This is a genomic window from Brucella sp. IR068 (assembly GCF_049065885.1).
In the GTDB taxonomy this organism is placed as follows: Bacteria; Pseudomonadota; Alphaproteobacteria; order Rhizobiales; family Rhizobiaceae; genus Brucella; species Brucella intermedia.
This window is the reverse complement of sequence record NZ_JBAKHE010000011.1, coordinates 1-114,454: the sequence shown is the minus strand read 5'-3', so window position 1 is coordinate 114,454 and position 114,454 is coordinate 1. Positions and strand designations below refer to the sequence as shown.

The window sequence follows — 114,454 nt, the reverse complement described above, 5'->3', positions numbered from 1 at the left end:
TAACCAGTCCGGACGAAGGAGCCGCGCGCCTGCGAAAAATCTATCCCGATGTGCCGCTCTCAAACGGTTTTCTGCACGGAAATATCGGAGCTGCATGGATCAGCCGGCAGCGTTCAGCCGCAGCACATTAGAGCGGTTCGTGTTCTAACAGCATCGCCGGAACCGCTCTAATTATTTGTTTTATCGCATTATCCAACGCATCGAAGCGGGATAAGAAATCAGTCCAGTGAACTGATTTCCCCGCGTAGACGTTTCACACTTTTGCTGGAAATGCTCTAGATCGATGTAACTCGACCTTCGGGCGACCGTGACACCTTCCTCCAAGAGACAGCTCACAGATGCACGAAAATATCAATCACGCTTCCTGAAAGTCGAAGCGTCAATTGCGAGCTTCTGCAGACGGGCATAGAGGCTTCGTCGCGGCAATTGCAACAGCTCTGCGGCGGCGCCGACGTCGCCGCTGAACCGGTCCAGCGTCGCCCGAATGACACTTTCTTCAAAACGATCCATCTGCTCCGACAGTGATGGCGGGTTGGGTTCCGCGACGGGATCGTGGCGCAGTCCCAGCACGACTTGCTTGGCATAGTTGCGCAACTCGCGAACATTCCCTGTCCATTCGTCTGAATTCAGCCTCGCTTCCATCGCCGCATCGATAGCCGGTCGCGACCGGCCAAACCGAGCTGCTGCTTCATCAAGAAAATAGGAGAAAAGCAAACCGATGTCCTTCCGCCGCTCACGCAGCGGAGGAACACGGAGCCTGACCGTTTCAAGGCGGTAGAACAAGTCGGAACGAAAGCGACCCGAGGCCACAGCTTCTTCGAGATTTCCTTTTGCAGCCGCGATGATCCTCAGATTCACGGCCCGTGGTTCCCCGGAAAGTGAGGGCAGTTCACGCTCCTCGACAACACGTAGCAGCTTACCCTGAACAGCTGGCGACATGCTGTCTATCTCATCGAGAAACAGGGTGCCACGATCCGCATCCGCTATCCTTCCACGCTGGATGCGACTGCCGAACAGGACTTCGTCCGCTATGGGATCCGGCAAAGCCGCGCAATCGATGGCAACGAAACCGCGTGCGTGGCGCGCGCTCCAGCGGTGCAGAAGGCGGGCCACCAACTCCTTGCCTGTACCGGTTTCGCCTTCGATCAACACATCGACATCGACGCTGGCAAGCTGGCGGATCGTATCGCGCAACCGCATCATCACCGGCGTTTCGCCAAGCAAGGGATAATCCTGTTCGGCATCTGCCGCCGCCCGGCGAAGGCGACGATTTTCCAGTACCAGACGGCGCATTTCCAGTGCGCGCCGCACGCTCGATATCAGATGATCGGCGGCGAACGGTTTGGCAATGAAATCGAAAGCTCCCTTTTTGAGAGATGCCACAGCCATTCCAATGTCGCCGTGCCCGGTCATTAAAATGACCGGCAGTTCCGGGTCGCGCGCCAACAATGCTTCCATCACCGCATGCCCATCAACGCGCGGCATGCGAATATCGGTCACAACGATGCCTGGATAATCAGGCGTCAGACTGCTCAAAGCCGACTGCCCGTCACCATGCGCCTCAATATCGAGACCTGCGATCTCGAATGAATCGGCCAAGGCCGTACGAAATGCCGCATCGTCATCGACCAGCATGACCCGCAATGGCTCACTTTCCGTCACGGTGCCCCTCCTTTCCTGCACGTCTCAAAGTGGCAGCAAAAGCCGCGCCGCCAAGCCGCGATGGAATGACGTGCAATGTTCCTTCCATTTCAGTCATGAGGTCTCTTGCAATACCCAGGCCCAGGCCCAGCCCATCCGCTTTTCCGGTTACAAAGGGGCTGAAGATCTCATCGGCCAGCTTCGGTTCAATCCCCTCGCCGTTATCGTCCACGACAAGGGAAATTTGATCCCCTTCCTCCCGGATGCTGAATGCAACATGAGGATTATGGCTGGTCGCCACCGCATCCAATGCATTCTGCAGCAGGTTCACCAGCACCTGCTCGGATCGTATGCGGCAGGCGAGTATCACCATGTCGGATCGCTCAGGTATATCCAGTCGGACATTGGCGTTGCGGAACCTGTCTCCCATAAGCAGCATTGTGCCATCCACCAGTTCATTCAACGGAAGTGGGCGAACGATACCGCTCCGCCGGCGGGCAAACCGACGCATCTCCTGTGTGATGGAACCTATACGAGCCGTGAGCTCCACCGACGTACTAAGGTTACTGGCAACCTTGTCGAGCTTCCCATGTGCAAGATGATGCTGCGCGTTTTCCGCAAGTGTTCGAATGGTCGCGACTGGCTGATTGATCTCATGCACCAGTCCTGCGGTGATTGATCCGAGGGAAGCAAGGCGGTTTGCCTGGGCAAGCTCCTCCCGGGCATCGCGAAAGCGCTTGTCAGCCAGTTCCCGTTCCGCCATTTCGGCACTTAATGCCGCGGTACGTTCCTCAACCGCACTCTCAAGCTCTGTACGATAAGCCGCAGCACGCGCAGCGCGGCTTACCCGCCAATAAATCGCACCGGCTATTATGACGAAAACGAGCATCGCCGCCACGGTCACCAGACGGGCAAGATCATTTGCGGCCCGCAACGCTGGTCCCGTTGGTTCTATATGGACCAGTTTCAGCGCCGTTCCCGCAATCGGCTCATCGACAGCGATTGAATATCCGCCGGAAGGCTCGATCATCATTTCTTCCGGCGCAAAGCGATAATTGCTCGGTTTCATATCCGCCGCATTGAACTGCCCGCTTTCGATGATCTGCGCGCGTTCTGTGGTTGTTATCGGCTGAAACGAACGAAGGTCTTCGAATTTATCCGTAGAGGCGAGTATGATGCCCCGGGGATCGACAACGAAGGTTTGCCCAGGATCGTTGGACCAGGTTTGAACCAGCCTGTGAAACTCGAATTTTATCACGACCACACCGACCGGGTCAGCCTGATCGCCAATGCGCTGCGCGAGGAACAGACCAAAGCGCCCGCTCAGGTCACCTATGGCATAATATTCAGCCGAGCCCGCGGCCATCGCGCCCTTGAAATAAGGGCGGAAATCGTAGTTCCGCCCTACGAAGCTCTCTGGTGTATTGGCGTTGGAGGACGCGATAACAGTACCATCACGCGCTATGACATAGATGATTGGTGAGCCAATCTGGTGTGCAACAAGTTCGAGTTTCTGATTGAGACGGGCTGTGGCATCCCGCGAGCCACCGGCGAGCACATCGCGCAGATCGCTATATTCCTTTAAAACGACAGGCAGCAGCCGGAACTTCGCAAGTTCGCTGTCAATCAGTCGGGTCTGCTGGCGCGCAATAAGTGTTGCATCCTCGCGAAGACGATCAAGCGCCCCGCGTTCCGCCCACAGCCCGGCGGAAAACCACAGGCCGAGTGACAGCAGGAAAGCGAGGGTAACCAAAGCGAGTTTTGCGATCTTTGATGGCAGCTTCATTTGTGCCGATTTATGCAAACTTGAGCAAGGAGTCACGCAGAATCTTGCACACAATTTCCTGCGAACTATGCCGAGAATTGATAAACTTCATTTTGTTTCAAAGGCTTAAAAATTTTAACTCCTCTGTCTGGCGATGTTTTCTGCGCTGCAGCATGTTAGCGCCACTTCGAAATAGGGAGTTTCGAAGGGAGGAGTTAGCCGTGAACCACTTCAACATAGCACCAGCACCGCAATTGATATCCGGCGTCGCTCTTACCGGCCGGATCACTGATATTGCCTGCTCGAAGCTGAAGCGGAGTGCGGACTGAGATTCTTCACCAACGCTACACAAGTCTTCTCCCACAATCCCAAAAGGAAGTGCAGAGACAAGTTGAAGCGATGGAAAAACACCCCGAAACCGTTTCGTCGATCCGGTTAGCAAACAAGGGGTGAAATTCAAAAATCGAGAGATTTGAAGGAGCAACCATGGTCTCAATTACAAACGAACGGAGTGAAGTGCAAAGCACCAACAGCCGCCTGAAATCCATCATCGGCGGCTCGACCGGCAACCTCGTCGAATGGTTCGACTGGTATGTCTATGCAGCATTTGCGCTCTATTTTGCACCGCACTTCTTCCCGTCCGATAACCAGACCGCCCAGCTCATGAGCGCGGCCGCAGTCTTTGCGGTCGGTTTCGTCATGCGTCCTATCGGCGCTTGGATCATGGGTATTTATGCCGATCGCAAGGGCCGCAAGGCAGGTCTGGCGCTGTCCGTGACGCTCATGTGTGCCGGCTCGCTGATTATCGCGCTGACGCCGGACTACCAGACCATCGGGCTTGCAGCTCCCGCCCTCCTCGTGCTCGCCCGTTTGATGCAGGGCCTCTCGGTCGGCGGCGAATACGGCGCAAGCGCCACCTATCTGTCGGAAATGGCAGGCAAGGATCGCCGTGGCTTCTTCTCTTCCTTCCAGTATGTCACGCTCATTTCGGGGCAGCTTCTCGCAATCCTGCTTCTGATCGTGCTTCAGTCGACGATGGAAACCCCTGCGCTCGAATCCTGGGGCTGGCGTATTCCGTTCTTCATCGGCGCACTGCTTGCCGTTGTCGTGTTCTGGCTGCGTCGCGGCCTGGCGGAAACCGAGAGCTTCAAGAATGCAAAGACCAAGGACGCACCGAAATCCGGTTTCTGGACGCTTATCAAGCACCATCCGAAGGAAACCGCCCTCGTCATGCTTCTGACCGCTGGCGGCACGCTCGCCTTCTACGCATACTCGATCTACATGCAGAAGTTTCTGGTGAACACGTCCGGGTTCAGCCGTGAAGTGGCAAGCCAGATCAACGCCGTCACATTGTTCGTCTTCATGTGCCTGCAGCCCATCGCTGGCGCTTTGTCGGACAAGATCGGCCGCAAGCCGCTGATGATCGCGTTCGGCGCAGCCGGTGTTCTTTTCACCTATCCGATCTTCACGACCCTGGAACAGACCCGCGATCCGATCACGGCCGGCCTGTTGGTCATGGGTGCGCTCATCATCGTCACCGGCTACACTTCCATCAACGCTGTGGTGAAGGCGGAGCTTTTCCCGGCGCATATTCGCGCGCTCGGCGTCGCCCTGCCCTATGCGCTGGCCAACACCCTCTTCGGTGGCACCGCCGAATACGTCGCGTTGAGCTTCAAGAATGGCGGTTGGGAACGTGGTTTTTACTGGTATGTCACCATCATGATCGGCATTTCCCTGATTGTGTACCTGCGCATGCGCGATACCAGCAAGGACAGCATGATCAAGGAAGACTGACACAGCCTCCCAAGCGAAGAGATGCCGGGCCCAGTGCCCGGCATTTTTTTATTTCTCCTGCTGTACCGTCCGAAACCGTCCCGGGCTCTGCCCCATCCATTTATGAAATGCGCGATAAAAGGCGCTCGGTTCACTGTAGCCAAGTTCGGCGGCTACCGCCGCTACACTGAGGCTGTTTTCCTGCAGAAGCCGTTCGGCAGTCACGAAGCGCAACTCGTCCTTGATCGTGCCGAAACTCTGCCCCTCTCCCCGTAGCCTGCGCCGCAAGGTCGGTACGGACATGCCAAGTCCGCTTGCCAACTCTTCCAGGGACGGCCAGTCTGCCATTGGCAAGGCGTTCAGTTGCGACCGCACCCTTGCAGAGAGATCGTTATCATGACGATAGCGGATCAGAATATTGGCAGGAGCTTCGCGCAGAAAACTTTCCAGCGCCACATCGCTCCGAATGATCGGCAGCGACAGATAGGATGATGAGAAAACCAGTCGCGTGACCGGCTGGTCAAAGAGAACCGGCGCTCCGAAAAATTTATGATAATCCTGACGGTGGACAGGCGCAGGGCAGGCAAAGTCGAGCGTCCGCAGGGGAATACGCCGTCCGATCAGCCAGCAGGCCACTCCCATCAGGATCAGCCAATAGGCCCGATAGGCAAAGGCCGGTCTCGGAGGTCCGGCATCGGTCAGAACAACATGGGCCATGCCGTCGCGGATCCGCAATTCACCCTGCGGATCATCCAATACCACATTGAGAAACTGCAAGGCCCGCCGCAAGGCACGTTCCAGCGTGCCTGCATGCAAAACCGCGTGACAAAGGAGGTTGAAACTGCCGGGGCGCATCGGCCTTGCAGCCAGCCCGAAGAATTCATCATTGATCGTTTCGGCAATCAGCCACCACAAGCGACCGTATTCGACATTGGTGACGGGCTCAGTCACTCTTTCCGACAAGCCGATTTGGGCCATCAGGGGAGCTACATCTATCCCCCGAACGCGCACGCTTTCGAGCGCATCCTCGACAAAGCCCGGCGCGATATTGTGGCGCTCCATGCTCTTCCCATATTGCAAAATCGATCACACATTAATGCATCTAATGTCATTGTTTGCAATGCATGACGCGTTAACCTTCAGGAATGGTTGGCCACGAGGAGGTGGCGGTCAGGGAGGTTATACTGGATGACTGAAACGTCCGTTTCAGCGCGGCTGGCGCGTTATGAGGATGCCGTTGCGCAATTTCGCATCGAAGATGCTATCGCAAAGCTTCACGGCAATCCGGAAACCGGCATCAATGCCTGTGTTGAATGCTGCGACCGGCATATCGGTGATAATCGCGTCGCCTTGCGTGCCATTGCGGTAAATGGCGAACTTTCTGAACTCACCTTCGAGAACCTGCGCGATATGGCCGCTCGTGCGGGCAATGTACTGAAAGATGCAGGTGTCGGCGCTGGCGATGTCGTTGCAGGTCTGTTGCCGCGCACGCCAGAACTCATCGCAACCATTCTCGGCGCGTGGCGTATCGGCGCTGTCTATCAGCCGCTTTTCACCGCCTTCGGTCCCAAAGCGATTGAACATCGTCTGAAAACCAGCGGCGCAAAACTGGTCGTCACAAACACAGCCAATCGCGCCAAGCTTGCAGAAGTCGAAAAATGCCCCAAGGTCGCTACCGTTCTCGCATCCGGTGAAAGCCTGCCCGCCGGTGACATCGATTTTCGCCGTGCGACTGCGTCCGCTTCGGTTGACTGCCATCCGGTACTTCGCACAGGCAGCGACCTGTTCATGATGATGTCGACCTCCGGTACGGCCGGCCTGCCGAAAGGCGTGCCAGTCCCGCTTTATGCGCTGCTGGCATTCGGCGCCTATATGCGCGACGCCATCGGTCTGCGTTCCGACGATATTTTCTGGAATATTGCCGATCCGGGCTGGGCATATGGACTTTATTATGCCGTGACAGGACCATTGCAGCTAGGCATCGCAACCACGCTGTACGAAGGCGGCTTCACCGCTGAAAGCACCTACGATATCATTGAGCGTCTCGGTGTTACGAGCCTTGCCGGTTCACCGACCGCCTTCCGGCTGTTGATGGCGGAAGGACCGGAAGCAGCCAAACGCGTCAAGGGTCGCTTGCGCGTAGTATCGAGCGCCGGAGAGCCACTCAACCCGGAGGTTATTCGCTGGTTCGACGCATATCTCGGCGCACCGATCTATGATCATTACGGCCAGACGGAACTGGGCATGGTGGTCAATAATCATCACGGCCTTGGACACGCGGTCCGGCACGGGTCGGCTGGTTACGCCATGCCCGGCTATCGTGTGGCCGTTCTGGATGAACAAAGCAACGAACTCGGTCCTAACCAGCCTGGTATTCTTGCCGTCGATATAGCAAAATCGCCGCTTCTCTGGTTTTCCGGCTATTACAAGCAGGAAACGCCAGCCATTGCGGGCGGTTACTATCGCACTGGCGACACCGTGGAATTCGAGCCGGATGGTTCGATCAGTTTCATCGGCCGGGCTGACGACGTTATAACATCATCCGGTTACCGCATCGGACCGTTCGATGTGGAAAGCGCCCTTCTTGAACATGCAGCGGTCAATGAAGCCGCGGTCGTGGGCGTGCCGGACCCGCAACGCACGGAAATTGTGAAGGCATTCGTTATCCTTGCGCCGGGTTTCGAAGGTACGCAGGCACTGAAAGATGAACTGGCATTGCACGTGAAGACGCGGCTCTCCGCCCACGCCTATCCACGTGAAATCGACTTTCTAAGCGAACTTCCCAAGACACCGAGTGGAAAAATACAGCGTTTCCTCCTGCGCAAGGCGGAAATCGACAAACAGCAACAGACGAAGGCCTGAGGACAAGAATATGCAGATTAAGGATCGGGTATTCCTTATTACCGGTGCAAGCTCCGGCCTCGGCGCTGCGGTTGCGAAAATGGCCGTCGATGCTGGTAGCAAGGTTATGCTTCTGGATGTGAATGCAGAAGCAGGCGAATCGCAGGCGAAGGCGCTTGGCGCGGCAGCAAAGTTCCACCGCACGGATGTCACCAGCGACGAGGATGGCAAAGCAGCTATAGCAGCCGCACTGGAAGCGTTCGGACGCGTTGATGTGCTCGTCAATTGTGCCGGTGTCGCGCCCGGCGAAAAGGTCCTCGGACGCGACGGGGCGCATCGACTGGAAAGCTTCACGCGCGCAATTTCGATCAATCTGATCGGCACGTTCAATATGCTGCGCCTTGCCGCGGAAGCCATGGCAAAGAACGACCCCGGTGAAGGCGGGGAGCGCGGCGTCATCATCAACACCGCATCGGTTGCAGCCTTTGACGGCCAGATCGGTCAGGCTGCCTATTCCGCTTCCAAGGGCGGCGTTGCTGCGATGACCTTGCCGGTCGCCCGCGAACTTGCGCGTCACGGCATTCGGGTCATGACCATCGCACCGGGAATTTTCGCCACGCCGATGATGGCCGGCATGCCGCAGGAAGTGCAGGATGCGCTTGGTGCATCCGTGCCCTTCCCGCCTCGGCTGGGGCGTCCGGAAGAATATGCGGCTCTTGCCCGCCATATCGTGGAAAACCAGATGCTCAACGGTGAAGTCATCCGCCTGGATGGTGCACTTCGCATGGCAGCAAAATAAAGCCATTCCAGGAAAAGTGGAAACCGGTTTTCCGTCCGGAATTGCGTACGGAAAAAACCAACGAGGAACGATCATGTCCAACAGCGATCCCATTGTCATTGTCGGTGCTTCCCGTACTCCCATGGGTGGCTTTCAGGGCGATTTTGCCAGCGCTCAGGCTACAGACCTCGGTGCCGCGGCCATTCGTGGCGCACTTGCAGGAGCGGGGCTTGCGCCAGAAGCGGTCGAAGACGTCTATATGGGCTGCGTTCTGCCCGCCGGTCAGGGACAGGCTCCGGCGCGTCAGGCTTCGATCAAAGCCGGAATACCCGTTTCCACTGGCGCGACGACCATCAACAAGATGTGCGGCTCCGGCATGAAGGCGACCATGCTCGCCCATGATCTTCTCCTCGCGGGTTCCGCCAATGTGATCGTCTCAGGCGGCATGGAAAGCATGACCAATGCCCCCTATCTGCTGCCCAAGGCACGTGGCGGGTATCGTATGGGACACGGCCAGATTCTCGACCACATGTTCCTTGACGGGCTTGAAGACGCATATGACAAAGGCCGTCTCATGGGCACCTTTGCCGAAGATTGCGCGGAAGCCTATCAATTCACCCGTGAAGCTCAGGATGAATTCGCCATTGCCTCACTGACGCGTGCGCAGAATGCTATCAAGGATGGGCTTTTCGCCGCCGAAATCACGCCCGTCACCGTGAAGGCTGGGCGCAGCGAAGTTGAAGTTTCGATTGACGAGCAGCCCGGCAAGGCGAAACTGGACAAGATACCGACCCTTCGCCCGGCATTTCGCGACGGTGGCACTGTGACGGCCGCCAATTCCTCCTCGATCTCGGATGGGGCAGCTGCACTCATTCTCATGCGCGCATCGGAGGCGGAAAAGCGCGGGCTCACCCCGCGCGCCGTTCTGGTCGGCCATGCCACCCATGCCGACAAGCCGAACCTTTATCCAACTGCCCCCATCGGCGCGATAAGCAAGCTTTCGGAAAAGATCGGCTGGAACCTGAGTGATGTCGATCTTTTTGAGATCAACGAGGCCTTTGCAGTTGTCGCCATGGCTGCCATGCGCGATCTCGATCTTCCGCACGACAAGGTCAATATTCATGGTGGCGCCTGCGCCCTTGGCCATCCAATCGGCGCGTCGGGTGCCCGCATTCTTGTGACCCTGCTTTCAGCCCTCGAAACCCATGGCCTGAAGCGCGGCGTGGCTGGCATCTGTTTGGGCGGTGGCGAGGCCACCGCCGTAGGCATTGAGAGGATTGTCTGATGCTCTTGAACGATACGCAGGAGCAGATTCGCGAAGCTGCCCGGCAGTTCGCACAGGAACGGCTTGCGCCGGGTGCTGCCGCACGCGACAGGGAGCACGCCTTTCCGCGCGCAGAACTCAGCGAAATGGGAGAGCTTGGCTTTCTCGGAATGCTGGTGTCGGAAGAATGGGGCGGCTCCGATCTCGGTACGGTTGCCTATGCGCTGGCGCTGGAAGAGATCGCGGCCGGCGATGGGGCATGTTCGACCATCGTTTCGGTCCATTCATCGGTCGGCTGCGTTCCCATCCTCCGTTTCGGCACCGAAGAGCAGAAACAGCGGTTTTTGCCCAAAATGGCGTCTGGCGAATGGATTGGCGGGTTCGCATTGACCGAACCCCAAGCCGGTTCCGATGCCTCCGCGCTCAAAACCCGTGCACGCCGCGATGGTGATCATTATGTGATCGATGGTTCCAAACAGTTCATCACGTCGGGCAAGAATGGCAGCGTAGTGATCGTGTTTGCCGTTACCGATCCATCGGCTGGCAAGAAAGGCATCTCGGCTTTCATCGTGCCGACCGATACACCGGGTTATGAGGTCGTTTCAGTCGAACACAAGCTCGGCCAGCATTCGTCTGATACATGTGCGCTCGCTTTCACAAACATGCGCATTCCGGTGGAAAACCGGCTGGGTGAAGAGGGCCAGGGCTACAAGATTGCGCTTGCCAATCTGGAAGGCGGGCGCATCGGTATCGCCGCACAGTCAGTCGGGTTGGCCCGCGCCGCATTTGAAGCCGCGCGTGCTTATGCCAGGGAACGCGTTACATTCGGCAAGCCGATCATCGAGCATCAAGCGGTCGCGTTCCGGCTCGCGGATATGGCGACAAAAATTGAGGCGGCCCGGCAGATGGTGCTGCATGCAGCCGCATTGCGTGAAGCAGGCAAACCCTGTTTGACGGAAGCTTCGATGGCCAAACTTGTCGCTTCGGAAATGGCCGAACAGGTCTGCTCCGCCGCAATCCAGATTCACGGCGGTTACGGGTATCTGGCTGATTATCCGGTTGAGCGCATTTATCGTGATGTTCGCGTATGCCAGATTTACGAAGGCACGAGCGACGTACAACGTCTCGTTATTGCACGGGGATTGTGATCGTCTCCCTGCAATAATGTTTGCAAGTCACGATGAAAATCGACCAAAGAGCGCATGCGGATAAGCGTGTAATCCGCGGCACATTGTGAGGCCCGATGACTGTTCGCCCGATTGTAAGCTATCCGGATAAACGGCTGCGTGCCGTAGCCGATCCTGTCACCCTGTTCGACAGCGCTTTGCAGGAACTGGGAACCGATCTCCTCGACACGATGCGAGCAGCCCCGGGCATCGGGATCACCGCGCCGCATATCGGTATTGCAATGCGTTTGGTGGTTCTGGAACTGCCTGAAGCAGGCCCGAAATTCTATGTGAACCCGCAAATCCTCTGGGCTTCAGAAGAAAAGATCCATCATCAGGAAGGTAGCGTTTCCATGCCGGGCGTTGTCGATGAGGTCGAACGCCACGCCCGCATCAAAATCCGCTATCAGGACCTCGACGGGAACGAGCAAACCGAGGAATCGGAAGGCCTGCTCGCCGTTTGCCATCAGCATGAAATAGACCAGCTTGACGGTATTTTCTGGATACAGCGCCTCTCGCGATTGCGCCGCGACCGCCTCGTCAAACGTTATGAGAAATCGCAGCGCCAGCGATAGTTAGCGCTGCGAAATAGATCAATAGAGCAAACGCGCACGAATGGTGCCTGGAATTTCGCGAATGGCCTGCAAGACCGTTTCGCTGGCGTCGCCGACGCCGTCAGCTTCCATAACAAGATAACCCACTTCGCCATCGGTCTGCAGAAACTGACTGGCGATATTGATGTTATGTGTCGAGAAAACATTCACGAGGCTGTTGAGAATGCCGGGGCGGTTTTCATGCACGTGCATGAAACGCGTACCCGTCGGGCGCGGCGGCAACTGCACCTGCGGGAAGTTGACGGCACCCAAGGTAGAGCCGACATCGGAATATTCGACCAGTTTTCGGGTGACTTCCAAACCGATACGTTCCTGCGCTTCTTCCGTCGATCCACCGATATGCGGCGTGAGAATGACGTTTTCCAGTCCCTGAATGGGCGAAACGAATTTGTCGTTGTTGGAGGCTGGTTCAACCGGGAACACGTCGATGGCAGCACCTGCGAGGTGGCCTTCCTGCAGGACCTTCGCCAGAGCCTCCAGATCGACAACCGTACCGCGAGCATTATTGATGAGGAAAGCGCCCTTTTTCATCTTCCGCAGTTTTGCTTCGGTAATCAGCTTCGAAGTCGATTTGTTCGACGGTACGTGCAGGCTGACGACGTCCGAAATCTTCAACAACTCATCAAGGCTCGCAGCCGGTTTGACATTGCCATATTGCAGTTTGTCGGAAGTGTCGAAATAGCGGACCGTCATGCCGAGGCTCTCAGCCAGATTGCCGACCTGCGAACCGATATTGCCATAGCCTACAATACCCAGCGTCTTGCCGCGCACTTCGCGGCTGCCGGTTGCCGTCTTATCCCAACCGCCTGCATGCGCAGAGACCGAACGCGGGAAGATCCGACGCATCAGCATGATGATTTCGCCAATCACCAGTTCCGCCACCGAACGGGTGTTCGAAAATGGTGCATTGAAGACCGGAATGCCGCGCTTGCGGGCTGCTTTCAGTTCAACCTGGTTGGTCCCGACGGAGAAGCAGCCGACTGCTATCAAGCGGTTAGCCGCAGCAAAAATCTCTTCGGTCAACTGCGTGCGGGAACGAATACCGACAATATGCGCTGACGAAATCGCTTCGATCAGATCGGCCTTATCCAGCGCCTTCGGCAAATGCGTGACATTGGTGTAACCGGAGGCTTTGAAGTAATCGACGGCCGTCTGGTTAATGCCTTCCAGCAGAAGAACATTGATGCGGTCGCGAGCGAGGGAGAGACGTTCAGTCATTTTGGGGATTTCCAAGCTGTAACAGCGAATAGTCGGTTTACGACATGAATGAACGCAAAGCCGTCGTCAACAGGATGAACTGAAAGATTTTACCCCGATTGCAGATTCACGAAGAAAGTGAACGGAGCATCGCCTTTCCGGAACGCCAAAGAGGCCTATCTGATAGGACATGACAAGCGGGACAGGGACGGCATTTCCCTGTCCCTGATGGCGTCGGACTTCATCGTAACAACCGGAGGAATGCTCTCTATGAGTGAAATGATCACTCTCGACACCCATGAAGCCATTCGCGACTGGGTGGCTGCTCGCAACGGAAATCCGGCATTTGTCAGCACCTCCATAGGTCCCGATGCTGCGCCGGTCTTGCGAATTGTTTTCGAACCAGAGTTTGTCGCCGATGTCGAACGCCCGCTGGACGCGGGCGGTCTTGAAATCGTCGAATGGGAAGATTGGTTTCGCCTGTTCGACCGGCAAAAACTCGTGATGCTTGTGGCACACTCGAAGCCGGGAAAACTCGACTTTTACTACCAGATTCTTCCGGGCTGACCGCTTTCCAGACCTTTACCGAGTACATAAGGCGGACCAGTTTGAAACTGGCCCGCTGGACTGAGCATTCAGCCCTTCAGTTTCCGACCAATGACTTTTGCAACCAGCGCCAGCGAAATGGCTCCCGCGTCCGGATGACCGATACTCTTGTCGGCAAGCGGCCTTGCGCGGCCGAGTTTCGGGGCCAGAGGCGCCGTCGCTTCGGCTGCTGCCTTTGCTATATCGGCAGCTTTATTCCATGCATCCGCCAGCCGAACACCTGCTGCAAACTCATTTTCGAGCGTCTCCACAAAAGGCACGAAAGCATCCACCAATGTCTTGTCGCCGGGTTTGGCCCGGCCAAGCGTGGTGACGGCATCGAGCGCGCGCCTGCCGCCGCGAACGACTGCTCCATCATCAATGCTGCCATTGTCGGACAGTTCTGTGCTCCATGAGCGCAGCAGAAGCCCCCATAGCGCTCCGGATGTTCCTCCGGCTCGATCTGCCCAAGCGTCACCGGCTACAGCCAATACGCTTGCGGACCCGGCTCCAGCTTTCACGGCTTGATCCGCAGCCTCCCTTGCAGCCGCGGAGCCGCGTCGCATACCCTGCCCGTGATCGCCATCGCCGGCAAAGGCATCAATGCGGCCCAGCTCTTCTTCGGCTTCAACCAGTGCGTCACCGACGGTGTGCAGAATAGCTTGAATGCAGGCACCCCCTGCTCGTCCTGCCTCATCCGCCTGGGCAAAAACCGGGGCTGCATCCTCATTGGCGATGATATCGTCAGCGGGTTCGACTGCAATGGCTGCGCCGCGACGAAGAACCGGGGTATCGCAAGCTGCCGTCCAATAGCGCTCGAGTTCTTCATCGAGCCACAGGAGTGTCAGTGAGCACCCTTGCATATCGAGACTGGTAACAAATTCACCCGCTTCCGGTGCCACAATATCAAGACCGAATTTTTGCAGAAGCGACGCGATCGCCGTCCACAAGACAAACAGCTCTTCATATTTTGTCGCACCGAGGCCGTTCAGGATAACGCCAACCCTTTGCGTTCCTTCCGGACGCTCCGCCAGAAGCTTCTCCACCAACAGGCTTGCCAGACCGGAGGCAGGCAGGATCGCCTCTTCCTTGATTCCTGGTTCGCCATGAATGCCGAGACCAAGCGCCATCTGGCCTTCCGGTACGGTGAAGAGCGGATGTGGAGCGCCAGGCAATGTGCAGCCTTTGAAGGCAACGCCAAAGGAGACAGTGTTCGCGTTGGCCTGACGCGACAGCCGTTCGACCTCATCCAGGGACAGACCGGCTTCGGCAGCCGCGCCAGCAATCTTGAACACGACCAGATCGCCAGCAATGCCGCGCCGCTTTTCGTGCATATTCGCCGGAGCGCTGGCCACATCGTCCGTTACCGGCAGGATGCGTACGTCGATCCCTTCGGCACGCAGGCGCTCGGCGGCAACGCCGAAATTGAGGACATCGCCTGCATAATTACCAAAGCCCAGAAGAATACCACCGCCCTTATGCGCCTGGCGGCAGACGCGGGCTACTGCCGCTGTCGAAGGTGAGGCGAATACGTCGCCAGCAACAGCTGCATCGGCTAGACCCGGTCCCACATATCCGGCAAACGCCGGGTAATGGCCGGAGCCGCCCCCCACAACCACAGCGACCTTGCCTTGAGGTACCTTTGTCGAGCGAACAACGCCGCCCCGCACGTGGCGAACATAGCGGTTATAGATACTGGCAAACCCGGCAAGAGCGGTCGAGGCAAACTCCTCCGGCGCGTCGAAAATCGTCGTCATTGAAACAGTCCTTGGTCTGGGTCATTAGCCGCGTGGCAGGATGCGGCGCAGATAGTCACGATTTGTAGCCGAAACGGAAAGCCCGTCGCCACCATAATGTTCACATAAAAACGGGCTGGCAAATCCGTGATCCAGCGCCATTCCGATCGCGGCGCGATAATTGATGATGCCGCTTTCAAGCGGAGCCGGATGCGTGACGATTACACCCGATGCGGGATCTTCAGTGCGGGTGTAGTTCTTGACGTGCCAGAACTTTGCGTAAGGCGCCACCTTTTCCATCATCTGCTGCCAATGCTCGACCGGACGGTGCAGACGAATGAGATTGCCCAGATCGGCATTGATCCCGACATTGTCGAGACCGACTTCCTCGACAAAACGAACTGAACTGTCCGCAGTGCCAAGATAAGTATCCTCATACATTTCAAGCGAAAGCTCTATATCGAGCTCCTCCGCATGGCGTCCGAGTTCGCGAATTCGCTCCACGGCCTTTTTCCAGACAGCCGGATCGTCCGGGTTCTTCGCCCCGTCAACCGTCCAGAACCACAATGCCTGTTTCTGTGCATTCGTCAGCGGTTCAAACAATCCGAAGGAAACGCTGCCCGCGCCGATCTCTTTCGCCGTGTCGATAACTCGATGCCCATAGGCCAGATATTCATCGCCGCGCTGGGCGTCGATCACACTGCGCCGTGAAGTCGAAATTGCAGGAATGGTGAAGCCTAGCGATTTGGCAACGGTCATGAATTCAGCGAGGCGTGCAGGCGACAAATCAGCGAGCCGCAGCCAGCTGTCTGTCGGGTCAAGTTCCGTAAAACCTGCGTCCGCAACATCGGACAAGGTGCAAGCCCAATCTTCCGCCGACTGATCCTGCACCGAACTGCCATCCGGCAGCATATTGGGATACTGGATCATCGCCGCTGCAATTGGCCAGGTTTCGCGTGTCCATTTGGAAGTTGTCTGTTTCAACTTGCATTCCTGTTTTTTTGCATCATCCATCGGGATCAGGCCACATTGCCATTGCCGGAGGGAACCTGGGGCTTGCGGTTCCGCAGCCTGCCGATTGCCCAGAATAGGGCTGGGGAGACCAGCAGGAAGACGCCGAGCGTCATCAACGAGGCAACCAGGCCATTCGACCAGAATATCGAGAGCTGACCGCCGGACATCATCATCGACTGGCGGAATGCATCTTCTGCCTTGTCGCCGAGAACCATGGCGAGAACCAAAGGCGCCAGCGGATAATCGAGCTTCTTGAAGATGTAGCCCAGCACACCGAATGCGATCACCAGCCAGACATCGGTTATCGAGTTGGCAACCTGATAAGCGCCGGAGAAAATGACCGCGACAATGATCGGACCAATGATCGAGAACGGCACGCGCAGAATAGATGCGTAGAGCGGCACGGTCGCAATCACCAGAATGACGGCGACAATGTTGCCGAGATACATGGAGGCAATCAGACCCCAGACGAAATCCGGACGATCCGTGAACAATGTCGGACCCGGAGTGAGCCCCCAGATCATCAGCCCACCCATCATCACGGCAGCGGTTGCCGACCCCGGCACGCCCAGTGCCAGCATGGGGAGAAGGGCGGATGTGCCAGCAGAATGGTCGGCGGTTTCCGGCGCGACGATCCCGCGAGGATCGCCTTTGCCGAACTTCGATTTGTCCCGTGCAGAACGGCGAGCCACCCCGTAGCTCATGAAGGATGCAGCGGTTGGTCCTGCGGGGGTTATACCCATCCAGATGCCGATCAGCGTGGAACGAGCGAGCGTAAACCAATAGCGCGGCAATTCGAGAAGAGTGCGCCCGATCTCGCCAAGACGCACCCGCGCCTTGATACCGTCGAAACGAAGCCCCTCCTCCGTCGTCAGCAACAATTCACCAATCCCGAACAGGCCCATCACCGCGATTAAGAAGGAGATACCCTTGATAAGTTCCGGTATGTCGAATGTCAGACGCAGATTGCCGGAGATCGTGTCCATACCTACGGAAGCAAAGGCGAAGCCAATCATCATGGAAACGAGCGTCTTGAACGGCGATTGCGCGCCCATGGATATGAAACTGGCGAAAGCCAGAAAATAAACAGCGAAATATTCCGGGGATGAAAACCGCAGGGCGAAATTGGCGACCCAACTTGAGAGCAGTGTAATCATCACCACGCCAGCCAGTGCGCCGATCCCAGCCGAGACGAATGCCAGCGTCAGCGCGCGGCTCGCATGTCCGGCCTTCGCCATCGGATAGCCGTCGAAAGTGGTGGCTACGGACGAAGGTTCCCCCGGAATGTTGAACAGAATGGACGTTGTCGACCCACCGAACAATGCCCCCCAATACATGCACGAGAGCAGAATAATCGCGGAGATCGGGTCCATCGTGAATGTCAGCGGCAAAAGCAGGGAAACGCCATTGGGCGCGCCCAATCCCGGCAGGACACCGACCAGAATTCCAAGCGTCACCCCCAGCATCATCAGCAGAACATGATTGAAACTGAGTATGTGGGCGAAGCCATCCATCAGGAGACTGAAGTTTTCCATGTCTTTCCTCCAAAGACATCGGACTTTCCGGTATCAATAAATCCCGAAGAAAGCCTCGACCGGACCTTTAAGGAGTGGAACCTTGAATCCGATTTCAAAAATGACGAAAAAGAAGAGGGAAACGGCAATACCGGCTGGCAATGAAGCCCACCACCTGTAGCGCCCCTGAAACATCATCGCTCCAGCGATGTAGAGGGCGGTGCCGATATAAAGGCCGAGAACCGTCGATATGGCAGCGAAGGCAACCAGCGGCACAGCGAAACCGAGAACCGGTTTCAGCCGGGAGAGCTCAACGAAGACTTCTCCGCTACCGCGATGTTTTACAAATGCCACAACGAGGTTAACCGCGCTTCCGAACAGGATAAGCAGGCCGATATAGAACGGAAAGTAACCCGCATCCGGCCCCATTTCCGTCCAGCCTGTGCCAGCCTGCTGCGCCCCGTAACAAACTGCGGCCCCCAGCGCGCCCGTGAGGAGAGCCACGCCCGCCTCAACGGAGAAGCGGGAAAATCCGCCGTCGCCATTTTCACTCATGTGATGAGCTCCTTCGATGGAAGATGCAGGCGCCAGCGGCACCTGCACAAATGCCCAAAACGTCAGTTGGCCAGCCAGCCTTCGCGCTTGAGCACCGCCGTTACCGCCGTTTCATCATTCTTGATAAAGGAGGAAAGGTCGTTTCCGCTCATATAGGCGGCAGATTGCGAACTATCCGCAAGGTACTTCGCCCATTCAGGTGTTTCGGAAACCTTTTTGAGTACCCCTGCATAGTAGTCGACGACTTCCTGATCGACACCGGCTGGCAGCCACACTGTGCGCGGCATCGAGTAATTTTCGATTGCGATCCCCGCTTCCATGCAGGTCGGAATGTCGCTCCATCCCATATCGCCAGCCACCTTTCCCTCCCCCTTGAGCTTTTCGCTCTTGAAGACACAAAGGGGCTTTACCATTCCGGCCTGCCATTGACCGAGATTTTCGCTCGGATTGTTGACATTGGCGGCGATGTGCTCCCCTGCGAGCTGGACGGCCGCTTCACCACCGCTTTTGAACGGAATGTAGCCGAGTTTCGAACCGGTGGCATCGTTGATCATGGATGTAAGAATCTGGTCAACGTCTTTGGACTGGCTTCCACCAACCTTCATACCCGCATCATCCTTCGCCTTGGCGATAAACTCTGCGGCGGTCTTGAAATCGGATTTTCCGCTGACCCAAAGGATGAACTCGTCTGCGGCAAGGGCTGAAACGGGTATCAAATCGTCCGATTTGTAAGGAACCTTGGCGCGCACCGGCAAAAGATAGGCGTTGTTGGTGCCGAAAGCGAGCTTATACGGATCACCCTTGTAACCAGCAGTATAGACAAAGCCTTCGGCTCCGCCCGCACTCCCCTTGTTCGTGACGACGATTGGCGCGCTCATCAGCTCATACTTGCCGATGATCGACTGAATTGTGCGCGCGAAAATATCAGTTCCCCCGCCCGGTCCGGCGGTTACGACAAATTCCACAGGACGCGTCGGCTCGAATGCGTGCACAGACGAGGCAACTACCGCCGCCCCTGCGGCGAGGCATGCAATGCGCAAAGACTTCTTCATGGTCTATCCTCCCAGTTAAACGGCATGGGCCCTCCCCCCATGCCGATAGCATCAAAATGTCAGCAATCAGGCAGCGCTCGGAAGCGCTTTGGCTCTTTTCGCCATCCGTGCGGCAAGCAGGATCGCTTCGCGCGTAGCTCCCACATCCGCAATCCCCTTCCCGGCAATATCATAGGCTGTGCCGTGGGCAGGCGTGCAAAGCGGAAATGGCAATCCGCCCATCATCGTCACGCCCTTGTCGAAGCCCATAAGCTTCATCGCAATCTGCCCCTGGTCGTGATACATTGTCAGTACCGCCTGGAAGCCATCCTTGAGGGCACGCAGGAACACCGTGTCCGCCGGAAAGGGCCCATCCACATCGAACCCCTTGGCCTCGGCAGCCTTTACCGCCGGCTCAATGATGTCGATTTCTTCCATCCCAAAGCTGCCTCCGTCACCGGCATGCGGATTGAGCCCGGCTACTGCAATCTTCGGGTTGTCATATCCCGCCTTTTTCAGGCAGGCCCAAGCCAGTTCGAGCTCAGCCAGAATTCCTTCGACAGTCAGGGTCGAGGCTACGTCCTTGAGCGGAATATGCGACGTTACGCGCGCATTCCAAACCTTCTCCAGAACGTTGAATTCCCGCACCTTGCCCGTGAAGTTCAGCACATCGGCAACAAAGCGGATTTCGTCGTCGTAGCCTGGATATGCAAACCGCATGGCCTGCTTGTTGAAAGGCGTGAAGCAAACGGCCTGCGCGTGACCTGCCTCGGCAAACTTCAATGCGGTGCGAAAGTTGTGGGTCGCGAAAGTTCCTCCAACCAATGTGGCCTCGCCACGCACGACATCCTTCGGATCGAGATTCTCCAGGTCGACGAAGACATGCTTGCCCACCGGCATGCCAGGCGCATTTTCGATATTGGCATCCTGCAGATCAAGTTCGACACCCGCGACGCGCGCGCCTTCATTTAGAATACGACGATCCCCGAAAACGATGAGATGCGCTTCTTTGTTGACATCCGGCAGGGCCAGAAGACGTGCCGTCAGCTCGGGACTGATACCGGCTGGATCCCCCATTGCAAGCGCAATCACGCTCGGTTCAGCGCCAGTGGCAGTCATTAGCATCCTCCTCGTCTGCATTCTGTATGCAGCATGCATATGTCAGTCTTAGTGGAGGCGCAAGCATTTTGTATTCTGTATGCAGCATTTTTTATTGACGGTTGAGAGCGGGCCAGCCATCTTCGCGTCAGACGGTGAGATGGGATTCGAGCTCACTCTTTGAGAAAAAAGGTCGATGGACGAAATTCAGAAAACCGAGCAGTCCGATAACGGCTCACAGGCGTTCCGCCGCACTGCTTTGCACGATATGCTCGTCAACCATCTGCGCGATATGATCATCGAAGGGCAGCTGGAACCGGGCACCCGCCTGCATGAAGGTCAGCTTGGCGAACAGCTGGGGGTATCGCGGACGCCACTGCGTGAGGCGATCAAGTATCTGGCCAGCGAAGGTCTAGTGGAACTAGTTCCAAGCCGCGGCGCCGTTGTGAAACGGTTCAGTGCGACCGATGTAAAGGACATGCTTACAGTCCTGCGCGCCTTGGAAGAGCTTGCTGGAAAACTTGCCTGCGAACTGGCAACCGACCGGGAAATCGGAGAGGTTCGAGCACTGCATGATGAAATGATCGAGCGTTACAAACACTCTGACCGCCTGCAATATTACAAGCTCAACCAGCAGATACATCTGGCCATTGTCCGTCTTGCCAGAAATCCAACGCTCGCGGATATTCACCAGATGCTGCAGACGCGGTTGAAGCGCATCCGCTTTGTGGGGCATGAGGGCGCGGAGAAATGGGCCGCAGCCGTCTCCGAGCATGAAGAAATGATCACGGCTCTCGAAGCCCGCAATGCGGAACGGCTCTCCGAGGTTCTGGGGCGCCATTTGACGAAAGCGTGGGAGCGCGTCCGCGATACGATGTAGAATGAACAGGCGGCCCGCTATCATCCAGATCACTGTTTGATCGAAAACATCAGATGAAGTCTACCTCAATCCAATCAGTTCGCGTTATAGATGAGGTTGGAAACTTTTGCTTATCTGATGCATCGGTGCAGACTATGGAACTGAAATGGCTTGAAGATTTCGTCAGTCTTGCAGAGCACAGGAGCTATTCCCGCGCGGCAGGTGACCGCAATATTACACAGTCCGCCCTCAGCAAACGCATCAAGCAACTGGAGGACTGGATTGGTCTACCCCTAATCGATCGTTCTTCGAATCCTATTGGCTTGACGAAGGCGGGAGAATGTTTTCTTCCGCGAGCACACGATGCTCTTGAAATGCTGCTTACCGCCCGTAAGACCGTCAGCGATGGTTACAGCGCATCGTGGGAAATCATCTCTTTTGCTACACTCAATACGCTGTCACTCACGTTCTTTCCGCACTGGATGGCGCAGATTGAAGCCGCCGGCGTGTCATTCCGCGCTCGTTTTGCCGATCCGCATTCATCATTCGTCGGAAATATTTCCACGCTTGTCAGCGGACATTGCGACTTCTTTCTGACTTATGCGCATCCGGCAGTTCCGCAGATGGATGATCTCAGTGGTTATCCGTTTCTGGCGCTTGGCACCGAAAGGGTCATCCCCGTCTCCGCTCCTGCCCCGAATGGACAAGCCCTTCATAGCCTTAAGGAAAAGTCGTTGCCGATCGACTTTCTCAGCTATCGTGGCAACTCGTTCTTTTCTCTCGCATTGCCCTGGCTGTTTGAGAAACATGGGTTCGAATTGAACACGGTTTATGAAAACGGAATGTCTGTTGCGCTCAAGGCAATGGCGGTTTCCGGACATGGTGTTGCATGGATACCGGAAAGCCTTGTCGATGATGAACTCAAGCGTGGCGTGCTGGTCCGCGCCGGTGAAACCGACACCGATCTGTTGATTGATATCCGCGTTTACCGAACACCCCAATTCAGGAACAAGCAGGCCGAACTCCTCTGGCGCCGTGCCTCGCAACTGGTTGCCCAGAAAAATGGCCACGACGCCGGAAGTCCTGCGTCCGGTTAAAACATCAGAGCCAGGGGAAAAGCGCTGCAATAGTTTTCAGGTTCTCTTTGTCGTCCAGATCGCCCAGATCCCTATAGATCCGATCGGCGGCAGGAATTGTCGCGCAACAATCGAGGAATTTTCGCGCACGGTCATCGACGCTGAACGGTTGCTGCAGGGTACCAACGGCGAAGCTGCGAGCCCCTTGCAATACACAACCGTTTTTCAGTGTAACAGTTACGACGTGCGGCAGTTTTTCCGCGGATGCCCGTTCTTCTTCTCCTGAATAGCTGCGCATGGTAATAGCATTGATCAGTGGATCATGTCGGAAAGTATCCACGGCCTCTGGGGTGAAATCTGCGAGAGTCAGGTATCCCTGCCGCAGAGCGCGTGCGACGCAATATTGCATGGAGAAGCGTGCCTGCATCTGGTCGACCGGCTGCGTGTAGGCAAGGTTGCGATAGTTCGCGATCCCAACCAATGTATTCACAGCCCAGATATCCTCGGCATCAAATTCGTGCTCTCCCTTAAGATCAAGCAATGCATCAACGGTCATATGGGTGGACCCACAGCAAGGATGCCGTTTCGGCATGACACCGACCGTTTCAATGACATGCGGCTTATCGGAGAGGATGGCTTCGATATTCCAGCCGAGACGTGGATCCCCTGCAAATAGCTCACGAATGCCCTGCTCACCTTCCAAAATATCGTGCCGTGCCTGCATTCCGGCTTTTGCGAGCAACGCGGCCTCAACCGCATTACGCGCGGCCATACCCGCATGAAACGGCTTGATCAGCGTACCAAACTGGCCCTTGGTACCGGATGCAAAACTGGCAGCGATGGTTATCGCCTGTGCCGTCGCCGTAACATCGAGACCAAGCATATGGGCAGTCGCGACAGCCGTCCCGATGCTCCCCACAGTGGATGTCCCATGCCAGCCAGCTGTGTAATGTGCCTGTCCCAAGCCCTCGCCCACCAGCGCCTGTGCCTGCAGCCCGGCCAGATAGGCGTCAATCAAGCGACGCCCCGTTGTTTTATCCAAATCGGCCAGCGCCACGATGGCGGGGACGATCACTGCCGAAGCATGGCTCATGCCGGGCAGGAAATTATCATCAAAATCCAGTGCATGCGCTGCCGTACCGTTGACCAGTGCAGCAAACATCGGGCTGCCTGTCCCTCCCGTAACCGACAAGGCAGTTCCACCGGCGCTGAACTCTGCAAAGGCTTTAGCAACGCTTTTGGTGCTGTCGTCGCCGCGACCGGCCACCATGCAGGCCAACGTATCCAATATGGCGTCGCATGCCAGTTTTCGTGCATCGATGCTTATAATCGGCTTTGCACAAGCTAAAGCTATCGCGAGCGCGACCGTCATCTCCTCCCGCTGCATGACGTTACCCCTGAAAAGCATCAAGAATGAGTTTCAGGAGACGCCCGAACTTGTGCCGGTTCAGCTGCCGGCCAGCAACATCGGTATCCACTCGATGCACAATCACCATGTCGAGCGCGGGCAATACGATACAGAAGTGACCGCCCGCACCGAAGCCTGCATAGCTGCCTTTCGGTGTAACCACACCGGGGAAGAAGACGCCGTCACGCTCCAGCCACCACATATAGCCATAGGCCCCGCGGGCACCGGCATGAGAATAAGGCATCACACACTCCTGCGCCCAGCCTTCAGGTAGAACGAATGCACCATTCCAGCGACCATTGCGCAGATAAAGCTGGCCGAAGCGAGCTAGATCACGTGTGGACAGACGGAACGGGTAAGCGGCATGCTGGCTTTCCGTAAATCGATCATGCCAACCATCCGGTTTTTCGCCGTCCAACCTGAAATCCTCAAGCCCGAGCGGTTTAGCGATATGTTCATCGAAAGCCTGATGCACGGTCTTGCCCGTAAGCTGTTCGAAAATAGTTCCAAGCGCATTGAAATCCCAGTTGTTATAACACCAGAAGGTTCCTGGCGCATGGGAGTGGCGCTTTTCCTTGATCATCCGCATCCAGGGCGTCTCGTAGCCCGCAGGATGATAGATGCCCGAACGCGCGGTCAGGAGATCATAAACCGTTGCCTGCTTCTCGACTTCGCTCAAGCCTTCATTGTCGTCAATGCCCAGCTGCTCCAGCGTTAGGCTAAGATCGATGGTTCCATCGGCCACATCCTGCCCCATCAGTGCGGCAAGGATACTCTTGCGAATGGAGTGGCAGAGATATTTGTGTGTGATGTCGCCATAGGTGTAGACGATCTTGTTACCTTGAACGACCATCAACGCGTCGGTTTCCTGTTGATCCGCGCAAGAACCAACAGCACGAAGTCCAGCCACCGACCAACCCGCTGCAGCAGGATTCTGCAAGCGTTCCCATTCCGGTCCAGGATTGGCTACCGAATGATAGTTCATATTCGTACTTCCCTAGCTTAATTATGTGCGACAGCTTCCACGCTAGCCTGCAGAAATTCCTGCGTGTATTTGGCCTTGGCGCGTGAGTGACGAAGATCGTCCGCCGTCAGTTCTTCCAGAATGATACCCTTATGCATGACCCCGACGCGCTGGCAGATATGCGCCACCACAGCGAGATCGTGCGAAACCATCAGGTAGGTGAGATTGCGTTCCCGGCGCAGCACTTTGAGCAGATTGAGAATTTCCGCCTGCACCGAAACATCGAGCGCAGATGTCGGTTCATCGAGAAGCAGTACATCCGGCTCGATGATAAGCGCACGCGCTATCGCGACGCGCTGGCGTTGACCGCCAGACAGTTCATGCGGATAGCGATAGAGAAAGCTTGGACCGAGACCGACCGCTTGCAATACGTCACGAATGCGCTCGTCCCTGTGATCCATGCCGTGAATAGCAAGCGATTCCGCCAGCACCTTGTGTACCTGCTTGCGCGGGTGCAGTGAGGCATAGGGGTCTTGGAAGACCATCTGAACACGACGGAAAAACGCTTTATCGCGCTCGCAGCCCATTCTTTGTCCGTCAAAGAAAAAGTCTCCTTGATAGTGCGGAATGAGACCTGCGAGAGCGCGCAGGATTGTGGACTTGCCACAACCAGATTCGCCGATCAGCCCATAGGCTTCGCCGCGCTCGATATGAAATTGCGCCTTCCTGACAACTGTGGCGCGCTTGCGTCCTTTGCCAAAACTGATGGAAAGGTTCGAAACATTCACGAATGGAGAGTTGGCTGCATGTGTCATGAAACTCCTCCAACCAACGTCGGCTCGGTGAGCCAGCTCTTCTCCCGTTCCGGCACCTTCAGCATATCGACCGGCTGGTCCAGCCGAGGAAGGCTCGCCAGCAGCGCCTGTGTATAGGGGTGACGCGCCTTGTGCAGTTCCTTGGCTGGCAGATCTTCCATGATGCGCCCCGCATACATGACCAATACCCGGTCACAGAAATCCGCCACCAGATTGAGATCATGGCTGATAAACATCAGCCCGGTACCTGAACGGCTTACCAGTTCATCGAGAACTGTCAAAACCTGGCGCCGCACCGTCACGTCGAGCGCTGAAGTCGGCTCGTCCGCAATGATCATGTCCGGTTCGGGGATCAACATCATCGCGATCATCACACGCTGCCCCATACCGCCGGAGATCTCGTGCGGGAACAGACGCATGACACGTTCAGGATCGCGAATGTGCACGGCCTCCAGCATAGCAATCGTCTTTTGTCGCGCCTCTGTCGATTTCGCTCGATGGTGTAACCGATAGGCTTCCATAATCTGATCACCGATACGGATCAGCGGATTGAGTGAATATTTTGGGTCCTGGAGGATCATTGAAATGCGGTTGCCACGCACGCTGCGCATCTGGCGTTCGCTAGCCGACAGCAGGTCGATCTCGCCAAAACGGAGGCTCTTGGCGCGAATTTGGGCCATCTTTGGCGTCAGTTTGAGAATCGAGCGCCCGGTCATCGATTTGCCGGAGCCGGATTCGCCCACAATGCCAACCTTTTCGCGACCAATGGAAAAACTGATACCACGAACGACATCGATGTTGCGGTCAGCACCCGGAAAAGACACCCAAAGATCGTCAACTTCAAGCAACGGTTCTGTCATGGATCTTATCCGTTTCTGGGGTCTAGCACATCGCGCAAACCATCACCGAAAAGGTTGAAGGCGAGGCTGGCGAGCAGGATTGCGGTGCCGGGAACGGCGGCAAGCCACCACGAGGTCATCATGAATTCCCGCCCACTGGAGAGCATCGCGCCCCATTCAGGGCTTGGCGGCTGCGCACCAAGGCCGAGAAAGCCAAGACCAGCGGCTGTGAGAATGATCGAAGACATGTTGAGTGTGATGCGGATCACCACCGAGGGAATGCACATTGGCACGACGTGCTTAGCGATCACCCGCATGGTAGAAGCCCCCTGCAGACGTATCGCGGCGACGTAATCGGACGAGCGAATGGTCAGTGTTTCGGCACGGGCAAGGCGCGCTATCGGTGGCCAGGCGGCGAGCGAGATGGCGATAACCGCATTTTCAATGCCTGGCCCAAGTGCCGCAGCGAAGGCTAGCGCCAGTACCAGACTGGGAAAGGCAAGGAAGATGTCGACTATGCGCATCAGTGCCGTATCGACCCAGCCGCCCATATAGCCGGCGGTGGTGCCGACGACGAGACCTATGGGTGCCGCAATGATGGCAGTCAGCGTCACGATGTAAAGCGTGATGCGCGAACCATAGACGAGCCGGCTGAAAATATCGCGACCCAGTTCGTCCGTGCCAAAGAAGTGCTCCCAGGACGGTGGTTGAAGGCGATTCGCGAGATTGTTGGCTCCGATATCGTGCGTGGCGATCAAAGGTGCAAAAATGGCGATCAACACCAAAAGCACGATTACTGCTAGGCCGAAGACGGCGGATGTGTTGGCCAACAGCTTGAACCAGGAACGGCGCAACTGCTGAATATTGGCCTGAAAGGCAGAAGTAGGTACGGAGGCGGTCAGCCAGGCCCGCAGGGAACCGGAAGTTGGCGATGTGCTGTTGTGCGTGTCCATCGGCAATTTCCTATCGTGTGCGGGGATCGAAAACGCGATACAGGAGATCGCTGATCAGGTTGATACCGACGAACAGAATGCCGACAATAAGAGTACAGCCGACAACCGCGTTCATGTCGCCTGCCAGAAGCGCATTGGTGAGGTAACGCCCGAAGCCTGGCCATGCGAACACGGTCTCGGTCAGCACCGCCCCTTCCAGCAGGAAGGCATAAGACAGCGCCACGACTGTAACGACCTGAACCGCGACATTGCGAAATGCGTGGCCCCAGACCGTGCGCGCCCAGGACAATCCCTTGACGCGCGCAGTGATGATATATTCCTGATTGAGCTGCTCGATCATGAAGCCGCGCGTCATGCGGCTGATGTAAGCCATTGAGCCAAACGCGAGTATCAGGGCTGGCATGATGATATGGCTTACGGCGTTCCAAAATGCATCCCACTGCCCCTGCATTGCACTATCCACAAGCAGGAAACCGGTCGTCGGCTCGACGGAGTATTCGTAGATGAAATCTATCCGTCCCGGACCACCGATCCAACCTAGCGTGGCGTAGAAGATCAGCAGCGCCATCAAGCCGAGCCAGAAGTTTGGCGTTGAATAGCCGAGCAGACTGACCATGCGAACGGCATGGTCAAGCGGCGAATTGCGATACATGGCTGAGAAGACACCAAGCGGAATGCCAAGCGCGGTACCAATGACGATTGCCACAGTCGCCAGTTCGATGGTGGCGGGGAAGACGCGCGCAATATCTTCCAGTACCGGGCGGCCGGAAGTCAACGCATTGCCGAAATCGAACATCAGCGCATTCTTGAGGTATAGGCCGTATTGCACGATCAATGGCTGATCAAGACCCAGCTTACGATACATCGTGTCATAGGCTTCCTGAGAAACATTGTCCCCCAGCATGGCGATGACCGGATCGAGTGGCAAAAGGCGGCTGATGAAAAAGGTCAGCGTGATCAGTCCCAGAAGCGTAATCACCACTGAAACAATCAGGCGCGCTGTGGCGGCGAGGTACTGAAGCACCGGACCGGCTTCCCTGTCGCGGTCGGCCTCCTCGACGTCTTCCATGATTTCGTGCATCGTCATCTGAAAACTCCCGAAAGAGAGAAACGGGACACCAGGCCGGGATCACATTGCGAACCACAAGCGGCCATACGGACATCCATCAAATCGAAGTAGACGCCCGGCGACTGCCAGGAAGTCGCCGGTAACGCCATTCGCCTTACTTTGCGGCCAGATCGTAATAGACGCGGAAGCCGTTCCAGCTCCAATTCTTCATGGCCTTGTTGACGCCCGCAACATTGTAGATTTGGAAGATGAAGGCGTGGGGGCCCTTCTCCATCATCTCTCTCTGCAGATCGATATACATCTGCTTGCGCTTGGCCTCGTCCTTCTCGAACAAGGCTGCGTCGACCTTTTTGTTGACGGCCTCGTTGAAATAGCTCGCACGCCAACTCGGATACATGGTCTGCTTGGCTTCAGCCCGGTTGTCGGGATTGAAAATCTGGCGCGAAGCATTGCCATGCGCATCCGGCACGGTGGTCTGCCAGCCCATCAGCGAGGTTTGGAACTCGCGGCCCCGGATACGGCTGAACAATTGCGCATTGGCCATGCGCTCAATCTTGATTTTTACACCCACCTTGGCGGCTGCGTCCTGAATGCTCTGAGCAATCGGAGCTGCATAAGGCGCGGTACTGATAAACATCGTCGTTTCGAAGCCCTTCTCGTAACCGGCTTCCTTCAGCAGTTCGCGGGCCTTTTCAACGTCAAGTTTGAAGGGCTGACCTTCCTTCTCATCCAGCGCGCCGAAGGCACCGAGCTGCACGAAGCTCGCACGCGGCACGCCAACATTGTTGATTACCGTCTTGCCGAGACCTTCGTAGTCAATGAGATAGCGCATCGCGAGGCGCACCTTCTCGTTGGCAAAGATCGGATCGGCATTGTTGAAGTTCCAGTAGAATAGCGAGGGCTTCAACGAGCGTGAGGCGGTCACCTTGTCCTGGGTTTCGAGATCGCGCAGGTCCTCTGGCGTCAGATCACGAGCAATGTCGATGTCACCTTTTTCAAGCAGCAGCCGTTGAGTTCCCGCTTCCGAAACATGGCGGATCAATACCTGCTTGAGCTTCGGTGCTTCTCCCCAGTAATTATCGGTCGCCTGAAGTATTACCACTTCCGCGGGGTTCCATCGCATCAGCTTGTAGGGGCCAACGCATTCCGACCGAGTGGCCAGGTATTTGTTGCCCATGTCATTATCGACCTGGTTTTCCATCAACACTTTCTGATTAAGAAGGCTGGCTACCCGGTTGGCTGCAATCGCTGCCAGGATGAGGTTGACCGGATAGGGCTTGTCGAGCTTGAAAACCACCGTATTGTCGTCCGGTGCCGAGATGGTCTGGTCCACATTCTCCTTGGTGAAACCGTATTCCGTCAGCGTCGCGGCATTACCGAAACCGAGCTTGACCGCGCGCTGGAGCGACCATGCCATATCGCCTGCCGTCGCCCTGTCGCCATTGTCGAACTTCAGATCATCGCGCATGTGGAACGTGATCTGCAGGCCGTCCTGTGAGACATCCCAGCTCTTGGCGAGTTGTGGCACGATCTTGGTTTCGTCAGCCGGATCAAAATCCACCATCGGGTCACAGATATTCTGGATGATCTCGTTGGTAGCGGCCTCGCCGATCTGCGCGGGATCAAAAGTGCTGATAGCGTCGATGTTCCATGCCATGACAAGCGCATTCGGCGGTGAGGCGGCTTCAGCCGTGAACAGCGCAGCGCCCATACCGGTGGCAAGCGCAAGTGCTGTCGTGCAACGCAGGATGGATGTCTTCTGTCTTTGCATTGTTGTCCCCTTTTTATGGTTGGGCATTTTCAAATGTGCTGCGCGCGGACGCGCAGCACCAAGTGCAATCATTCAGCCGTTTAATCTGCCGGACGCGGCTGAAGTGGTGGATTGACTTCAGGTGGGATCGGGCAAGTGTAGGGTGTCTTTGCCGTGCGGGCCTTGTGATCAGCTTTGGCGTCGCTCAGGATTTTCTCGTTCTGAAGAACATCTAGCGCCGTGCCCGCCATCACCTTGGCGGCATAGACCATGCCCTTATGCGCGGCCGGCATTTTGCCTTGAGCGGTGATCTGCCACGAATGACCGGGCGAACCGATCGCATGCGTTGCCACGCGCGCCTGAACGGTTGGCACGACCCAGCTCACATCACCCAGATCAGTGGAACCGATCATCGGCACACCTTTCTGCTCGCGCGGCAAGACGTAGTCGCAAAGCGGTTCATTCTCCGCCAGCGGTTGGCCAACGCGTAGATAATCAGTTTCTATGTCTTCCTTCGACAAGGTTGCCTGAATCTTGGCGGCAAACGCACGGTCCGCATCATCGAACGGCACACCACCCAGGCGCTCCATGTTCGAATGCATCGCGATTTCGAGCGGCGTGTTGCCCAGGAGGTTCGAGACAGCGCTCATGATGGAAATGTCGACGGTCGTCTCCGTCATCATCGCAGCGCCTTGGGCAACCTTCTTCACCCGTTCATTGAGGGCGAACATGCCCGGCAGGTCGGTAGCACGAATGGCATAGCGCACCTTGGCCTTGGCCTGCACGACATTTGGCGCGATACCGCCCGCATTGAGATAGGCATAGTGAAGACGGCAATCAGAAGGGATGTGTTCTCGCAGATAATTGCAGCCGACACTCATCAACTCCACCGCATCCAGAGCCGAACGCCCCAGATGCGGTGCCGCGGCGGCATGGGAGGCTCGTCCGGTGAATTCGAAATCCATGCGCGTATTGGCGAGCGACTGTGCGTCATCCACCTGTGTGAACGAAGCCGGATGCCAGCAGATGGCAATGTCGACATCGTCGAAAGCGCCGGCGCGCGCCATGAACGACTTGGCCGCGCCGCCTTCTTCTGCTGGGCAACCGTAATAGCGTACACGGCCTTTCTTGCCGGTCTGTTCCAACCAGTCCTTGACCGCCGTCGCGGCCAAAATGGCAGCGGACCCCAGAAGATTGTGGCCGCAGCCGTGGCCATGTCCCGTGCCAGGGATCGGGCGGGGTTCCGCAATACCGGCTTCCTGGCTGAGGCCAGGAAGAGCATCGTATTCCCCCAAGATTGCGATGACTGGCCCGCCCTCGCCGGCCTCGCCCATCACGGCGGTGGGAATGCCAGCCACGTTCTCGGTGATACGGAACCCCTGTTCCTTCAGCATTTCAGTATGCTCGGCACAGGACCTATATTCGGTATAAGCGATCTCCGGCATGCCCCAGACTCGATCACTCAAGGCTTCAAAATCAGCCTTCTTCGCGTCCACAAGATCCCAGATCTCTTCACCATTCTTCACGGCGTATTCTCCCCACATTACTTCTAAAGATTCTCGTCGATGAAACGGGCAAGCGCGCCAAAAACACGACGGCGATTTTCAATGCGTGCAAAGCCATGGCCTTCATGCGGAACGCGCAGATATTCGACAGGTTTGCCGAGACCGCGGAGGCACGAATAGACCATTTCGCTCTCGCATGGCGTGACGCGCGGGTCCTCCAGGCCGTGCGCGATCATCAATGGCGCGGCGATGTTGCCGATCCGATTGATGGGTGAGAACCGCTCCAGTTGATCCCGCATGGTTTCGGCATCGCCATATTCGATTGCACGCAATTCCTTGCGCCAAGGTCCCGTGGTCTGCAGCAGGGTGAGGAAATTCGCGATCCCGTAATATTCGACGCCCAGCTTCCACAAATCTGGATATTCCGTCATGGCTGATAGGACCATGAACCCGCCATAGGAACGGCCGAACACACCGATACGGCTCTCGTCCACATCATCGCGTGCCCCGATCTCCATGCGCACCGCCCAGAGATCGGCTACGCTGTCCATACGCAGCTCACGGTCATCGAGGTGCTGATAGGCGCGGCCATAGCCAGTGCTGCCGCGAATATTGGGCGCGATGACCATGATGCCCCGCGCCAGCATATACTGGATGTCAGCCCGGAAGTCCGGCTTCCACTGGGCTTCGGGGCCACCATGTACGATGATCATCACCGGATAACCATCAGGGCCGGCTGCACGTTCCGGCTTGTAGACGAAATAAGGGATTTCCAGACCATCGAAACTTGCGACGCTCGTTACCGTGGGTTCCACAAAGGCTGGCAGTTTCACCTTAGCCTTCGGCACGTCCGTCAGGCGCGTGAAAACACCGCTTTCAACATCGCAGCGCCAGATATCGCCCGACATCGTGGCGCCTTCCACTGGCATGATCAGCGACGTGCCGTCAGGCGCCCACGCCATCGAAGCGACGACCGCTGCAACCGGCATCTCTAGCTGTTTCCGTACGACTCCGTCACGGCCGATCAGAACCACATCGTTCCAGCCCTGACGGTTCACGACGAGTGCTATCGCGTTCTGGTCAGGTGAGATTGCGAGCGCTTCGACATCTCGCCCTTCGAAAGCGGCAAGTTCTGTCAGCGTTGCCACACCGTGCGGCTTGACCATAACCGAGAGATACTCACGTTCCTGATCGGCAATCAAGAGAATGCCGGAACCGTCCTTGAAGAATTTCGGAGCCTGATAGCGCGCCCGGCCCTCATGTGGCAGGATGTTCTCATAAGCGCCTGTTTCGAGATCGAGACGGCAAAAATCCTGATCCGTCATGGCACGCTGGCAATCATTGACCAGAAGCGACTTGCCATCGGGCGCAAAGGCGGCGGGCGTGCGCCAGCCGGCACCTTTGTAGACACATTTGGTCTCGCCCGTGGCAACGGTCATCACATAAATGTCCATATGCGAACGGTCGCGATAATTGGCGCCATAGGCGATCTGCGTTCCATCCGGCGACCAGCAGCCCCAGGCGTGCACCACCGTCGTATCAGTGGTGAGGAGACGCGGTTCTCCTTCGGCGTTTTCGATCAGCCACAGCTGGTGACGCTCATCACCACCCCAGTCGGTGGTTATGAGCAGATCACGGCTCTTCGGATTGAATGCAAGATTGCCGACCGGTTCTGGTAGGTTGGTAATCTGGCGTGGCCTGCCGCCCGCGAGCGGGCGCGCCCAGACCTGCGCCGTGCCGCTTTCATCGCTAAGATAAACCAGAAGCTCACCATCCGGCGAGACGGCTGGCTTTACTGCCTTGCAGATATCGATGTAGTGCGTCATCGAAAGCGATGTCTCGGCGGTTCTTGTATCGAACATCGAACTGTCCTCAATTCCAGGCATTGCAGTGTGGGCTTAGGTCAATTGTCCCGCCAGCCGGGCTGATGCGGCTGTCAGTGCATCTGCCATCGGGCCGATTGTCGACTGATGATTGGCAAGCGTGACGATGGTGAAATTCGCTTCCGGCCAGGCTTCCTTGAGTTTCCACGCCGTCATCATCGGAGTGACAGTATCGTAGCGCGCCTGCACAATTTCAGCGGGAAGGTGTCGGATACGATCGATGTTATCGAGGAGATAATTGTCTGGAAGAAAAGCCCGGTTGACGCAATAATGGGTAAAAATGCGTGATACAGACAAAGCCGCTTCCGGCTTCAAAAGTTTGGAAACATGGTCCGTGTTCGGTTCGAAAGTTTGTGTACGTGCCGAAAATCCTCGCAGGCTCTTGGCGGCTTCCTGTTCTTGTAGCGGGTTTCCAGAGGTTAGCCGCTTATAATAAGCGGTAAGTAGATCGCTGCGTTCGCTTGCCGGCACGAATTCGGCAAATTTCTGCCAGTGGTCTGGAAAAATAGCCCGACAGCCATAGAACCACCAATCGACATCTTCCTGCCCGCCGAGAAATATGCCGTGCAGCCGAAAGCCGAGGCAACGCTGCGGGTATGCCAGGCCATAGGCAAGCGCAAGACAGGATCCCCAGGCCCCCCCCCGCCACGAGCCAGCGCTCGATATCGAGCTTTTCACGCAGGGTTTCCATATCCATGATCAGATGCTGTGTGGTGTTTTCAGCAATTTCAGCGGCAGGGGTGGAACGACCCGCACCACGCTGATCAAAGGTGATGACGCGATAGGTATCAAGATCAAAACTGGCTACCTGCCTGGCTGACACGCCTGCACCAGGACCGCCGTGCAGAAAGACCGCTGGGATGCCTTTCGGATTACCATATTCCAAAACGGAAAGCTCATGCAGATCGCTGACCGGCAAGCGGAACTGCTGCGTCGGTTGCGCAGCACTTACCGCATCACTGGCGCCGCTTTGAGGCGCCATATCATTGAATAGCTGCGCCTTTTCGTCAGAAGGGTAATTCCTCCCCTCCGGAACGCACTTGGCTTCCGTCATTTATTTCCCCATTTTTTTGCGCTCGTTTGAAAGGCGCGCCAGTCTTAGTTGCCCGAAGCTAATCTCTCTCTTTTTCAAAAGCTTAAAGAAAAGCTGAGGAGCATCCTCCCTTGACTGTCAATTTTGTTGTTTGAAATTTATAGGCAGCAAATTTAGGCTTTGGCCAATGCAATTTTAGACTTGCCATTCCAATTTGGAATAGGTTGCCATGCGCGGTCATATCGTTGATAGGCTTATCCCGCCGGGGCTCGAATAATACTGATCCGTTAGTGTGTTGAAGCTGACGTTGCCAGCATCTTCAGAAAGAGATTTAAGGCGTATGGAATAGTCCCTTACGATATAAACAACCGTTTCAAGACAACAGAACTTGCAAAACCCCAGCAAGCTCTGCAATCTCAGCGAGCTATTCAATCCAGGCCATAAATGCCGGTATGAATCTCACCATCTGTACCGCACCATGCGCGATACATGCCCGGACTGTTGAACGGCAGACTGACATTGCCTTTACGGTCTACCGCAACCAGACCACCAGAACCGCCGATTTCACCAAGTTCACGGACAACGGTGCCGGCTGCTTCGTCGAGTGATTGCCCTGCCCAGCGCATCCGTGCATCAATTTCATGGCCCACCGCCCAGCGGATGAAATATTCTCCGTGACCCGTGGCGGAAAGCGCAACCGTCTGATCGTCCGCCCAGGTTCCCGCGCCGATGACCGGGCTGTCGCCAACGCGTCCCGGCGTCTTCGCAGTCATACCACCCGTGGAGGTAGCAGCAGCCAGATGTCCGAAGCTATCCAGTGCGACAGCGCCTACCGTGCCATGCTTGCGGGCTGGATCGCCATCGTCGGCTGCGCCGCTGCGACGACGTTCCATTTCGTCATGCAATGCCTTGCGGCGTTGTTCTGTCGAAAACCATTCGGGAGCCATCATTTCCAGGCCCGCCGCTTCGCAAAAACGCTTTGCTCCTTCACCCGCCAAAAATACGTGTTCGGTCTTTTCCATGACCGCACGTGCCGCAAGAACAGGATTGCGCGGGCCGCAAATTCCAGAAATTGCTCCACAAGCGCGCGTAGCGCCATCCATGATGGCTGCATCCATCTCGTGCGTTTCGTCTGCGGTGAAAACAGCTCCTCGCCCGGCGTTAAAAAGCGGATTTTCTTCCAGAGCCATTACAGATGCCGTCACAGCATCGAGAGCTTTGCCGCCCTTACGTAAGACGTCCAGTCCAGCCCGCAGGCATTCACGCAATCCGGCATGATAGGCCGCTTCCTTCTCTGGCGTCATATTGGCCTTGAGAATGGTTCCAGCGCCGCCATGCAACGCAATTACGGGGACGAATTTGGACATTTTATCTCACTGTTAAAGAGGGTGTCTAAGTCGGAGACAGGTTGCAGAGCCTAACGATCTATCGAAAAGTATCCGCCCGTTTCGACTGGTTCGTTTCGCTTTGGGTGTTTTCAAGTTCCTTCGGAAGAGGCAAGCTCGAGCAGCGCAGATGCATCTCACGAACGAACAATTTTCTGCGCTTCTCGTCGTTCTCTTTTATGGCTGCCGCAATGCCGAGCCCGTAGGGACCGATAAGCAGGCCTGGAGCCAAATCGGAAGCCTTCGTTTCTCTCGCCTCATAGTTCACAGCCTCAGCACGAATTTCTTCGCACTGCGGCGACTGCCATTTGGGGTCCTGAGATGAGAGGGTGGCTGCATAATTCTGCGGCGATGTCGTGCACCCCGCCGCTGCCAGTGAAAGCAGGCAAACGACCCCTATCCCTGAATGTTTGATTACCATTTCGATCCATTTCCGTGCGCGATGAGTTTCAACGACGATGCGAACGCTCTAATCCGAAACATGGCCATTTCCTGCGAGTATTGCATCCGCAGCCAACCCGCCTGCCATGCGATAATCGTCCGACCACTCTTCATCATCAAACACGCAGAGCGCAATCGTCGCGCATCGCTGCCTTTCCCGGAGGATGGCAAGCGCGATTGCGTCAACAGGTGCTATTCTTTCGTTGGCCTCTGAGACTTCGAGCCACAAATTTCTGGCCGCATCTACAATGTCACGGGGAAATTCCATGCCCTCTGCCTTTTAACGTGGTCCAATGCGGAGCAATTTCGGCTCTTCGAATCACAAGCTCGTACTTGCCGTTCCTATATCGTTTCATAGTTCAACGTGTCAGACACTTCTCAACAACGCCGCATTGAATGAACAAAAAGCACCATTCGGCGGATACAGCTCCATCCAAGTGCCGGCTGCAATATCCCGGCTACTTACCGGTACCGTCAGAAAGCCTGTTAGCCCTATAGGTCAGACTTCCCGGTTCAGCAGCATCCACATCGATCCGGATATTTCTGATTTCGATGGCATGTTGGTCAGCCGGGAAATCCAACATTTGCCCCGTATCCGGGGTTTGCAGATCATTGGCAGTGTAACCGCGGATTTCGAAACGCATCCTGCCATCGACAACGCCCCGATAAACGATATCAAAAATAGTGCCGGACTCATTGGGATCGTATTCGCCAGGATTCGGTATCTCCAACCCTTTTGCATAATCGCGCGGAGGGATGATGGGATCGTCGCTTAGAACAAACTGCGTCTGACCAAAGGTGTTGGTTGCCGGTGCGGGATGGTGCGATGTCTCTTCAGTGCCCGTTGAGACCTCTGCACCTGCGGCTTGTTGCGCATGCAATTCGGGCGGGAAATTCAGAAAACAGACAGCGACCAAGTATATTGTAAGCCATCGGCTTATCTTTGAACGTTTAACCATCGGCTCTTCTTTTTCCTGAATCGCAAATTACCCCGCTGTTTTGACCGAAACGCAACATGCAGGCAATCCCGCATGTCAACTGCTGTTCGCGCTGAGGGCATGGTCGTAACCGTCACGATTTTATGACTGCAATCCTAAGCACCTTAGGTTAGGGTCAGCCCGGGAAGATCACCGTCCGAAACCTCAATAGAGAGGCATGGCATGACCGTTGAAGCCAGATCTGTTCGCATCATTCGGACAGTTGTTGAAACGCTGCGGCCACAGTTCAATGTGGAGTTATGGGACGGTACGCGCATAGGCGCATTCGACGGTCCGTCACTGGTGATCAACGATCCGACGATCGTTCGGCAGCTCCTTCTCAAACCGAATTACGATTCACTGATCGAGATATGGACCTCAGGTCGGGTCGATATCAGCAATGGTACAATCTTCGATCTCGCCAAAGCCAAAACCGACGGGAGCGTGAAGAACAGGCTGAAGGAGTTGCCAAAATGGCAACTCCTCAAGGATCTCCCGGCTCTTCTTTTTGCTAGTAAACCCAATAGACGCGATGTTCTTGACGGCAAGGAGCCTTTCGTCAGCGGATCGAACAAGGAGGCAATCACGCATCACTACGACGTCTCCAACGAGTTTTACCGTTTATTCCTCGATGAGCGAATGGTTTACACCTGCGGCTACTTCACGGACTGGGCTAATGATATCGACCAGGCACAGAAGGACAAGCTGGAGCTCATCTGCCGAAAACTGCGATTGAAACCGGGGGACCGGCTTCTTGATATCGGGTGCGGTTGGGGCGCTCTCCTGATTTATGCTGTGCAGAATTTTGGTGTCATCGGCACCGGCGTTTCGTTATCGGAAGCCCAAACGGCGCTGGCGCGAGAAAGGATCAAGCTGGCAGGACTTGAAGACAGGATTACCATCCACGTCAAATCCTATGCAGAGCTTGACGGTCAGTTCGACAAGATTTCATCTGTGGGAATGTTCGAACATGTTGGTATCGCCAATTACGACAGCTATTTCAGCGCCGTCCATCGACTTCTGCGCCCCGGCGGGCTTTACATGCATCACGCAATCACCCGGCGCATGAAAAAGGACAAGAAATCCTTCAAACGTAAAAGCGCAGAGCATAAGGCTCTGGTGAAGTATATTTTCCCTGGTGGGGAACTCGACCATCTTGGCATGACAGTAGAAAACCTCGAAGGGCACGGGTTTGAAGTCCACGACGTCGAAAATCTCCGCGAACATTATGGCATGACGTGTCGGCTATGGTGCGAACGCCTCTATAACAATTTCGATAAGGCCGTCGCTGAAATAGGTTATCCGAAAGCGCGCCTATGGCTGCTCTATCTTGCGGGATGTTCGCTGGCATTTGAGCGAGGAACCGTCCAGATCAACCAGACTCTGGCCTCGAAGCGCAAACGCGGTATTTCCGCTGTGCCTCAGACCAGAGCGGATATTTATGCGGGGTTCGAAAAATCTGACAGCTGAGAGGCTGCGAATACCCCTCCCTATCCTTCGCGAAGGCTCTATTCCTTTTTGTAAAGTGTACGCGACCGTTCAAGATGTCGAAGCATGGCAGCTTCAGCGCGGTCTGCATCCTTGACGGACAGACAATCCAATATCTCCTCGTGTTCCACGAGCGTATATTTCTCTTTGCCGGTCCAGATAAGCATATGAGTGTGATACTCCTTCAGCCAGGCAAGCATGGCTTCGCTCACGGCCACTAGAATGGGATTGCCGGAAATCCTGGCTATCCGGACATGAAACTCCATATCGGCTGCGATAAAGGCGTCTGCGTCACCGAGCGATTCCCGCTGCCGTTCGATGATCTGTCGCAGTTCAGCGATATCAGTCTCGGTAATTTTCTGCGCGGTCTCGCGGACGATGCCGCGCTCGAAGAAAATGCGCGCGCTCTTCAAATCTTCCAGCGTGTCCATTGACTGCGCAAGCATGATCTTTGCGGTTGGATCCACCTGCTGGAAAATCGATCTTGCAGTCAGCTTCAACACCTTGGCACGCTCGCCGTGTGAAATGCTCACCAGTCCCATTTTGGCGAGCGACTGCATTGCCTCGCGAATTGCAGGGCGACCGACACCGAAACGTTCCATCAGCACGCGTTCCGACGGCATCTCGTCTCCCGGCTCCAGCTCGCCGGAAGTAATCATATTTTCGAGCCGATCAAAAACTTCGTCGGACAATTTGCGACGAACAATAGGTTCGAATGGCTGGTTCATTACATCTCACCCCTCAGGCGCTTTTCCTTCTTATGCATCTTCGACTGTCCGGAGAAAAGCTGTTTGCCCACAGCAGCCCGAGCGCCGCACAATTTTTCACTTGCGCATAATGGAATACTCATTATACCAGTCGACCTGTAAAAGCCAGCGAAGTATCGCGGGCAACGAACCAATCGCCTGTTCCGGTAGTAGCCATGTACATCCACCTGACCTATCGCATTGAGACCACCGGCAGCATCGAACAGATGGCCGCGAAGATTGCGAGCGATCAGTCGACCGGCACGTTTGTCGCCGTTCCGGGTGAAACGGAAGAACTCAAGGCGCGCGTCGCGGCGCGTGTGCTGGAAATCCGTCCGCTGGAAGACGCAACGTGCCCCACATGGCCAGAGCTTGAACCCGGACATGGCCCAATCAAGCGCGCGGATGTCGATATCGCATTTCCGCTTGATGCTATCGGCACCGATCTTGCAGCACTCATGACGATAGCCGTTGGCGGCGTTTATTCGATCAAGGGCATGACCGGCATCCGCGTCGTGGACATGAAGTTGCCGGAAGCTTTCCACACAGCACATCCCGGCCCTCAATTCGGTATCACCGGAAGCCGTCGCCTTACCGGCGTTGCGGAACGTCCGATCATCGGCACCATCGTCAAGCCGGCACTTGGCCTGCGTCCGCACGAAACCGCAGAACTGGTCGGCGAGTTAATCCAGTCTGGTGTCGATTTCATCAAGGACGACGAGAAGCTGATGAGCCCGGCCTATTCGCCGCTCAAAGAGCGCATCGCCGCGATCATGCCGCGTATTCTCGATCACGAGCAGAAAACCGGCAAGAAGGTCATGTATGCCTTCGGCATCTCTCATGCCGATCCTGACGAAATGATGCGCAACCATGACATGGTGCTGAAAGCAGGCGGCAATTGCGCGGTAGTCAACATAAATTCCGTCGGCTTTGGCGGCATGAGCTTTCTACGCAAGCGTTCGGGTCTCGTACTTCATGCCCATCGCAACGGCTGGGACGTCCTGACCCGCAATCCAGGTGCAGGTATGGATTTCCGCGTTTATCAGCAGTTCTGGCGTCTGCTCGGCGTCGATCAGTTCCAGATCAACGGCATCCGCGTGAAATATTGGGAGCCGGACGAAAGCTTCGTCAATTCGTTCAAGGCCGTCAGCACACCGCTGTTTGAGCCATCCGATTGTCCGCTTCCTGTGGCGGGGTCCGGCCAGTGGGGCGGACAGGCGCCGGAAACTTACGAGCGCACGGGCCGCACCACGGACCTGCTTTATCTGTGCGGCGGCGGCATTGTCAGCCATCCGGGCGGCCCGGCAGCTGGTGTTCGTGCCGTGCAACAGGCCTGGGAAGCGGCTGTCGCGGGCATCCCGCTCGAAACATATGCAGCAGATCACCCAGAACTTGCAGCCTCGCTCGCAAAATTCGGAAAAGGCGGCGAGTAATGTCAGAGGTTTCCAACAGACTGCTGCTCTCCTATTACGGCGACGATCTCACCGGCTCGACCGATGTCATGGAGGCACTCGCTTCTCACGGCGTCGATACCGTTCTGTTCATGAATGTTCCGGATGAAGAGCTGCTTGCCCGTTTTTCTCATTGCAAGGCTATCGGCCTCGCGGGTACCAGCCGCAGCGAAACGCCGGAATGGATGGAGAAACACCTCACCCCGGCATTCAACTGGTTGAAAGGCCTCAATGCGGCTATTGCGCATTACAAGGTCTGCTCGACCTTCGATTCCGCACCGCATGTCGGCAATATCGGCAGGGCCGTGGAAATCGCCAAAGCGATCTTCGATCAGGCCTATGTGCCCTTGATTGTCGGCGCACCACAACTGAAGCGTTACACGGCTTTCGGCAATCTGTTCGCCGCCTATCAGGGCGAGGTCTATCGCATCGACCGCCACCCGGTCATGAGCCGCCATCCGGTCACGCCGATGCATGAGGCGGATCTGCGGTTGCATTTGGCTCAACAGACAACGCTTAAAACCGCACTCGCAGACCTTGCAACCCTTGGCTCGCAGGACGTCGATGATCGCGTCAGCGCTATCGCCAACAATGTTGACGGCATGTTGCTGTTCGACGTCGATAGTCATGAAAGTCAGCTGCAAGCAGGCGAACAGCTCTGGCGCTTGCGTGCCCGCGAAGGCTGGTTCGTCGCTGGCTCGTCGGGCGTTGAATACGCGCTTCTGGCCGCATGGACCAAAGCGGGACTGATTGGATCAAAAAGAGAGTTTCCGCTCCCCGGCAAGGCAGACCGCATTGCGGTCGTTTCAGGAAGCGTATCGCCCACGACGGAACGCCAGATCCGTCATGCGACAGCATCAGGCTTTACCGGCATTGATCTCAATCCCCTCGAACTTGTCGGCGAAAACAGCAATCAGGTAATCGAAACGGCTATTGCTGAAGGCGAGAAGGCGCTCAAACAGGGCAACAGCGTAATCCTTAACACCGCACTTGGTCCTTCTGCTGATCGCGGCACTGAGATCGACAGGATCGTAGGCAGCCGTCACAAACTGGCGCGTAGCCTCGGATTCATACTCCGCAGCCTTGTCGAGCGCGAAAGGCTTACCCGCGCAGTCATTGCAGGCGGGGACACTTCCAGCCACGCATTGCGCGAATTGCATGTTGACGCGCTCACCACGCTTTTGCCGCTTCCACAAACTCCGGGCTCGCCGCTTTGCACTGCACATAGCACTCACGCTGCAACCAATGGCCTGCAGATTGCTCTCAAGGGCGGTCAGGTCGGCTCTGACAATTACTTCAGCCAGATTCGCGACGGAACACGCGTCTAATCTGGAATACTCATTGACTGGTTATACCAGTTGCGATACCAAAACATGGGAAGGAAATTTCAATCATGACAGCTATCGCTTTGTTCGGAGCGGGCGGCAAGATGGGTTACCGTCTGGCCAAGAACCTCAAAGGTTCGCGCTTCGACGTACGCCACATCGAAGTCAGCGACGCAGGCAAGGCCCGCCTCAAGAACGATCTTGGCATCGACACCGTCGACGCCGATGCTGGACTCGAAGGCGCTGAAGTGGTCATCCTGGCCGTGCCGGATACCATCATTGGAAAGGTTGCCGCAGGCATCGTCGACAAGCTCAAGCCCGGCACGATGGTTATTGCGCTCGACGCGGCTGCGCCATTTGCCGGTCATCTGCCCGAGCGTGCAGACCTCACCTATTTCGTGACCCATCCGTGCCATCCGCCGATCTTCAACGACGAAACGGACATGCAGGCCAAGAAGGACCACTTCGGCGGTCTGTTTGCAAAGCAGCACATCGTTTCGGCTCTCATGCAGGGGCCGGAAGAAGCCTATGCGCTCGGTGAAGAAATCGCCAAGGTCATCTGGGCGCCTGTCATGCGCTCGCACCGCGTTACCGTTGAGCAGCTTGCAATCCTCGAGCCGGGCCTTTCGGAAACCGTTTGCGCATCGCTTCTTGTCGTCATGAAACAGGCCATGGATGAAAGCATTCGTCGCGGCGTTCCAGAAGAAGCAGCTCGGGATTTCCTTCTCGGCCATATGAATGTTCTCGGCGCCGTCATCTTTGGCGAAGTCCAGGGCGTATTCTCCGATGCCTGCAACAAGGCAATAGAATTCGGCATTCCGGCGCTGATGCGCGACGACTGGAAGAACGTTTTCGAACCGGAAGAAATCGCAGAAAGCATCCGTCGCATTACGTGACGTCACTTGGGGGGGCGGCGCACGCTCTCCCCTTTTTCCGCCCTTTTGGGAAATGGGGCTTATTGGGAGGTCTACATGAAATTCACACGCAGAAAAATTGCGCGCGGTTTTGCGATTGCGGCCGTTTCGGCAACATTGGCAGGCGGCGTTGTCATGCCGGCATGGGCTGCTGACCTGATCGCGATCATCACGCCATCGCATGACAATCCGTTTTATAAAGCTGAAGCAGTAGGCGCTGAAGCCAAGGCCAAGGAACTTGGCTACGAAACACTGATCCTTCAGCATGACGACGATCCGACAAAGCAATCGCAGCTGGTCGATACGGCCATCGGTCGTGGCGCAAAAGCCATCATTCTCGACAATGCCGGTTCGGAAGCATCGATTGCCGCCGTGCAGAAGGCCAAGGATGCCAAGGTCCCTTCATTCCTGATCGACCGTGAAATCAACGCTTCGGGGGTTGCGGTTTCGCAGATCGTATCCAACAACTATCAGGGCGCGCAGCTGGGTGCGGAAGAATTCGTCAAACTGATGGGCGAAGCCGGTAATTATGTCGAACTGTTGGGCCGTGAATCCGACCTGAACGCGGGCACCCGCTCCAAGGGCTATCACGACGTCATCGATGAATATCCTGATATGAAGATGGTTGCACAGCAGTCAGCCAACTGGAGCCAGACCGAGGCTTTCACCAAGATGCAGAGCATTCTGCAGGCAAATCCGGATATCAAGGGTGTGATTTCGGGCAACGATACCATGGCCATGGGCGCATGGGCAGCACTTGAAGCTGCAGGCCGCAAGGACGTTATCGTGGTCGGCTTCGACGGTTCGAACGATGTTCGCGATTCCATCAAGGCGGGCGGCATCAAGGCAACCGTTCTCCAGCCGGCCTATGCCCAGGCACAGATGGCCGTCGTCCAGGCTGACGAATATATCAAGACCGGCAAGGGACCAGCTGAGGAAAAGCAGCTGATGGACTGCGTGCTCATCAATCCTGACAATGCCGACAAGCTCGAAACCTTCGCCTTGAAGGACTAACCCTTAAGCTTGCGAGGCCGGGGGCGTACACCGCTCCCGGCACATTCCTGATATCGAGGATAGATTCATGTCAGTGCTGAAGTCAGCTTCCATTATTCTGCTGGCCTGCGGTGTCGCGCTTTCGGGCTGCAAAATCATCAAGACCCCGACAGCGGAAGAAGCCGCAGAAGCACGCGGCGATAATTTCAATCCGGATCGTTCGGTTTCCGACATCTGGGACGCAAAGGTTAAGCCGTTCTTTGCCGAAAAAACTGCGACGCTCGATGAAGTGATGCAGGCAGCAGATGCAGACGCGGACGCCGCCGGAGCGAAATACGGTCATCGCGAAAAGCAAGGCAATGCCCCCTGGACTTTCGTCGTCAGGCTTGAAGGCACCGTGGTCGCCGCAGAAACGAAATCCCGCGCCGCCTATGTCGACGTCGACAGCAATGGCGATGGCAAGCCAGATGCACGCGTGCAGATTGGGCCAACCGTTCGCGGCACTGCAATCCGCGACAGCCTCTCATTCGTGAACTTCAACGAATTCCGCAACCAGATCGACTGGGCGCAGTTCGGCAAGGCTTTCAATACCCGCATCAATGACGACGTATTGTCCAAACTGCCGCGCGAAAATCTGGTCGGCATGAAGGTGAAAGCGCAAGGCGCTTTCCCCTTGCCGTCAAAGGGTCAGCTTCCGGTTCTCACCCCCGTTTCCATCTCTTTGGAGAAATGAGTCATGAAGACGGAATCGAACCGGAAGCACGATATCGTCCTCAAGCTTGAAGATGTTTCCAAGGTCTATTCAGGCATTGTCGCGGTCAAGCGCGCCAATCTTGAATTGCGCCGCGGCTCGGTCAACGTGCTTGTCGGTGAAAACGGTGCTGGCAAGTCAACGCTGATGAAAATCATCGCGGGTGTTGAGCGCCCGACCATGGGGAAGATCATTCTCGATGGCGAGGAAGTAGCATTCGACAGCCCCGCCGACGCGCAGAAGCGCGGCATTGCGATGATCTTTCAGGAGTTGAACCTGTTTTCAAACATGACTGTGGCAGAGAATATCTTTGCCACACGCGAGATTACACGCGGTTTGCGGGGCATTGATCACAGGGCGCAGGTCGCAAAAGCCAGCGAGTATCTCGACTGGCTTGATGCAGGCATCAGCGCAAATACGCTTGTGGCCGATCTGCCCATCGGACAACAGCAGCTCGTCGAAATCGCCAAGGCCATTTCGCTCGATGCACGCATCGTCATCATGGACGAGCCGACTTCGGCACTTTCCGCAGCCGAAGTGGATATTCTGTTCAAGGTGATTGCTGAATTGAAAAGCCAAGGGGTGGCAATCGTCTATATTTCGCATCGTCTCGAAGAACTGATGCGGATCGGCGATTACATCACCGTTCTGCGCGACGGAAAAATCACCGGCCAGGAAGAAATCAAAAATATCGATACGCAATGGATCGTTCGTTCGATGATCGGTTCGGATGCCAAGGATTTTGCCAAGCCCGTGACCCACAAGATCGGTGCGGAACGGTTTCGCGCCGAAAACATCACGCTGCCCCGCCCAACAGGCGGGCTGGCAGTCGATGATGTCTCGCTAACCGTCCGCGCAGGTGAAGTTCTTGGAATCTACGGCCTTATGGGGGCTGGACGTTCCGAGTTTTTCGAATGTGTGATGGGGCAGCACGGGCATTCTACGGGCCAAATCTATATCGATGGCGAGGAAGTGAAGGAGCGAGACACGACCCGTCGTATCCGGCGCGGCCTTGCACTCATCCCGGAAGATCGCCAGCGCGAAGGCCTGGTCCAGATCCTGTCGATTGCCAGTAATCTGACACTGGCAAGCCTCGACCGCCTGGCCCGCTTTTTCCACATCACGCCAAAGCGTGAAAAACAGGCCATTCAACAGGCGATCCAAGACCTTTCCATCAAGGCGCCGAACCCGGAATTTGAGGTCACTTCAATGTCGGGCGGCAACCAGCAGAAGGTCGTCATCGGCAAGGCGCTGATGACCAATCCAAAAGTTCTCCTGATGGACGAGCCATCGCGCGGCATCGATGTGGGTGCGAAAGCCGACGTTTTCCGCACCATGCGCAGGCTTGCCGCCGAAGGTCTTTCCATTCTCTTTTCAACCTCTGATCTGGAAGAAGTCATGGCGCTCTCCGATCGCATCGCGGTGCTCAGCAATGGGAAGCTGATTGCCATTTTCGACCGCGATAAAGCAACGGAAGCCGATATTGTTGCCGCTTCGGCCAAGGGCCACGGACATACGCATGACAACGACCACAGCAAACAAACAAGGGAACGCGCGTCATGACAGCCAACACGACGACGGCCGCCACTGACTCAACCTTTAACAGCGGCTCGGCCCTGCTGACGCTTATGAAACTGAGAACCTTCATCGCGCTTTTCGCGGTATTCATCTTCTTCTCGTTCGCAGCACCGAACTTTCTGTCGACCGCCAACCTGATCCTGATGTCAAAGCACGTTGCTCTTAACGCGTTTCTTGCAATGGGCATGACTTTCGTCATCATCACCGGCGGCATCGACCTTTCAGTCGGCTCAATTGTCGGGCTTTGCGGCATGGTTGCCGGCGGTCTTCTGATCTACGGTATCGATCTTGGCATCGGCTATACAATCTATTTCAACATCATCGAAATCTCGCTGATCACACTGGCGGTCGGCATCGCAGTTGGCTTCATAAACGGGCTATTGATAACCAAACTGAATGTTGCACCCTTCATCGCGACACTCGGCACGCTTTATGTGGCGCGCGGTCTGGCACTTCTGTCTTCCGATGGTCAGACCTTCCCGAACCTTGTGGGCCGTGAAGATCTGGGCACAACCGGCTTCGCCTTCCTCGGATCAGGCAGCATTCTCGGTCTTCCGGTCTCGATCTGGATTCTGATCGTCGTCGCATTGGCCGCAGCCTATATCGCGCGCTATACGCCTCTTGGTCGTCAGATTTTCGCAGTCGGTGGCAATGAACGCGCTGCGCGCATGTCCGGCATCCGTGTCGACCGCGTAAAGATGTTCGTCTATATGTTTTCAGGCTTCTGCGCCGCGATCGCGGGGCTTATCATCTCGTCCGAACTCATGTCGTCGCATCCGGCAACAGGTAATTCGTTTGAGCTTAACGCCATTGCGGCGGCAGTTCTCGGCGGCACCTCCATGTCGGGCGGGCGCGGCACCATTGGCGGCACCATCATCGGCGCATTCGTCATCGGCATTCTCTCCGACGGTCTCGTCATGATGGGCGTATCGTCCTTCTGGCAGATGGTCATCAAGGGCCTTGTCATCATCATCGCCGTGGTGGTCGATCAGGCACAGCGCCGCCTCCAGCAGCGCGTTACACTCATGCAAATGGCAAAAGCGGGTTAAAAATGGCAGAATTGAATGGCGCTCTGATCGGCTGCGGTTTCTTCGCAATCAATCAGATGCATGCATGGAAAGACGTTTCGGGTGCCAAGATCGAGGCAATCTGCGACCGCGACCCGGAGCGGTTGAAGATTGTCGGCGACCAGTTTGGCATCGAGCGCCGCTACACGGATGCTAAGGCGCTATTTGCGGACGGCGGCATCGATTTTGTCGATATCGCCACCACCGTTGCAAGCCACCGCGCGCTGGTGGAACTTGCTGCCGCCCATAAGGTGCCGGCAATCTGCCAGAAACCTTTTGCGAAGACGCTCGACGATGCAAAGGCGATGGTGAAGGTCTGCGATGAGGTAGGCATTCCTCTCATGGTGCATGAAAACTTCCGCTGGCAGACGCCTATCCAGGCCGTGCGCACAGCGCTCGACAGCGGCGTCATCGGCGCGTCGTTCTGGGGTCGCTTTTCATTCCGCTCCGGCTTTGATGTTTTCTCCGGCCAGCCTTATCTTGCAGAAGGCGAGCGCTTCATCATCGAAGACCTTGGCATTCATACGCTGGATATTGCACGTTTTATTCTGGGTGACGTGACAAGCCTTGTCGCACGCACCAAGCGTGTCAACCCGAAGATCAAGGGCGAAGATGTGGCAACCATTCTCATGGACCATGAAAATGGAGCTACTTCCGTTGTCGATGTGAGCTATGCCACGAAGCACGAAACCGACCCTTTCCCGGAAACGCTGATCGAACTGGACGGCACGGAAGGCTCGATCCGTCTTTATCAGGGCTATCGCCTTGAAGTGATTACGTCCGGGGGTACGACAGTTTCCGACGTTTCGCCAAAACTGCTCTCCTGGGCCTCGCGTCCGTGGCACAATATTCAGGAAAGCGTTTTTGCCATTCAGCAGCATTGGGTGGATAAACTCGCTTCCGGTGCAGAAACCTCGACATCGGGCGCAGACAATCTCAAGACCTTTGCGCTTGTCGAGGCTGCCTATGACAGTGCAGCAAGCGGCAATCGCATCGACATCAAGGCATTGCTGAAATGAGCAAAGTCGATCCATTCCTGCTCTATGGCACGCGCGAAGCAGAAGCCACGGCAACGCATCTGAAAGCAGGGCTTCTTGCCGTCGATCTCAGCGACGGCAATCTTCGCACCATCACCTATGACGGCGTCGAGGTTCTGCGCGCCATCTCCTACCTGGTAAGGGATCGCGATTGGGGAACCTATAATCCGGAAATCCATGATCTGAATGTTGAGCAAAACGACAGCGGTTTCATCGTCACCTATCAGGCACGTTGCGAAAGCCCGGATGCAACGCGACTCACCATTGATGTCCGCATTCAGGCCGAGCGTGACGGCGCACTCACTTTCGACGCCGTGGCCAATACCGCGACCGGCTTTGAAACCAACCGTTGCGGCTTCTGCATTCTGCATCCGGTCATCGGCGTGGCCGGTTCGCCCGTGACTGTAGAGCATGTCGATGGCGTGTTCAACAAAACCCGCCTCCCCGACCTGATCGAGCCGTGGCAGCCCTTCAAGGACATGCGTGCAATCACCCACGAGGCTATCCCCGGCCTCATGGTCGAATGTCGCATGGAAGGCGATACGTTCGAGATGGAAGACCAGCGCAACTGGTCAGATGCATCCTACAAGACCTATGTACGTCCGCTGGCTCTGCCATGGCCCTACCGGATCGAAGCTTTGAAGCCCCAGCATCAGCGCATTGTGCTCAACATTGCTGACACGCTCCCAGCAACATCCAAAGTGGCCCAACATGCTGAACCGGTGAAAATCACTTTCGGAGACACGGGCGGCGTCATGCCCAATATCGGCATCATCATCACGCCGGAAGAAGCCAAGGCCAGTTCAGCTGCAACAGAGTTGCTTCGGGAACTTGCCCCGCAGGACCTTCTGTTTCATTACGATCCGTTGGCGGGACATGAAGGTTCAGTCTTTGCAGATTTCGCAGCATTAGGCGGGAGCCACAAGGGACGCGTCGCGCTTGAAATTGCGTTGCCGTGCAAAACCAACCTTATCGACGAGACGACTGCAATCGCGTCCGATATGAAAGCAGCGGGCTTCACCCCGGATGCAATCATCGTTTCGCCTGCCATAGACCGGCAATCGACGCCACCCGGCAGCGAATGGCCACCCTGCCCGCCGCTTGAGGAGGTTTATGCCGCAGCAAGAGCGGCCTTCCCGAATGTGCGTCTCGGCGGCGGAATGCTAAGCTATTTCACCGAGCTCAATCGCAAGCGTGTTCCGGGTGAGCTTGTTGATTTTGTCAGCCACTGTACCAATCCGATTGTCCACGCTGCCGACGACCTCAGCGTCATGCAGACGCTGGAGGCGCTGCCGTTCATTACCCGTTCTGTACGCGCGATCTATGGCGACAAACCCTATCGCATCGGGCCGTCCACCATTCCCATGCGCCAGAATCCCTATGGCAGCCGCACAATGGAAAACCCGCATGGCAGACGCATAGCCATGGCCAACCGCGACCCGCGTCATAATGGAAAATTCGGTGAAAGCTTCGCGATGGCCTACGCCATATCGGTGCTGAATGCAGGCCTCGACAGCCTGACGCTTTCGGCTGTCACAGGCTCGTTCGGGCTTATTGCCGGGGAAAACGAGCCAAGGCCCGCAGGGGAGAAACGCCCGCTCTTCAATACGATAAGAACCTTGTCCGCGCTGGCAGGAAAGAGATGGCAGCAGCTTGTTTCGTCCCGGCCCGGCCACGTTCTGGCTTTTGCGACAGAACAAGAATTCTGGCTGGTGAACATCACTTCACAACATGAGGCCGTCAGCATAGCTCAGTCTGGCGAGGTTACTCTTGAGCCCTATGCGGTCGAAAGTTTGAGACGCTCCTGTCTTTAGCGTGCGGCTGTTTTTATCCCCGACGGCATGAGCTGGAACCGACAAATCCGGATCAATCCGCTAGCCCGACGCTGCAGGCATGTACTGATGGCCGATCCCGATATACGTATCGGGATCGTGGTCTTCGCTACGATTTAACGCCCGCTCTCCACAAGCGGTGCCTTTCTTTAATTTGCAGCGTGCTCGGGCACTTTGTTTTGCAGGATAGCCAGATCGGTGACAATCGCGGCGGCTTCGTTCTGCAGAACATCCGTCGCGTTCTTGCGGCTCTTCTCGATTGCAAGGTCGGCACTCAGGCTTCGCTCGTTCGACTGCAGGCCGTCGTCAATCTGCGCATCAATGCCATCATTGGATTTTCCGCGCGCCTTGGCTCGATTTTCCTGCGCGGTCATCTCATTGCGACGCACCGTTTCATTGAGCGAGATGACCTTTTTCTCGCGCTGCGCCTTAAGCGTCGCTACATCTTCCACAAAGTCCTGGAACTCGCGGGATTTCTGCACGCGCTCGTCGTGCAGATTTTGCAGCTTTGGCAGCAACGCTTTTATGTCATCAGAGGCTTTGTATTTCGCCGCTGAAACCTGAGACCACGGCAAAGCATTGTCGAAGCTCGATTCACCGACAAGCTTCAGATCGAAGAGGCCCGGCAGGCTGATATCGGGCGTCACGCCGCGCAACTGCGTCGTTCCACCGTCGACACGGAAGAACTGGGCGACCGTAAATTTAAGCTCGCCATATTCAGGTTTGGGATTGTTGGCCACTTCATCGAGGTCGACCACGGTCTGCACGGTTCCCTTACCGAAACTTGGCTCGCCTATGACCACGCCCCGGCCGTAATCCTGAATTGCCGCCGCGAAAATTTCCGAGGCGGAAGCAGAGCCGCGATTGATGAGCACGCCCAACGGCCCCTTCCAGGCTGGCGTCGGAAGATTATCGCTTTCAACCTTGACTTCGCCGTTTGCATTGCGTTGCTGGACCACTGGCCCCTTGCCGACGAACAGACCTGTCAGATCAATCGCCTCGCTCAGCGAACCGCCGCCATTGTTGCGCAGATCGACCAGAACGCCGTCAACCTTATCCTGCTTCAACTCGGCGATCAGCTTGGCGACATCGCGGCTGGCGCTTTTGTAGTTCTTGTCGCCCTTCCGCCGCGCTTGAATATCTTCGTAGAATGCCGGGAGCGTAATCACCCCGATCTTGCGGGTAACGTCTCCGTCCTTTACGGGAAGGATCGTCTTCTTGGCGGCCTGTTTGTCGAGACTGATCTTGTCACGAACCAGCGTGATGACATGATGCTTGCCATCGGCGCCGGCATCTGCCGGCAGGATATCGAGGCGCACGACCGACCCCTTGTCGCCGCGGATCATCTGCACAACTTCGTCGAGACGCATTCCGATTACTTCTTTGATCGGACCGTCTTTGCCCTGACCGACGCCGATTATACGGTCGCCCACGGCAAGCTTGCCCGACGACTGCGCCGGGCCGCCCGCAACAAGCTCGCGGATCGTCGTATAGTCGTCTCTTTCCTGAAGCACCGCACCGATGCCAACCAGCGACAACTTCATGGAAATATCAAATTCGGCCGAAGCCTTGACGCCGAAATAATCGGTGTGCGGATCAACCGATGTTGTATAGGCAGCCATGAATGACTGAAAGGCATCGTCGCTCTTGTATTTATACGTGCGCTCGATGGAGTTCTCGTAACGCTTGTCGAGCGTCTTGCGAATAGTTGCATCATCCTTGCCGACGAGCTTCAGACGCAGCCAGTCGTTCTTGACGCGCTTGCGCCATAGATCGTCGCTTTCCGCGTTCGAACGCGGCCAGGGTTCCTTGTCGCGCACGATGGAGAATTCTTCCTGCTTGCTGAAATCGAAATTCTGCTTGAGCAGGCCACGCGCAAACGTCATGCGCTCGATGATGCGCATCTGATAGACGTTGAAAATGGAAAAGGGGATGGTCAGGTCCTGGCGGTCGATGGCGTCATCGATTTCCTTGCTGCCGGTCAGGAACTTGTCGACATCCGCCTGCAGAAAGATGAGCCTGTCCGGGTCCAGTGAATCGATGAACCGGTTCATGATCCGGACCGACAAGGCGTCATCCAGCGGGATGGGCCGATAATGGAAACGCGTGAGAAATTCTGCCGTGAGATGAGCGGCTTGAACCTGCTCCGGCGATGGCTTCAGAATGGCCGGCGAACCGACTTCGAGAGCCTGCGCGGGCAAAATACCTGCCAGGAAGAGACAAACCAGGCCAATCTTGATGCGTTTCAAGTTATGTTCCATTCTTGACGCTGAGCGTTTAATTCCAACTCTTGTTGGCTAATTATGGTTTTTTGGCAACCGTCTATCCCAATTAGCGCATTTCCGGTTCTCATTCATAGGAAAAGCGCGTCCCAGCGGGTAGCGGATTTCAAATGACCCCGATCCCGAACAGGTGGGCAGGCAAACAAAAACCGCCAGCTATTTATTCTGGATCTTTGTGACTGGCTTATCCGCCAAAGCCCGCTTCACTGCCGCGCGTGCAGATGCCAGATCGGGCATCACCCAGTTGGGCTCACCGCCCAGAAACTTGTCGAGAAATGCGATCGCGTAACCAGGCATTTCGACAATGTTTTCCTTGTAGGACCACCAGGTGCGCAATTCATCAGCACATTGGTCTATATTCGGAACGGTGCCGAACTCCTGTTCCTGCACTGCAGCAATCGCGCAGATACAGTAGTTGGTGTAGAGGAATCCCTCGGGCCAAAACCTGACGATCTCATACAGCCGCCCCGCATCGCCGTCAGCCTGAATTGGCGGTGAAATAACTTTCGCCGGAGACAGCCGGATCAGTTCGCGCAACACCAGCCCGGCTGCAAAGGTGATGAAATCCTTGCGGTCCACCTTGGCGAAACGCTTGTTCTGGTCCACCAGCTCCACCCAGTTCAGAAACGCCTCGGTGAGTTTCTTTTCATCAATGTCGTATTCAACACCGTAGAGCTCATGCAGCAGGCTTGCATGCTTGCGGAACGTCGCCCTGAACCAGCGCAACTGGCGCAGTCGATGACGCAAATCAGGCATCGATGCCATTTGTTCCCTGAGCAGCAAATCCATGACGCGAGCGGCCTCCTGTTTCCAAGCGACATTATGCGAAGTCGATTGAAATGTCAGTCTTCATTCGTCTTTCCTTTGCGATAAAATTATACATATTGACATTCACGAAGACAAATGTTCTCTATTTCATGAAAGGCGAACGTGGAAAATAGCCGTTTGCCCTTCGTGGGAGGAGAATAAAATGGCTATCTGGCAATGGGCTTTGCTGGCCCTCGCATTGCTGTGGGGCTTCCAGTCGCTGGGCGTCTGGTTCCAGATGCGCCACTATTCCGATGTGATGAAGGGCATCACTTCGAAATATTCCGACGGTTTTGTTGGCGCGGGTCACATACGAGGGCGTTTCGGCAAGGGTGTCATCGTGTTGATCGTCGTGGATCGCGACCTCGTGGTGCGTCGCTTCCTCCAGATGAGCGGACGAACCGTCTTTGCAAAGTTCATCCGCCGTGAAGGTTTTGAGGGAATGCGCCTTGGCGAATTGCCGGACAATCCCGCGTTTGGAGAAGGAACGTCTGAAGTGGTGGCTGCCGCCAGACAGGCGATAGAACAGATCGGTCGCATAAGAGACCAGTCCGATGGGATCGAACTCGAAGGTCTGAAGGCAGTGGGAGCATAGGAGTTGCTTGCCTGAAACAAGCAATCGAGGAGGAGCAATGTCGATAGTGACGATGTTGGCGCAACATGCCGACGCAACGATTCAATCCATACATATGGCTGGCAGCATGATTTCCGATGCGGCGCTGCATGGCAAACAGGCCGCAGAGCACGCGGGAAATGATCTTCTGCAGCTTGCGCAAGCAACGGCCCCCGCGCCGGGTGATGCGGGCGGCAGCGGAATTACCGTCGATCAGTTCAAGGAACGACTTCAGAACGTCCAGCAGGAAGAGCAGCTCGGCTGGCTTGCCTCGATCGGCAAGCACTTCATCGGCGTATTCCAGAAAGGCGGCGAGGTTTTCTCGGGGTTTGTTACAGGCATTATCCCGACGCTCGTCGTGCTGATGACCGCTTTTTATGCCGTAACGGAACTGGTCGGCGAAAAGCGCGTCCATGGTATCGCGCGTAGCGCCGGGCGCATTGCGCTGACCCGCTACACGGTACTGCCGGTTCTGTCGGTGTTCTTTCTGACCAACCCGATGGCTTACACGTTCGGCTCATTCCTGGACGAGAAATACAAGCCCGCTTTCTATGATGCGGCCGTGTCCTACGTCCATCCGCCGCTCGGTCTCTTCCCGCACATCAATCCCGGCGAATATTTTGTCTGGGGCGGCGTGCTGGTAGCCCTTCTCGAGCTCGAGAAGAAGGGCGCGGTTCCAACCGGCTATCATATCAATGTCGCCATCTGGTACGCCATCGTGGGTCTCGTGGTGATCCTTCTCAAAGGCATGCTTACAGAACGCATCACCGCCATCATGGCGCGGCGTCAGGGCATTGAGCTTTAAGCCGGAACCGGGGGAGAAAAACATGGTCAAGACCTATAAGGCAGTCAAGATTTCACGCGGCTCGAATGGCTGGGGCGGCCCGCTTGTCATTCAGCCGACCGACCAGCGCAACAAGGTGGTTTCGGTCACCGGCGGCGGCATCCATCCGCTTGCGCGCCAGATCGCCGAGCTGACCGGCGCGGAGGCGGTTGATGGTTTTCGCTCACCACCAATCGAAAGCGAAATGGCAGTAGTGGTTGTCGATTGCGGCGGCACAGCCCGCTGCGGCGTTTATCCGCGCAAGCGCATCCCGACCGTAAACATCACTCCGGTCGGGCAGGCAGGTCCGCTGGCACAATTCATCACTGAAGATATCTACGTTTCTGGCGTAAAACCGGAAAACATCGTTCCCGCTGACGGTTCAGCCGCCGCAGCTCCGGCTGCTGCTGCCGTTGAAGAAGAAAAGCCTGCGCCAGTGGAACAGCCGAGCGAAGGCGGCCTTGTCGGGCTTATCAGCAGCATCGGCCGCGTCATGGGGCGCGTCGTTGGTATCTTCTTCCAGGCCGGACGCCGCACGATCGATCAGGTTATCCGCAACGTACTGCCGTTCATGGCATTTGTGACAATGCTGATCGGCCTGATCCTCTATACCGGGATTGGCGATATTCTCGCCCAGCCGCTCGGACCATTGGCCAATAACATTGTTGGTTTGCTTGTGCTTTCCGCAATTTGCGGGCTGCCGTTCCTGTCGCCAATTCTGGGGCCGGGTGCGGTTATCGCGCAGGTCGTCGGCGTGGCGATCATCGGCCCGCAGATCGCAAACGGCACAATTGCCCCGGCAATGGCCCTGCCCGCCTTGTTTGCCTATAACACGCAGGTCGGTTGCGACTTCGTGCCGGTCGGCCTGGCGCTCGGAGAAGCCAAGCCGAAGACCATCGAAATCGGCGTGCCAGCGGTTCTGATCAGCCGTCAGATCATGGGCCCGCTTTCGGTTTTGATCGCATGGCTGGTCAGCCTCGCGGTGCTTTGAGCTTTCAGCCCGCCGCAGCAAAGGCGGCGGCGGGCAACCTCCCAAACACGTGCAGTAACGATGTTTTCCGATCGATTTCGCCGAGCATCGAATACCATAGAAAGAAAGGACCGCCTCTATGTCGATACACCTGAAAACGCGGATCACCGCAATCGGCCCGGAAGTTGCGGACCTCGCTGAAGGCGGCGTTCTGATCCTGTTTGCTGACGGTTCTCCCCCGGAACTGGCCGAAGTATCTGTCCTCCACGTGGTGGAGGAAGGCCCCGAGGCTTCGGCTCCTGCCGTCGGAACGAAGATCGCAATCGGTGCACTCAAGGCCGAAATCACCGCCGTTGGCGAAAGCGCCTGGCAGAAGGTGCGCGAAATCGGGCATGTCGTCATTTCATTCACCGGTGCAGATTCGACAGATCGCCCCGGCGAAATCTGCGCCAGTGAAATAGCAGGCGAAGAGCTTGTCGCTGCTCTCAAGGAGGGGCAGATTATCACCATTGGCGGCTGAAACTGCCCATCCCTGGATTTGGAATTGCGTGTTAAAACAGACGATTGGAACCCATTTTCAACAATCATTGCGTTGAAATGTTTCAGACGTCGATTTGAGGCTTACATAGATGGAACGCTCGACTATCGTCCGGGTGCGTGAGGGGCTGCATGCGCGCCCTGCGACCCGCTTCGTTAAACTGGCCAAGGGTTTTGAGAGTGATATTGAAATCGCCAAGGCCGGAAAAAGCGTAAGCGCCAAAAGCTCTGTCAAGCTGATGCTGCTTGGCGTGAAGGAGCTTGACGAAGTCACCGTTCGTGCCGATGGAGCAGACGCGATTGAAGCCATTGAAGCGCTGATCGGCTATCTGGAAAACCCGCAGGCGGGCCTGGAAGAGGTCGCCGCGCCAGCTGCACCCGATGCTCCGGCTGCACCTCAAGCCGCAACCATGCCGCAAGTGGCGATCACGCCCAAACTCCCCGCAGGCCAGATCAAGGGAGTTGGCGCAAGCGAAGGCATTTCATTGGGTGCGGCTTTTCCATTTTTCCCCGAAGAAATCAAACCTTCGGGCCGTAAACTCGCATCCGATGAAATAGAGACCGAGATCGCTCGCTTCAGGTCGGCTATCACCACCGTACAGCAACGCATGGATGCCTCCCTTTCCGGCGGCAATCTTGCAGATGCAGACAGAGGCATTATTGCAGCACTGAAGGATATTGCCGCGGATGACAGCCTGATCGATGAAGCGATCGGGCTTATTCGAGGCGGTCTCGACGCAATCTCGGCGATGCTCGCCGCGGCTGCAACCCTGGCCGGGCAATTTGCAGCACTGGATGATCCGTATCTCAACGCGCGCGCGGACGATGTGCACGCCGTCAGCCGCCAGATATGCCTTGCGCTTCTCGGCAAGGAAGACGTCAATCTGGAAGGCCTGCCGGAAGGATCGGTGCTCATCGCAGAAGACATCGGCGCCTGGGATCTCGCAAGAGCGCCGCTCAAGAAGATCAAAGGCGTCGTCTGCGGGCATGGCGGTGCGACCTCGCATGTGGCCATCATTGCGCGTACGCATGGCATTCCAGCAGTTCTTGGTCTGGGAAGCGCTGTGCAGCAACTACGAAATGCGAAAATCGTGGCAGTGGACGGAAGTTCGGGCATCGTTCATGCTGATCCGGACACAGCCGCCCGCAACGAAATCGAAGCGCGCATTTCCAGGGCCTTGCAGGAAAAGCAGGCACTTGATGCTTACCGCTCCGTCACGCCGCGCAGGGCCGACGGTACGATCATCGAAGTTGCAGCCAACATGGGTGCGCTGGAAGAGATCGAAGTCGCGCTTGAATCCGGTGCAATGGGGGTCGGGCTTTTCCGCACCGAACTTCTCTTCATGAAGCATATTCACCTGCCTTCAGAAGATATGCAGACCGAAACCTATTCCGCGCTGCTGAAAGCCTTTGCGCCGAACCCCGTCATCGTTCGCACACTGGATATCGGCGGCGACAAACCGATTGCCGGTATCGAATTTCCCGAAGAAGAAAACCCTTTCCTTGGCTGGCGCGGCATTCGCATGTGTCTGGACCGGGTGGACGTGTTCAAGCCGCAATTGCGAGCGCTTTTGCGTGCAGCGGTCAGCGGCAATCTCAAAGTCATGTTGCCCATGGTTTCGGATGTCGAAGAAATCCGCGCAACCAAACGCCTTATCGCCGAATGTATCGGCGAGCTTGAAAGCGAAGGCAAAGCCTTTGCCGGATTCGACCTTGGCGTGATGATCGAGACGCCCGCCGCTGTTTTCGCTGCGCGGGAACTTGCAAAAGAGGCGGCTTTTTTCTCCATCGGCACCAATGACCTGACGCAATATGTGATGGCTGCGGACCGGCTCAACCCGACCGTGGCGAAACTCAACGATGTTAGCCATCCGGCGGTGATGGCGGCAATCGAGATGACTGCTAAAGCCGGTACGGAAGCAGGTATCATGGTCTGCATGTGCGGGGAGGCGGCAGGAAGACCGGAACTCATCGGCGAGTTCCTGCGAATGGGACTGACCGAACTCAGCATGAGCCCGGCATCAATTCCCCGCGCGAAGAAGCTTATCCTGGATATGTTTCAGCCGTCTGCCCCGAGTCAGGGAAGATGAGCAATTAGCGTCTGGAACAATGTTTCGAGCTGCGCCTGATCGCGCTCTTCTGCTGCCTGCATGAGACGATCATGGCGCACATCCAGCGCCAGAATTGCGCTCTCCAAAGGATCGACGCCTGCCAGATCCGCCGCTTTTGCAGTCGCCAGACCACAGGCAAGCCCCACCGCTGCAAAACAGGTCGTTTCAAATTTGCGCAAGGCTTGGGGGTCGCGATGCCCTTCCATGGAGATGAACCGCACGGGTCTTTCGCCAAGCAGTTCCAGAAAAAGGGCTGTCACGGCCCTGGAGGTGGCAGCAATTTTCGTTTCGCCTGCTTCTGCGGAAAATACGCTTTTCAGCAAAGAGCCATGTTTCCGCATCATCCTTGCATGAACCGTTACGAATGCCGCTTCCTGGATAAGCACGTTCTGCAACTGATGGCGGCGCAACACTTCCTTGGTGAGATAATAAATATCCTTGCGGAAAGCGCGTGCCCCTTCCGTGCCGGCACCGAAATAGACCGACAAGCTTTTGACATGCGGCGCACTGTTATGGACCTTCGGGTCAGCCGAAATCAGCGAAATGGAAATCGTTTCGGCTGTCGTCAGAGCCTTGTCCACCATGCTTGCCGCATGTTCCAGCAACAGTTCAGGAGACGGGATGTTGCTGCGCCTTTCGGCCTCCGGCAAACCTTCGTGGCAATTGCGACGAATCATGTATCGAACGCCACGCAGGCGGTCCTTCAGATTGACTGCAATTTCTTCCGAAAGAGTGCGCAACATTGTCGATTTCCTTATGACAGCACCATCGCAACAGGATGGACCAGACACATGAATTATGGTTTGCCTTCACACGGAAAAGCAATAGTTTCGGTGTAAGAACAGCGCTTATATAATGCAGTATTACGCCATTAATTTGAGGGATAGTTTTGAAAAAGGCCGGCAGGAAGACACAGAAAAATCCGGAAACAGCGGACCTCATCATCGGATCGGAAGGTGTGGCTGCCGAAAACCGTACAAGCCGGCTGCGAACACGCGCTGCGTGGATGTATTATGTCGAACAAATGACCCAGAACGACATCGCGGAAGCGCTCGGCGTCGGGCGTGTCACAATCGTTCGCCTTCTTGCCGATGCCCGCGCTCGCAATGAAGTTAAGATTACCATCGAAGGCAAGCTGGCAAGTCTGACATCCCTCGAAGTCGAACTTGAGAAAACCTTCGGACTGGACCGCGCCATCGTCGCCCCCCTCTCTTCACCCGACATCGATCCTATCCCGCCAATCAGTGCCGCCACGGGCGCCTATCTTTCCGAAAAGGTGCAGCACGGCATGACGATCGGGGTGGGCTGGGGACGTACCCTTTCCAGCACCCTGCAACATATCGGGGCGCGCCCGCTCAACGATCTGAAAGTCATTTCCCTGCTCGGCGGCATCGTACAGCCGCGCCGTTCAAATCCGCCGGAATTCGCTTGGCAGTTTGCGCAGATTTTTCAGGGCGAAGGCTACCTGATCCCCGCCCCGGCTCTGGTCGACAGCAAGGAAACCCGCATTGCCCTCATCGAGCGCTGCGGGCTGAACACCGTGCTCGACATGGCCGAAGAACTCGACATGGTCCTGCTCAGCGTCGGCGATATTCAGACCGCCAGCAGCACGTCCTATCGTGTGGGCCTGATCGATGAGGCGCAGAAACTGTCCCTCATCGAAAACGGCGCCGTTGGCGACGTGCTGTTCCATTTCTATGACAAGGACGGCAAGATCGTCGATGATCCGGTCCATGATCGTGTCATGTCGGCGAAGATCGAAAGTCTACAAAAGACGCCGCAGCGTATCCTCACGTCAGGCGGAAAAGAGAAGATTGCAGCCCTGCTTGGCGCGATAAAGCTTCTGAAGCCGACCGTTCTCATCACCGATGAAGAAAGTGCGGCGCAGATGCTCCGTGAAATGGCGCAACCGGAATGAAAGACAGCACATCGCTGCAACGCGATGTGCCGTTCTTGATTACATTGCTTCGGCAGCGGCTGCGCACTCCTTCAGGATTTGCAGCACGGCAGTCCGCTCCTCGATCTGTGGCATATGTCCGCAACCGGCGAAGATGTGGACGCCAACTTTGCCCGGCAGACCATGCGCGTGAACCACGGGGATAACCCGGTCTTCCGCTCCGAAGATAAGCCGCACCGGCATCGCAAGAGCTGCAATGCTTGAGCGAATCTCAAAGGTTTGGGTGCCATCTGCGAAGAACCGGGCGCCAATCGCTTCCTGCGTATTGCGCAGTTCTGTATCGGCAGCCTGCGTAACTGTTGCATTAATGAACGGCTTGGTCAGACGGGTCTCGTCGGCGACGAGCAGTTTCAGCCAGGGAACGATGCTGGCTTCGCTTTTCGCGCCGACAAGCCCCTTGATGAAGGCGCCGTTGATCTGGGGTCCCAAGCCGCCCGATGAAATCAGCAGCAAAGAGCGCACATCGATGAGCCCCCGCGCCGCGACGACACTCGCCACAGCGCCACCAAGCGAATGCCCGACCAAAAGGCACGAGCTAACACCCAGGGATCCGAGCGTCGCTTCAACCCCGGCAGCAATATCATCGATATTTTCGGGGACGATGCGGGGCGAATTGCCATGTCCGGGAAGATCAAGCGCCAGGATCGGACGGCCCAGCGATGCGCCGGCAAACAATCCGCGCCAGGAATTGAGATCGGCTGCAAAGCCATGGAGCAGAACCACCGGCAGACGCCCTGCTTCCCCCTCACGCAACCAGATTGCATTGAGCTGGCCGAGTGGGGTCGGTTCGGCATTTTTGCTTGCAAACGATTTGGCCGGTATCGCAAGGTTCGCAACGCCGATATCGCCTTCGACGTCCTTCTTCTGCACGCGGCCCTTCGGACCCGATCCCTGAACGGTAGCCAAGTCGATGCCTGCATCACGCGCAAGCCGCCGGGCGAGCGGTGTCGCCCGGACCTTGTCCGCTGAATCCCGTTCGTCGTCTTGGGAGGACTTGGGATCATGCTGTTTCGGCGTTGCTGTTTCGATTGCCCTATCGACGGGCGCAGCAGCAATCGGCTCTTGGGCAACCGCTGCGGGCTTGCCGCTGCGCTCTTCGCCTTCTTCATAAATCCAGGCGACAGCCTGGCCGACAGGCACAACGGCCCCTTCCGCCGCGCTGATGTCCGCGATGACGCCCGAAGCAGGCGCCTCGACTTCCATCGCAGCCTTGTCGGTCTCGATTTCAAAGAGAAGCTGGCCTTTCGTGACCATATCGCCATCCTTGGCGTACCATCGCGAAATCTGGCCCGTTTCCATATCCATATCGACCTTGGGGAGAATGACTTCCACGGCCATGGTCAGCGCACTCCCTTAACCAGATCGCGAGCGCTTCTCAAAATGTCGGGCACCTGTGGAACGGTCGCGCGCTCGAGGTCGGGATTATAAGGAATTGGAGTTTCGGCACCGCCAAGGCGCACGATTGGTGCATCGAGATAGTCGAAAGCATCGCTTTCCGCGACGATTGCGGAGATTTCAGCACCGATGCCAAGCGTCTTCACCGCTTCATAAACGCAGAGCAGCCTGGACGTCTTCTTGACGCTTTTGATGATGGTTTCGCGATCGATCGGACGTACCGTGCGCAGGTCGATCACTTCAACGTCGATCCCTTCCCGCGCAAGTTCGCCAGCCGCATCGAGCGCCTTGTGCACCATGATGGCGGTTGCAACAATAGTCAGGTCGCGACCTTCGCGCACCACTTCCGCCTTGCCGATAGGAACCGTGTAGAAGCCTTCGGGAACAGGGCCTTTCATCTTGTAAAGCAGCTTGTGCTCAAAGATCATCACAGGGTCTGGATCTTCGACGGCCGCCAGCAACATGCCTTTGGCGTCATGCGGGGTGGAAGGCTGGAGGACCTTCAGGCCCGGAACATGCCCCAGCCATGCCTCGAGGCTCTGGCTATGCTGCGCCGCAGCGCCCGTTCCAGAGCCTGCCGGAAAGCGCATGACCAGCGGAACGGACACAGCACCGCCAAGCATGTAGCGGATTTTTGCCGCCTGATTGACGATCTGCTCCATACCGAGGGCAGCAAAATCGGAAAACTGGAACTCAAAGATCGGACGCATGCCGGTCAATGCTGCACCAACCGCTACGCCAGCGCCCCCCAGTTCCGAAATCGGCGTATCCATAACGCGGTCTTCACCGAAGCGATGGACAAGATCACCGGTCACCTGAAATGCGCCGCCATACACGCCAATGTCTTCGCCCATCAGAAACACGCGATCATCGCGCTCCATGGCAATCGCCATGGCTTCCTGAATGGCTTGCGAATAGCTCAACTCACGGATTGTCGTGTCCATGTTCAAATATCGTCCGTGTAAACGTCGCGGGTCAGATTGGTAAGATCGGGCGCAGGGCTGTTCTTGGCGAATTCAATCGCCTCGGCGATTTCCTTCTCGACCTCGGCGCGGATTGCCTCGATCTCGGCGTCGTTGATGAAACCATAGGCTTTCAGATCAGCCTCGAAATGCGCGATTGGATCGCGATCATTCTGCCAATGCTCGATTTCTTCCTTGGTACGATACCGGTTGCGGTCGCTCTTGGAATGACCTCTGATACGGTAAGTCTTGTTTTCGATCAGCGTTGGCCCATCCCCGCGCCGTGCGCGCTCGGTGGCCTCGCTGACGGCTTCCGCCACTTCGGACAGATTATTGCCATCCACGATCACGCCCGGCATGTTGTAGGCCGATGCGCGGTCGGCGACATTCGCAACCGCCGTCGATCGCCGGGTGGAGGTGGACATGCCGTAACCGTTGTTTTCACAGACGAAAACGACCGGGAGCTTCCACACCGAAGCCATATTGAGAGCTTCGTGGAAGGCACCTTCATTGTTCGCGCCATCACCGAAGAACGACACGACAACTTTGCCGTTTTTCTGTTTCTTGGCGGAAAGCGCAGCACCTACCGCAATCGGAATACCGCCGCCCACAATACCGTTTGCGCCAAGATTGCCCTTGGAAACATCGGCGATGTGCATGGAGCCGCCACGGCCCTTGCAATAGCCGGTTTCCTTGCCGAAAAACTCGGCAAACATGCGCTTCACGTCCGCGCCCTTGGCGATGCAGTGGCCGTGACCGCGATGCGTGGATGTGATCATGTCGTCGTCATTCAGCGGCAGGCACGAACCCATGGCACTGGCTTCCTGCCCGATGGAAAGATGCATCGTTCCGTGAATGAGGCCGCGCGTGTAGCTTTCCTCCGCCCCCTCTTCAAAGCGCCTGATGAGATACATCTTGTGCAGCGCTTCTTTCAGTTGATCCGGCGAATAGGTGCGGAAGGCATAGGGCAAGTTGTGACGGTCGCCCGTATCCTGCGGTTCGACTTTTTTGGCTTGAACCATGATGTTTGTCCTTACGCTCCGTAAACGAGCTTGTCCTGACGCGCGCGCAGCTCGGCAATCCTGGAACCGGGAGCCACAGCCGCGTTATCGTAGGTGATGAGCTCGCCCTTTTTGATCGGCCTGGTCACGCTGCCACCTTGCAGAAGCCCGCAGGGGATCGCATGCGCGCTACGCGCTTCGCCTGAGGTCATGATCCACGCGCGGTAGCAATATTCGCCAATCGCATCGAGCTTTTCGCCTGGCTGCATGTCCTTCTTTGCAACCGCAGCCACTTCCGCGACCGGCTTTGAAAGCGGCACCATGTCCGGCTTGCCGTAGAGCACCACCCGGGCACAGGTGAGCGGCACTTCGAGGGAAGTCAGGTGATATGGACGATGGAATGTGAAATATGGACCCTTGCCCATCTTCAAATCTTCCATACGCTCGGAAATACGCGGATGCGACATGTCGGCCACGACAAACACGCCCGGAGCTACGCCCTTGCCGATCGAATAATCGACCACGCCGACCTTCGACAGCACGCCGCCGTCCTTTTCAGGAATCAGTGTCTTGTTGAGCTGATCCAGCGTTGCAGCAGGGCCATGCATGCCAGCCTTATCCGGGACAAGACCCGTGGCATTGGCAATGGCGGCCATTTCGACCATGGTTTTCGAACCATCCACGAATTCCACCAACATGCGCACATTCATGTTTCGGCGCGTGGCTTCTTCAATATATTGGTCGGGAACAGCATCGATGTTGAGGGGATTGTTCTTGCCCTTTCCTGCAGCCACAATCGGATGGCCCATCGCCGTCACAAACTCGATCAGTTCCATGCATGACGACGGCTCATCGCCGGCACCCAGTGAATAGGTGACGCCGAGACGTTCGGCTTCCGCTTTCAGGTAAGCGCCGATCGTGACGTCAGCTTCGACATTCATCATGACGAGATGCTTGCCGTGCTCCATGGCGCGCAGGCCGATTTCGGCGCCGACAGCCGGAACTCCGGTCGCATCGATCACAACATCAATAAGGTCGTTTTCAAGGATCAGATCGGCATTGTCGGTTACGGCGACCTTGTGCGCCTCCATGGCGGCAGTCAGATCGGAAGCGGTCGAAACCTCGCGGCCATGGCCTTCTTCCTGGAAAGCAATATCGACCGCTTTCAGGGCATTGGGAATACGCAGTTCGGAGATGGCGCCGATTTCGATGCCGGGCATATGCGCGACACGCGTGACGATATCCGTGCCCATCTCGCCCGAGCCGATCAGGCCGATGCGAATGGGCCGCCCACTATCCGCACGCGCCTGCATGTCACGCGCCAAACCTGTCAACGCCACATTGGTTGCCATCGTTTCCTCCTGAACCTCCCTGCAAAAATTCTCGCAGTCTCCTCTGATACCCTATGGATTAATGAACATTTGTTTTTAAGTCAATACCAGTGTTCATTAAGGGGCCGCAAGCCGGAGCATCCAGATGCCATATTGTTATTCAACTTTGGTTTGATATAGAATACAAATGTTCTGCCGTTTCGCCCGGTTCACTTTTTGAAACGTCGATACGTGCGAGCTAATAATGGCGTTCTGTTAGCTCGGCGCACTTTGGGAAAGTGCCCCGGGGGGAGGAGAAATAAATGGACGCATTTCTGAGCGGGTTGAAATCGGCAATCGATACATTGGGGGCAACGGTTCTGCTGCCGATTGTCATCTTCATCATTGCCGTCGTACTTGGCGCAAAAGTGGGCAAGGCCTTCCGTGCAGCCGTGACCATCGGCGTGGCTTTCATCGGTATCAATCTGGTTCTGGGCCTGATGTTCACCTCTATCGGTGAAGTGGCGCAGGCAATCGTCACCAATACCGGCATCAAGCGCGATATCGTCGATGTCGGGTGGCCTTCGGCTGCTGCAATCGCCTTCGGCTCGTCAGTGGGCTTATGGGTCATTCCGGTCGGCATTCTCGTCAACATCGCGCTTCTGCTGCTACGCTGGACACGCACGCTGAATGTGGACGTGTGGAATTTCTGGCACTTTGCCTTTGTCGGCTCACTGGTCGTCGCTGCAACCGACAACCTTGCCTATGGCATCATCATTGCAGCGCTCGTTGCCGCTCTATCGCTGTTGTTTGCAGACTGGTCAGCGCGCGCCGTTCAGCAATTCTATGGCGTGCCGGGCGTTTCCGTGCCGCATCTGGCTTCCGCGCAGATTCTGCCGATTGCGATCATCCTCAACTGGATCATGGACCGCATTCCCGGCATCAACAAAATCAATATCAGCACCGAAACCATCGAACGCCGCTTCGGCGTGTTCGGTGAACCGGTCGTGCTCGGCCTCATCATCGGTCTGGTGCTCGGCCTCATAGCATTTTACAATGCGGGCGATTTCGGAACTATCCTGGCAAAGGTTCTCGGCACCGGCATGACGCTTGCCGCAGTGATGCTGCTTCTGCCGCGCATGGTCAAAATCCTGATGGAAGGACTGTTGCCGGTATCGGACGCGGCGCAGGAATTCGTGCGCAAGCGCACCGGCGACCGCGAACTTCTCGTCGGCCTCGACTCGGCTATCCTCATCGGGCATCCGGCGGCGATTTCGTCCTCGCTCATTCTCGTGCCGATTGCGATCATCCTGTCGGTCATCCTGCCGGGCAACCGCGTGATCCTGTTTGCCGACCTCGCCGTCATTCCGTTCATCGTCGCCATGACTGCACCGCTCCTGAAAGGAAACGTGTTTCGCATGGTCGTCGTCGGAACGATTACGCTGGCCATCGGCTTCTATGTCGCCAATGCTCTCGCACCGTTGTTCACCAGCGCTGCCGTTTCATCGGGCTTCAAGCTGCCTGAAAACGCCCTGCAGATTACGTCTGTGGTCGACGGTTTCCTGTGGGTGCCATATGTCATCATCTCGGCCATCCAGTGGCTCGGTGCCATTGGTATCGCTGTGATCGCCGTGGTCATTGCAGCACTTTTCATGCTCTATCGGCGCAACACGCTGGCATGGGAACGCGCCGCAGGTGCGGAGGACGAACCGGCGGACGAAATTGCTGCCTGATGGCAGCGGTGATCGGCGCAGAAATCAAAGTCGCACGTCGAGATCGACGTGCGATCTTGTCTAAAACGGAGAATGCAATGGCAGCTGGCCTGATAGATTTTCTCGACCCGCAAGCGATTGAGCTTCAGAGCGAAGCGAAAACCAATGAAGAGATCATCCGCATCCTGGCGGGTAAACTGGAGAAGCTCGGTTATGTGAAGCCGAGCTATGCCGATGCCGTTGTCAGTCGTGAACTGTCGATGCCCACGGGACTGCCGCTTGAGCGCGACGAGAATGTTGCCGTGCCTCACACGGACCCCGAGCATGTCCTCAAGGCCGGAATTGCCCTGGCGACGCTGAAATCGCCGATTGAATTTGCCAATATGGAAGACCCAGAAGAAGCTGTTCCTGTGGGATATGTCTTTCTGCTTGCCATCAACGACAAGGACAAACAGATTGAAACCCTGCAACAGATCATGGCGACCATACAGGATGCTGATGCACTCGACAGGTTGAAAGCGGCGCGCACGCTGGAAGACGTTCAAACCGCGCTGCAATGAAGCGTCTCCCGAGAGCTGTTTCACAGTTTTAGGAAAAGATGCGTGGTTCAAAACAAACGGGGAGCGCGGTCGCACTCAATCAGGCCGCCTCCGCTCTTAATGAATGAACTTGGAGGAACCCATGGCCAGAATAAAAACAATTCTCTTCGCTTGCGGCACGGGTGTAGCGACATCCACGGCGGTGAACGCGACCGTTACCGAAGAAATGAAAAAGCGCGGGCTCACCTTCAATGCCCAGCAGGCAAAAGCGACCGAAGTTGCTTCGCTGGCCGACAATGTGGATTTCATTGTTTCCACCACGCCTATCTCAGCCTCGGTGAACAAGCCTGTCATCAAAGGATTGCCCTTCCTGACCGGCATCGGCAAGGATCAGGTTCTCGATCAGATCGAGGCTGAACTGCGCAAGTAACATCCTGACGATCCGCGGGCGTCGTCTGGAAAGGAGCGGTCATGCCGCTCCTTTCCAGTTTTGGCGCTCAGAAAGCCTGCTCGGGCATCCGCGGCAAACTCGTCAGAAGCTTTCTGGTGTAGCTATGCTGCGGGTCGGAAAGAATATCCCGCGTATTGCCCTGCTCCACGATCCGGCCCTTTTCCAGAACGATCAGCCGTTCACATAGCAGGGCGACCAGCGCAATATCGTGCGACACCACCACGAAAGTGGTCCGTTCTGAAAGTGAGCGCATGAGTTCGATAATGCGGGCGCGCGTCGTGAGGTCGAGAGCGCTCACCACCTCGTCGGCGATGATGAGGTCGGGCTGCGAGACGATCGCCCGGGCAATGGCGATGCGCTGGCGCTGGCCGCCGGAAAACTCGTGCGGATAGCGGCGAGCCGCATCCGCAGGCAGATCGACGGAAGCAAGCGCCTGCGCAACTGCCTGCGCAATATCGGTCTGGATTTTCAGGGATCGCAGCGGTTCCGCGATAATGTCGAATACGCGCTGACGCGGATCGAGCGATGAATAGGGATCCTGAAACACCGCCTGGACGGAACGGCGGAAGTCGCGCATGAAACTGCGATTGCGGATATCCAGAGGATTGCCGCGAAACGAAACATCCCCAGAAGAGGCGCGCTGCAATCCGAGCAGCAATTTCAACATGGTCGTCTTGCCCGACCCGGACTCACCGACAATGCCGAGATTGCTTCCGGTCTCAAGCTTCAGATCGACATCGTGCAGGACCGTCTTGCCGCCTGTATAAGCGAAGGAAACGCGCGAAAGATCCATCAACGTCATCGCGCAACCTCCAGCGCAGCATCGAACGCCCGCGCAGCAGACACGAGCCCCTGCGTATAGGGTTGCTGCGGGTTGGTGAAGAGTTCCGCGACCGGGCCTTCTTCTATCAGCTGTCCCTGCCGCAGAACCAGCGCACGTTCGGTAACGGTGGCGACCACCGGCAGATCGTGGCTGATGAACAGAAGCCCCATCCCCTCGTCCCGCACCAGCTGTTCCAGCAGTTTCAAAATCTCGGCCTGCGTGGTCACATCAAGCGCTGTCGTCGGCTCGTCTGCAATCAGAAGCTTGGGGCGGCAGGCAAGAGCCATGGCGATGGCTGCGCGCTGGCGCTGGCCGCCCGATATTTCATGCGGCCAGGAGCGGGCAATACGTTCCGGGTCTGGCAGCGATACGCGTTCCAGAAGTGCATGGACCTTTGCGTTCAATTCACTCTTTCCCAGCCTGCGGCCATCTCTTGCGGCGCGCCGGTGGACGACCAGACCGACCTGCTTGCCGATCCGCATCAGGGGATCGAGCGCCGTCATCGGCTCCTGAAACACCGTCGCGACGCTCTGGCCGCGTAACGGAACCAGATCACGGTCGCGCGCGCCGATGACCTGACGGTCATCGAGCATGACCGATCCGCTTGCACGCATCCCGTCCGGCAAAAGCCCCATGATTGCAAGTGCCGTCAGCGACTTGCCTGAACCGGATTCGCCGATCAGGCCGACCCGTTCACCCTGGCCGACAGACAGCGAAACGCCCGCGACCAGCGGCTTGCCGCCGGTTTCAATATGAAGATTCTCTACTTGCAGCAAAGCACTCAACGTCGCCTCCTCCGCGTCGGGTCCGCCACATCGCGCAGCCCGTCTGCGAACAGATTGAGCCCGATCACCAGCGACACGAGCGCCAGACCCGGCGCTATAGCGCCAAAGGGCGCCGTATAAACCGACGCCTGCGCTTCCTGAAGCAATCGCCCCCAGGAGGAGTTGGGCGGCGGAGCGCCGAGACCAAGATAGGAAAGCGATGCTTCGGCGATGACCGCCAGCCCGAACTGGAGCGCGAAATTCACGATCAATGTCGGCCAGATATTCGGCAGCACGTGGATGCGGACCAATCCGAACCAGGATGTGCCGGAAATACGCGAGGCGGTGATGTAATCCATCGCCAGAACGCGCTTGGCAAGGATGCGGGTCAGACGCGCCACGATGGCCGAACCGGCAATGCCGATGGCCACTATCGCTGTCGTGAGGCTGGCGCCATCGCTGGAAGCAACGATCAGCATTGCCAGCAGCAGCGTGGGGAAGGCTATCAGGATATCGAGCGTTGCAGCCAGAACGTCATCGAGCGTCTGTGTCGCAAAGGCTGCGAGGACACCAAGCGTCACGCCAATTACGGCGCTGATCGCGATGGCTCCGCAGCCGACGACAAGCGCAATGCGTGAACCGATCATGATTTGGGTCATCAGATCACGTCCCAGACGATCCGTACCGGCCCAATGCAGCCATGAAGGCGCTTCCAGTCGCCCGCCCACCATTTCGCCAACGCCGTATGGGGTCCACACCAGCGTAAGGAGAGCGACAACCAGATGCACTCCGAGCAGCAATCCTCCCGCGACCAGCGGCCACGGCAACCGGTAGGCTGGCTTGGGATGGGAAAGCTCCATTTGCACAGGTTCCGTCATGCTCCGCCTCCCGCTGATCGCTGGCGCAGACGCGGGTCGATCAGCCGTTGCAGCAGGTCCGCGGCAAAGCCCACCAGCAGCACCAGAAGCGTAGAGACGAACAGCACACCCTGAACGTTGGGATAGTCGCGCTGCTCTATGCCCAGCAGAAGCATCGAGCCGAGGCCGGGAAGCGAAAATACGCGCTCGACCACAACCGCACCCAGCAATGTCGATGCAAGTTCGATCCCCAGAATGGAGATCACCGGCACCGCGCCGTTGCGAATACCGTGACGGATGAGCGCCTGTGAGAACGTCGCGCCAAGCGCCCGCGCGGTGCGAAGATAATCGCTGCCAAGCACATCCTGCGTGGCGGAACGAACATAACGGATCAACGATGCCGACATGACGATGGCAATGGTCGCAACCGGCAAGACAAGCGCCTGAAAAGCAGCAGGCGCCGACTGCCATCCGCGCGATGGAAAGCCGCCGGAGGGAAACAACCGCAGCTTGACGGCAAAAATCCAGACGAGGAGAATCCCGATCCAGAAAACCGGCACGGCGATACCCAACTGGGAAACGACAGATATAAGCGATCCATACCAGCGGTTCTGGCGCACGACCGACAGGATACCGAGCGGTACCGCGACGATGATGGCAACGAGAAAGGCCATCAGCGTCAAAGGCACGGTCACGATCAGACGCTTGCCGATTTCGCTCAGAACGGGTGCTCCACTCACGAAGGAATTACCGAGATCGAAGCGCAAAAGACTGCCGATGAAGCGCAGGAATTGTTCATAGAGAGGCAGGTCCGACCCGACCTGTTTGCGCGCGGCCTCGATCTGCGCTGCATCCGCGCCTACGGAAACGAGCGCATTGGCAGGATCACCCGGCAACAGGCGCAACAGCAGAAACAGTACGATCGATGCGATGAGAACCGACAGGACCAGTATGGCCGAGCGGCGTATGACATAGGCGAAAATAGGGATTACCTCTCCGATGTGAGGGGCAGCGCTCAGCCCCTCATGCAAATGCGACAACGCCGCCGGAAAATAATTCAGGCGGCGCGGTCTGTCGAGTTCGTGTTCTCGATATCGACAGGCGGTTACTATTCCGCCTTCACGATGTCATAGGCGAAGAACTGCGAATTCAAGCCGTTGAGGGGGTAACCGCTGACCGATTTCTTTGAAACGACGATCTGCGGATAAAGGTAGAACCAGTTGCTTGCCGCGTCCTCGGCAATGATCTTGTTGGCCTCAGTCAGTTTTGCAGTCTGTTCGTCCGTGGTCGCGCTCGCCTCCGCTTCCTTGATGAGATCGACAACCTTCGGATTGTTATAACCCCAGTAGAAATCGGGATTGCCGTAGAAGACGATGTCGCGGTGGTTCACATGCTCCTGCAAGGTGGCCTGGAAATCATGGGCCTTGTAGACCTTCGTGTACCATTCATTGGCGGTAATGACGTTGATCTTGACCGTTACGCCGACCTTGGCCAGTTCGCTCTGGATAAACTGCGCGGCAATCGGGTGCGGGTCATAATTTGGCGTGTCGATGGTGAAGGTGAAGCCGTCTGGATAACCGGCCTCCTTCAAAAGCTCCCGGGCGCTTTCGGGATCATAGGCGTCGACCTTTGTAAGATCGACATACCACGGATCGGTCGGCGGCACGAAGGAGCCGATCAGCGTGCCATAATCGCCCCATACGGCCTTCAGCAGCTTTTGATCGTCGATGGCGCGAGCAAGTGCCTTGCGTACTTTCACATTGTCGAATGGCGCAACGCGGTCGTTAAAGGCTAGAAGCAGCTTGGTAGTAGATTGCCCTTCACTGACGGTGAAATCCGGATTGTCCTTGAACTGTGCCAGCGAATCCGGACTTTGGACCGACGTGATGATATCGACGGACCCGGTCAGCAATGCATTGTTGAGCGCGCTCGCATCGGTGAAATACTGGAACACCACCTCACCGTTTTTCGGCTTGGCTCCCCAATATTTATCGAAGCGCTTCATGGCCAGCGATGAACCGCGACGCCAGTCTTCCAGCTCGTAAGGTCCGGTTCCATCTTCCTTCGACTGCAAGTCCTTCGCTTCATCGTTCACCACCCATACATAGCTCAAATTGTATGGCAGGGAGATCGAGCGCGACGACAGCTTGACGACAACCGTCTCATCGTCAGGGGTCTCGATAGCCGAAATGGATTTCAGGCTGCTTTTGCGCGAGCTTTTCGATTCCGGCGCGGCAACGCGCTCGATGGAAAACTTCACATCCTTGGAAGTCAGCGGCGCGCCCGAGTGGAACGTCACGCCCGGTTGCAGCTTGAACGTATAGGTAAGCCCGTCATCGCTGACCTTGTAATCCTTCGACAGGACCGGCTCGACCTTTCCGTCATCGGCCAGCCGGAAGAGGGCTTCATAGACATTGCCGTTGAACGCTTCGTTGATGCCCTGCCCTGCGCCTGCCGTATTATCGAGGTTCTGCGGCTCATAGAGCGAACCTATATTGATTGTCGCGTCGGGGTCGCTTTCCTGTGCCAGCGCCTGGCCGAACGAACCCGCACCAAGGGCCACGGCCAATGCCGCACTCAGCCCCCAGTAGGCCAATCCCGATTTGCGATTGCGAATGTTGAAGCCGCCCATATTATTCTCCTGCGTGGAAAGCGCCCTTCCGGGCTCTCCGTCAGAGCATTTCCCGTTTTATCGGGAATGCTCTATCCATTTGTTTTTACGCTGTCTTATTTCGAAACCGGTACCGCTTTCGAGAAACATGCCTTGACGACGGTTATACCGCGACGGAGAGAGCATCGGTAAGCGGCGACACGATGAGATAGTGAGAATTATTAGAAATTTATTCTATAAAGAGTCAATCGATTGGATAAACCATCCGGACGCCAGCTCGGACCATCCGATATAAGCCACACCGACAAAGCACCAACCTCGAGAGATCAGCCATGAGCTATATGGACCGGCACCGCGCACAGGAACTGCTTACTGCGGAAGGCCTGGAGGCTTTGGTGCTTTTTCAGCCTGAAAACTTTCGCTATGCAACAGGGATTGCGGCGGGCGTGGCGACAATGTGGGGGCGCGCCGGCTCTGCCATAGCGCTTGTTCCGGCAGATGCCTCGACACGTTCAAGCACCATTATCAGCGACCAGGCTCTGGCGGCAGCTGGTACCACGACTGATGCCATCGACCTTCGCTCGCACAGAATCTGGATCGATGCCGTTACGGTTCATGGCGCGCGCACGATCGAGGACATTAACGCAGCCTATCGCGAGAGCGGCAATATCGGCCCGCGCCCGGAAACCTTCGACCAGAAGGCAGCCTTTCAGCTACTTGCCGACGTGATTGCCGAACGGGGCCTCGGGCGGGCGAGCATCGGGATCGACCTCGAATTCGTACCGGCTGCCGATTTTGAACGCCTGAAAGCAGTCCTGCCCTCGGTGCAATGGCGCGACGCCTCTCGCATCGTCAAGCAACTGCGCCTGATAAAGAGCGCCCGCGAGATCGAGTTTCTGCGCAATGCCGCCCGTTATGCGGAAGGCGGCTTGCAGAGAATGGCGGCGACAGCGCGGTCCGGCGTCACGGCGGCAGAGCTTTCCGACGCCTGGCTGGCCGGAGCGACAAGCGCCGCCGAAGCAAACGGAGAGCGCCTGTCAGGTCACTGGGCTTATATCTCGACCGGACCTGACCTTCAGAACCCGGCGGCGCAATTGGCGGAGGGCGGCCTCATCAAGGCCGATGTCGGCACACTGGTGAACGGCTATTCTTCAGATGGCGCGCGCACCTATGTCTACGGTGAGCCTGCGCCGCTCGCCAAGCAGATTTACGACGCGCTTTTTGAAACGTTCCATGCCGGTATCGCCTTGCTGAAGCCCGGCAATACATTCGGACAGGTCCACGAAACAATGCTCTCCACCATGCGGCGTCATGGTTTCAGCGAATATTATCGCGGCCATTTCGGGCATTCCGTCGGCTCCGCGCTCGGAATAGAGGAATGGCCCTTTATTTCGCATGCCAACACCATGGTCTTTGAACCCAATATGGTGCTGGCTGTGGAAGCGCCGTTCTACGCAAACGGCGTGGGGGCGCTGATGATCGAGGAACAATTCCTCATCACCGCAGACGGAGCGGAAACGATGAATACCCTTCCGCGCGAGCTTGTCTCGATAGGCTGACGTCAGCGGGTCTGCGACCGGCTTTGGTCGCTCATTAGTCGCGAAGCGAGGCCATGGTCGCCCCTCTTCATGAGCGCAACAATTATCTTCATTTGACTTTCCTTTTGTTTTCGATTTTCATTGTTTGGCTTTCACACTCGCAAAGGCTGAACGTGTGATCAGGTGGAGGAACATGTCAGTTGCTAATGCGCATGCCCTCTTCTTAGACAAAAGCTGCAAGCTATATGCTTATCCAAGTAATCCGCCTCGAGTTTGCTCGAGCATAGGCCGGGGCCCCATGGTTGCGCCTGCTGACTGGCGCGCATCGAGCACCTGGCCCGGGGTTGTGGTAAGGTGGGCGGAGCCTTTGGCGAAACACATCTTCGGCAGCGTTCGGAATGGCACTGGAATATGCATGTTTTCCGAAGAAGCACGGAAACGGCCTGCAGGACACAAGTTGCTCATAAGGGATAAGGCACAGCCCCTTGAAGTCCATATTGAGAGGATATGCCAATAAGCGCAATAATTCCGACGGTTGGAGGAGGCCTCGGGACATATGCTGGAACTGCGAAATATCTCGAAGACGGTCGGAGGAGCCACGCACATCCATCCGACAAATCTGGTCCTGCCACGCGGGAGCCTGAATGTGCTGCTCGGACCAACCTTGTCCGGCAAGACCTCCCTCATGCGCCTCATGGCTGGACTGGACAAGCCAAGCGAAGGCTCAATTCTGTTCGACGGACAGGATGTTACCGGCATGCCCGTCCAGAAGCGCAATGTGGCGATGGTCTATCAGCAATTTATCAATTACCCGGCCTTGACCGTTTATGAAAACATCGCTTCGCCGATGCGTATCGCAGGAAAGTCCCAGTCGGAAATCGACAGTGAGGTTCGCAAGGCCGCAGAGCTTCTGAAGCTGACGCCCTATCTTGACCGAACACCGCTTAACCTCTCCGGCGGCCAGCAACAGCGCACTGCGATTGCGCGTGCCATCGTGAAAAAGGCCGATCTCGTCCTGCTCGATGAACCGCTGGCCAATCTCGACTACAAATTGCGGGAGGAACTACGCGAGGAACTGCCGCGCATCTTTGCCGAATCCGGCGCTATCTTCGTCTACGCAACCACCGAGCCTTCCGAGGCGCTGCTGCTCGGCGGCAATACGGCTGCGCTTTCGGAAGGCCACATCACACAGTTTGGCAGAACAATCGACGTCTATCGCCGCCCGCTCGACCTCATCACAGCACGCACATTTGCCGATCCGCCTTTGAACACGGCTCGCATGGTCAAGTCAGGCGATCGTTTCCTGCGGGCGGATCGCCCGGCCATCGCCGTGCCGGGCCAACTGGCCCATATAAGTGACGGTCCGCTGACCATCGCGTTCCAGCCGCATCATCTGCTCGTCCGTCCAGCGGAAAATGCTACAGTTCCCATTCGGGCCCGCACGCTGGTGTCCGAAATCGCCGGATCGGAAAGCTTCATCCATCTCGATTACGAAGGCGACCGTTGGGTCATGCTGGCGCACGGTATCCAGATCATCGAACCGGACCGCGAAATCGAAGTCTACCTCGACACGCGGCATCTGATGGCATTCGATGAGACCGGTCGCGCCGTCGGCCACGCGGCCGGCTTGGCGGCATAGGAGGACGGCGATGGCACGTATCACTCTCGATCATATCCGCCACGCCTATAATGCCAAGGCGCAGGCCGCAGGCGAATACGCCCTGAACATGGTCAATCATGAGTGGGAGGACGGCAGTGCCTATGCGCTGCTCGGCCCGTCCGGTTGCGGCAAGACGACCCTGCTCAACATCATCTCCGGTCTTCTGAAGCCGACCGAGGGGCGCATTCTCTTCGATGGACAGGACGTGACCGGCCTGGCGACCGAGGACCGTAACATCGCGCAGGTCTTCCAATTTCCCGTCGTGTACGACACGATGACTGTTTTCGACAATCTCGCCTTTCCCCTGCGCAACCGTCGCATGCCGGAAGCGGAAGTGGAGCGCCGCGTGAAGGACATTCTCGAAATGACCGATCTCGGCGGCATTGCCGGGCGACGGGCACGCGGACTGACCGCGGATCAGAAGCAGAAGATCTCACTGGGTCGAGGTCTGGTACGCGCAAACGTCAACGCGATCCTGTTCGATGAACCGCTGACGGTTATCGATCCACATATGAAATGGGTCCTGCGTTCGCAGCTGAAGCGGCTGCACCGTCAATCGGGTTTCACCATGGTTTATGTAACGCATGACCAGACCGAGGCGCTGACATTCGCCGACAGGGTAGTGGTGATGCACAATGGAGAAATCGTGCAGATCGGCACGCCCGCTGAACTGTTCGAACGCCCCAAGCACACATTCGTCGGCTATTTCATCGGCTCTCCAGGCATGAACCTCATGCCCGCCCGGATTGACGGCCAAACTGCCAGGGTCGGCGCGCAAACCATCTCACTTTCTGGCATTCCTCAGATTGGCCATTCGACACAAATCGAGCTGGGCATCCGACCGGAGTTTGTAAAGCTCGGTCGTGAAGGCATGCCAATCCGTGTCGACAAGATCGAGGATATCGGGCGTTACCGCATCGTGCGCGCGGGCTTCGAGGGGCAGAAACTGGCAGTGGTGGTCGGCGAGGATGAGGACATACCCGCAGACCCGCGTGTGACCTTCGATCCGAAGGCTATCGGCATATTCGCGGATTCCTGGCGTGTGGGGATGGAGGGCTGACCATGGAGAAAAGCTGGAATAACAAAGCCTGGTTCATGGTCCTGCCGGTGCTGGTGCTGGTCGCCTTTTCCGCAGTCATTCCGCTGATGACGGTAGTGAACTATTCGGTGCAGGATACATTTGGCAATAATCAGTTCTTCTGGGCCGGAACAGACTGGTTCGAACAGATTCTTCACTCCAGCCGCTTCTGGGATGCGCTCGGGCGTAATCTCATTTTTTCGTTCATCGTTCTGGCTATCCAGATACCTCTCGGCATCCTGATTGCGCTCAACATGCCCAAAAAGGGTTTCTGGGTTCCGGTGTGCCTCGTCACCATGGCACTGCCCCTGCTGATACCATGGAACGTGGTCGGCACGATCTGGCAGGTTTTCGGGCGCAGTGACATCGGCCTGCTCGGCTATTACGCCAACTGGCTGGGGCTGGATTACAATTACGTCAACGATCCGTTCGATGCCTGGGTGACGATCATCCTCATGGACGTATGGCACTGGACCAGCCTCGTGGTGCTGTTGTGCTATGCAAGCCTCGTATCCATTCCCGATGCCTACTATCAGGCCGCAAGGATTGACGGAGCCTCGCGGTTCTCGGTGTTTCGTTACATCCAGCTGCCCAAGATGAAGCGCGTTCTCCTGATTGCTGTACTGCTCCGTTTCATGGACAGCTTCATGATCTATACCGAACCGTTCGTGGTGACGGGCGGCGGACCAGGCAATTCGACGACATTTCTGTCGATCGATCTGGTCAAGATGGCGCTGGGGCAGTTCGATCTTGGACCGGCGGCGGCCATGTCGTTGATCTACTTCCTTATCATCCTGCTGCTGTCATGGGTGTTCTACACCGTCATGACCAGCCACGATCAGGAGGCATGAGATGAACGCCGTACATGGAGCCTCTATGGGCCGCGTGAATGCGATTGCACCGGATGCCAGCGCCGTCAGACAGCACGTAAGCAGACGCGAGACGTCGCGGTTCGGCTGGCTTATACCGACAATCTACATCATATTGCTTCTGATCCCGATCTATTGGCTCATCAATATGAGCTTCAAGACCAATCAGGAAATCCTGACGTCGCTGACGCTGTTTCCGCATGAGCCGACGCTGCAAAACTATCGCGCCATCTTCACCGACTCCGCCTGGTACTCGGGTTATATCAACTCGATCATCTATGTTGTCATGAACATGGTGATTTCAGTCTCGGTGGCATTACCGGCGGCCTATGCCTTCTCGCGTTACCATTTCCTGGGAGACAAACATCTTTTCTTCTGGCTCCTGACCAACCGCATGGCGCCTCCGGCAGTGTTCGCCCTGCCGTTCTTCCAGCTCTATTCGGCATTCGGGCTCATCGATACGCATATTGCGGTCGCACTGGCGCATTGCCTGTTCAACGTGCCGCTGGCCGTTTGGATTCTCGAGGGCTTCATGTCCGGCGTACCGAAAGAAATCGACGAGACAGCCTATATCGACGGCTATTCGTTTCCAAAGTTCTTCGTGAAGATCTTCATGCCGCTGATCGCATCAGGCATCGGCGTGGCAGCCTTCTTCTGTTTCATGTTCTCATGGGTCGAGCTGCTGATTGCACGAACCCTCACGACCACGGACGCGAAACCCATCGCGGCCACAATGACACGCACTGTTTCGGCTGCCGGAATGGACTGGGGATTGCTCGCTGCCGCTGGCGTTCTGACGCTGATACCCGGCGCACTCGTGATCTGGTTTGTCCGCAATTACATCGCCAAGGGCTTCGCCCTGGGGAGGGTCTGACATGTTTCATCTGCCCGACTTCTCATGGATGGCCTGGACCTGGCAGACCGCCGCTTTTTTCTGCGGTATCGCCGCCCTGCTCGTTGGAATGGGTGTCTGGGAATATGCTTCCCCCGGAGGCGCACCACGCAACGGCATCCTGGGGTTCGAGACCACACGCGGCGACCGTCTGTTCATTTCGTTACTCGGCAGCGCATTCATCAATCTGGCATGGCTTGGACTGGTTGGTCCGAACCTGTGGTGGGCTGTCGCCCTCTCGGTGGTCTACGCCATTGGCGTATTTCGCTTTGTTTAAGGTGTCCGAAGCGGAATACGTCCGCTTCATGCAGTAGTGGGCCCGGGGGACATACCGCGCCCGAAAGTCGATATGCACTCGCAAGCTTTGGGAGGATCAACATGCGACGGCATCTAATGACGACTACGGCACTCATCGTGCTGGCAATGACAGGCGCAGCTTCAGCAGGAATGGATGAGGCAAAGCAGTTTCTCGACAAGGAAATCGGTGACCTTTCATCCCTTTCGCGCGCCGACCAGGAAAAGGAAATGCAATGGTTCATCGATGCAGCCAAGCCCTTCCAGGGCATGGACATCAAGGTCGTTTCCGAATCCCTGACCACCCACGACTATGAATCCAAGGTGCTGGCCCCCGCTTTTACCGCCATTACCGGTATCAAGGTCACGCACGACATTATCCAGGAAGGGGATGTCGTCGAGAAAATCCAGACGCAGATGCAGACCGGTCAGAATCTCTATGACGGCTGGGTCAACGACTCCGACCTCATCGGCACGCACTGGCGGTACCAGCAGGTCCGCAACCTGACCGACTTCATGGCCAATGAGGGCAAGGACGTTACCAATCCGGGCCTTGATCTGGACGATTTCATCGGCAGCAAGTTCACCACCGCTCCCGACAAGAAGCTCTATCAGCTTCCCGACCAGCAATTCGCGAACCTCTACTGGTTCCGTTACGACTGGTTCAACGATGAAAAGAACAAGGCCGACTTCAAGGCGAAGTATGGTTATGACCTTGGCGTTCCCGTTAACTGGTCGGCATATGAGGATATTGCCGCGTTCTTCACCGGTCGCGAAATCGATGGCAAGAAGGTCTATGGCCATATGGACTATGGCAAGAAGGACCCGTCACTCGGCTGGCGCTTTACCGATGCGTGGCTTTCCATGGCCGGCAACGGTGACCGGGGCTTGCCGAACGGCCTGCCGGTCGATGAATGGGGCATCAAGGTCGATGACCAGTCGCGTCCGGTCGGTTCGTGCGTCGCACGCGGCGGCGACACCAACGGACCAGCTTCAGTCTATGCGATCCAAAAATATCTGGACTGGATCAAGGCCTATGCTCCAGCGGAAGCGCAAGGCATGACCTTCTCCGAATCCGGTCCCGTTCCTTCGCAGGGCAACATCGCCCAGCAGATTTTCTGGTACACGGCATTCACTGCGGACATGGCCAAACCAGGTCTCCCCGTCGTGAATGAGGACGGAACGCCGAAGTGGCGCGTTGCCCCCTCGCCGCACGGTGTTTACTGGAAAGACGGCATGAAGCTTGGCTATCAGGACGTTGGCTCCTGGACGCTGATGAAGTCCACGCCAGATGACCGCGCCAAGGCCGCGTGGCTCTATGCGCAGTTTGTCACGTCGAAGACAGTCGATGTGAAGAAGAGCCATGTGGGACTGACCTTCATCCGCGATTCCACGATCCATCATCAAAGCTTCACGGATCGCGGACCGAAACTTGGTGGTCTGGTCGAGTTCTATCGTTCTCCGGCCCGCGTGCAATGGTCGCCGACCGGCACTAACGTACCCGACTATCCGAAGCTGGCTCAGCTGTGGTGGCAGGCGATCGGCGATGCGTCTTCCGGCGCAAAGACGGCACAGGAAGCGATGGATTCCCTTTGCGCCGAACAGGAAAAAGTCCTCTCTCGTCTGGAGCGCGCCGGGGTTCAGGGTGACATCGGACCGAAGCTCGCCGAGGAACATGACATCGAGTTCTGGAACAAGGATGCCGTTTCCAAGGGCAATCTCGCTCCGCAGCTGAAGATCGAAAACGAGAAGGAAAAGCCAATCACCGTCAATTACGATGAACTGGTCAAGAGCTGGCAAAAGTAAGGCTGGTAAAAAACTTCATCGGTCGGCCTGTTACGCCGACCGGCGACCCACGTCGGATTGTTTCGCGGTAATGGGGTCTCAAGATTAGGCCCTTATTTCACAAACCACTTAATTGCAGTCCTTTACGATATATAATTTTAAATATACTTACATTGACAAGAAAAACTGCATGATATCCTATTCTGATGCAGCGTTTTACCCACGCGACTTACCATAGAGGGAGGACAGAATGGATATCAGGCCGTCTATCTTTGCCTGGACTTTGACTTGCTCGCTGGCAGTATCCGGCGTCGCATTCTCGCAGGAATCCCGCACAAAAGTTATTCTGGACGCGGACATGGTCGAACTCTTCGACGATGGCACCGCCATGCTTCTGCTTGAGCGGGCTCCCAACATCGACCTGCTCGGCGTGACGGTCGTGTCCGGAAACACGCCCATGCCGGCCGGCGTGGCCGCGGGTGTCCGACAGTTGGAGGCGCTTGGCTCCGACGTGCCTATCTATGAAGGCAGCCGATACGGCATTCGCAACTGGCGAGGGAACAAAGCCACGCCGGAAGTGCTCGCGGCAGAATTGCAGATCAGCCCCATCACCGGTTGGGGCGGCTATCTGCGACCGGATGCGGGCAACGAGATCGATGCCGACCCCACGGCAAAATGGTCCGACGTTTACAAACACAAATATGGCGAAGCGCCATCCTACAAGCGGGTTTATGGCCTGGATAATCCCGACCCGGATGGCAACAGGGACGCCGTCGATTTTCTGGTCGATACAGTCAATAAATATCCCGGCCAGGTCAAACTGGTAGCCATCGGCCCACTCACCAATATCGCACGCGCCATTCTCAAGGACCCAAGCTTTCCGTCGAAGGTCGCCGAAATCGTCTATATGGGCGGTGCTTTCTATGTACCCGGAAATTCGTCAGCATCGGCGGAGTTCAACTGGTGGGCCGACCCTGAAGCCGCCAAGATCAGCGTCCGGTCGAAATGGGGCGATCCAAATTCCGAAACTTTCAAGGCGTATGGAAATCAGGTGATTTCGGGTCTGGAGGCCAATGAACATACGGGCGGAATGCCGGAAGACCTCTATCGAAAAATGGTCGACGGCAGCGTTCCGGGCATTCAGAAACTCTGGCTTGCCCGGGAGGAGCGGATCAAGGCGGAAGGCGGAACCACTTTCGGGCCCGACAATGTATGGGACCTGTTTGCAGCCGCTTATGTCATCGACCCCTCGATTGTGCTCGCATGGAACAATGCGCCTCGTCCCAAGGATGGAACATCTGCGCCTGCTACCGGCGTTTATGTGGACGTGAACACTGAGATGGGCCTGGACTATGGCCGAAGCCTTGCGTTCACCAACAACGATATTGGAGGCAATGGTGAGGCAAGACGGGGACCGGTAGGCACTCAGAAGGCCGCCATTCAGAACTACATCGACGAAGACAAGTTCTGGAAAAAGATCGTTGTCCCCCTGACAACCGCCACAAAGAAATAGGCGTAATCCAAAACCCGGCGCGGTGCGAAACGCAAAACGCCGGGTTGAAGCCTTTCATGGTGCGGTCAGCGAATACGCCGCAACAACCTTTCGCGATAGGTATCGACAATAACCGCGAGGATGATCACCGTACCGATAATGATCGGTTTGTAATTGTCACCGATGCCGAGCAATTGCAGGCCGGTAGCCAAAACCTGCAGGATGCAGGCACCGGCCAGCGTCCCCACGATTGATCCCTTGCCGCCGAACAGGCTCGTCCCACCGATGATGACGGCTGCTATCGCGTTGAGTTCATAACCGACGCCAGCAATCGGGCTTCCAATGTTCAGCCGCAGCAGATAGACAATCGCAGCAATACCGGCGGTGACGCCGGAAATGACAAACGCAGCGATCTTGTATGCATCGGGATTATGTCCCGAAAGGCGCACCGCCTCGTCATTGGCGCCGACCGCATAGATCATGCGACCGAAAACCGTAAAGCGGAGAACGAACCAGCCGACAGCGATCACTGCCACCGCGATCAGGAAGATCGAAGGCAGGAAGCCACCGACTATCAGATTCCCGAAATCGACAAACCCTTGCGGAAGCCCGGTAATGGTGGAGTTGTTCGACACCACACGTGCCGCACCGGCGGCGATATTGAGCATGCCCAGCGTGACAATAAACGACGGGATTTTCCAGTAGGTCGACACCTTGCCGTTGATGAACCCGCAAAGCCCACCGACGGCAATGCATGCCAGAACGGCGAGCGGGATCGACAAGGCGGGCTCCAGACCGGAGGTCATGATAAGTGCGCCCACGACCGTGCATAAGGCAAGCACCGAGCCAACGGAAAGGTCTATGCCGCCGGTCAGAATAACGAAGGTCATGCCTGCCGCAAGAACCGTGTTGATGGCGATCTGAACGAAAATCTTGAGCGCGTTGCCCGGCGTTGCGAAATAGGGCGCGGTGAAGGAAAATACCAGCGTTATCAGGATCAACGCCAGAAACACACCCGCATCACGCAGCAGGAAGCGCTTCAGTTTCTGGCGATCGACAGCGTCGGATTGTTGGACAGATGGAGAAGTGGGTTCCGTCATGCGTGAACATGCTCCTGATAAGCGAGCGAGAGAATACGTTCCTGGTCGAATTGCGACCGGTCAAGTTCCCCCACCAGTTTGCCGTTGGAGAAGACGATGATGCGGTGACACATGCCGATAAGCTCGGGCAGGTCCGAGGAAATCATGATGATTGCCTTCTGGTTGGCGGCAAGCATCCACAGGAGTTGATAAATCTCGCGCCTGGCGCCGACATCAACCCCGCGTGTCGGTTCATCGAGTATCAGCGTGGACGACCCACGAAACAGCCATTTTGCCAGAACCACCTTTTGCTGATTGCCGCCGGAGAGATTACGCACCGGCGTGTCGATGGATGCCGTCTTGACGCGCAACCGCTCGACCAGCTCAGCCACGGCACCTTTCTCGACGCTACGGTCCAGCAGACCGCCATTCGAGATTTTTTTGAGGTCGGTGATCGTGGCGTTGATATAGACGGGCATATCCAGCAGAAGCCCCTGGGTCTTGCGATCTTCGGTCAGGAAGCCAAGGCCGTTGCGCACCGCATCGCGCGGATCACGGATGTCTACCGGCCTACCATCGATATCGATTTCCCCTGCCGATCTTGGATCGGCGCCGAAGATTGCGCGCATCACCTCGGTGCGGCCTGATCCGACCAAACCGGCGACGCCGAGAATTTCTCCATGGCGCACCGAAAACGAAACCGGCGGGGCGCCGTTGTTGCGCCTGACATTCCTCACCGACAAGGCGACGGTACCAGGCTTGATATCAGCATTGAAGCCGTATTCATCCGCGATGTCGCGGCCGATCATCATGCGCACCAGATGCGGCACGCTCAACCCCTGCAGGTCGCGTGTCTCCACCAGCCGCCCGTTGCGCAACACCGTTACGCGGTCACCGATCTCGAAGACCTCGTGCAGACGGTGTGAGATGTAGATGATGGTGACGCCTTTCGCCTTCAGGCGCTTGATGATCGCAAACAGCCGCTCAATTTCCGGTGGCGTCAACGTCGCCGTCGGCTCGTCCAGAACCAGTAGTTTGCTGTCATAACCAAGCGCCTTGGCGATTTCGACCAACTGCATTTGCGCAACGCCCAGCTCCGAGACCGGCATCCGCGGATCGACCGCCAGACCTACCTCGGCGAGAAGCTCTTCGGCGCGCCGGTTCAGCCTTGCCCGATCCATGATCCCAAAGCGCCTCGGAAGGCTTTCCAGCATCAGGTTTTCGGCGATGGAAAGATGCGACAGCAAGTTGAGTTCCTGATGAACGATGCGAATACCCTGAACCTGCGCGTCGTGCGGGGTCTTTGGGTTGTAGGGCTGGCCGTTCAGAAAAATCTCGCCGGAATCGGGCTGATATATGCCGGCGAGAAGCTTGATGAGGGTGGACTTTCCGGCGCCGTTTTCGCCCAGGATGATATGTGTCTCGCCGCGCTGCAGTTCCAGCGTGATACCGTTCAACGCAACCACACCCGGAAAGGTCTTGCCGACATTTTCCAATCTTAAAATGGCGTCGGCTGACTGCATGTCTTTTCCTGCCTGCCGGGTGAAGCGGAGCGGCGCTTGGAGCGCCGCTCTATGATTGGCATGTTTCAGAGATCCTTGGCGGTGATGAGTTTGATATCCGTCTTGACCCAGCCGGAAAATTTCTCGCCCGCCAGCTCCTTGAGACCGTAATCAATGCCCATGGCTGCCATCTGCGCCCCGAACTGATCGACAGTGGCAAGCATCTTGCCATCCTTGATCAACGGCTGGACGGCGGGAATATTGTCGAAGCCCACCACCTTGATCTGCCCCGATTTTCCAGCGGCATCCAGCGCCTTCACCACGCCGAGCGCCATGGAGTCGTTGGCTGCCATCACGCCTTGAATGTCCTGATATTGCGTCAGGAAATTGGTCATCAGCGTGTTGGCTTCTTCCGTTTCCCAATGCGCCGTCTTGGAATCGAGCAGCGTCAGGCCGCCCTCGGCCACGGCATCGTCAAACCCCTTCTTGCGTTCCTTGGCGTTGTCGGCCTCGGGATTGCCTTCGAGGATAACCACCTTGCCGCCCTTGCCCAGTTCCTTGGCAAGCGCCAAGCCTGCGAGCTTTGCACCCTCGCGGTTATCGGGACCGAAAAAGGCAAGATCGACACCGGCCTGCTTTTTCGCCTCCTCATCCAGCGCCACGTCGATGTTGATGACCTTGATGCCGGCTTCCAGAGCCTTTTTGACCGGCGTTACCATCGCCTTGGAATCCGCCGGAGCCAGCACGATCACATTGAACTGCTGCGTGACGAAATTCTCGACTGCATCGACCTGTGCGGCGAAATCCCGTTCATCCTTCATTCCGACAGCGGCGAAAGAGAACTTGTCGGTGTTTTTGGCGGCATAGTCCTCGGCACCTGCCTGCATCTGCTTGAAGAACTCATTGGCGAGCGACTTCATGACCAGACCCACTTTGGGCTTGTCCGCGGCAAAAGACGGCAAGGACGGTAGAAGCAGAGCACCGGTGCCCAGTGCGCTCGATGTTATAAACTGGCGCCGTGAAATTGAAACCCGACCCAGTCCTGTAATAATTGAACTTTTAGTCATGAATTCCTCCCCTCACTTCAGTAAAAATCTGCCGTGTTACTGCAGCGTAGTGCTGTGTATGCAGTACTGTCAAGACGGCAAGATAGAGGGAAGCGTTCACGGTTCTGGCCCCATGACAGACCTGACACAGCAAAACCGATTGCACTTCTCATCACGATATCTTCGCAGTGTTAGAAGGAGTTGACCGCCACCACGGGAACTGGTGACGCACTTATCGGTTGATGTCGACGGCGGGCGTGAAACGAGCAAGGATAACTGCCATGTACAAGTTCCCGGCAATCGCAGCTTTGGTACTATCGGCTTTCATTCCAACTGTTCCCGCACATGCGCAGAGTATTGAAATCGGCCCAAACGGTATCCAGGTCAATCCGGATGGAGATCGACGTTACGGTCGCGAGGAAATCAGCGAACGCAGGGCCGCCCGGATCGCGCGCAGCGAAGGGATGGATGAAGTTGAAAGCATCTCAAGGCGCAGAAACGTTTATGTTGTCCGAGGACTGGACCGTCGCGACGACGAGATGCGTGTTGTCATAGATCGTCGCACCGGCGAAGTCCTTGAGGTGCGCTAGCCGTGCGAAAAGACGGTTGGCGAGAGCGATCAAAAAGCGGCTCCCATGAGCCGCTCTTGCCTGAATAGTCCAGGGATCGCACGGGTTCCGCCCACAGCGCCTCCTGTCGGGGCCGCCCGCCGGCAACGACGGCGTAGACTCGGTCACTCAGCGTGAATGAACCTTTTCGTTAGGTTTTTGTTAACCATGCTGGAGGACATGGCCATGCAGTTGATTTTTTGGATTGAGATCGTAGCGATCCTGGCCGTCAGCGCTGTCGTTTTCGGTATTACCTGGATCGAAACCCATAAGAAGTGAACCAGCTGACCGGGATCGCTTCGAGAGTGTGCCCCTTGGACGCAGCTCCGTTCGTGCGCGCCAAATTTAACACGGTTGAGTTAGCGCCCAAACTGCGTCAAGGTATGAGGCATGTTCGATTGGCCACTCATATTTGTCAGCCTGCTAGCGATTGGTGTGGCGGTATTTCTAATCTACTGCTTGTGGGTGATTGTTTTTGCAAAGCCGGACGGGGAACCCGTCGAGCCCACGACCCTCGACACGGTCGATATGCTCCCTTTCATGAATCACGACGCTGATTGATACCCCTTCGAGCCATACGGCCTGAAATCTGTTCGGTTACAGCTGGACCGTGAGTTTTTTCCTTGTTCCCCCGAGGTTTTGGCATTAAATGCCTCGTTTCCCGGACGCTTGCGGTGCTAAAAATTCTCCAGCAAGAAATGGAATTGGTCTTAAAAACTGCGCCCGAAACATACCACGACAAGAATGTAATTTCGTACGGTTTACACCACGATTCTATCATAAACGGACGCCACGATCAGCTCTATATCTTGCCATCGGAGATGCAGACCATGATCCACTCGACACCCAATACAGTCGCACCGGAAGCCGGTTTTCATGCTTTTGGCAATTCTGGCATGCTTCGGGAATTGCAAGCGAAAGTCGAAGACGCCAAGCGCAAGGCGAATAGCAGCCTGCGCCGCGCTCGGTCCGCGCCCGGACCGCACGTGACGACGAACTCCATTTTCCTGTCACTCTATGAAGAACATCTCCGGGATCGGGAGTCGTTGTTTTCCTCGTTGCGGCAGCTGGACGATATGCGGAATGCGAGTACGCAGCATCGGGTCGCCGAATAAACCGTCAACCTCTGTTGCGTGGATGAAATCCATTGGGGCCGAAGCGCGTTTAATCCTGATAGGCGAGACTATCGCTGAAATTGCCGCTGAAATTGCGCCCGGCTTCGCGGGCGATATTGGCCACAAGCGTGATCAGGCGTGTCGCCGCGCTTTCGAGATAGATAGCGCTATAGCTGGTCGCGGGGAAAGCGGCGTTGGTATTCAACACCTGAAGCTCGCCCGTCCGAAGCTCTTTCTGGATCACCACGGGGGGAATGACGGAAATACCGACGCCCGCCGAAATCATGTTGATCGTCGTGGTGAGCGAGTTGGAATAGTGGACAGTTGCGTCTTTCAACCGCTCCTCGGTGAAGTAATTGATGATCTGCTGATAATTATAGGAGCCGCTCTCATAGGAAATGAGATTGCGGCCCAGTAGATCATCGCGCGACAGAACATCTTCCGCACCGCCCGGAAACTGGTTGCTGCGCGATATCCAGAACATGCCGAACGTGCATATGTCGACAATACGCAGATTGGGCGTCGGTTCGGGCTTGATCGCGAAAACGATATCGAGCTCCCGTTGCTCCAGCTTCTGCACGACCCCCTTCGAAGATGAGGTTGTGATCGAGATGCGTATCTTCGGATAACGCTGGCGCACAATATCGAGAATACCCGGCAATATGGTCATGGCAAGGCTTGGAACGATGCCGATCTTCAGCGTTCCTTCGAGCCCGTTTTGCGGGCTCAGGCTTTCCACCAGATCATGGTAACGCCGCACGACATCGCGCGCGCCCTCGACAAAAGCTTCGCCCTCCGCCGTCAGGTTGACGTCGCGCGCGTCGCGGTCGAAAAGCCGGAAACCGAGTTCCTGTTCCATGGCGCCGATACGATTGGATATTGCCGCCGGCGTCATGTTGAGGCGAGCCGCCGTCGCCCGGAAATTACGCAGTTCCGACAACCAGATCACCGTTTCCAGAAAACGGATATTCATGGACCGGCATGTCCCTTCCCATTTCAGTTACCCGCGCGCGTTTCTTGAAGTCCCTTATTGCGCTCCGGGCAGCCAGATTCGTCCTTTCCTTCTAAGACACTTGCGGGATGAAAATAAGCAAATAGTCATATTCAATCCCACAAACGACAGGGCCGGCCAAAACCGGCCCTGTCAGATCAGCCTTCCGCGTGAGCGAGGATTTTCCTGGTTGCGCCTGAAACGTCACCCAGCTTGAGACCGGTCTTTACGGAAGCTTCGCGTGCCTTGCCCTTGTCCTGTATGTCCAGCGCACGCGAGGCGACCGCGTTCACTTCGTCACGCGGCAGGACGAGAACACCGCTCTCATCGGCCAGAATGGCATCACCCGGATTGACGACGACACCGCCGCAGGAGACCGGAATGTTGATGCCGCCACCCAGATCATAGAGCCGGGTGGTGATGGGCGAGATGCCCCTGGCCCACATCGGAAAATCGGAATCCTCGATTTCCGTCAGGTCCGTGCAGGGGCCATCCACAATGCCGGCGACGGCCCCCGCCGCCTTCGCCGCGATGGTCACACCGCCGCCCCAACACGCATAGCGGTCGTCCCCCATCCGGTCCACCACCAGAATATCGCCGGGGCGAAGCATTCCGGTTACGTGGTGAAGCAAGGTGGAATCCGGACCCGGTATGGCGATGGTGACGGCGGTGCCCACCACGCGGCGCTTCGGGAGGAGCGGCTGGATGGAACGGTGCATGAAGCCGAAGAAACGCCAGTGTCCGACGGTGGCTGTTTCGACGCCCGACAGGAGCTTGAGATCGCTTTCAGCTATCTGCTCCGGCATGGGGTTGATCGTATACATAAGGCGCCTCCTATGCGCAGGCCTGCAACTGCTTGCCGATGCGGCGATGGCTGACCATCGGGATGAGTGAACGCACACGTTCGATCTGGGCACGCTCGATGCGGGCCGTCACGAAGCCGACACCATCGGAGGCGCGCGCCACCACATGACCCCACGGATCGCAGACCAGCGAGTGACCATAGGTATGACGCCGTTCGCCGTTGGAAACGGTGCTGCCGGTCTGGCCGCAGGCCGCGAAATAGGTCTGGGTTTCGATGGCACGGGCCCGCGCCAGCACCTCCCAGTGATCCTTGCCGGTCTGCAACGTGAATGCGGCGGGAAGAACGATCACATCGGCACCGGCCTTTTCCAGCTCCAGATAAAGTTCGGCAAAGCGGATGTCGTAGCAGATCGCGCAGCCGATCTTGAACCCGTCGAGGTCATAGACGACGACATTCTCGCCCGGCTTGACGGTGGCGGATTCCTTATAGGCCGTCCCGTCCGGCCCGACGATGTCGAACATATGGATCTTGCGATAATGCGCGATCTCCTGGCCTTCGCGATTGAATACGAAAGTGGAATTGTAGATGCGCTTTTCGTTCGGAACCTTTTCCATCAGGGTACCGGCATGGACAAAGACTTTGTGCTCACGAGCAAAGTCCTGCGCCATTTTGTAGGCAGGACCACCGGGAACGCTCTCGGCTGCCGCAAGTTTTTCTTCCGAAGTACCGCCGTAATATTCGAAATATTCGGGCAGCACGATTAGGTCCGGAGAATCCGTGCGCACGGCATCTTCCATCAATCCCCGCGTAATGCGCAGGTTTTCGGCCTTGTCGGCCTGCGGGCTCGTTTGGATCAGGGTGATCTTCATTTTTTCCTCCAGCGAATGGGTTAGTAATCAGTTCAGTCAGGCAACCAGGGCTTCGCTTTTCAGCATGTTTACGGTCGAGACCATGCCCTGGCGAAGCGTCATGTTCTGGGTGGCGACGACCAGCATCGCGGCGCCCTCGTCCTGCGCGAAGCGCCGTTCGGCTTCGGTCCAGGCGGGCATGATCCACGGCTTCCCGGCAGCGCGTGCAGCAGCCGCGCAGCGGCGCAGGTCGGCCTTGTCGTCATCATTGAAAGCGTAGGCTCCCCGCCCCCGCGCAAGCGCCAGATCCGAAGGGCCGGGAAACAAGCCGTCAACCGTATCGAGCGCAATGATCTTCTCGACATCGGCAAGACTTTCCGCCGTCTCGATCATGGCGAAGCATTTGGTGCGCTTGTTCTCTTTCTCGAAGGCATCGGTGGCCGGGCGGGCATAACCGAAAATGCGGCCGCCAGTATAAGAGCGCGTGCCGACCAGCGGATATTTTGCCGCTTTCGTAACCTGCTGTGCATGTTCCACGCCCAGAATATGCGGAACGATGACGCCATCCGATCCGAAGTCCAGCGCCTGCTGAATGGCTTCTGGCGTCGGCGCCAGCACCTTGGTCAGGGTGGAAAGACCCTGCGCCTTGGTAAAGGCCAGAAATTGGTCCAGTGTCGACAGGTCGAAGGTTCCGTGCTCGAGTTCGAGGACGAAGGACGAGAAGCCGCAGGTCCGGGCAATTTCGAGATAGCTGAAATGCGGTTGCGACATCCAGAGGGCGATATTTTCCATGCTTGAAGTCACTTTCAGTTGGGAGGTTATTTGCCGATTGTGCGTGACAATCCGAGTGTGCGTTCGATGACGAAGATGATGAGCAGCGTCGCCGCGATCAGCACGACCGAGATGGAAGCGGTCATCGGATCGGTGCGGCTTTCGACATAATTGAAGATTTCGACCGGCAGCGTCGTCATGCGTGGCCCGGTGATGAAGAGCGAGATCACCACCTCATCGAAGGACAGGAGGAAGGACAAAGCCGCACTTGCCACCAGACCCGGCATCATCAATGGCAGTGTGATGCGACGGAACACCGTGAACGGGGACGCACCCAGCATCGTGGCGGCCTCTTCGACCGATGGAGGCAAGGTGGAGAACGCGGTTATCATGATGCGGATGACGTAAGGGGTCGTCACGATCAGATGGGCGATCACAAGACCTGTAAATGTGCCGAGAAGTTCCAGCCGCACGAAGACCAACAGAATGGCGAGGCCCAGCACGATGGATGGCAGAAGCAGCGGCGCGGTAAAGAGGTTCAGCACCGCTTCGCGTCCACGGAACTGATAACGGCGGATCGCATAGGCTGCCGGGATACCCGCCAGAAGCGACAGGACGGTAACGACCGATGCAATGCCAAGGCTGATCCAGAACGCCTGGATGAGCGTTTCATGGTGCAGCATTTCCGCATACCACCGCACGCCCCAGCTCTGCGGCGGAAACGTCAGATAGTTATCGTTGCTGAACGATAACGGCACCACCACCAGAATGGGGGCCAGCAGGAACAGGTAAAGCAGGCCGACCAGAAGGCGGAATGGCAATGAAGTTGAACCGATCATCTCATTTCTCCTTGCCGGTCAGTCGATGCGACGTGCGATACGGGAATAGACCATCAGAGCGAGGCCGAAGATGATCAGGACAATGACGGAGGTTGCGGCGGCCCGCGGCCATTCAAGCTGGATCACGGCCTGATCGTAGATTTCCGTCGCCAGCAGGAACACGCGCCCCCCGCCAAGCAGTTTGGGCGTGATGAAGGAACTGATTGCCAGCACGAAGCAAAGCAGGCAGCCAAGCGCGATACCCGGCAAGGTGAGCGGCAGGATGATGCGGCGAAACCGGGTGAAGGCATTGGCGCCGAGGGATGCCGCAGCCTCCTCAAGCGAAGCGTTCAGGCGCCCGAAACCGGCAATCAGCGACAGCGCCATGTAGGGGATCAGGATTTCCACCATGCCGATGAACACACCAAGCGTATTGTTGACGAGCCTGATGGGGGAGGAAATGACGCCGAGGTTCATCAAGGCTCCGTTGACGAGCCCCTGATCCCCTAGAAGCACCATCCAGCCATAGGTGCGCACCACGCTGCTGACGAGCAGCGGCGAGACCGTCACCACGAAAAGAAAGTTGCGCCATACGGGTGAAACACGGTGCAGGAAAAGCGCAATCGGATAGGCGCAGACGAGCGTTGCCAGCGTGATGAATGCGCTCAGCCAGAGCGAGTTGAACACAAGCCCCCAGTTGAAGCTGTCGGTGAAGAAGTTGATGTAGTTTTCGAACGTATAGCGGTCTGTCAGGACACCGCCGCTCTCGCTTTGCAGGAAAGATATCTGCGCCAGATGCGCAACCGGCGCGATAAAGGCGATGAGATTGATCAAGGCCATCGGCAGAAGAAGCGCAACGGCGACGAGACCGTAACGCCTGCGTCTCGACGGCTTTGCCGGGATGATGCCGGTTGATGTGATCGCTGTCATGACGTCAGCTCCCGAAAACCAGCATATCTTCTGGTTTCCATTCGCACAGCAGCCGGTCACCGGTATGGAATGCATGTCCCGCGCTGGCGGTCGGCACTTCAACTTTCAGGCAGGCGCCCTCGATCTCGATGTCGTATTGAACGATGTCGCCGATATAGGTCGTACGCTCAACCACGCCGTGCGCGCTGTTGGTTACGACGCTAACAAGATTGCGATCGCGGTTGGGCGTGAGATTGATGCGATGCGGACGAATGGCGATCTGCCCGGACCCGCGTGACTTTCCATGCGTGTTGCAGCGATAGGCGGCGCTGCCGAGACGGCAGACATTTTCGTCGAGGATCTCGCAATTGTGGACATTGGCGCGACCGACGAATTTGGCGACGAACAGCGAGGATGGCTTTTCATAGATTTCTTCCGGCGAACCAAGTTGCGCCAGCCTGCCGCTATCCATAACGCCCACGACATCGCACATTGTCAGCGCTTCTACCTGATCATGCGTGACGAAGACCGTGGTGATATCGAGGCGTTTCTGAATCTCGCGGATTTCGATCCGCATGTCGTCGCGCAGCTTCGCATCCAGATTGGACAGGGGCTCATCGAGCAGAAGAATACGCGGACGAATGACCAGCGCGCGCGCAAGCGCCACGCGCTGCTGCTGGCCGCCGGACATTTCCTTGGGCTTGCGCGAGCCATAGCCGGGAAGCCGCACCATTTCGAGTGCTTCTTCCACCCGCTTCTTCGCCTCAGCCTTGGCAACCTTGCGCATATCGAGGCCGAAAGCGACATTCTCGGCCACCGTCATATGCGGGAACAGGGCATAGTTCTGGAAAACCAGACCGATATCGCGCTGATGGGGCGGCCTATGCGAAATATCGTTGCCATCGATCAGGATGTTGCCGTCCGAAATCGATGCGAGACCCGCAATCATGCGTAATGTCGTGGTCTTGCCGCAACCGGACGGGCCGAGGAGACCGAGCAGTTTTCCGCGGGGAAGATCGAGATGAAGATCGTCCACTGCCCGGTAATTGTTACCGTAAAGCTTGGTGAGGGCTTTCAACTGTAGAAATGAGCTTTCTGCTGCCATATCGAAACCTGCAAGGGTTCGGTGCCGCCCCGAAAAAACGGGGCGGAAGCGTAAATTTCAGGGTGAGGTAGGTTTAACGACCAGCCGGAATGATCTGGCGCCGCCAGGGATTGAGCAACTTGTCGCGCATATCGCCGATAGTCATCCAGTCGACCGGAATGAGCTTCTCGCGTTGAGCCGTATCCATGTACGGGATGCGCTTTTTCGTTGCGTCGTTCACAGCCGCTTTCGTGTTCGATGGCGCATAGAACATGATCTCGGCGAAACGGGCCTGCGCCTCGGGGCTTATCGCGTAATCGATGAAGGTCCTGGTTGCATCCATGTTCTTGCCGTTGGCAATGGCGCTGATCACATTCACCTGCGCAGCCGTGCCTTCCTTCGGCCCGACCGACTGAAGCTTTCCGCCAGTCTGATCATAATAGAACTGCGCACGCGCATTATAACCGATGGAGAGGGTCGCCGTTCCGTTTGCAACCAGCGTATAGGCATCGGGCTTCGGTTCCCACGTCTGTACGGCAGGCGCCAGTTCCACCAGCTTGTCTACGCCGGGCTTTACGGTCTTCGTATAATCGCCTTCACCGGCAAGCCGGTTTGCAATGATCGTAAGCAGGATGGCCTGAATATCGCCACCGCCCTGCGCCGGGATGATGACCTTGCCGCTTTGCTGCTTGTCCCAGAGCGCTTCCCAGCTATCCGGCGCACCTTGCCCAAATGCATCATGATTATAAAGCAGCGAAAGCGTGTCATATGTGATTGGAATTGCAGCGCCGGCGAGTTCCTTGCCGAGCTTAGCCACATCCGCATAATTTTTGAGCGTCGCTGGGTCGAGCTTTTCAACCAGCCCTTCCTCATCGGCTATCTTGGCGACCGAGAGATCGTAGATTACCGCATCCGTCTGCGGCGAGGACTTCTGGGCACGCATGTTGCCAAGCGATGTCGCTGCATTCTGCACCCCGTAATAAGTGACCTTGATGTCGGGATGTTCCTTCTGGAACGGTTCGATGACGGCCTTGACGTAATTGTCCTGAAATGCGCCGCGATAACCCATTACGGTAATTTCCGCAGCATTGGCTGCGAAAACAGTCAGAGCCGAAACACTCAACGCTAAACTCGCCAGAAAAGCCGATTTTCTGTTGATCAGACGTGCCATCAGTCACTCCCCTTTTGTTTGAGAACAAGGTGGAGAATGGTGGCGGGAGCGTCCAACGACTTATTCTGTCCGCCTGTTCGATTTTGCTTTATGCCTTTGAAACTCGGAGCTTTTGCTCCTGCATTTCAGGCGAAGATACTGGTCTGATGAAACCTGCATCCAGCACGTGATGAAATTCTGATCCATTGCCTGTTTTTTGAGCAGATTCCCGCTGAGCGGTAGCCATTCGCCCGTTGCCTTATGCCTTTGTCGCCTCGAAACCACCGGCATCGCAAGACTGGCACGGTCCTTGCTTCTCTAAAATCGAACACCGAGCCGCGCGACACCGCATGACTTGTGGTGATCGATCAACCGAGGATGACAGAGAGACTAGCCGATGACCAAGTACAAGCTCGAATACATTTGGCTCGATGGATGCACCCCTGCTGCCGGACTGCGCGGCAAGACGCAGATCAAGGAATTCGATGCTTTCCCGACGCTCGACCAACTGCCGCTCTGGGGTTTCGATGGTTCTTCCACGATGCAGGCTGAAGGCCGCAGCTCGGATTGCGTGTTGAAGCCGGTCGCGATCTATCCCGATCCTGCCCGCAAGAACGGCGCTCTCGTGATGTGCGAAGTCATGATGCCGGATGGCATCACGCCGCATCCGTCCAACAGCCGTGCAACCGTCCTTGAAGACGATGATGCATGGTTCGGCTTCGAGCAGGAATATTTCTTCTACAAGGACGGTCGTCCGCTCGGCTTCCCGGAACAGGGTTTCCCCGCCCCGCAAGGACCGTATTACACCGGCGTCGGCTACAAGAATGTCGGTTCCATCGCCCGCAAGATCGTCGAGGAGCATCTCGATCTCTGCCTGGATGCGGGCATCAATCACGAAGGCATCAATGCGGAAGTGGCCAAGGGCCAGTGGGAATTCCAGATTTTCGGCAAGGGTTCTAAAAACGCCGCAGACCAGATGTGGATCGCCCGTTACCTCCTGCTTCGTCTTTGCGAGCAGTACGAAATCGACATCGAGTTCCACTGCAAGCCGCTCGGCGATACCGACTGGAACGGCTCGGGCATGCACTGCAACTTCTCGACCAGATACATGCGTGAAGTGGGCGGCAAGGATTATTTCGAAGCCCTCATGGCGCAGTTCGAGAAGAATTTGCAGGACCATATCGACGTTTACGGCCCGGACAACCACATGCGCCTGACCGGCAAGCACGAAACCGCTCCGTGGAACAAGTTCTCCTATGGCGTTGCCGACCGCGGCGCCTCGATCCGCGTTCCACACTCCTTCGTGAGGGATGGATATCGCGGTTATCTCGAAGATCGCCGCCCGAATTCACAGGGCTGCCCATACCAGATCGCTTCGCAGGTCCTGAAGACGATTTCTGAAGTCCCGACCTCGGAAGACGAAGCACTCGCTGCCTGATTTCCAGACGAACGGCCCGGTGGAGGAATTCAGCGGGCCGGTGGTTGGGTTTCTCGGAAAACCGCAAACAACAAAAAAGGCCGGGGCGAAAACGCACCGACCTTCCTGATCATCGCTTTACTACCAGTGCCAGTACATCCGTGGTCAAAAGCATCAAGCGATGAAGGCTATTGCGAGCGACAGACGCGTTCCAGCGCTCTTAAGCAATGCCTATGACAGCCATATAGGCGCACATCTTGTTCAAAACAAGGTCGTGCATCAAATTAGTTCCGGCTTCCCCTTCCCGCGCAAGACCGAAGCATATCGTTCCCAGGATGCCCGAACGACCTGTCTGCGTCCGTCCACATCATCCTCCATGATTATCGATCGCCATCGCACTGCGGAACGTCCGGGCCGTTATCCCCGCTGATCTGAATGAACGGGTGACAGGATTGGGAAACCGAACGAGCGCCGATGGCAGAAGCCTGGGGAGACTGGATTCCTTGCAAACGGCCCAGACTCGAATCATTGACTTTTGAAAATGGCCGCATTTAAACACCTGTCACATTCCTGTAATGGATCAATCCCCCCGCGACCGCGTAACCCGGTGCGCTGCGTAAGAAATCAAGAGTAAATCATGGCAAACGAAGATCTCGAAGCTCGGCATCTGGAGACTCTTGATCGCGACCTTGGCCGCTTCGTCAAGCTGGAAACGGCGGCGAGCTACGTCTCCCGTCCGCTCGTGGCGCCCGGCATCGCTCTTGTATTCATCATGCTTGCCGGGCTTGGAGCGGCGATGCTGCTGGGTCATTCCAGCCAGATGTTCATCGTTGTCGCCGCAGCCGTCTTCGGCGCTTACATGGCGTTGAATATCGGCGCCAATGACGTTGCCAACAATATGGGACCCGCTGTCGGGGCCAATGCGCTGAGCATGGGCGGTGCGATTGCGATTGCTGCCATTTTTGAAAGTGCGGGTGCGCTCATTGCCGGGGCCGATGTCGTCTCGACGGTGGCGACCGGCATCATTGCGCCCGATACGCTCGCAACCCCGGTCATGTTCATCTGGGCGATGATGGCGGCGTTGCTCGCCTCGGCGCTCTGGGTCAATCTTGCCACCTGGATCGGCGCTCCCGTTTCAACCACCCATGCGGTTGTCGGAGGCGTCGTCGGGGCGGGTATCGTTGCGGCTGGCTTTGGAGCGGTGAACTGGTCGCAGATGGCCGCAATCGCGGCAAGCTGGGTTATCTCGCCGGTGCTGGGTGCGATCATAGCCGCCGGTTTTCTCTGGCTGATCAAAGCCCGTATCGTCTACCGCGCGGATAAGATTGCCGCTGCCCGCGTTTGGGTGCCCATTCTTGTCGGTCTGATGGCTGGCACCTTTGCAACCTATCTGATCATGAAGGGGCTGAAGCAGCTGGTCGATGTATCGATCGAGGTCGCTCTCGCCATCGGGCTGGCTTTCGGGCTTGCAAGCTGGCTAACCTTGATCCCGGTCATTCGCCGCCAGTCGCAGGGGCTCGAAAACCGCAACAAATCGCTGAAAGTCCTGTTCAGCATTCCGCTGGTTGTTTCGGCGGCGTTGCTTAGCTTCGCCCATGGTGCAAATGACGTGGCCAATGCGGTCGGTCCGCTTGCGGCGATTGTTCAGACATCGCAGACGGGCACGTTGATTGACGGTGTCGAGATTCCGCTCTGGGTCATGCTGATCGGCGCTTGTGGCATTTCGTTCGGCCTGTGCCTGTTCGGTCCGAAGCTCATCCGGATGGTTGGCAATCAGATCACCAAGCTGAACCCGATGCGGGCCTATTGCGTGTCGCTTTCCGCCGCGATCACCGTCATTCTCGCCAGTTGGCTGGGATTGCCGGTCAGTTCAACCCACATCGCCATTGGTGCGATCTTCGGCGTCGGATTCTTTCGCGAATGGGATACGGAACGCCGGCTGAAAAAGGCGCGCCAGGCCCTGCCGCTTGAATCCATCCCGGTTGAAGAGCGTCGCCGCCGCAAGCTGGTTCGCCGTTCTCACGCGCTGACGATTGCCGCAGCCTGGGTGGTAACGGTTCCCGCTGCCGCAATTCTGTCGGCCATTCTGTTTGCCTTGCTGAACCAGTTGCCCGTGGGGAATTCCTGATTCAGCGAGCTAAAGCGTGTCGCATTTATCATATTCACAAAACACGCTTTAAGCTTTCGTGCATGTCTTTATCCCAAAACCGGTTCCCACTTTTGGGAGACATGCTTTAGGCTCCGCCGAGAATTGTAAAAGCCCCGAGCTGCAAGCCCGGGGGGTTGTCCCCGCTACTGCTCACGCCATGGGAGCCCCGGATAGAAGCTGGATTGAGCGTCAAGAAAATGCTCCAATCCCGTGGACTGATTGACACCATCATAGGGTCATCAAGGCAGGCGGCATAAATGGAATTCAAGGAGACTGGCATGAGCGTGCAATTTGCCCCGCAGCTGACGGTGTGCGGGATTGAGGAACTGGCCGGGCAGCGAGCGCGAAAGGTCACCCATGTTCTGTCGCTGGTCGATCCAGACCTTCCCGAACTGGATGCGTTTCAGACTTTCGAGCAGCATCATCGCGTGACGTTGCGCTTTCACGACATCATCAATGCCGCCGACAATCACACAATGCCAACGCCGGATCATATGAGCTCGATCCTCCAGTTCGGCTCGGACTTCCTCGCTGCACAGAACGGGGAAGCGCCGCGCCACCTGCTGGTCCATTGCCATATGGGCGTGTCGCGTTCGACGGCGGCCATGGTTTCGCTCATGGCGCAGGGCAATCCCGACGAAAACGCTGAAAACCTTTTTGCGCGCCTTGTCGCCATTCGCCCGCAGGCCTGGCCGAATTCACAGATGATCGGCTTTGCCGACGAGCAGCTTGGGCGTAAAGGCGAACTGACCGACGCATTGCGCAGGCATTACGGCCGCCAGATCGAACGCAACCCGCAATTTACGGAATGGATGACAAGGCTGGGCCGTCAGGCCGAGCTTCAGATGGCGATACCGGCTTCACCGTCGACGGCATCATCGATGTGACCACATCAGCCTGCGAAAGAAAAAGGCGCCTTTCGGCGCCTTTTTCCTAACTTATCAATCGACCAGCCCATATCAATATACAGGCGCCGATGAAGCCCGCGATCAGATAGCCCAGCCAGCCGCCGAACGAAACACCGAGCAATCCGAAGATAAAACTCGCTACGGCTGCGCCGATGATACCGAGAATGATATTCATGAATATCCCGGTATTGCTGTTCATGAAATTGGAGGCAATCCAGCCGGCCAGACCGCCGATGATGATTGCCGCAATCCAGCCTATTCCTGCGCTTCCCATCGAGAACCCTCCTGATTACAGTCCGGCGGGCACCTTGCCGCCGTTATCCTTCAGTTTCTGAATGACCTGCTTGTGCAGCCAGACATTCATGGTCGCGGAATCACCCGTGTCACCGGTATAGCCCAGTTCCTTGGCAAGTTCCTTGCGGTGCTCCAGGCTGCTGTCGAGGCCAAGAGCCTTCATCAGATCGACGATCGAAGTCTTCCAGTTGAGCTTCTGGCCGCTTTTGGCAACGGCGGCATCAAGAATAGCGCCTACGTCGACGCTGCCCGCAGCAGCGGGTGCCGACTGTGCCGGAGCGGCAGCGCTCGGCGATGCGGTTGGCGTCGGCGCTGGCGAAGCAGCGGTTTCCGTGGAAGGCGTTGCAGCCTGCGCCTCTCCCCAAATGGCGTTCTTAATCTTGTCGAAAATCCCCATCACGAACTCCAATCGTTGAAAAATCGATATGCCCCCAAACTCCCGACTTAGGACGATCGGAAACCTGGACACAGCAAATCATCCGGTGATTCCCGGACAAACGCTCGAAGTAAATGAAGATGAAGCGGTTTTGTTCCCTATAAAGTTGTAACAGAAAGTTTCAGCGTGTCTTGATCGCGCATCTGTGCAGCTAGGCGCGTGCCGATCGGACGTGCCGGAATCAGCCTGATGTTCTGCGCCGGACATATCGCCAGCCCGAAACAATCCCCTATCTTGTTACGCATCAGCCCCGAACAAGGGAGTGGCCGCGCGTGCACAAGCAGCTTGTTACGTTCAATGCCGGTTCGTCGACCGTCAAGATCGGCACCTTCGCCTTTGACGGACAGCAACTCCGAAAACGGGCGCGGGGCGAGATTGATCTGAACGAATCTCCCGTGACCTTTCGATTGCGCGGTGAAAGCGGGAACCTCGACATTGCCCTGGCATCTGCGGATGCCGGGAATATCGTCAGCATTCTGGAAGAACTGTTCGCACGATTGTCCGATCATATCAGCCCCGGCAACATTCTCGGCGTCGGTCACCGCGTCGTCTTTGGCGGGGATCAATTCGCCGGGCCGGTCTTGTTAGACGACAAACATATCGAAGCCATCGAGAGCCTTTCCATTTACGCGCCGCTCCACCAGCCCAAAAGCACAGCTCTGATAAAGGCCGTCCGGAAACTCCTCCCCCATCTTCCGCAGGCGGCCTCCTTCGATACCGCCTTCCACCAGACCATACCGGACAAGATCAGGCGTTTTGCGGTTCCCATCGCCCTCCACGAACGCGGAATAAAGCGATATGGCTTTCACGGCTTGTCCTACAAATCCATCATCGCGAACTTTTCCCGACGAGTGCCGGAGCTTGCTGGCGGGAGGATCGTCGCCGCACATCTGGGAAGCGGGGCAAGCCTGTGCGCCATGGACGGCGGCAAAAGCGTCGACACCAGCATGAGCTTTTCCACGCTTGACGGCATTCCGATGGCGACCCGTTGCGGAACCATCGATCCCGGCGTTCTCCTTCATTTGTTGCAGCAGGAAAACATGCAGGCGGATGCGCTTGCCGACCTGCTTTATCATCGCTCCGGCCTTCTCGGATTGTCCGGGATAAGCAGCGATACACGCGACCTGCTCGCAAGCGATGATGCCCGTGCCCGGGAAGCCATCGACATTTTCACCGCGCGCATTGCCGGTGAAATATGCAGGCTCGCCGCGACGCTCGGCGGACTGGATGCCTTGATCTTCACCGCCGGTATCGGGGAGCACCAGCCCGCAATCCGAGAGGCGGTCTGCGAGCGTCTTTCCTGGCTTGGTTTTGAAATCGACGCTGCCGCCAACAAAAACAATGCTTTCCGGATCACGCGCCCAACCTCGCCGGCAGCGGCCTTCGTGTTTGCTACCGACGAGGAACAGATTATCGCCGCCGAAACGCTGGACGCTCTTCGGAACCCCGCAGTTACAGCGCCCGCCGCATCTGCGTAACCATCCGCGAAGGAGACAGAGAATGACCAAAGCACCGGCCCAAGGCCCCCTGGCACCTCAGCAGCTCGCGCTGATCGATCGCTACTGGAAAGCGGCGAACTATCTTTCGGTGGGGCAGATCTACCTGATGGACAATCCCCTGCTGCGCAAACCGCTGGAACCTGAGCATATCAAGCCACGACTGCTCGGCCACTGGGGGACGACGCCCGGCCTGAATTTCATTTACGCGCACCTCAATCGCATCATTCGGGAAAGAAATGCCAACATAATCTACATATGCGGGCCGGGGCACGGTGGACCGGGCATGGTAGCGAACACCTATCTGGAAGGTTCCTATTCTGAAATCTATCCGGGCGTGAGCGAGGATGAGGCAGGAATGCGCAAACTGTTCCGGCAGTTTTCCTTTCCCGGCGGCATACCAAGCCATGTCGCGCCGGAAACCCCGGGCTCGATCCATGAGGGCGGCGAGCTGGGATATGCGCTTGTGCACGCCTATGGCGCCGCTTTCGACAATCCTGATCTGGTGGTCGCCTGTGTGGTCGGCGATGGAGAGGCGGAAACGGGAACCCTTGCCGCCTCGTGGCATTCCAACAAGTTTCTCAATCCCGCACGCGACGGCGCCGTGCTGCCGATCCTTCATCTGAACGGCTATAAAATCGCAAATCCCACCATCCTCGCCCGCCTTTCCGATGACGACCTCACCAGTCTCTTCAGGGGCTATGGCTATGAGCCGTTCTTCGTCGAGGGCAGCGAACCCGAGGCCATGCACCAACAGATGGCAGCAACCCTCGATGCGATCTTCGCCCGGGTCGAGACGATAAAGCGAAGTGCCGATGTGAAATCACCGGAGCGCCCCCGCTGGCCCATGATCATTCTGCGAAGCCCGAAAGGTTGGACCGGCCCGAAGGAGGTCGACGGGCTGATCGTAGAGAATTACTGGCGATCGCATCAGGTTCCCGTCGCTAATTGCCGCGAAAATGATGCGCATCGCAAAATTCTTGAAAACTGGATGAAAAGCTATGACCCGGAGGACCTGTTTGACGAAAAAGGTGCGCTGAAGCCCGAACTGCGCGCGCTCGCGCCGCAGGGCGAACGGCGCATGGGGGCCGGCCCGCATGCAAATGGCGGCTTGCTTCGCAAGGAACTGCACACGCCCGACTTCCGGCAATATGCCGTCGAGGTCACCGAACCGGGAGCGCTGGAAGGGCAATCCACCAAAATACTCGGTGAATATCTGCGCGACGTGCTGAAGCTGAACGAGCGGGAGAAGAATTTCCGTGTCTTCGGTCCCGATGAGACCGCTTCAAACCGTCTCGGCGCGGTCTTCGATGCCAGCGACCGCGTGTGGATGGCTGAAACCTTAGACATAGACGACCATCTGTCGGCCGATGGCCGCATCATGGAAGTATTGAGCGAGAATCTGTGTCAGGGCTGGCTGGAGGGCTATCTGCTGACCGGAAGGCACGGGTTTTTCTCCTGCTACGAAGCCTTCATCCATATTGTCGATTCCATGTTCAACCAGCATGCAAAATGGTTGCAGGTCGCGCGCGAACTGAAATGGCGAAAACCGATTTCATCGCTCAACTATCTTCTGACCTCTCATGTCTGGCGTCAGGATCATAACGGCTTTTCCCATCAGGACCCGGGCTTTGTCGATCTGGTGGCCAATAAGAGCGCCGATATCATCCGCGTCTATTTTCCCCCGGACGCCAACACGCTGCTGTGGGTTGCCGATCACTGCCTTAAAACCTGGGATCGCATCAACGTCATCGTGGCGGGAAAACAGCCTGAACCGCAATGGCTGTCGATAGACGAGGCCGTGCGCCATTGCGAAGCCGGTCTCGGCATATGGGACTGGGCCGGAACCGAGGACGGTCTGGAACCCGACATCGTGATGGCCTGCGCGGGTGATGTGCCAACGATGGAAGTTCTCGCCGCTGTTTCTCTCCTGCGCCAGTCCCTGCCGCATCTGCGCATCCGCGTCGTCAATGTCGTGGACCTGATGGTTCTGCAATCACCGCAACACCATCCGCACGGCATTGCCGACGACGAGTTCGACCGCATCTTCACGACCAACCGGCCCGTCATCTTTGCTTACCACGGTTATCCCTATCTCATTCACCGGCTGGTCTATAAACGCACCAACCATTCCAATTTCCACGTGCACGGCTTTATCGAACAGGGAACCACGACCACGCCTTTCGACATGACGGTGCTGAACGAACTGGACCGGTTTCATCTGGCCATGGCGGCTGTCAGGCGGCTGCCAATCGGCAATGACGTGGCGGGTCCTTTGATCGCCACGTTCGAGGAAAAGCTGGTTCTTCACAAACGTTACGTGCGGGAACATGGCGAAGACATGCCGGAAATCCGGGATTGGAAATGGGACGCACGGCTGTAAGCAACCGCGCGAAGAAGCGCGGCGCCCGCAGGCACCGCGCTTCAGGTTCAGCCAGTGTCGCAGGCGCCGTGAGGGCGCGATGCTGACGTGCGGGTTTTCTCACCAGCGCTTCAACCCCAGCAGTTTCTCGCCAAGCAGGGTCAGCGCGACTGTCTCGGCGTTGTGTTTTTCCCATTCGCGCGGATCACCGGGAAAAGCGTCGCGCCTTGGATGATCGCGCTCCCGCCAGAGCCGGATGCGTTCCAGTCGTTCGGTCTCGTTTTCCCATTCGGCAGGGTGCATGGAGATATATTGCGCCATGCGCACCCGGTTGTCGGAATGGTTCGGCCTGACGCCATGCGCCAGCAGCGAATTGAAGATCATCAGGTCGCCTGGCTCCATGTCGATATTGACCACTTCGAGCCCGGTCATGTCGGGATGCATGGGGTCGCGGTCGTCCGGCTGTGTTTTCACCCATTCCTCGAAATGCTCGAACAGATAGGGCACGCACTGGAAACCGCCCACATCGCCATCCTGCTTCTGCAGGCTAAGCACACCCTGCACGCCGATTGGCAGAGGCCGGATCGAAGTGTCCACGTCCCAATGAATGAAGCCGTGCGGGTTGCCCTTGATCTTCTTTGGCGGATTGAGGTTGGCCCGGTCGATGGTGACCCAGAGGTCCTCCCTGTCCCATATATCGACAAAGACGTCATAGACACGCTGCTCCATACGATTGTCCCAAAGATACTGGTGATTGTAGATTTCCAGCATCCCGGTATTGTTGAGCTCCTTCATCTTGTGCTCGCGCCGCTGCGGCGCATACCAGGTTGAAGGGTCTTTCGGGTCCTTTTCGTCGAATTCCCAGAGCAGATCGACAAGACGCGCAACATTGGCCGCCGGGACGGCCTGACGGACGATGACATATCCCCTTGTCGTCCAATGTTCCCAATCGGCCTTTGACAGGACGCGCAGCGGCAGGTTCTTCCTGATGTCCTTCAACTGGATCGTCGCGGCTGCGGTCGGATGGCTGTCGCGCTTGGTCATTGTGGTGTCCTGCATATCGTTCTCCCATCATATGCTTGCCCGGAACCGGGGATGCAGGAAAGCTAATGGTTTCCCGCGCGCCATGTTGCGCCCAAATGGACAAAACTGATACTATTCCAGCGTCGAACCTGTACCCCAAGGCAACATGAAGCCACTTCTTGAACATTTGCCCGCATCGCCGGACGCTTCCTGGAGCATGCTCAATCGGCGTCTCGACGATGCGATCCCCTTCGAATGGCATCATCATCCCGAGTTTGAATTGACGCTGACGCTCAATTCCCGCGGCCAGCGCTTCATCGGAAACCACGTCGCCGAATACGACCATGGCGATCTCGTCCTCATTGGCCCCGATCTGCCGCACACATGGGCCTCGCGCGAAAAACTCGACGAGACAAAACCGCACGTGGCGCTTGTCTTCTGGTTTCGAAGGGAATGGATAGATGGCCTGACGGGGGGATCGGTGGAGCTGGCTCCCATCCGTCGCCTGATATCCGACGCCGGCACGGCTCTGGCGTTTGATCCGGCGCTCGGTCGTCGCCTGTCGGCGGATTTCGAGGCGCTGTTCCTGCATCCGCCGGCGCAGCGGCTGATCGGCCTGCTGACGATACTGGCAAAGCTCGCGGAGGAGCGCACGAGACAGCCACTTTCGTCCGTCATTCCCCAGCAGCATGTGGGCGACCGCTCAAGGATCGACCGGGTACTCGTGCATATCCATAAGCACTATCACGCGCCCCTGCGCATGGAGGAGCTTGCCGAAATCGCGTTCCTCAGCATTTCGGGCCTGCATCGCCTGTTCCAGCGGCACACTCAGATGAGCGTCTCCGAATATGTGATCGCCTTGCGGATCGGCGAATCCTGCTCGCGGCTTTCGGGTACGAACCAGCCCATCCAGCACATAGCCGCCGAAGTCGGCTACGCTTCCCTCGCCAATTTCAACCGGCAGTTCAGACGGTTGCGCGGCATGTCCCCGCGCGAATACCGAATGTCCTTCCGCCGGTAGGTTCGACGTTAGGCAAAGGCTCACTCACCTGCCATTGGGCTCAGGACTGCTCTGGAAAACGCATAATCAGAGGTCCTTGATCAGAAAGACCTCGGATTGGGGCTGAAACTTTCCAAAGGAAATGGCTCCGGCCTCGCGAAAGCCATTGCTCCGGTGAAATTGCTGAGGTTCCTTCTCGTCGGCAACACTCGATGTCATCAATTGCGTGGCCTGTTGTTCCCGCATCGCGGTTTCCCAGCGCTGGAACAGCAATCCGCCAATGCCGCGCCGCCGGTATTGGGGAATGACCCAGATCATATCCATGTAGGGGATAACACCCCAAAACCAGCTGTAGCGAAGAAATCCGGCAGGCTCCGCATCGGTAAGAGTAATGATATACTCGCCAGCGGAAAGACAGCGCTTCACCCAGTGCGCAGGCACGTGCGGGTCATGGCTGATCAGCCAGTCCGTATATCGGATATCAGCGGTAATAACATTCGCGTTCATTCTCTGCCTGTCATTTTGTCCGCTCCATTGGCCCCGTCGTTCGGGACCGGACCGCTTCGCCATGAGTTGTCCGTGGCAAGAAAATCGACGAACGCCCGCAGTTTCGGCGAGAGATGGCGGCTCGACGGCCACATGACCTGCAAGGGCGTGGGAATATCGAGATAATCCTCGAGAACGCTGACCAGTGTCCCGTTCGCCAATTGGGGGCGTACGCTCAGATCCGGGATGGAAACAAGGCCGATGCCTTGCTCCGCCAGGGATATTTGCGGCTCCAGTGAATTCAGCACCATGCGGGCGGTCAGGTCGGCTTCGAAGATTTCATCTTGCCTTCTGAAACGCCAGCGGTCGAGCTTGCCGGTCGTGGGGAAGCGGTAAACCAGGCACGAATGGCGCGCCAGATCCTCCGGCTTTTCCGGCACACCATTCCTGCGCAGATAATCCGGAGAGGCAACGACCGCCCGGCGATAGGAGCCGAGCTTGCGGGCCATCAAACGGGAATCGCCCTGATGGCCTGTACGGATCACGGCATCGAACCCCTCCTCGATCACGTCCACAAGCCGATCGGTAAAGTCGAGTTCCAGTTCTATTTGCGGGTGGTGGCGCGCGAAAACCGCAATGGCCGGCAGGAACAATGCGCCCAGCGACGGCAGGCTGACGCGGAGCCTGCCGCTCAGTTCCTGACAGGTCTGCGACAATTCACTTTCGGCCATCTCGAATTCACACAGGATGCGGTGGCATCGGTCGAGAAACTTCACGCCTTCCGGCGTCAGCGAAATGCTGCGGGTGGAACGATGGAACAGCCTTGTGCCGAACCGTTCCTCCAGCCGCACCACTGCCTTGCTTACAGCAGACGGCGAAATGCTCAACCGACGCCCCGCCTCCGTGAAACCTCCGGTTTCGGCTGCCTGCACGAAAGCGCGCAATGCGCCAAGACTGTCCATCCTCTGAGCCTCCATGCCCGACATAAATGTCAAAAGTATTTGGAATTATAGCCTACTTTTCTTGATTGGCGAGATTGAGCAATTTCCCCAACCCGATTTACCAATAGGATTTTGCTCCATGACATCCACCTCCACCCCTCGACAAAGCACGGAAAGGCTGCCCGTCGGGGCGCTGCTGGCCCTCGCCATGGCGGGCGTCATCACGCTCATGACCGAAGTCATGCCCGCTGGCCTTCTTCAACAGATCAGCCCCAGCCTCGGCATTACCGACAGTCTGGCGGGGCAGATGATATCCGTTTACGCCGCAGGCTCGTTTCTCACCGCCATTCCGCTCATCACTTTCACGCAAAAACTGCGCCGTCGCCCGCTTCTGCTCATGGCGATCGTCGGCTTCGCGGTGGTGAATGCCGTAACCGCCCTTTCCAACAGCTTCGCGCTGATGCTCATCGCCCGGTTCTGCGCCGGAATATCCGCCGGCCTGGTGTGGGCGTGGCTTGTTGGCTATGCAGCCCGGCTTGCGCCATCGCATCTTGCCGGACGTGCGATTGCCATTGTCGGCATCAGCGCGCCGCTGGCATTTTCCTTCGGCGTTCCGGCAGGCACATTTATCGGTGCGCTGGCCGGATGGCGGCTCGCTTTCGGATTGATGAGCCTTCTCGCGCTTGCCCTCGCCATCATGATCCACTTCATCGTGCCGGACCTTCCCGGACAGAAGCAGGAACAGCGGTTTTCCGTGCCGGATACACTGCGCATACCGGGCGTGCTGAAGATACTCGGCATGACGCTGGCATTCGTGATCGCACATAATATCCTTTACACCTATGTGTCGCCGTTCCTGAGCCTTTCCGGCCTGTCGGCCCGCGCCGACATGGTGCTCTTCATCTTCGGCATTGCGGGAATTGCCGGTCTCTGGGTCGTCGGCACGTACATCGACCGCAAGCTGTGGCCAATGATGCAAGGCAGCATCATCGTTGTTGCCGTCTGCGCCATCGCCTTCGGGGTCTGGAACACCTCGCCGCTGATCGTTCTTGCCACCGCCGGCCTGTGGGGACTGATTTTTGGCGGCGTTCCAACGCTGCTTCAGACAGCGCTCGCCAAAGCTGCCGGCAGCGCGGCGGACGTGGCGCAAGCAATGCTCGTCACCTTCTGGAATCTCGCCATTGCCGCAGGGGGACTGATCGGCGGCCTTGTTCTCGGCGGTTTGGGCGCAGGCTATCTTCCCTGGGCGATGGTCGCATTTCTCGCGGTCACATGGCTGATTTCGCTTCAGTCACATGCCGTTGAGCTCTCTGCTGAAACGCAACCATAAGCCGGGGAACGAGGGACATGGGCTCGGCAAATGCTGGACATGGAATGCCGGGCGTGGCTGGCTTCCAGCAGTCTCGTCCGCTCATGTCACCTCTTGCGCGCCACGATATAGGGGCGATTATCGTTGCCCCTCGCGGCGTGGCGTTCAACGGCAAGGATATCGAAGCCCGCCGCAGATATTTGCTGGCTCAGTTCCGTCGCCGGGAAGACGCCCGCATAGGGCGCCTTGCCGATCAGGCGCATCGCGGGCAATGCCAGCCGGATGAGCGGGTTCATGTCGCCCACGCAAGGCGTCTTGGAAATGAACAAGCCTCCCGGCTCAAGCAAAGTGTGGATCGAGCGCAGCGTGTCCGACAGGTCACGAACCAGATGGAGATAGTTGAAACCAAGAACCACGTTGAACCGTGCCGCCTCTGAGGCAAGCGCCTGCGCAGTCGCCGTTCGGAAGGAGAGAGCCGGGACCGGGGCAGCGGCAAGCTTTTCGTTGGCAATCGCGATCATTCCGGCAGAAAAATCTGTCGCTAGATAATGCTGAACAGCACCGGCAAGCTTAAGCGCTGTCGTTCCTGTTCCGCAGCCCAGTTCCACCACCTTGTCGCTTGCACCAAGCAAAGCCCGGGTCCGGTCCAGCGTGCGCTCATAGCCGATCTGATCCGCGATCTTGCCCATGGCATATTTCCGCGATGTCCGATCCCAGAAACGCGCATCGCTTGCTGTGTTCATGAAGGGCCGCCTCCCAACCACCGTTGCACGCATGAATAGTGCAGAAATGTGATTGCGTGAAGAGGCGGCTCTCCGCGCCCGGGCTGATGAATGCTTCAATCAGCAAAGGCTTTTCTGTCTGGTGCGACGCTGAACCAGATAGGTAGCAACGGTAGCAGCGAACAGCAGCAATGCCGTTGCCACCACGACAGCGACATAGGCATTCTCGAACGCCTGCGAAGCGAGCGTGGTCAACGCACGGGCGTCAGCGGCGGCCATCGATTGCGCTGCAAGCAGCGCCTCATCAAGGCTGTCGCGGACAACAGGAGGAATGCCTGAACCGGCTGGCAGAACGAGGCTCGCCGTATAGAACGCTGACAGGATACTGCCGAAGATCGTTACGCCCAGAGCATTGCCAAGCTCGAACGAGACTTCCTCCACCGAAGCGGCCATCCCCGCTTTTTCGGCAGGCGCGCTTCCCATGATCGAGGATGATGCGCCGGTCATCGCACAGCCGACGCCAAAGCCAAGGACGGCAAGCCCCGCCAGATAGAAGTGCGCCGAGATCCGGTAGGTGAGGATGTAGATCATCACCCCGAGCGCCGTAACGCCGAGCGATATCCAGAGCACCTTGCCCGCACCGAAGCGCGGCAACATTGCGCCCGCAAGCGGCCCCGCAACGAAAGCTGCCAGCGGGATAGGCAGAATGGTCAGGCCCGCCTGGAGCGGTGTCATGCCTTCGATCAGCTGCATGCGCTGGCTGAAAACCAGTTCCATGCCGGTCATCGAGCCCGACGCGACCAGAGCTGCAAACACGCCCAACGAGAACAGTCTCGTCCTGAACAGCGAGAAATCGATCAGTGGTTCAGCGCTTGCAAACTGTCTGCGGACGAAGATCGTCGTGGCAGCAAGGCCGATGACGAGCGCTGCCGCAAAAATGGACATGGAAGCATCGCGCTTTGCAAGTTCCTTGACGGCATAGGTGAGCGCGATCAGCCCCACCATGATCTGGATCGACCCGACCAGGTCCCATTTGCGCTGTGAGCCGAGCGGACGGTTTTCAAGGTGGAAGGCCGAAAGCCCGAGCGCAACCAGAACGACCGGCACATTGATCAGAAAGACCGAACCCCACCAGAAATATTCCAGCAGAATGCCGCCCGCGACCGGACCGATGGCAGCGCCACCCGAAGCGATTGCCGCCCATATGCCGATGGCAAGCGAGCGTTCTTTCTCATCGGTGAACGTGAGGCGGATGATCGAAAGTGTGGCAGGCATCATCATGGCCGCACCGCAGGCAAGGAATGCGCGCGCCGCAATCAGAATTTCCGGATTTGGCGAATAGGCTGCACAGAGCGAGGCAAGGCCAAACACCGCCAGCCCGTTCATGAACATGCGCTTGTGGCCGAGCTTGTCACCGAGCGTGCCGAGGCCCGGCAGCAGACCTGCTACCACCAGAGGGTAGATGTTCATGATCCAGAGCTTTTCCGAAGCGCTGGCCGCCAGATCATGGGTAAGACGCGGCAGGGCTGTGTAAAGCACCGTCATATCCACGACGATCAGGAACAACGCGCTGGAAACAATTGCGAGAACGAGCCAGCGATTTTGCGGCAACATCGGTTCATACCTTTTCAATACGGTCGTATTCAAACTTGTCAGAGGTGCCGACGTAATATAAATCCGTCCGTATGGAAAGTAAGAAATTGCAAAAAACGGGTCGCCCGCGCTCGATCGACCGCGATCATGTGCTCGACATGGCCGAGAAGCTGGTTGAGGAAGGCGGCATCCTTGCGCTGACCATGGACGCGGTGGCGCAGGCCGCCGGTGTAACCAAGGGCGGCGTGCAATATTGCTTCGGCAACAAAGACGGGCTGATGAAAGCCATGATCGAACGGCTGGGCGACCGGTTCGACGATCAGGTGGCGGCACGCAAGCGGCATAAGAATGACGCGATCTCACACATAGCGGCCCATATAGCGGTGACGCGCGAAAGCGACGCAGACGACGATTCGCGGTTTGCAGCCATGATGGCGAGCCTGATACCCAACTCCCATTATCTCGAGGAAACCCGCGCCTGGTATCGCAGGCAATGGGACGGGCTAGATGTTTCGACGCCGGAAGGACGGCGGGCGCGCTTGGCATTCATTGCCAATGAGGGCGCATTCTGGCTGAGAAGCTTCAACCTGTTCGAGCTGACACAGAAAGAATGGCAGTCGATCTTCGATGATATCGAAGAGCTTCTTGGCGAGCATTCAAAAGGGCGCGAATAGGTTTCAACGGCGGATCGAAGTTGGCGCTCGCTCCATCATCGCTACCGGCAGGGACAAGAAATCTGTGCCATTAGAGCGGTTCCTATTCTAACAGAATCGCCGGAACCGCTCTAACTATTTGTTTTGTCGCATTATCCAACGCATCGGAGCGGGATAAGAAATCAGTCCAGTGAACTGATTTCCCCGCGTAAACGTTTCACACTTTTGCTGGAAATGCTCTAGGGCGCGTTTCGAGAACCGTTTCACAGTTTTCGGGATGCGCTCCGGCCTCAAGAAATCTTCTTTCGGTATTCTGTAGGGCCTAGTCCCGTATGGCGTTTGAAATATTTACTTAAGTAAGACGCATCTGCAAATTCAAGATCATGTGCAATTTGCTGCATTGACCTTTTTGGCTGCATCAACTGTTTCTTGATTTCCAGTATTACCTGTCGATCGATCAACGTTTTCGGGGCATCATTAAAAAATCTCTTGGTGAGTTGCGAGAGATAATAAGGTGTCACATTCAGGAGACCCACATAAAAGGACACTTCACGCTGATGTCTGCAATGCAGGAATATCAGCTCCCAGAATTTCCAGCAGAGCGCTTCCTGCCTGCTGTAATCATTTTTCTCGGAAATATCGAAACCGGCGGCCTTATGCGAAAGCCACAAGAACAGATTCTGAAACTGATTGACCAGAATGGTTCTCTGATATTGCAGCGGCTCTTCGTAAATGAAAGCGGTCATCTTCTCCCAGACCGAGAGAAAACGAATGGTACGCTCATCGGCCTTAAAAAACGGATGCCGGCTTAGAAACAGAAACAACTCGTTTGGCAATCCATAAGCAATATCCGAGGCTATGGAGCGCTCTATCAGATAATAAGAGCAGGAAAAATCAGATGATCTATTGCTCACAGAAGCGATGGAATCGTCATAAAGAACCAGAAAATCGTCTTTCTGCATCTGGTAGCTTCGGAAATTCACCTCGAATTCGGCCGAGCCATTCTGGCAAATGAGCAGCACAACATAGCTCAATGACAATAGCTGGTTATCGTCTTCCTCGAGCCGACCTTTCCCGATCCCGAACTCGACGCCTTCGGCGGGGCGCAAGGAGCAACCTGTTTTCATTTTGTCCATCATTGCAGCGCAATCGCTTCAGATAAAGACCGTTTGTTTTCATTATTACCTACTTCACCCGGTTCCTTCCATTGTCAACTTTTCCCTGCCTTCGTTAAAAGCCGGGGACAGCAACCCTCGATAGAAATGAGAAGAACCATGCTTGAAACCGAACGTCTGATCATGCGGCCATGGCAAGATAGCGATGCAGCCAGCCTGTATAAATATGCCAGCGATGATCGGGTGGGACCGATTGCCGGCTGGCCAGTTCACCAGAGTGAGGAAGAAAGTCTGGAAATTATCCGGACCGTGTTTTCGCATCCGGAAGTCTATGCCGTCACCCTGAAAGAGGACAATGTCGCCATCGGCATGGTGGGATTACTGATCGGCAAGGACAGTAATTTTGATATCGCCGCCAATGAAGCAGAGGTTGCCTACTGGATCGGTGTCCCCTTCTGGGGAAAGGGCCTTATTCCGGAAGCTGTGAAGGAACTGATGCGCCATGCCTTCGAAGACCTGAAAATGGCGGCTCTGTGGTGTGGTTATTTCGCCGAAAACGAGCAATCCTTCAAAGCCCAGGCGAAATGTGGCTTTAAACATCACCACACGGAAGAGAAGCAGTTCAACCAGTTCATGAATGACCATCGCGTCGAACATATAAGCCATATCGGCTTGGATGAGTGGCTGGACTTACAGAAGTGATTTTCGGTGCAAACAAGGTTTGTGTGGGGCTTTGCGGCCCCTGCTCCTTTTCTGGGTTGCGGCGGATGCGAGCGATTATCCGGCTATTTTGCCCCTTTAAACGCCAAAACCCGCCGCTTGTGCGACGAGTTTTATTTTTGGTTGCGGGGGCAGGATTTGAACCTGCGGCCTTCAGGTTATGAGCCTGACGAGCTACCGGGCTGCTCCACCCCGCGTTATGGGTGCGATATTATGACCGGTTTTGGTATTTTTTTGGCGCTTTGAGCGTGATTTGATCT

At 56.8% G+C, this 114,454-nt stretch carries 104 protein-coding genes, 1 tRNA gene and 1 pseudogene (1 of these 106 cut by a window edge); 48 read left to right on the top strand and 58 right to left on the bottom strand.

All coding sequences use genetic code 11. From position 1 onward, the window contains the following. Window positions 1–131, top strand: partial view of a ubiquinone anaerobic biosynthesis protein UbiV gene (gene ubiV, locus ACOWVS_RS17945; RefSeq protein ID WP_006470145.1) — the 3' end only. 790 nt of this gene lie to the left of the window's left edge; the window shows 131 of its 921 coding nt (coding positions 791–921); its start codon lies beyond the left edge, outside the window; it ends in the stop codon at window positions 129–131. A gap of 220 nt (window positions 132–351) precedes the next feature. Here the strand turns inward: ubiV and ACOWVS_RS17940 are convergent, their stop codons facing one another. Both ACOWVS_RS17940 and ACOWVS_RS17935 read right to left on the bottom strand, forming a co-directional pair. Then, window positions 352–1,662 (bottom strand): sigma-54-dependent transcriptional regulator, encoded by a 1,311-nt coding sequence (locus ACOWVS_RS17940; protein WP_006472090.1) that lies wholly within the window; start codon window positions 1,660–1,662, stop codon window positions 352–354. Continuing rightward, window positions 1,649–3,427 (bottom strand): sensor histidine kinase, encoded by a 1,779-nt coding sequence (locus ACOWVS_RS17935; protein WP_006472091.1) that lies wholly within the window; start codon window positions 3,425–3,427, stop codon window positions 1,649–1,651. Before ACOWVS_RS17935 ends, ACOWVS_RS17940 begins: the two co-directional genes overlap by 14 nt. A 465-nt stretch (window positions 3,428–3,892) precedes the next feature. On the opposite strand from ACOWVS_RS17935, the gene ACOWVS_RS17930 reads away from it, so the two are divergent. Next, entirely contained in the window at window positions 3,893–5,200 is a 1,308-nt protein-coding gene (locus tag ACOWVS_RS17930; RefSeq protein WP_006470142.1) for an MFS transporter, read from the top strand. Window positions 5,201–5,248: 48 nt separating this feature from the next. Here the strand turns inward: ACOWVS_RS17930 and ACOWVS_RS17925 are convergent, their stop codons facing one another. After that, on the bottom strand, window positions 5,249–6,241 hold the full coding sequence (locus ACOWVS_RS17925; RefSeq protein WP_006472092.1) for an AraC family transcriptional regulator: 993 nt from the start codon (window positions 6,239–6,241) through the stop codon (window positions 5,249–5,251). Between the two features lie 126 nt (window positions 6,242–6,367). On the opposite strand from ACOWVS_RS17925, the gene ACOWVS_RS17920 reads away from it, so the two are divergent. From ACOWVS_RS17920 to ACOWVS_RS17900, 5 genes are all read left to right on the top strand, one after another. Then, window positions 6,368–8,041 (top strand): acyl-CoA synthetase, encoded by a 1,674-nt coding sequence (locus ACOWVS_RS17920; RefSeq protein WP_006472093.1) that lies wholly within the window; start codon window positions 6,368–6,370, stop codon window positions 8,039–8,041. A 10-nt stretch (window positions 8,042–8,051) separates the two neighbouring features. After that, window positions 8,052–8,819: a 3-hydroxyacyl-CoA dehydrogenase gene (locus tag ACOWVS_RS17915; protein ID WP_006472094.1), complete on the top strand. Its 768-nt coding sequence runs from the start codon at window positions 8,052–8,054 to the stop codon at window positions 8,817–8,819. A 73-nt stretch (window positions 8,820–8,892) separates the two neighbouring features. Further along, entirely contained in the window at window positions 8,893–10,083 is a 1,191-nt protein-coding gene (locus ACOWVS_RS17910) for an acetyl-CoA C-acyltransferase (RefSeq protein ID WP_006472095.1), read from the top strand. Beyond that, window positions 10,083–11,210, top strand: a complete 1,128-nt coding sequence (locus ACOWVS_RS17905; RefSeq protein ID WP_006470137.1) for an acyl-CoA dehydrogenase family protein — start codon at window positions 10,083–10,085, stop codon at window positions 11,208–11,210. Before ACOWVS_RS17910 ends, ACOWVS_RS17905 begins: the two co-directional genes overlap by 1 nt. Window positions 11,211–11,305: 95 nt before the next feature. After that, a complete protein-coding gene (locus ACOWVS_RS17900; RefSeq protein ID WP_006470136.1) occupies window positions 11,306–11,803 on the top strand; it encodes a peptide deformylase in 498 nt (165 codons plus the stop codon). 18 nt (window positions 11,804–11,821) lie between these two features. On the opposite strand, the gene serA is transcribed toward ACOWVS_RS17900, so the two are convergent. Next, window positions 11,822–13,060: a phosphoglycerate dehydrogenase gene (gene serA, locus ACOWVS_RS17895; RefSeq protein ID WP_006472096.1), complete on the bottom strand. Its 1,239-nt coding sequence runs from the start codon at window positions 13,058–13,060 to the stop codon at window positions 11,822–11,824. 249 nt (window positions 13,061–13,309) lie between these two features. Between serA and ACOWVS_RS17890 the strand changes: the two genes are divergently transcribed. Continuing rightward, complete coding sequence (locus ACOWVS_RS17890; protein ID WP_006472097.1) at window positions 13,310–13,606, top strand: hypothetical protein; 297 nt, start codon at window positions 13,310–13,312, stop codon at window positions 13,604–13,606. Between the two features lie 68 nt (window positions 13,607–13,674). Here ACOWVS_RS17890 and ACOWVS_RS17885 read toward each other — a convergent pair whose 3' ends face one another. From ACOWVS_RS17885 to ACOWVS_RS17860, 6 genes are all read right to left on the bottom strand, one after another. After that, window positions 13,675–15,381, bottom strand: a complete 1,707-nt coding sequence (locus tag ACOWVS_RS17885; protein ID WP_006470133.1) for a dihydroxyacetone kinase family protein — start codon at window positions 15,379–15,381, stop codon at window positions 13,675–13,677. Window positions 15,382–15,405: 24 nt separating this feature from the next. Continuing rightward, a complete protein-coding gene (locus ACOWVS_RS17880; protein WP_006470132.1) occupies window positions 15,406–16,374 on the bottom strand; it encodes a sugar phosphate isomerase/epimerase family protein in 969 nt (322 codons plus the stop codon). 5 nt (window positions 16,375–16,379) lie between these two features. Further along, a complete protein-coding gene (locus ACOWVS_RS17875) occupies window positions 16,380–17,909 on the bottom strand; it encodes a tripartite tricarboxylate transporter permease (RefSeq protein WP_075042207.1) in 1,530 nt (509 codons plus the stop codon). Between the two features lie 33 nt (window positions 17,910–17,942). Beyond that, window positions 17,943–18,443 carry a tripartite tricarboxylate transporter TctB family protein gene (locus tag ACOWVS_RS17870; RefSeq protein ID WP_006472098.1) on the bottom strand — a complete coding sequence of 167 codons (501 nt, stop codon included), beginning with the start codon at window positions 18,441–18,443 and terminating at the stop codon, window positions 17,943–17,945. Window positions 18,444–18,505: 62 nt separating this feature from the next. Further along, window positions 18,506–19,495, bottom strand: a complete 990-nt coding sequence (locus ACOWVS_RS17865) for a tripartite tricarboxylate transporter substrate binding protein (RefSeq protein ID WP_063620228.1) — start codon at window positions 19,493–19,495, stop codon at window positions 18,506–18,508. Between the two features lie 66 nt (window positions 19,496–19,561). Beyond that, window positions 19,562–20,593, bottom strand: a complete 1,032-nt coding sequence (locus ACOWVS_RS17860) for a 4-hydroxythreonine-4-phosphate dehydrogenase PdxA (RefSeq protein WP_006472100.1) — start codon at window positions 20,591–20,593, stop codon at window positions 19,562–19,564. Between the two features lie 175 nt (window positions 20,594–20,768). Here ACOWVS_RS17860 and ACOWVS_RS17855 point away from each other — a divergent pair, with 175 nt between their 5' ends. Continuing rightward, window positions 20,769–21,452, top strand: a complete 684-nt coding sequence (locus ACOWVS_RS17855; RefSeq protein ID WP_006470127.1) for a GntR family transcriptional regulator — start codon at window positions 20,769–20,771, stop codon at window positions 21,450–21,452. A 134-nt stretch (window positions 21,453–21,586) separates the two neighbouring features. Continuing rightward, a complete protein-coding gene (locus ACOWVS_RS17850; RefSeq protein ID WP_006472101.1) occupies window positions 21,587–22,528 on the top strand; it encodes a LysR family transcriptional regulator in 942 nt (313 codons plus the stop codon). Between the two features lie 4 nt (window positions 22,529–22,532). On the opposite strand, the gene ACOWVS_RS17845 is transcribed toward ACOWVS_RS17850, so the two are convergent. From ACOWVS_RS17845 to ACOWVS_RS17775, 15 genes and pseudogenes are all read right to left on the bottom strand, one after another. Continuing rightward, a complete protein-coding gene (locus ACOWVS_RS17845; RefSeq protein ID WP_085979589.1) occupies window positions 22,533–23,894 on the bottom strand; it encodes an MmgE/PrpD family protein in 1,362 nt (453 codons plus the stop codon). Between the two features lie 4 nt (window positions 23,895–23,898). After that, entirely contained in the window at window positions 23,899–24,900 is a 1,002-nt protein-coding gene (locus tag ACOWVS_RS17840; protein WP_075042208.1) for a serine hydrolase domain-containing protein, read from the bottom strand. A gap of 17 nt (window positions 24,901–24,917) precedes the next feature. Then, complete coding sequence (locus tag ACOWVS_RS17835) at window positions 24,918–25,694, bottom strand: ABC transporter ATP-binding protein (protein WP_006470123.1); 777 nt, start codon at window positions 25,692–25,694, stop codon at window positions 24,918–24,920. Next, window positions 25,691–26,554, bottom strand: a complete 864-nt coding sequence (locus ACOWVS_RS17830) for an ABC transporter ATP-binding protein (protein WP_006470122.1) — start codon at window positions 26,552–26,554, stop codon at window positions 25,691–25,693. The genes ACOWVS_RS17835 and ACOWVS_RS17830 overlap by 4 nt, the downstream gene beginning before the upstream one ends. Window positions 26,555–26,559: 5 nt before the next feature. Beyond that, entirely contained in the window at window positions 26,560–27,486 is a 927-nt protein-coding gene (gene nikC, locus ACOWVS_RS17825; protein ID WP_085979588.1) for a nickel transporter permease, read from the bottom strand. Between the two features lie 10 nt (window positions 27,487–27,496). After that, the gene (locus ACOWVS_RS17820; protein WP_112701160.1) at window positions 27,497–28,573 is read right to left on the bottom strand and encodes an ABC transporter permease; all 1,077 of its coding nucleotides are present in this window, start codon (window positions 28,571–28,573) and stop codon (window positions 27,497–27,499) included. Window positions 28,574–28,709: 136 nt separating this feature from the next. Further along, entirely contained in the window at window positions 28,710–30,326 is a 1,617-nt protein-coding gene (locus tag ACOWVS_RS17815) for an ABC transporter substrate-binding protein (RefSeq protein ID WP_039853591.1), read from the bottom strand. A gap of 80 nt (window positions 30,327–30,406) precedes the next feature. After that, on the bottom strand, window positions 30,407–31,831 hold the full coding sequence (locus ACOWVS_RS17810; protein WP_006472104.1) for a M20 family metallopeptidase: 1,425 nt from the start codon (window positions 31,829–31,831) through the stop codon (window positions 30,407–30,409). Window positions 31,832–31,854: 23 nt separating this feature from the next. Further along, window positions 31,855–33,672 carry an alpha/beta hydrolase family protein gene (locus ACOWVS_RS17805; protein ID WP_006472105.1) on the bottom strand — a complete coding sequence of 606 codons (1,818 nt, stop codon included), beginning with the start codon at window positions 33,670–33,672 and terminating at the stop codon, window positions 31,855–31,857. A 36-nt stretch (window positions 33,673–33,708) separates the two neighbouring features. Then, window positions 33,709–34,371: an alpha/beta fold hydrolase gene (locus ACOWVS_RS17800; protein ID WP_345568677.1), complete on the bottom strand. Its 663-nt coding sequence runs from the start codon at window positions 34,369–34,371 to the stop codon at window positions 33,709–33,711. Between the two features lie 25 nt (window positions 34,372–34,396). Next, window positions 34,397–34,675 (bottom strand): annotated as a pseudogene (locus tag ACOWVS_RS17795) (alpha/beta fold hydrolase); the annotation flags it as partial. A gap of 479 nt (window positions 34,676–35,154) precedes the next feature. Beyond that, window positions 35,155–36,093, bottom strand: coding sequence for an isoaspartyl peptidase/L-asparaginase family protein (locus tag ACOWVS_RS17790; protein ID WP_006470115.1), 939 nt, complete (start codon window positions 36,091–36,093; stop codon window positions 35,155–35,157). A gap of 58 nt (window positions 36,094–36,151) precedes the next feature. Then, window positions 36,152–36,532 carry a hypothetical protein gene (locus tag ACOWVS_RS17785; protein WP_006470114.1) on the bottom strand — a complete coding sequence of 127 codons (381 nt, stop codon included), beginning with the start codon at window positions 36,530–36,532 and terminating at the stop codon, window positions 36,152–36,154. 48 nt (window positions 36,533–36,580) lie between these two features. Continuing rightward, window positions 36,581–36,820: a hypothetical protein gene (locus tag ACOWVS_RS17780; RefSeq protein ID WP_006470113.1), complete on the bottom strand. Its 240-nt coding sequence runs from the start codon at window positions 36,818–36,820 to the stop codon at window positions 36,581–36,583. Between the two features lie 190 nt (window positions 36,821–37,010). Next, window positions 37,011–37,511: a hypothetical protein gene (locus ACOWVS_RS17775; RefSeq protein ID WP_006470112.1), complete on the bottom strand. Its 501-nt coding sequence runs from the start codon at window positions 37,509–37,511 to the stop codon at window positions 37,011–37,013. 201 nt (window positions 37,512–37,712) lie between these two features. Here ACOWVS_RS17775 and ACOWVS_RS17770 point away from each other — a divergent pair, with 201 nt between their 5' ends. After that, complete coding sequence (locus ACOWVS_RS17770) at window positions 37,713–38,999, top strand: SAM-dependent methyltransferase (protein WP_006470111.1); 1,287 nt, start codon at window positions 37,713–37,715, stop codon at window positions 38,997–38,999. Window positions 39,000–39,037: 38 nt separating this feature from the next. Here the strand turns inward: ACOWVS_RS17770 and ACOWVS_RS17765 are convergent, their stop codons facing one another. Continuing rightward, window positions 39,038–39,745: a transcriptional regulator NanR gene (locus ACOWVS_RS17765; RefSeq protein WP_006470110.1), complete on the bottom strand. Its 708-nt coding sequence runs from the start codon at window positions 39,743–39,745 to the stop codon at window positions 39,038–39,040. Window positions 39,746–39,939: 194 nt separating this feature from the next. Between ACOWVS_RS17765 and oiaX the strand changes: the two genes are divergently transcribed. The 9 genes from oiaX to apnL all read left to right on the top strand — a co-directional run bounded on the left by oiaX (window position 39,940) and on the right by apnL (window position 50,693). Then, window positions 39,940–41,196: a 3-oxo-isoapionate-4-phosphate decarboxylase OiaX gene (gene oiaX, locus ACOWVS_RS17760; protein WP_039853580.1), complete on the top strand. Its 1,257-nt coding sequence runs from the start codon at window positions 39,940–39,942 to the stop codon at window positions 41,194–41,196. After that, window positions 41,196–42,542, top strand: coding sequence for a four-carbon acid sugar kinase family protein (locus tag ACOWVS_RS17755; RefSeq protein WP_006470108.1), 1,347 nt, complete (start codon window positions 41,196–41,198; stop codon window positions 42,540–42,542). The genes oiaX and ACOWVS_RS17755 overlap by 1 nt, the downstream gene beginning before the upstream one ends. A gap of 65 nt (window positions 42,543–42,607) precedes the next feature. Then, a complete protein-coding gene (locus tag ACOWVS_RS17750; protein WP_006470107.1) occupies window positions 42,608–43,435 on the top strand; it encodes a phosphogluconate dehydrogenase C-terminal domain-containing protein in 828 nt (275 codons plus the stop codon). Between the two features lie 75 nt (window positions 43,436–43,510). Continuing rightward, window positions 43,511–44,467 carry a D-ribose ABC transporter substrate-binding protein gene (locus ACOWVS_RS17745; protein WP_006471861.1) on the top strand — a complete coding sequence of 319 codons (957 nt, stop codon included), beginning with the start codon at window positions 43,511–43,513 and terminating at the stop codon, window positions 44,465–44,467. Window positions 44,468–44,534: 67 nt separating this feature from the next. Further along, a complete protein-coding gene (locus ACOWVS_RS17740; protein WP_006470105.1) occupies window positions 44,535–45,179 on the top strand; it encodes a DUF2291 family protein in 645 nt (214 codons plus the stop codon). Between the two features lie 3 nt (window positions 45,180–45,182). Beyond that, window positions 45,183–46,760, top strand: a complete 1,578-nt coding sequence (locus tag ACOWVS_RS17735) for a sugar ABC transporter ATP-binding protein (RefSeq protein ID WP_075042209.1) — start codon at window positions 45,183–45,185, stop codon at window positions 46,758–46,760. Next, the gene (locus ACOWVS_RS17730; protein WP_006470103.1) at window positions 46,757–47,824 is read left to right on the top strand and encodes an ABC transporter permease; all 1,068 of its coding nucleotides are present in this window, start codon (window positions 46,757–46,759) and stop codon (window positions 47,822–47,824) included. Before ACOWVS_RS17735 ends, ACOWVS_RS17730 begins: the two co-directional genes overlap by 4 nt. 2 nt (window positions 47,825–47,826) lie before the next feature. Further along, a complete protein-coding gene (locus tag ACOWVS_RS17725) occupies window positions 47,827–48,861 on the top strand; it encodes a Gfo/Idh/MocA family protein (protein ID WP_006470102.1) in 1,035 nt (344 codons plus the stop codon). Next, entirely contained in the window at window positions 48,858–50,693 is a 1,836-nt protein-coding gene (gene apnL, locus ACOWVS_RS17720) for a D-apionate lactonase (RefSeq protein WP_075042210.1), read from the top strand. Before ACOWVS_RS17725 ends, apnL begins: the two co-directional genes overlap by 4 nt. Window positions 50,694–50,860: 167 nt before the next feature. Here the strand turns inward: apnL and ACOWVS_RS17715 are convergent, their stop codons facing one another. Together ACOWVS_RS17715 and ACOWVS_RS17710 are read right to left on the bottom strand one after the other, a co-directional pair. Next, window positions 50,861–52,972 (bottom strand): carboxy terminal-processing peptidase, encoded by a 2,112-nt coding sequence (locus tag ACOWVS_RS17715; protein WP_006470100.1) that lies wholly within the window; start codon window positions 52,970–52,972, stop codon window positions 50,861–50,863. A 177-nt stretch (window positions 52,973–53,149) separates the two neighbouring features. After that, window positions 53,150–53,782, bottom strand: a complete 633-nt coding sequence (locus ACOWVS_RS17710) for a hypothetical protein (RefSeq protein ID WP_006470099.1) — start codon at window positions 53,780–53,782, stop codon at window positions 53,150–53,152. 181 nt (window positions 53,783–53,963) lie between these two features. Between ACOWVS_RS17710 and ACOWVS_RS17705 the strand changes: the two genes are divergently transcribed. The 5 genes from ACOWVS_RS17705 to ptsP all read left to right on the top strand — a co-directional run bounded on the left by ACOWVS_RS17705 (window position 53,964) and on the right by ptsP (window position 58,833). Continuing rightward, window positions 53,964–54,395, top strand: coding sequence for a transcriptional regulator GutM (locus ACOWVS_RS17705; protein ID WP_006470098.1), 432 nt, complete (start codon window positions 53,964–53,966; stop codon window positions 54,393–54,395). A 37-nt stretch (window positions 54,396–54,432) separates the two neighbouring features. Further along, window positions 54,433–55,218: a PTS glucitol/sorbitol transporter subunit IIC gene (srlA, locus tag ACOWVS_RS17700; protein ID WP_025091134.1), complete on the top strand. Its 786-nt coding sequence runs from the start codon at window positions 54,433–54,435 to the stop codon at window positions 55,216–55,218. A 22-nt stretch (window positions 55,219–55,240) separates the two neighbouring features. Further along, complete coding sequence (gene srlE, locus ACOWVS_RS17695) at window positions 55,241–56,227, top strand: PTS glucitol/sorbitol transporter subunit IIB (protein WP_006471858.1); 987 nt, start codon at window positions 55,241–55,243, stop codon at window positions 56,225–56,227. Window positions 56,228–56,345: 118 nt separating this feature from the next. After that, the gene (locus ACOWVS_RS17690) at window positions 56,346–56,726 is read left to right on the top strand and encodes a PTS glucitol/sorbitol transporter subunit IIA (protein ID WP_006470095.1); all 381 of its coding nucleotides are present in this window, start codon (window positions 56,346–56,348) and stop codon (window positions 56,724–56,726) included. A gap of 109 nt (window positions 56,727–56,835) precedes the next feature. Continuing rightward, a complete protein-coding gene (ptsP, locus tag ACOWVS_RS17685) occupies window positions 56,836–58,833 on the top strand; it encodes a phosphoenolpyruvate--protein phosphotransferase (RefSeq protein WP_006470094.1) in 1,998 nt (665 codons plus the stop codon). Here ptsP and ACOWVS_RS17680 read toward each other — a convergent pair. Beyond that, complete coding sequence (locus ACOWVS_RS17680) at window positions 58,821–59,597, bottom strand: hypothetical protein (protein WP_006471857.1); 777 nt, start codon at window positions 59,595–59,597, stop codon at window positions 58,821–58,823. The two genes, ptsP and ACOWVS_RS17680, sit on opposite strands and share 13 nt — an antisense overlap. Before the next feature lie 146 nt (window positions 59,598–59,743). On the opposite strand from ACOWVS_RS17680, the gene ACOWVS_RS17675 reads away from it, so the two are divergent. Next, window positions 59,744–60,772: a sugar-binding transcriptional regulator gene (locus ACOWVS_RS17675; protein WP_006470092.1), complete on the top strand. Its 1,029-nt coding sequence runs from the start codon at window positions 59,744–59,746 to the stop codon at window positions 60,770–60,772. Window positions 60,773–60,811: 39 nt separating this feature from the next. On the opposite strand, the gene ACOWVS_RS17670 is transcribed toward ACOWVS_RS17675, so the two are convergent. Genes ACOWVS_RS17670 through ACOWVS_RS17655 form a run of 4 tightly spaced genes read right to left on the bottom strand, consistent with a single transcriptional unit; the run spans window position 60,812 to window position 65,521 of the window. Continuing rightward, complete coding sequence (locus tag ACOWVS_RS17670; RefSeq protein WP_006470091.1) at window positions 60,812–62,149, bottom strand: acetoin dehydrogenase dihydrolipoyllysine-residue acetyltransferase subunit; 1,338 nt, start codon at window positions 62,147–62,149, stop codon at window positions 60,812–60,814. A 2-nt stretch (window positions 62,150–62,151) separates the two neighbouring features. Next, window positions 62,152–63,150, bottom strand: a complete 999-nt coding sequence (locus tag ACOWVS_RS17665) for an alpha-ketoacid dehydrogenase subunit beta (RefSeq protein WP_025091127.1) — start codon at window positions 63,148–63,150, stop codon at window positions 62,152–62,154. A gap of 2 nt (window positions 63,151–63,152) precedes the next feature. Then, complete coding sequence (locus tag ACOWVS_RS17660; RefSeq protein WP_006470089.1) at window positions 63,153–64,190, bottom strand: thiamine pyrophosphate-dependent dehydrogenase E1 component subunit alpha; 1,038 nt, start codon at window positions 64,188–64,190, stop codon at window positions 63,153–63,155. Between the two features lie 11 nt (window positions 64,191–64,201). After that, window positions 64,202–65,521 (bottom strand): NAD(P)H-dependent oxidoreductase, encoded by a 1,320-nt coding sequence (locus ACOWVS_RS17655; RefSeq protein ID WP_006470088.1) that lies wholly within the window; start codon window positions 65,519–65,521, stop codon window positions 64,202–64,204. Between the two features lie 281 nt (window positions 65,522–65,802). Between ACOWVS_RS17655 and ACOWVS_RS17650 the strand changes: the two genes are divergently transcribed. The 3 genes from ACOWVS_RS17650 (at window position 65,803) to ACOWVS_RS17640 (ending at window position 68,160) form a co-directional block, all read left to right on the top strand. After that, on the top strand, window positions 65,803–67,212 hold the full coding sequence (locus ACOWVS_RS17650; protein ID WP_006471856.1) for a PTS galactitol transporter subunit IIC: 1,410 nt from the start codon (window positions 65,803–65,805) through the stop codon (window positions 67,210–67,212). 77 nt (window positions 67,213–67,289) lie between these two features. Next, entirely contained in the window at window positions 67,290–67,751 is a 462-nt protein-coding gene (locus tag ACOWVS_RS17645) for a PTS sugar transporter subunit IIA (protein WP_036565264.1), read from the top strand. 121 nt (window positions 67,752–67,872) lie between these two features. Next, entirely contained in the window at window positions 67,873–68,160 is a 288-nt protein-coding gene (locus ACOWVS_RS17640) for a PTS sugar transporter subunit IIB (RefSeq protein WP_006471854.1), read from the top strand. A 67-nt stretch (window positions 68,161–68,227) separates the two neighbouring features. Here the strand turns inward: ACOWVS_RS17640 and ACOWVS_RS17635 are convergent, their stop codons facing one another. The 5 genes from ACOWVS_RS17635 to ACOWVS_RS17615 form a co-directional block, all read right to left on the bottom strand. Next, entirely contained in the window at window positions 68,228–68,983 is a 756-nt protein-coding gene (locus ACOWVS_RS17635; protein ID WP_006470085.1) for an ABC transporter ATP-binding protein, read from the bottom strand. Next, complete coding sequence (locus ACOWVS_RS17630; RefSeq protein ID WP_006470084.1) at window positions 68,980–69,789, bottom strand: ATP-binding cassette domain-containing protein; 810 nt, start codon at window positions 69,787–69,789, stop codon at window positions 68,980–68,982. Before ACOWVS_RS17630 ends, ACOWVS_RS17635 begins: the two co-directional genes overlap by 4 nt. Further along, complete coding sequence (locus tag ACOWVS_RS17625; protein WP_006470083.1) at window positions 69,786–70,646, bottom strand: ABC transporter permease; 861 nt, start codon at window positions 70,644–70,646, stop codon at window positions 69,786–69,788. The genes ACOWVS_RS17630 and ACOWVS_RS17625 overlap by 4 nt, the downstream gene beginning before the upstream one ends. Next, entirely contained in the window at window positions 70,643–71,608 is a 966-nt protein-coding gene (locus ACOWVS_RS17620; RefSeq protein ID WP_085979591.1) for an ABC transporter permease, read from the bottom strand. The genes ACOWVS_RS17625 and ACOWVS_RS17620 overlap by 4 nt, the downstream gene beginning before the upstream one ends. A gap of 125 nt (window positions 71,609–71,733) precedes the next feature. Further along, a complete protein-coding gene (locus ACOWVS_RS17615; protein ID WP_006470081.1) occupies window positions 71,734–73,257 on the bottom strand; it encodes an ABC transporter substrate-binding protein in 1,524 nt (507 codons plus the stop codon). Between the two features lie 311 nt (window positions 73,258–73,568). Here ACOWVS_RS17615 and ACOWVS_RS17610 point away from each other — a divergent pair, with 311 nt between their 5' ends. The 8 genes from ACOWVS_RS17610 (at window position 73,569) to ACOWVS_RS17575 (ending at window position 82,865) form a co-directional block, all read left to right on the top strand. Next, a complete protein-coding gene (locus ACOWVS_RS17610) occupies window positions 73,569–74,795 on the top strand; it encodes a M24 family metallopeptidase (protein WP_006470080.1) in 1,227 nt (408 codons plus the stop codon). A 535-nt stretch (window positions 74,796–75,330) separates the two neighbouring features. Continuing rightward, window positions 75,331–76,413 carry an ABC transporter ATP-binding protein gene (locus ACOWVS_RS17605; RefSeq protein ID WP_006471852.1) on the top strand — a complete coding sequence of 361 codons (1,083 nt, stop codon included), beginning with the start codon at window positions 75,331–75,333 and terminating at the stop codon, window positions 76,411–76,413. A gap of 10 nt (window positions 76,414–76,423) precedes the next feature. Next, window positions 76,424–77,494: an ABC transporter ATP-binding protein gene (locus ACOWVS_RS17600; RefSeq protein WP_006471851.1), complete on the top strand. Its 1,071-nt coding sequence runs from the start codon at window positions 76,424–76,426 to the stop codon at window positions 77,492–77,494. Between the two features lie 2 nt (window positions 77,495–77,496). Continuing rightward, complete coding sequence (locus tag ACOWVS_RS17595) at window positions 77,497–78,363, top strand: carbohydrate ABC transporter permease (protein WP_006470077.1); 867 nt, start codon at window positions 77,497–77,499, stop codon at window positions 78,361–78,363. A gap of 25 nt (window positions 78,364–78,388) precedes the next feature. Beyond that, window positions 78,389–79,255 carry a carbohydrate ABC transporter permease gene (locus ACOWVS_RS17590; RefSeq protein WP_006471850.1) on the top strand — a complete coding sequence of 289 codons (867 nt, stop codon included), beginning with the start codon at window positions 78,389–78,391 and terminating at the stop codon, window positions 79,253–79,255. A 1-nt stretch (window position 79,256) separates the two neighbouring features. Further along, on the top strand, window positions 79,257–79,550 hold the full coding sequence (locus ACOWVS_RS17585; protein ID WP_006470075.1) for a DUF2160 domain-containing protein: 294 nt from the start codon (window positions 79,257–79,259) through the stop codon (window positions 79,548–79,550). A gap of 101 nt (window positions 79,551–79,651) precedes the next feature. Further along, window positions 79,652–81,373, top strand: coding sequence for an ABC transporter substrate-binding protein (locus ACOWVS_RS17580; RefSeq protein ID WP_006470074.1), 1,722 nt, complete (start codon window positions 79,652–79,654; stop codon window positions 81,371–81,373). Window positions 81,374–81,602: 229 nt separating this feature from the next. Then, window positions 81,603–82,865, top strand: a complete 1,263-nt coding sequence (locus ACOWVS_RS17575; RefSeq protein ID WP_006470073.1) for a nucleoside hydrolase — start codon at window positions 81,603–81,605, stop codon at window positions 82,863–82,865. 65 nt (window positions 82,866–82,930) lie between these two features. Here ACOWVS_RS17575 and ACOWVS_RS17570 read toward each other — a convergent pair whose 3' ends face one another. The 3 genes from ACOWVS_RS17570 to ACOWVS_RS17560 form a co-directional block, all read right to left on the bottom strand. Continuing rightward, on the bottom strand, window positions 82,931–83,944 hold the full coding sequence (locus tag ACOWVS_RS17570) for an ABC transporter permease (protein WP_006470072.1): 1,014 nt from the start codon (window positions 83,942–83,944) through the stop codon (window positions 82,931–82,933). After that, window positions 83,941–85,446 (bottom strand): sugar ABC transporter ATP-binding protein, encoded by a 1,506-nt coding sequence (locus ACOWVS_RS17565; RefSeq protein WP_006470071.1) that lies wholly within the window; start codon window positions 85,444–85,446, stop codon window positions 83,941–83,943. The genes ACOWVS_RS17570 and ACOWVS_RS17565 overlap by 4 nt, the downstream gene beginning before the upstream one ends. A 65-nt stretch (window positions 85,447–85,511) precedes the next feature. Beyond that, window positions 85,512–86,492: a sugar ABC transporter substrate-binding protein gene (locus ACOWVS_RS17560; RefSeq protein ID WP_006470070.1), complete on the bottom strand. Its 981-nt coding sequence runs from the start codon at window positions 86,490–86,492 to the stop codon at window positions 85,512–85,514. Between the two features lie 260 nt (window positions 86,493–86,752). Here ACOWVS_RS17560 and ACOWVS_RS17555 point away from each other — a divergent pair, with 260 nt between their 5' ends. Together ACOWVS_RS17555 and ACOWVS_RS17550 are read left to right on the top strand one after the other, a co-directional pair. Then, complete coding sequence (locus ACOWVS_RS17555) at window positions 86,753–87,061, top strand: PepSY domain-containing protein (protein ID WP_006471848.1); 309 nt, start codon at window positions 86,753–86,755, stop codon at window positions 87,059–87,061. A 692-nt stretch (window positions 87,062–87,753) separates the two neighbouring features. Further along, window positions 87,754–88,194, top strand: coding sequence for a hypothetical protein (locus tag ACOWVS_RS17550; RefSeq protein WP_235691723.1), 441 nt, complete (start codon window positions 87,754–87,756; stop codon window positions 88,192–88,194). A gap of 49 nt (window positions 88,195–88,243) precedes the next feature. On the opposite strand, the gene ACOWVS_RS17545 is transcribed toward ACOWVS_RS17550, so the two are convergent. From ACOWVS_RS17545 to ACOWVS_RS17510, 8 genes are all read right to left on the bottom strand, one after another. After that, complete coding sequence (locus ACOWVS_RS17545) at window positions 88,244–89,167, bottom strand: LysR family transcriptional regulator (RefSeq protein WP_006470065.1); 924 nt, start codon at window positions 89,165–89,167, stop codon at window positions 88,244–88,246. Between the two features lie 176 nt (window positions 89,168–89,343). Beyond that, window positions 89,344–90,009: an RraA family protein gene (locus ACOWVS_RS17540; protein WP_006470064.1), complete on the bottom strand. Its 666-nt coding sequence runs from the start codon at window positions 90,007–90,009 to the stop codon at window positions 89,344–89,346. Between the two features lie 10 nt (window positions 90,010–90,019). Further along, window positions 90,020–90,859 (bottom strand): carbon-nitrogen hydrolase family protein, encoded by an 840-nt coding sequence (locus ACOWVS_RS17535; protein ID WP_006471846.1) that lies wholly within the window; start codon window positions 90,857–90,859, stop codon window positions 90,020–90,022. 36 nt (window positions 90,860–90,895) lie between these two features. Beyond that, window positions 90,896–91,630 carry an HpcH/HpaI aldolase family protein gene (locus tag ACOWVS_RS17530; protein WP_006471845.1) on the bottom strand — a complete coding sequence of 245 codons (735 nt, stop codon included), beginning with the start codon at window positions 91,628–91,630 and terminating at the stop codon, window positions 90,896–90,898. Window positions 91,631–91,656: 26 nt separating this feature from the next. Continuing rightward, window positions 91,657–92,448, bottom strand: a complete 792-nt coding sequence (locus ACOWVS_RS17525) for an ABC transporter permease (protein WP_006470062.1) — start codon at window positions 92,446–92,448, stop codon at window positions 91,657–91,659. 18 nt (window positions 92,449–92,466) lie between these two features. Next, complete coding sequence (locus ACOWVS_RS17520; RefSeq protein ID WP_006471844.1) at window positions 92,467–93,357, bottom strand: ABC transporter permease; 891 nt, start codon at window positions 93,355–93,357, stop codon at window positions 92,467–92,469. A 4-nt stretch (window positions 93,358–93,361) separates the two neighbouring features. Next, complete coding sequence (locus ACOWVS_RS17515; protein ID WP_006470060.1) at window positions 93,362–94,441, bottom strand: ABC transporter ATP-binding protein; 1,080 nt, start codon at window positions 94,439–94,441, stop codon at window positions 93,362–93,364. Between the two features lie 73 nt (window positions 94,442–94,514). Next, complete coding sequence (locus ACOWVS_RS17510; protein ID WP_006470059.1) at window positions 94,515–95,591, bottom strand: extracellular solute-binding protein; 1,077 nt, start codon at window positions 95,589–95,591, stop codon at window positions 94,515–94,517. Between the two features lie 376 nt (window positions 95,592–95,967). On the opposite strand from ACOWVS_RS17510, the gene ACOWVS_RS17505 reads away from it, so the two are divergent. The 3 genes from ACOWVS_RS17505 (at window position 95,968) to ACOWVS_RS17495 (ending at window position 100,023) form a co-directional block, all read left to right on the top strand. Continuing rightward, window positions 95,968–97,008 carry a glutamine synthetase beta-grasp domain-containing protein gene (locus ACOWVS_RS17505; RefSeq protein ID WP_006470057.1) on the top strand — a complete coding sequence of 347 codons (1,041 nt, stop codon included), beginning with the start codon at window positions 95,968–95,970 and terminating at the stop codon, window positions 97,006–97,008. A 616-nt stretch (window positions 97,009–97,624) separates the two neighbouring features. After that, on the top strand, window positions 97,625–99,115 hold the full coding sequence (locus ACOWVS_RS17500; protein WP_006470055.1) for an inorganic phosphate transporter: 1,491 nt from the start codon (window positions 97,625–97,627) through the stop codon (window positions 99,113–99,115). A 299-nt stretch (window positions 99,116–99,414) separates the two neighbouring features. Then, window positions 99,415–100,023 (top strand): tyrosine phosphatase family protein, encoded by a 609-nt coding sequence (locus tag ACOWVS_RS17495; protein ID WP_031346241.1) that lies wholly within the window; start codon window positions 99,415–99,417, stop codon window positions 100,021–100,023. Between the two features lie 46 nt (window positions 100,024–100,069). On the opposite strand, the gene ACOWVS_RS17490 is transcribed toward ACOWVS_RS17495, so the two are convergent. Next, on the bottom strand, window positions 100,070–100,318 hold the full coding sequence (locus tag ACOWVS_RS17490) for a GlsB/YeaQ/YmgE family stress response membrane protein (protein WP_006470053.1): 249 nt from the start codon (window positions 100,316–100,318) through the stop codon (window positions 100,070–100,072). 15 nt (window positions 100,319–100,333) lie between these two features. Further along, complete coding sequence (locus ACOWVS_RS17485) at window positions 100,334–100,735, bottom strand: DUF3597 domain-containing protein (protein WP_006471843.1); 402 nt, start codon at window positions 100,733–100,735, stop codon at window positions 100,334–100,336. Window positions 100,736–101,046: 311 nt separating this feature from the next. Between ACOWVS_RS17485 and ACOWVS_RS17480 the strand changes: the two genes are divergently transcribed. Together ACOWVS_RS17480 and ACOWVS_RS17475 are read left to right on the top strand one after the other, a co-directional pair. Then, the gene (locus ACOWVS_RS17480) at window positions 101,047–102,252 is read left to right on the top strand and encodes an acetate/propionate family kinase (protein ID WP_006470050.1); all 1,206 of its coding nucleotides are present in this window, start codon (window positions 101,047–101,049) and stop codon (window positions 102,250–102,252) included. Between the two features lie 22 nt (window positions 102,253–102,274). Further along, on the top strand, window positions 102,275–104,653 hold the full coding sequence (locus tag ACOWVS_RS17475; protein WP_006471842.1) for a phosphoketolase family protein: 2,379 nt from the start codon (window positions 102,275–102,277) through the stop codon (window positions 104,651–104,653). 99 nt (window positions 104,654–104,752) lie between these two features. On the opposite strand, the gene ACOWVS_RS17470 is transcribed toward ACOWVS_RS17475, so the two are convergent. Further along, window positions 104,753–105,691: a phytanoyl-CoA dioxygenase family protein gene (locus ACOWVS_RS17470; protein ID WP_006470048.1), complete on the bottom strand. Its 939-nt coding sequence runs from the start codon at window positions 105,689–105,691 to the stop codon at window positions 104,753–104,755. 130 nt (window positions 105,692–105,821) lie between these two features. On the opposite strand from ACOWVS_RS17470, the gene ACOWVS_RS17465 reads away from it, so the two are divergent. Beyond that, complete coding sequence (locus ACOWVS_RS17465) at window positions 105,822–106,676, top strand: helix-turn-helix domain-containing protein (RefSeq protein WP_006471841.1); 855 nt, start codon at window positions 105,822–105,824, stop codon at window positions 106,674–106,676. 66 nt (window positions 106,677–106,742) lie between these two features. Here the strand turns inward: ACOWVS_RS17465 and ACOWVS_RS17460 are convergent, their stop codons facing one another. Continuing rightward, complete coding sequence (locus ACOWVS_RS17460; RefSeq protein ID WP_006470047.1) at window positions 106,743–107,162, bottom strand: GNAT family N-acetyltransferase; 420 nt, start codon at window positions 107,160–107,162, stop codon at window positions 106,743–106,745. Beyond that, window positions 107,159–108,103, bottom strand: a complete 945-nt coding sequence (locus tag ACOWVS_RS17455) for a LysR family transcriptional regulator (protein WP_006471840.1) — start codon at window positions 108,101–108,103, stop codon at window positions 107,159–107,161. Before ACOWVS_RS17455 ends, ACOWVS_RS17460 begins: the two co-directional genes overlap by 4 nt. 118 nt (window positions 108,104–108,221) lie before the next feature. Here ACOWVS_RS17455 and ACOWVS_RS17450 point away from each other — a divergent pair, with 118 nt between their 5' ends. Further along, window positions 108,222–109,412 carry an MFS transporter gene (locus tag ACOWVS_RS17450; protein ID WP_100652508.1) on the top strand — a complete coding sequence of 397 codons (1,191 nt, stop codon included), beginning with the start codon at window positions 108,222–108,224 and terminating at the stop codon, window positions 109,410–109,412. Between the two features lie 86 nt (window positions 109,413–109,498). Here the strand turns inward: ACOWVS_RS17450 and ACOWVS_RS17445 are convergent, their stop codons facing one another. Further along, window positions 109,499–110,134 carry a class I SAM-dependent methyltransferase gene (locus ACOWVS_RS17445; RefSeq protein WP_006471837.1) on the bottom strand — a complete coding sequence of 212 codons (636 nt, stop codon included), beginning with the start codon at window positions 110,132–110,134 and terminating at the stop codon, window positions 109,499–109,501. Window positions 110,135–110,233: 99 nt separating this feature from the next. Then, window positions 110,234–111,727 (bottom strand): MFS transporter, encoded by a 1,494-nt coding sequence (locus ACOWVS_RS17440; RefSeq protein WP_021585687.1) that lies wholly within the window; start codon window positions 111,725–111,727, stop codon window positions 110,234–110,236. An 86-nt stretch (window positions 111,728–111,813) separates the two neighbouring features. Between ACOWVS_RS17440 and ACOWVS_RS17435 the strand changes: the two genes are divergently transcribed. Beyond that, window positions 111,814–112,380: a TetR/AcrR family transcriptional regulator gene (locus ACOWVS_RS17435; RefSeq protein ID WP_006471834.1), complete on the top strand. Its 567-nt coding sequence runs from the start codon at window positions 111,814–111,816 to the stop codon at window positions 112,378–112,380. Between the two features lie 269 nt (window positions 112,381–112,649). Here the strand turns inward: ACOWVS_RS17435 and ACOWVS_RS17430 are convergent, their stop codons facing one another. Next, complete coding sequence (locus ACOWVS_RS17430; protein ID WP_075042211.1) at window positions 112,650–113,498, bottom strand: helix-turn-helix domain-containing protein; 849 nt, start codon at window positions 113,496–113,498, stop codon at window positions 112,650–112,652. 135 nt (window positions 113,499–113,633) lie between these two features. On the opposite strand from ACOWVS_RS17430, the gene ACOWVS_RS17425 reads away from it, so the two are divergent. Continuing rightward, entirely contained in the window at window positions 113,634–114,176 is a 543-nt protein-coding gene (locus tag ACOWVS_RS17425) for a GNAT family N-acetyltransferase (RefSeq protein WP_006471833.1), read from the top strand. A gap of 138 nt (window positions 114,177–114,314) precedes the next feature. Here ACOWVS_RS17425 and ACOWVS_RS17420 read toward each other — a convergent pair. Further along, window positions 114,315–114,391, bottom strand: a tRNA-Met gene (locus tag ACOWVS_RS17420). Window positions 114,392–114,454 lie beyond the last annotated feature (63 nt).

What these genes read in the sequence shown, in the direction of transcription:
- ACOWVS_RS17935 (WP_006472091.1), bottom strand. Translation starts at nt 3,427, where the DNA reads ATGAAGCTGCCATCAAAGATCGCAAAACTCGCTTTGGTTACCCTCGCT.
- ACOWVS_RS17930 (WP_006470142.1), top strand. Translation starts at nt 3,893, where the DNA reads ATGGTCTCAATTACAAACGAACGGAGTGAAGTGCAAAGCACCAACAGC.
- ACOWVS_RS17925 (WP_006472092.1), bottom strand. Translation starts at nt 6,241, where the DNA reads ATGGAGCGCCACAATATCGCGCCGGGCTTTGTCGAGGATGCGCTCGAA.
- ACOWVS_RS17920 (WP_006472093.1), top strand. Translation starts at nt 6,368, where the DNA reads ATGACTGAAACGTCCGTTTCAGCGCGGCTGGCGCGTTATGAGGATGCC.
- ACOWVS_RS17915 (WP_006472094.1), top strand. Translation starts at nt 8,052, where the DNA reads ATGCAGATTAAGGATCGGGTATTCCTTATTACCGGTGCAAGCTCCGGC.
- ACOWVS_RS17910 (WP_006472095.1), top strand. Translation starts at nt 8,893, where the DNA reads ATGTCCAACAGCGATCCCATTGTCATTGTCGGTGCTTCCCGTACTCCC.
- ACOWVS_RS17905 (WP_006470137.1), top strand. Translation starts at nt 10,083, where the DNA reads ATGCTCTTGAACGATACGCAGGAGCAGATTCGCGAAGCTGCCCGGCAG.
- ACOWVS_RS17900 (WP_006470136.1), top strand. Translation starts at nt 11,306, where the DNA reads ATGACTGTTCGCCCGATTGTAAGCTATCCGGATAAACGGCTGCGTGCC.
- serA (WP_006472096.1), bottom strand. Translation starts at nt 13,060, where the DNA reads ATGACTGAACGTCTCTCCCTCGCTCGCGACCGCATCAATGTTCTTCTG.
- ACOWVS_RS17890 (WP_006472097.1), top strand. Translation starts at nt 13,310, where the DNA reads ATGAGTGAAATGATCACTCTCGACACCCATGAAGCCATTCGCGACTGG.
- ACOWVS_RS17885 (WP_006470133.1), bottom strand. Translation starts at nt 15,381, where the DNA reads ATGACGACGATTTTCGACGCGCCGGAGGAGTTTGCCTCGACCGCTCTT.
- ACOWVS_RS17880 (WP_006470132.1), bottom strand. Translation starts at nt 16,374, where the DNA reads ATGGATGATGCAAAAAAACAGGAATGCAAGTTGAAACAGACAACTTCC.
- ACOWVS_RS17875 (WP_075042207.1), bottom strand. Translation starts at nt 17,909, where the DNA reads ATGGAAAACTTCAGTCTCCTGATGGATGGCTTCGCCCACATACTCAGT.
- ACOWVS_RS17870 (WP_006472098.1), bottom strand. Translation starts at nt 18,443, where the DNA reads ATGAGTGAAAATGGCGACGGCGGATTTTCCCGCTTCTCCGTTGAGGCG.
- ACOWVS_RS17865 (WP_063620228.1), bottom strand. Translation starts at nt 19,495, where the DNA reads ATGAAGAAGTCTTTGCGCATTGCATGCCTCGCCGCAGGGGCGGCGGTA.
- ACOWVS_RS17860 (WP_006472100.1), bottom strand. Translation starts at nt 20,593, where the DNA reads ATGACTGCCACTGGCGCTGAACCGAGCGTGATTGCGCTTGCAATGGGG.
- ACOWVS_RS17855 (WP_006470127.1), top strand. Translation starts at nt 20,769, where the DNA reads ATGGACGAAATTCAGAAAACCGAGCAGTCCGATAACGGCTCACAGGCG.
- ACOWVS_RS17850 (WP_006472101.1), top strand. Translation starts at nt 21,587, where the DNA reads ATGGAACTGAAATGGCTTGAAGATTTCGTCAGTCTTGCAGAGCACAGG.
- ACOWVS_RS17845 (WP_085979589.1), bottom strand. Translation starts at nt 23,894, where the DNA reads ATGCAGCGGGAGGAGATGACGGTCGCGCTCGCGATAGCTTTAGCTTGT.
- ACOWVS_RS17840 (WP_075042208.1), bottom strand. Translation starts at nt 24,900, where the DNA reads ATGAACTATCATTCGGTAGCCAATCCTGGACCGGAATGGGAACGCTTG.
- ACOWVS_RS17835 (WP_006470123.1), bottom strand. Translation starts at nt 25,694, where the DNA reads ATGACACATGCAGCCAACTCTCCATTCGTGAATGTTTCGAACCTTTCC.
- ACOWVS_RS17830 (WP_006470122.1), bottom strand. Translation starts at nt 26,554, where the DNA reads ATGACAGAACCGTTGCTTGAAGTTGACGATCTTTGGGTGTCTTTTCCG.
- nikC (WP_085979588.1), bottom strand. Translation starts at nt 27,486, where the DNA reads ATGGACACGCACAACAGCACATCGCCAACTTCCGGTTCCCTGCGGGCC.
- ACOWVS_RS17820 (WP_112701160.1), bottom strand. Translation starts at nt 28,573, where the DNA reads ATGACGATGCACGAAATCATGGAAGACGTCGAGGAGGCCGACCGCGAC.
- ACOWVS_RS17815 (WP_039853591.1), bottom strand. Translation starts at nt 30,326, where the DNA reads ATGCAAAGACAGAAGACATCCATCCTGCGTTGCACGACAGCACTTGCG.
- ACOWVS_RS17805 (WP_006472105.1), bottom strand. Translation starts at nt 33,672, where the DNA reads ATGTTCGATACAAGAACCGCCGAGACATCGCTTTCGATGACGCACTAC.
- ACOWVS_RS17790 (WP_006470115.1), bottom strand. Translation starts at nt 36,093, where the DNA reads ATGTCCAAATTCGTCCCCGTAATTGCGTTGCATGGCGGCGCTGGAACC.
- ACOWVS_RS17785 (WP_006470114.1), bottom strand. Translation starts at nt 36,532, where the DNA reads ATGGTAATCAAACATTCAGGGATAGGGGTCGTTTGCCTGCTTTCACTG.
- ACOWVS_RS17780 (WP_006470113.1), bottom strand. Translation starts at nt 36,820, where the DNA reads ATGGAATTTCCCCGTGACATTGTAGATGCGGCCAGAAATTTGTGGCTC.
- ACOWVS_RS17775 (WP_006470112.1), bottom strand. Translation starts at nt 37,511, where the DNA reads ATGGTTAAACGTTCAAAGATAAGCCGATGGCTTACAATATACTTGGTC.
- ACOWVS_RS17770 (WP_006470111.1), top strand. Translation starts at nt 37,713, where the DNA reads ATGACCGTTGAAGCCAGATCTGTTCGCATCATTCGGACAGTTGTTGAA.
- ACOWVS_RS17765 (WP_006470110.1), bottom strand. Translation starts at nt 39,745, where the DNA reads ATGAACCAGCCATTCGAACCTATTGTTCGTCGCAAATTGTCCGACGAA.
- oiaX (WP_039853580.1), top strand. Translation starts at nt 39,940, where the DNA reads ATGTACATCCACCTGACCTATCGCATTGAGACCACCGGCAGCATCGAA.
- ACOWVS_RS17755 (WP_006470108.1), top strand. Translation starts at nt 41,196, where the DNA reads ATGTCAGAGGTTTCCAACAGACTGCTGCTCTCCTATTACGGCGACGAT.
- ACOWVS_RS17750 (WP_006470107.1), top strand. Translation starts at nt 42,608, where the DNA reads ATGACAGCTATCGCTTTGTTCGGAGCGGGCGGCAAGATGGGTTACCGT.
- ACOWVS_RS17745 (WP_006471861.1), top strand. Translation starts at nt 43,511, where the DNA reads ATGAAATTCACACGCAGAAAAATTGCGCGCGGTTTTGCGATTGCGGCC.
- ACOWVS_RS17740 (WP_006470105.1), top strand. Translation starts at nt 44,535, where the DNA reads ATGTCAGTGCTGAAGTCAGCTTCCATTATTCTGCTGGCCTGCGGTGTC.
- ACOWVS_RS17735 (WP_075042209.1), top strand. Translation starts at nt 45,183, where the DNA reads ATGAAGACGGAATCGAACCGGAAGCACGATATCGTCCTCAAGCTTGAA.
- ACOWVS_RS17730 (WP_006470103.1), top strand. Translation starts at nt 46,757, where the DNA reads ATGACAGCCAACACGACGACGGCCGCCACTGACTCAACCTTTAACAGC.
- ACOWVS_RS17725 (WP_006470102.1), top strand. Translation starts at nt 47,827, where the DNA reads ATGGCAGAATTGAATGGCGCTCTGATCGGCTGCGGTTTCTTCGCAATC.
- apnL (WP_075042210.1), top strand. Translation starts at nt 48,858, where the DNA reads ATGAGCAAAGTCGATCCATTCCTGCTCTATGGCACGCGCGAAGCAGAA.
- ACOWVS_RS17715 (WP_006470100.1), bottom strand. Translation starts at nt 52,972, where the DNA reads ATGGAACATAACTTGAAACGCATCAAGATTGGCCTGGTTTGTCTCTTC.
- ACOWVS_RS17710 (WP_006470099.1), bottom strand. Translation starts at nt 53,782, where the DNA reads ATGGATTTGCTGCTCAGGGAACAAATGGCATCGATGCCTGATTTGCGT.
- ACOWVS_RS17705 (WP_006470098.1), top strand. Translation starts at nt 53,964, where the DNA reads ATGGCTATCTGGCAATGGGCTTTGCTGGCCCTCGCATTGCTGTGGGGC.
- srlA (WP_025091134.1), top strand. Translation starts at nt 54,433, where the DNA reads ATGTCGATAGTGACGATGTTGGCGCAACATGCCGACGCAACGATTCAA.
- srlE (WP_006471858.1), top strand. Translation starts at nt 55,241, where the DNA reads ATGGTCAAGACCTATAAGGCAGTCAAGATTTCACGCGGCTCGAATGGC.
- ACOWVS_RS17690 (WP_006470095.1), top strand. Translation starts at nt 56,346, where the DNA reads ATGTCGATACACCTGAAAACGCGGATCACCGCAATCGGCCCGGAAGTT.
- ptsP (WP_006470094.1), top strand. Translation starts at nt 56,836, where the DNA reads ATGGAACGCTCGACTATCGTCCGGGTGCGTGAGGGGCTGCATGCGCGC.
- ACOWVS_RS17680 (WP_006471857.1), bottom strand. Translation starts at nt 59,597, where the DNA reads ATGTTGCGCACTCTTTCGGAAGAAATTGCAGTCAATCTGAAGGACCGC.
- ACOWVS_RS17670 (WP_006470091.1), bottom strand. Translation starts at nt 62,149, where the DNA reads ATGGCCGTGGAAGTCATTCTCCCCAAGGTCGATATGGATATGGAAACG.
- ACOWVS_RS17665 (WP_025091127.1), bottom strand. Translation starts at nt 63,150, where the DNA reads ATGGACACGACAATCCGTGAGTTGAGCTATTCGCAAGCCATTCAGGAA.
- ACOWVS_RS17660 (WP_006470089.1), bottom strand. Translation starts at nt 64,190, where the DNA reads ATGGTTCAAGCCAAAAAAGTCGAACCGCAGGATACGGGCGACCGTCAC.
- ACOWVS_RS17655 (WP_006470088.1), bottom strand. Translation starts at nt 65,521, where the DNA reads ATGGCAACCAATGTGGCGTTGACAGGTTTGGCGCGTGACATGCAGGCG.
- ACOWVS_RS17650 (WP_006471856.1), top strand. Translation starts at nt 65,803, where the DNA reads ATGGACGCATTTCTGAGCGGGTTGAAATCGGCAATCGATACATTGGGG.
- ACOWVS_RS17645 (WP_036565264.1), top strand. Translation starts at nt 67,290, where the DNA reads ATGGCAGCTGGCCTGATAGATTTTCTCGACCCGCAAGCGATTGAGCTT.
- ACOWVS_RS17640 (WP_006471854.1), top strand. Translation starts at nt 67,873, where the DNA reads ATGGCCAGAATAAAAACAATTCTCTTCGCTTGCGGCACGGGTGTAGCG.
- ACOWVS_RS17635 (WP_006470085.1), bottom strand. Translation starts at nt 68,983, where the DNA reads ATGACGTTGATGGATCTTTCGCGCGTTTCCTTCGCTTATACAGGCGGC.
- ACOWVS_RS17625 (WP_006470083.1), bottom strand. Translation starts at nt 70,646, where the DNA reads ATGACGGAACCTGTGCAAATGGAGCTTTCCCATCCCAAGCCAGCCTAC.
- ACOWVS_RS17615 (WP_006470081.1), bottom strand. Translation starts at nt 73,257, where the DNA reads ATGGGCGGCTTCAACATTCGCAATCGCAAATCGGGATTGGCCTACTGG.
- ACOWVS_RS17610 (WP_006470080.1), top strand. Translation starts at nt 73,569, where the DNA reads ATGAGCTATATGGACCGGCACCGCGCACAGGAACTGCTTACTGCGGAA.
- ACOWVS_RS17605 (WP_006471852.1), top strand. Translation starts at nt 75,331, where the DNA reads ATGCTGGAACTGCGAAATATCTCGAAGACGGTCGGAGGAGCCACGCAC.
- ACOWVS_RS17600 (WP_006471851.1), top strand. Translation starts at nt 76,424, where the DNA reads ATGGCACGTATCACTCTCGATCATATCCGCCACGCCTATAATGCCAAG.
- ACOWVS_RS17595 (WP_006470077.1), top strand. Translation starts at nt 77,497, where the DNA reads ATGGAGAAAAGCTGGAATAACAAAGCCTGGTTCATGGTCCTGCCGGTG.
- ACOWVS_RS17590 (WP_006471850.1), top strand. Translation starts at nt 78,389, where the DNA reads ATGGGCCGCGTGAATGCGATTGCACCGGATGCCAGCGCCGTCAGACAG.
- ACOWVS_RS17585 (WP_006470075.1), top strand. Translation starts at nt 79,257, where the DNA reads ATGTTTCATCTGCCCGACTTCTCATGGATGGCCTGGACCTGGCAGACC.
- ACOWVS_RS17580 (WP_006470074.1), top strand. Translation starts at nt 79,652, where the DNA reads ATGCGACGGCATCTAATGACGACTACGGCACTCATCGTGCTGGCAATG.
- ACOWVS_RS17575 (WP_006470073.1), top strand. Translation starts at nt 81,603, where the DNA reads ATGGATATCAGGCCGTCTATCTTTGCCTGGACTTTGACTTGCTCGCTG.
- ACOWVS_RS17570 (WP_006470072.1), bottom strand. Translation starts at nt 83,944, where the DNA reads ATGACGGAACCCACTTCTCCATCTGTCCAACAATCCGACGCTGTCGAT.
- ACOWVS_RS17565 (WP_006470071.1), bottom strand. Translation starts at nt 85,446, where the DNA reads ATGCAGTCAGCCGACGCCATTTTAAGATTGGAAAATGTCGGCAAGACC.
- ACOWVS_RS17560 (WP_006470070.1), bottom strand. Translation starts at nt 86,492, where the DNA reads ATGACTAAAAGTTCAATTATTACAGGACTGGGTCGGGTTTCAATTTCA.
- ACOWVS_RS17555 (WP_006471848.1), top strand. Translation starts at nt 86,753, where the DNA reads ATGTACAAGTTCCCGGCAATCGCAGCTTTGGTACTATCGGCTTTCATT.
- ACOWVS_RS17545 (WP_006470065.1), bottom strand. Translation starts at nt 89,167, where the DNA reads ATGAATATCCGTTTTCTGGAAACGGTGATCTGGTTGTCGGAACTGCGT.
- ACOWVS_RS17540 (WP_006470064.1), bottom strand. Translation starts at nt 90,009, where the DNA reads ATGTATACGATCAACCCCATGCCGGAGCAGATAGCTGAAAGCGATCTC.
- ACOWVS_RS17535 (WP_006471846.1), bottom strand. Translation starts at nt 90,859, where the DNA reads ATGAAGATCACCCTGATCCAAACGAGCCCGCAGGCCGACAAGGCCGAA.
- ACOWVS_RS17530 (WP_006471845.1), bottom strand. Translation starts at nt 91,630, where the DNA reads ATGGAAAATATCGCCCTCTGGATGTCGCAACCGCATTTCAGCTATCTC.
- ACOWVS_RS17525 (WP_006470062.1), bottom strand. Translation starts at nt 92,448, where the DNA reads ATGATCGGTTCAACTTCATTGCCATTCCGCCTTCTGGTCGGCCTGCTT.
- ACOWVS_RS17520 (WP_006471844.1), bottom strand. Translation starts at nt 93,357, where the DNA reads ATGACAGCGATCACATCAACCGGCATCATCCCGGCAAAGCCGTCGAGA.
- ACOWVS_RS17515 (WP_006470060.1), bottom strand. Translation starts at nt 94,441, where the DNA reads ATGGCAGCAGAAAGCTCATTTCTACAGTTGAAAGCCCTCACCAAGCTT.
- ACOWVS_RS17510 (WP_006470059.1), bottom strand. Translation starts at nt 95,591, where the DNA reads ATGGCACGTCTGATCAACAGAAAATCGGCTTTTCTGGCGAGTTTAGCG.
- ACOWVS_RS17505 (WP_006470057.1), top strand. Translation starts at nt 95,968, where the DNA reads ATGACCAAGTACAAGCTCGAATACATTTGGCTCGATGGATGCACCCCT.
- ACOWVS_RS17500 (WP_006470055.1), top strand. Translation starts at nt 97,625, where the DNA reads ATGGCAAACGAAGATCTCGAAGCTCGGCATCTGGAGACTCTTGATCGC.
- ACOWVS_RS17495 (WP_031346241.1), top strand. Translation starts at nt 99,415, where the DNA reads ATGAGCGTGCAATTTGCCCCGCAGCTGACGGTGTGCGGGATTGAGGAA.
- ACOWVS_RS17490 (WP_006470053.1), bottom strand. Translation starts at nt 100,318, where the DNA reads ATGGGAAGCGCAGGAATAGGCTGGATTGCGGCAATCATCATCGGCGGT.
- ACOWVS_RS17485 (WP_006471843.1), bottom strand. Translation starts at nt 100,735, where the DNA reads ATGGGGATTTTCGACAAGATTAAGAACGCCATTTGGGGAGAGGCGCAG.
- ACOWVS_RS17475 (WP_006471842.1), top strand. Translation starts at nt 102,275, where the DNA reads ATGACCAAAGCACCGGCCCAAGGCCCCCTGGCACCTCAGCAGCTCGCG.
- ACOWVS_RS17470 (WP_006470048.1), bottom strand. Translation starts at nt 105,691, where the DNA reads ATGCAGGACACCACAATGACCAAGCGCGACAGCCATCCGACCGCAGCC.
- ACOWVS_RS17465 (WP_006471841.1), top strand. Translation starts at nt 105,822, where the DNA reads ATGAAGCCACTTCTTGAACATTTGCCCGCATCGCCGGACGCTTCCTGG.
- ACOWVS_RS17460 (WP_006470047.1), bottom strand. Translation starts at nt 107,162, where the DNA reads ATGAACGCGAATGTTATTACCGCTGATATCCGATATACGGACTGGCTG.
- ACOWVS_RS17455 (WP_006471840.1), bottom strand. Translation starts at nt 108,103, where the DNA reads ATGGACAGTCTTGGCGCATTGCGCGCTTTCGTGCAGGCAGCCGAAACC.
- ACOWVS_RS17450 (WP_100652508.1), top strand. Translation starts at nt 108,222, where the DNA reads ATGACATCCACCTCCACCCCTCGACAAAGCACGGAAAGGCTGCCCGTC.
- ACOWVS_RS17445 (WP_006471837.1), bottom strand. Translation starts at nt 110,134, where the DNA reads ATGAACACAGCAAGCGATGCGCGTTTCTGGGATCGGACATCGCGGAAA.
- ACOWVS_RS17440 (WP_021585687.1), bottom strand. Translation starts at nt 111,727, where the DNA reads ATGTTGCCGCAAAATCGCTGGCTCGTTCTCGCAATTGTTTCCAGCGCG.
- ACOWVS_RS17430 (WP_075042211.1), bottom strand. Translation starts at nt 113,498, where the DNA reads ATGATGGACAAAATGAAAACAGGTTGCTCCTTGCGCCCCGCCGAAGGC.
- ACOWVS_RS17425 (WP_006471833.1), top strand. Translation starts at nt 113,634, where the DNA reads ATGCTTGAAACCGAACGTCTGATCATGCGGCCATGGCAAGATAGCGAT.